Origin of the sequence: Rhodococcus sp. NPDC006774 (assembly GCF_040636045.1) — a bacterium.
GTDB lineage: Bacteria > Actinomycetota > Actinomycetes > Mycobacteriales > Mycobacteriaceae > Rhodococcoides.
In genome coordinates, this window is the sequence record NZ_JBEYIW010000008.1 from 56,906 (window position 1) to 172,248 (window position 115,343).

Genomic DNA, 115,343 nt, shown 5'->3' on the forward strand with positions numbered 1-115,343 from the left:
ACCGACCACCAGGAGGCGGTGGGGTGTTTCCCGTGTTCGGCGGGGGAGTGTTCGGCGTTTCGGGGCGGTCGGGATCGGATCCCTCGCCGGGCCGCGGTTCGTCGGTCGAGTTGTCGCTCACGTCGTTCTCCTGGTCTGTGGTCGGGACGAGTGGGGTGCTCTGGGGCACCGAGGCCCGGGAACACCCGAACGCAGACGAGCGGGCCTCCAGGAATTTCGGAGGTCCGCTCGTGCGTAGACGGGTTGTTACGAGATGCTGATGACCTGGGTTCCGCCGGCGATCTCGTCGTGCTTGCCCTGCTTCGTCGGGCTCGAGTTGATGGTCACCGCAATGACGATGTACGCCACGATCACCAGGAAACTGCCGAGCAACGGCACGATGTTCAGCAGCATGAATGCGTTGCGCTTGGCTGCCTCGGCCTGCGTGGGCAGTCCACCCGTTGCACCGAGGGTGCGCAATCCGAGGGCCTGTTTGCCCAGGGTCTGGCCGCGGGAGGACTCGAGCAGTGTGAAGTACGCGAAGCCGAGAAGCGCCGCCGCGAGGCCGAACAAGAATGATCCGAAGAACCCGCTCGGGAGAATCACGTACAGGATGATCTGCACGACAGCGAGAATCAGCCCATCCACGAAGCGGGCCGCGAACCGTGATCCGAGGCTGCCTGGCTGCGCGCCGCCGGGCAACTGCGAGCCCATTCCGAATGCCGCGTTGCCACCCACGGGCGGCGGTGGGTAGTTGCCGGGCGGTGGGTAGTTGCCGGGTGGTGGGTAGTTGCCGGGTGGTGGGTAGTTGCCGGGTGGCGGGTAACCGGACGCCGGATTCGTGGGGTACTGGGGTTGGTTCGGATCCGAGCCGTACTGCGGTCCGTTGGGTGGATTGTCGCTCACGAATTTCCCTTTGGTTGCAAAGTGTGGCGTGCGTCGAACGAATACTCGATTCTCGCTGAGCGAACCGCACCACGAAGAGGGTGTCAAGCAGTACACACCCGCCCTGTCAGTACATTTCGGACACGATTTCTCGCCGAGCGCACCGGGCCCGGTCCTACTAGGGTTGGGTGTTCTACCCATACCGGGACTATCACGAGGGGCTCGCCGTGGGCATCAAGGTTGCACTCGAACACCGCACCAGCTACAAATTCGACCGCACCGTCAAGATCTTTCCGCACGAAATTCGGCTGCGACCGGCACCGCATTCGCGTACACCGATCGAGGCGTACTCGCTGAAGATCGAACCGGCGGAGCATTTCGTCAACTGGCAGCAGGACGTGTTCGGAAACTTCCTCGCTCGGGTGGTTTTCCCCGAGCGAACCGACCATCTGTCGATCACCGTCGGACTCGTCGCGGACATGGCGTCGATCAATCCCCTCGACTTCTTCGTCGAGGAATGGGCCGAGCACTTCGGGTTCGCGTACGAAGAGCACGACCTTCCCGACCTCGAGCCGTACCTGCGCCCGGTGGACGAGGGCAAGGCCGGATCCGGACCCGGCCCGGTGGTCTCGGCCTGGGTGGAGAAGCTGCAGGCGGCCGTCGTCGAGCGCGGAGAATCGTTGCGCACCATCGATTTTCTCGTGATGGCAAACCAGGCCGTCATGGGGGACGTCGGGTACTCCGTGCGCATGGAACCCGGAGTGCAGACCCCTGATCTGACCCTGACGTCCGCCGTCGGGTCGTGCCGCGACTCGGCATGGTTGCTGGTGTCGGTACTGCGTCAGATGGGTCTGGCGGCGCGCTTCGTTTCGGGTTACCTGGTGCAGTTGTCCTCCGACGTCAAGTCGTTGGACGGCCCGTCCGGGCCGGTGGAGGACTTCACCGATCTCCACGCCTGGACCGAGGTCTATCTCCCCGGTGCGGGCTGGGTCGGGATGGATCCGACGTCGGGCCTGTTCGCCGGCGAAGGCCACATCCCTCTGTCGGCGACGCCGCACCCGTCGACTGCCGCCGCCATCTCCGGTGCGACGAGCAAGTGCAAGGCCGAACTCGACTTCTCGAACACCGTCGTGCGCGTCCACGAGGATCCGCGAACGACCTTGCCCTACACCGCCGAGCAGTGGGAGTCGATCAAGGCGACAGCCGAGAAGATCGACAAGCGGATGCTCGATCAGGACATTCGTTTGACCGTCGGCGGCGAGCCCACGTTCGTGGCGATCGAGAATCAGGAAGCGCCCGAGTGGAACACCACGGCCGATGGCCCACACAAGCGCAAGCTGGCCAGTGTGCTCGCCGAACGGCTTCGCACCATCTACGCACCGGACGGTCTGGTGCAGCGCAGTCAGGGCAAGTGGTACCCAGGTGAACCGCTGCCGCGGTGGCAGGTGGGACTGTTCTGGCGCACCGACGGTCAAGCCCTGTGGCACGACTCCGACCTGATCGCCGATCCCTGGTTGGCGGAAGATCTGCGCCCGGAGCCGGTGGACAACTCGGCGTCGCAGGAACTGATCGACGAGTTGGTCAAGGCGCTCGGACTGCCTGCCTCACAAGCGCGTCCCGCCTACGAGGACCCGTTGGTGAAACTGTTGGATCTTGTTCGCCAGCCCTACGGTGACCCGCCCGCCGACGACGAGGATCTCGAACCGGGAGCCGATTCCGCGGACGCCAGAAAACGACTGCTCGAACGGCTCGATGCCAGCACCGACGAGCCTGCGGCCTTCGTGCTGCCCATCTCCCGTACCGATGACGGGTCCGGCTGGGAGAGCTCGGACTGGAAGTTGCGCCGTGGCCGAATAGTGTTGTTGGAAGGCGATTCTCCCGCGGGTCTGCGGCTGCCACTACGAGCGATCTCCTGGGACGGCGGACCCGTCGAGAACCCGGCGGACCCCACCGCTCCCAAGGCGGATCTGCCCACACCGCAGCTGACCCAGCAACCGCCGCGTGCGGTGAATCCGGCCGAGTCGCGGTACGCGCAGTTGGTGAACGAGACGTCCGGGGTGGGCGGCACCGCCGTCACCGCGCTGGTCGCCGAGGTCCGTGACGGCGTCCTGCACGTGTTCATGCCGCCGATGGATCGGTTGGACGACTTCGTCGACCTCGTTTCACGCGTCGAGCAGGCGGCGTCGACCATCAGCACGCCCGTCGTGATCGAGGGCTACGGTCCGCCGTCCGATCCGCGCATCCAAACCCTGACCGTCACACCGGATCCCGGTGTGATCGAGGTCAACGTGCAACCCACCTCCTCGTGGGCCGAACAGAACGAGCTGATGGAGCGTCTCTACCTCGAGGCGCGTCAGTCCCGTTTGAGCACAGAGGGATTCGACAACGACGGCACCACTCGTGGAACGGGCGGTGGAAACCACATCACCCTCGGCGGCGTGACGCCGGTGGATTCACCCGTTCTGCGTCGACCGGACCTGCTGGTCTCGCTGCTGACTCACTGGCAGCGGCACCCGTCGCTGTCGTACCTGTTCTCGGGCCGCTTCATCGGCACCACGTCGCAGGCTCCTCGCGCCGACGAGGGCCGCGAGGAATCGCTCTACGAGCTCGAGGTCGCGTTCAGCGAGATCGAGCGACTGACCGGGGCCGACCGATCGGCGTCGCCCTGGGTCGTCGACCGAGCGCTGCGGCACCTGCTCACCGACATCACCGGCAACACCCACCGCGCCGAGTTCTGCATCGACAAGCTCTACAGTCCCGACTCCACTCGCGGACGATTGGGACTGCTCGAACTGCGCGGGTTCGAGATGCCGCCGCACCATCAGATGGCGATGGTGCAGTCACTGCTCGTGCGATCGATGGTCTCGCGGTTCTGGGACACCCCGCTGAAAGCACCTCTCATCCGGCACGGTGCCAACCTGCACGGTCGGTACATGTTGCCGCACTTCGTCATCAACGATATCGGTCGTGTCGTAGAGGACCTCCGTGAGCACGGCATCGATTTCGACACCAGTTGGCTCGATCCGTTCACCGAATTCCGTTTCCCCCGAATCGGTACCACCGTGGTCGGGGACGCCGAGATCGAATTGCGTGGCGCGATCGAGCCATGGAACACCCTCGGCGAGGAGTCGACGTCCTCGGGCACCGCGCGGTACGTGGACTCTTCGGTGGAACGAATCCAGGTTCAGGTCGCCGGAGCCGACGCGGGCCGATACATGGTGACGTGCAACGGGGTGCCGGTGCCGATGTTGCGCACCGAGCGTCAGGACGTGCAGGTCGCCGGCGTGCGTTACCGCGCTTGGCAGCCGCCGAGTGCACTGCACCCGACGATCGAGGTGCAGAGTCCACTGCGTTTCGATCTGGTGGAAATGCAGACCGGACGCGCGGTCGGTGGGTGCTCGTACCACGTCGTGCACCCGGGCGGTCGCTCGTACGAGGGGCCTCCCGTCAACTCGGTGGAAGCCGAAGCACGCCGCAACGGCCGCTTCGAGGAGGGCGGGTTCACCTCGGGCAAGGTGGACGTAGCAAGATTGTTCGAGATGCACGCTCGCCAAGCGATCGATGTGTCCGCGCCCGGCATGCTCGACCTGCGCCGGACCGGAGTCATCACGTCCTGACGCGCGACTGCACAGGAGAACGAGTCGACCGGTAGCGATCGCGGTCCGACGCGTATCGGGTGGTTCCGCAGGCAGCGGAGTCGCCCGGCGGCGGAGTGTGATCGACCGACGGAAGGAACAACGGCTCGATGGTGCCCGTGGATACCACCCTGAGTGGAGCCGGCAGGAACGATGATGTTTCGAGTGGAGCCGGCAGGAACGACGATGTTTCGAGTGGAGCCGGCAGGAACGAAGAAGTGTCGACCGGAGCCGGGTTGCCGTGGCTCGCGTATCGCGGTCGGCGCGAGGCCGTGAGCGGTCGCGTCGATCGGTTCGACGAGATGCTCGACGCCGACGACGCCGTGCGTCCGCATTGGGCGGAGTTGGTCGACGGGATGCGTGAGGCCGGCCCGGGTGCCATGCAGACGTTGCAGTCGCGGGTGAGCCGTCTGGTCGACGACCACGGCATCACGTACAACCCGATTCCGTCGGGTGGCAGCGAGGCGGTGCCCAGTGCTGTTCGGTGGGGGTTGGACAGTGTTCCGTTGGTTGTCGCGGCCGACGAGTGGGATCGTCTGGAAGCAGGTTTGGTTCAGCGGTCGATGCTGCTCGACGCGGTGCTCACCGACATCTACGGTGCCCAGGAAACCGTTCGTCGGGGGTTGATTCCGCCGGAGTTGGTCTTCGGCAACCCGGGCTATCTGCGGACGGCGCACGCGATCACCATTCCGGGGCCGCATCAGCTGTTCATGCACGCCGCCGATGTCGCCCGAGGTTCCGACGGCGAATTCCGAGTCATCGCCGACCGCACGCAGGCACCGTCGGGAGTGGGCTACGCGCTCGCCGATCGGCGAGTGATGTCGCGCGCGATGCCCGAGTTGTTCCAGGCCAGCAATCCCAGGCCGCTCTCGACGTTCGCTCGCGCAGTGCGATTGGCGCTTCGCGACGCGGCTCCCGCATCGGCCGAGAACCCGGTCGTGGTGGTGCTCAGTCCCGGTTCGCATTCCGAGACGGCATTCGATCAGGCTTATCTGGCAACGGTTCTCGGCTTTCCTCTCGTGGAGAATGCCGATCTCGTCGTCCGCGACGGTTGTCTGTGGATGCGGTCGCTGGGCAAGTTGCGTCGGGTGGATGTGGTGCTGCGCCGAGTCGACGCCGAGTTCGCCGACCCACTCGATCTACGCCCGGATTCGCACCTGGGTGTCGTCGGTCTGGTCGAGGTGCTGCGGCGCGGCGCCGTGAGCGTGGTGAACACCCTCGGTAGCGGTGTGCTCGAGAACCCGGCTCTGCTTCCGTTGCTTCCGGCGTTGAGCCGTGCCCTGTTGGACGAGGATCTGATTCTCGGTTCGGTGCAGACGTACTGGGGCGGTGATCCGAACCAGCTCTCGCACATCGGAAATCGGCTGCGTTCGCTGGTGCTGCGGTCGACCACCTCGCGTCGCACGGTGGTGGGGCACGATCTCACCGATGTCGCAGCCAGGGAGCTGTGGAATCGAATCGTCGCCGAGCCGTGGAAGTGGACCGGGCAGGAAGTCCCCGAGTTCTCGTTGGCTCCGGTCGGTTCGTCGATCGACGGCGGATCGGGTTCCCAGTTGTCGGTGGCCCCAGCGCAAGTGGGGATGCGGCTGTTCACGGTTGCGCAGCGCGGCGGGTACACACCGATGCGCGGCGGTCTGGGGCAGGTGGTGCTCACCGCACCGGTCACCGATCCGCTCATCACGGTGGCGTCGAAGGACGTGTGGGTCAAGTCGGTGGAACGGGTCACCCCGGCCGACTCGGCACCGCACACTCCGCCCGCCACGGTGGAGGAGTTGCCGCAGTACGCCGCGTCCAACGTCGATGTCGTCAGCTCTCCACGTGTACTCGGCGACCTGTTCTGGTTCGGCCGCTACAGCGAGCGTGCCGAGGACATGACTCGATTGCTCATCGCTGCGCGCGAACGCAATCAGGACTACCGCTCGATGCCGTGGCTCGAAGGCAGCGAAAGTCTGCCGATTCTGCTCGAAGCGGTCACGAAGGTCTCGCGCACCTGGCCGGGATTCCTCGACGAGAAGAACCGCGGCGACGCGATCGTGGAGATGCGCTCGCTGATGCTCTCGACGGGACGTATGGGTTCGCTGGCGCAATCGGTGGATCGGATGCAGCAGGCGGCGCGCGCGGTCCGCGACCAGCTCTCGAACGACACCTGGGCGGTTCTGAACCGCATCGACACCGCGCTCGAGGAGCTGGCCGAGTCGCCGGTTCACAACGGCGCACAACTGGCGTCGTCGCAGTCGAGTGTGCTGCGTGGTCTGCTCGCGCTGGCCGGCTTGGCGTCGGAATCGATGGTGCGAGACGCGGGCTGGTATCTGATGGACGCCGGCAAACGGATCGAGCGTGGTCTTCAGTTGACTGCGCTGCTTTCGGCCACGCTCAGCCACGCTCTCACGCCGTCCACCGAACAGGCGGTCATCGACTCGGTGCTGTCCGCGGCGGAGTCCTCGGTGATCTACCGCAGACGTAACAGTGGGCGCGCGCGTCCGGCAGCCGTCGCGCAGTTGCTGTTGTTCGACGAGGGCAACCCGCGGGCCTTGGTCTACCAGCTCGATCGGCTTCGAGACGACCTGGGTTCGTTGCCCGACGCCTCGGGTACGTCGCGGCCCGAGCAGCTCGTCGAGCAGATGCGGGTGCGATTGCGGCGGGTCGACCCGGGTGATCTGGAATCGGTCGACGCGAACGGCCGACGGGTGGAGTTGATCGAGCTGGTGGACGGCATCCACGACTCACTCGAGGAATTGTCTCGCGTCGTCCTCGCCACGCACATGTCGTTGCCCGGTGGCACCCAGCCGCTGTGGGGTAGCTCGAACATCCGAACTGCGAACGGGGTGCGGTGATGAGTCGTCGGTACCGAATCAAGCACATCACCACCTACACGTATTCCGACCGCGTGACCTCGTCCTACGGGCGGGGATTCCTCGCGCCGCGGGACATGGACGGGCAGCACTGCGTGGAGAAGTCGGTCACGGTGGAGCCGGCCCCCACGGACCAGTCCTTCGGAGTGGATGTCTACGGCAACGAAGACGTGTACTTCCATGTGACGAACGATCACGAGAAGTTGGTCGTCACGGCAGATTCGCTCGTCGAGGTGTATCCGCGCCCGGTGGACGAGACCACGTCGTGGCCGGCGACGGCATCCTGGGAGTCCGCTCGGATGGCGCTGTTCGGTGCGAACGTGCCTGCGGATGCGGCCCGTGCATCGGCTGTGGAGTTCGCTCTGGATCTGCCGACCCCGGAGATCACCGACGAGGTACGCGCCTACGCTGCACCCAGCTTCTGGCCCGGTCGACCGCTGGCGGACGTCATCGTCGATCTGACACATCGGATCTTCACCGATTTTCGCTATCTTTCCGGTTCGACGACGGTCTCGACCACCGTTGTCGATGTCCTCGCCGCGCGATCAGGGGTGTGTCAGGACTTCGCTCGCCTTGCCATCGCGTGCTTGCGGTCCCAGGGTCTGGCGGCCCGGTACGTGTCGGGATACCTCGCCACCGAACCTCCGCCCGGCAAGGAGCGGATGATCGGTGTCGACGCGACCCACGCGTGGGCAGCGGTGTGGATGCCGAACGATCGCTGGCTCGCCTTCGATCCCACCAACGATCAGCTGGTCGACGAGCGGTACGCGACCGTGGCGTGGGGACGCGACTACGCCGACGTACCTCCATTGCGAGGGGTGATCTACACCGAGGCGGAGGAGAGCACCATCGCCGTATCGGTGGACGTTGCACCGCAGTAGCGAACCCTGCATAATTCGGTGGCCCGGGGGTAACCGACCATCTGGTCGAATCTGCGAATGCAACGTGCGAAAAGCCGCAAAACGGACAATCGTTTCTCATTCGTAGCCACCGAGACGGCACAGCAGAACACACCGAACGGGTAGCTTGGACATCGATGACCGCAACACTGGCAGACCCTGTATCAGAGGTAGTAGCAGCAGCCCAGCGACTCCTCACCAAACGCACCGGAGCTCCGGTGACGTTGATCGACCCGGTGAATCTGGGGGGTAGCGGCCAAGCGATCGTGTTGCGAGTCCGAGTCTCCGAGAACCCGTTTCAGCTGCCCCGCACCCTGGTGATCAAGCAGGTTCGCGACCTGCCCGACGAATCGGAACTGCACGCCGAGCTCGCCGACATCTCCGGTTCCAGTGCCTTCCTTCGCGAGGCGGCGTCGTACCAGTTCGCCAACGCTCTGGCCACGGACAGCAGGCCGGGACCCGAGCTGCACGCCTACGATCTCGATGCGCGGCTGCTGGTTCTCAGCGATCTCGGCGACGCCAGTCCCATCACCACTCTGCTGCGCAACTCGGACGAAGCCGCGGTGACCAACTCGTTGATGGCCATGGCTCAGGCGCTCGGCCGCATGCACGCCGCCACCGTCGGCCGCGAGGACGACTTCGCGGCTCTCCTGCGCCGGGTGGGGCAACCCGACTCGACCGACGGGATCTCCGCCCAGATACCCGATGCGCTCGCCGAGGTTCCCGGCCTGCTGACCGATCTCCTCGGCGTCGGAACGACTCCGGATGCGATTCTCGATCGCGTCTCTCGCAGCGGGCGGTTGTTCGCGCACGGAGCCTTCCGTGCCTTCAGCCCGTCCGACCTGTGCCCCGACAACATCATCGTCAACGACGAAGGTGTGCGGTTCCTCGACTACGAGTGGGGCGGATTCCGTGACGCCACCCTCGACATCACCTATGCGCTGGCGTCGTTCCCCGGTTGCCTGTGCAGCTTCGAGCTCTCGCACGATCGCGAGCAGGCCATGATCGACGCGTGGCGCTCGGAAGTGGTGGGAATCTGGCCCGCGTTGGCCGACGACACGACGCTGGCGAGCAAGATCCTCGACGCGCGTCTGATCTGGGTATGGCTCAGCACCTACTGGTTCCTGCCCGACGATCACACCCGCATCGCAGCGGCGCGTGCTCACCATCTGTCGGTTCCGCGGTCGCAGGCGCTGATGTCGCGGTGGGCGGTCCTGGCAGACAGTGCTGCGCGCGTCGGCGAGACCGGTATCGCCGAGTACGCGACGTCGGTCGAAACCGCGCTGCGCACGAAGTGGGAGCGCTGAGGAAGACGTCGTTCGCGTATCCGGCGGTCGGATCGGTAGCGTTCGACCGGTGAGCGGCGGTTTCGGAAGTGACATCTCGGGCGGGGACATCTCGGGAAGCGACGAGTTCGGCGACGACGGACTCTTCGACACGCCTGCGGCACCGGAGGCCACGGTCGCCGAGTCCCGTCCGACGTCCACCTACATCAGGCCCGACGCCCCGCTGGCGGTGCGCATGCGTCCGACGAGCCTCGACGAGGTGGTGGGGCAGTCTCATCTGTTGGCTCCCGGGGCACCGCTGCGCCGGCTCGTCGAGGGCTCCGGCGCATCCTCGGTGATGCTCTACGGTCCACCGGGAACCGGCAAGACGACGCTGGCGTCGTTGATCTCGGGCGCGACCGGACGCAAGTTCGAGGCGCTGTCGGCCCTGTCGGCCGGAGTCAAGGAAGTACGCAACGTCATCGAACTGGCGCGACGCCGACTGCTCTCGGGGGAGCAGACGGTGCTGTTCATCGACGAGGTGCACCGCTTCTCCAAGACGCAGCAGGATGCATTGCTGGCAGCCGTCGAGAATCGCATCGTGTTGTTGGTCGCTGCGACCACCGAGAACCCGTCGTTCTCGGTGGTCTCTCCGCTGCTGTCCCGATCGTTGGTTCTGCAGTTGCAGCCGCTGGGATCCGAGGACATCGAGTTGTTGCTCACTCGCGCCGCGAACGATCCGCGCGGACTCGACGGTGCGGTGACCATCGCCGAGGACGCGATGGATCATCTGGTGCGTCTCGCGGCCGGTGACGCCCGACGAGCGTTGACGGCCCTCGAGGCGGCGGCAGGTGCCGCGACCGACGGAACGCTCGACCTCGCGACGGTCGAGGCCAGTGTCGACAAGGCTGCCGTGCGCTACGACCGCGACGGCGATCAGCACTACGACGTCATCAGTGCATTCATCAAATCCATCAGAGGGTCCGACGTCGACGCCGCCCTGCACTATCTGGCGCGGATGATCACGGCAGGCGAGGATGCGCGGTTCATCGCGCGACGCCTCGTGGTCCACGCCAGCGAGGACATCGGGATGGCCGACCCCACGGCTTTGCAGACGGCGACGGCCGCTGCCAACGCCGTGCAGATGATCGGGATGCCCGAGGCGCGGTTGGCGCTGGCGCAGGCGACGATCCACCTGGCGACTGCGCCCAAGTCCGGTGCCGTGATCGGCGCACTCGGTGCGGCCATGGCCGACGTCGCGGCAGGCAAGTCCGGATCGGTGCCGCCGCATCTGCGCGACGGCCACTACAAGGGAGCGCAAGGGCTGGGAAGCGCCGTCGGGTATCGGTACCCGCACAGCAGTCCTGGCGGCGTACTGGGGCAGCAGTATCCGCCGGACGAACTGGTGGGCGTGAACTATTACGAGCCCACCGAACACGGTGCCGAGCGCGAAATCGCGACCAGGGTGGGGAAACTGCGGCGCATCATCCGAGGCCGATAGGCCCTCGAGTCGGCACAGGGTCTCGGACGCTAACCTGTATCAGTGCAGACCCATGAGATCCGCAGGCGTTTCCTCGACCATTTCGTGAAGGCGGGGCACACCGAAGTACCCAGTGCGTCGTTGATCCTCGACGACCCGAACCTGCTGTTCGTCAACGCGGGCATGGTTCCCTTCGTGCCGTTCTTCCTCGGTCAGCAGACGCCGCCGTACAAGACGGCGACGAGTGTCCAGAAGTGCGTGCGCACCCTCGACATCGAGAACGTCGGTATCACCACCCGCCACAACACGTTCTTCCAGATGGCCGGCAACTTCTCGTTCGGTGACTACTTCAAGCGCGACGCGATTCGGCACGCCTGGTCACTGCTGACCGACAGCGTGGAGGACGGTGGGTACGGGTTCGACCCCGAGCGCATCTGGGCCACTGCATATCTCGACGACGACGAGGCGATCGAACTCTGGAAGGAGATCGCAGGCCTGCCCGACGAGCGGATTCAGCGTCGAGGAATGGCCGACAACTACTGGTCCATGGGCATTCCCGGCCCCTGCGGCCCGTGCTCGGAGATCTACTACGACCGTGGACCCGAGTTCGGTGCCGAGGGTGGTCCCGAGGCCGACGAGGATCGGTACATCGAGATCTGGAACCTGGTGTTCATGCAGAACGAACGCGGCAAGGGAATCAGCAAGGACGACTTCGAGATCCTCGGTCCGCTGCCGAAGCAGAACATCGACACCGGTATGGGCGTCGAGCGCGTCGCCTTCCTGCTGCAGGGCGTGGACAACGTCTACGAGACCGATCTCGTCCGGCCGGTGATCGCCAAGGCCGAGGAGCTCTCGGGACGCGCCTACGGTGCCAACCACGACGACGACGTGCGCTTCCGCGTCATCGCCGATCACGCCCGCACCGCCGCGCTGCTGATCTCCGACGGCGTCAACCCCGGTAACGACGGGCGAGGCTACGTACTGCGCCGACTGCTGCGCCGCATCGTGCGATCGGCACGCCTGCTCGGTGCCCCGGACGAGACGATGGCGCAGTTCGTCACCGTCGTGCGCGACACGATGGCCGAGTCCTACCCGAACCTCGTCACCGACTTCGATCGCATCCTCACCGTCGCAGTGGGGGAGGAGACGGCGTTTCTCAAGACCCTCACCTCGGGTTCGCGGCTGTTCGAGGGTGCCGCCGAGGCGGTCAAGGCGTCGGGCGCGAAGAAGATCGGCGGCGCAGAAGCATTCGCGCTGCACGACACCTACGGGTTCCCGATCGATCTGACACTCGAGATGGCCGCCGAGGCAGGCCTGTCTGTCGACGAGGACGGATTCCGGTCGCTGATGGCCGAGCAGCGCACCCGGGCCAAGGACGACGCCCGCGCCCGCAAGCACGCACACGCAGACCTGACGGTCTACAAGGATTTCGTCGACGGTTCGCCGACCGAGTTCACCGGATTCGACGAACTCGGCTCCGAGGCAACGGTATTGGCCTTGATCAAGAACGGTGTTCGCGTTCCGACCGCGGTTGCGGGCGAGAGCATCGAGATCATCCTCGACCGCAGCCCGCTCTACGCCGAGTCAGGTGGTCAGATCGCCGACATCGGCACCATCACCGCACCGGGCCTCGGCGTCAAGGTCAACGATGTGCAGAAGATCGCCAAGAAGGTCTGGACGCACAAGTCCGTGGTCGAGTCGGGTCAGATCACCGAAGGCGACACCGTGCACGTCGACGTCGACCACGCGTGGCGCAAGGGTGCCACTCAGGGCCACTCGGGTACCCACATGGTGCACGCGGCGCTGCGACAGGTCCTCGGGCCCAACGCGACCCAGGCCGGATCGCTCAACAAGCCCGGCTACCTGCGCTTCGATTTCTCGTGGCAGGGCGCGCTCTCGGAGGCGCAGCGCGACGACATCGAGAATGTCGCCAACGATGCGGTCGGTTCGGACTTCGCGGTCAACACCATGGTCACCGACCTCGACAGTGCCAAGAAGATGGGCGCGATGGCCCTGTTCGGCGAGAACTACGGCGACGAAGTGCGCGTCGTCGAGATCGGCGGACCGTTCTCGATGGAACTGTGCGGTGGTACGCACGTGCAGCACTCGTCGCAGATCGGCCCGGTCACCATTCTCGGTGAATCATCGGTCGGCTCGGGAGTGCGCCGAGTCGAAGCATTCGTCGGCCTCGATTCCTACCGCTATCTCGCCAAGGAACGCGCGCTGCTGGCCGGCATCGCGTCCTCGCTGAAGGTGCCGTCCGAGGAGGTCCCGGCTCGCATCGAGACCCTCGTCGAGCGTCTGCGTGTCGCGGAGAAGGAACTCGACGCGGTCAAGGCCGCTGCCGTGCTGGCCTCGGCGGGCGAGTTCGTCGGAAAGGCCGAGCGGTTCGGCGACCTGCGGGCGGTGATCGCGCAGGCACCCGACGGTGTCGGCGGCAACGACCTGCGCACCCTGGTGACCGATATCCGAGGCCGGCTGGGCGCGGATCCGGCCGTGGTGGTGCTGTTCGGCACCGTGAACGGCAAGGTCCCGTTCGTGGTCTCGACCAACAAGGCAGCTCAGGATGCGGGCATCGCGGCAGGCGATCTCGTGGCGGCCTTCGGTCCGAGCATCGGTGGCCGAGGCGGCGGCAAGCCCGAGCTGGCACAGGGGTCGGGATCGGACGTCGCCGGAATCGCAGCCGGTATCGACGCCGCCCGGGCTCGACTGACCGAACTCACGCACTGACGATCGTGGTAGCTCAGGGGCGCGGCCCCGATCGGCCGGGCGTCGACGATCCCGGTCGCGGCCGTCGTATCGGCATCGACGTCGGTAGTGTCCGCATCGGCATCGCCTCGAGCGATCCCGACGGCGTGCTCGCCACGCCGGTCGAAACCGTGCCGCGATCGAAGATCAAGGGTCCCGACGCGCCGGACGTGGTGCGTGTGGCGGAGATCGTCGCCGAATACGAAGCCGTCGAGATCGTGATCGGGCTGCCTCGGACGCTGCGCGGAGAGCGCGGCAGTGCGGTCGACGCAGCCGAGAGATTCGGCCGTTCCCTGCACCGGCGGTTGGGTGATGTGCCGATTCGGATGGCCGACGAGCGACTGACTACCGTGAGTGCTTCGCGCGCGCTACGGGACAGTGGAGTGCGAGCCAAGAACCAACGATCGGTGATCGATCAGGCTGCGGCGGTGGCGATACTGCAGGGCTGGCTCGACGAGCGCCGTGCCGTATCGGAACGTGCAGCGAACAATTCAGGATCGACGGAGGTCGACGAGTGAACTACGAAGGGTCCGATCGGGACCGGCGAGATGCGCGCTCGGACGAGGCGCACACCGACCCGATCGGCTATCGCGTGGACGAGGGCAGTGAGTTCCACCGCAGCATGCAGGGCCATCCGCAGCGTCAGGAGCCGCACCCTCGGGCCTCTCGCAACGCAGACCGGGAGCCCGGTCACGAGGCCGAGCGCGCAGCGGTGCCACAGGAGGTCGGTCGCAGCCGCGCCGCGACCCGCAAGGACCGAGCTGCGTCCAGCCGTAAGCGTCGCGGCCGGCTGGTGGCTCTGGTGCTCGGGCTCGTTCTGATCGTGGCAGTGGCGGGCGGAGGGTATTTCGCGGTGAACAAATTCGGCAATCGCACGACACCGAACGCCGATTTCACCGCAGGTTCGCCGGGTGACGGTGTGGTGATTCAGGTTCATCCCAACGACACCGCGCAACAGATCGGTACCCAGGCAGCGGACAAGGGTGTGGTGGCCAGCTCGGGGGCGTTCCTCGAAGCAGCGCTTCTGAACAACGCCATCACCTCGGTTCAACCCGGCTTCTATCTGCTCACCAGCAACGTGCCTGCCTCGCAGGCCGTGGGTCAACTCGTCGACCCCGCATCCCGAGTGGGCAACATGGTGATCTCGGAGGGCCGCCAGCTGCACGACGCGCGCGACGTGAACACCGGTGCCGTGAAGAAGGGCATCTACACCCTGATCTCCGAGGCCAGCTGCGTGGACCGAACCGGTAGTGGAACCCCCACGTGCGTGAGCTACGACGACCTCAACGTGGCAGGCGCTGTGGACGACCCGGCTGCCCTGGGCGTTCCCGACTGGGCCACCGATCGCGTCGAGGGAGTCCCGGACCGCGATCGGCAGCTCGAAGGCCTGATCGCCGCGGGAACCTGGGACTTCGACCCCAGCGCGACTCCGACCGACATTCTGAAGCAGTTGGTGTCCGAGAGTGCGACCCGCTACGAGGACACCGGAATCCTCACCGCGGGCACCAACTCCGGGCTGACTCCGTACGACACCCTCGTCGCCGCGTCGCTCGTCGAGCGTGAGTCGCTGCCGCAGGACTTCAGCAAGGTGGCCCGGGTGATCCTCAATCGCCTCGCCGTGCCGCAGAAGCTCGAGTTCGATTCGACGGTCAACTACTCGCTCGATACGACCGAGGTGGCCACCACCGACGCCGACCGCGCCCGCGTCACCCCGTGGAACACCTATGCCAGCGAGGGGCTGCCGGCAACCCCGATCTCCTCGCCGAGTATCGGGGCGGTGCAGGCGGTCGAGATGCCTGCCGACGGTGACTGGCTGTACTTCGTGACCATCAACCAGGCGGGCGAAACCCTGTTCACCCGCAGCTACGAGGAACACCTGGCGAACATCACCAAGGTCGAGGGCGGCTTCCTCGACAGCGGCCGCTGACGTGCGCGCCGCCGTTCTGGGTAGCCCTGTCGAACACTCGAAGTCGCCGGTGCTGCACTGTGCTGCGTACCGCGCGCTCGGCCTCGCCGACTGGACCTACGAGCGCATCGACTGCACCGGCGAGCAGTTGCCCGGCCTGCTCGACGGTTTCGGTCCGGAATGGGTCGGCGTGTCGGTCACCATGCCGGGCAAGGTTGCGGCTCTGGCGTACGCGACCGAGCGGACCGCCCGGGCAGTGCTGGCCGGCTCGGCGAACACCCTGGTGCGCACTGCGTCGGGTTGGCGCGCCGACTGCACGGACGTCGACGGAATCGTGGGTGCTCTGCGTGACGCCGGAGTCGAGGACCTGTCCGGTCGCACCGTGACGGTGGTCGGCGCAGGAGGAACGTCGAGGCCGGCGATCGTCGCGCTGGCCGGACTCGGCGCGACTGCGGTCACCGTCGTCGCGCGGTCGGCCGATCGCGCCCGGGACACACTGGACTGCGCCGTCGCCGCGGGGATGCGCGCAGAGTTCGCAGAGATGACCGACCCACGTCTTGCCACCGTCGCAGCGGAGTCCGCTGTGCTGGTCAGCACCGTCCCCGCGGCCGGAGCGGCGGATATCGCGTCGGATCTCGCCCATGCGCCCCTGGTCCTCGACGCCATCTACGATCCGTGGCCGACGCCCCTGGCAACTGCCGTGGACGCTGCCGGTGGAACCGTCATCAGCGGATTGTCGATGCTGCTCAATCAGGCGTACGGGCAGGTGGAACAGTTCACCGGCAGGCCGGCGCCGCGAGCGATCATGCGGGACGCGCTGTTCACCGTGTTGTGAGTTCGAGCCGGCGGTAGTCCACAGGCACCGAGTTGTGCACAGGGCAATGTCCCACCTGGGCTTTCGCCGCAACCGGTCGCCGCCTCGGTGCAACCCTTCGATCGTGACGATTGTGTGTGGTGCGGTCGTGGTCGGTGCCGTTGCCGGGCTGACGATGCGCCGGTGCCTGATCCGATGGAATCCTCGGCTCCTGCCGCTGCTGTCTGCGATCGGCACCGGATGGGTCTGGTGGCGGTTCGGCGGTACCGAGTACGCGGTTCCGTTGTGCGCGACGACCTGGTGGTTCGCCGCACTCAGCGCGGTCGACCTGCAGCGACGCCGGTTGCCGAACGCCCTGACCGTCCCCGGGGCGATTCTCGTGACGGTCGCGCTCGTGCTCACCGGTTCCGCGAAGGCGCTGCTGGGCGGCGCTCTGCTGTTCGCGATCTACCTGGTCGTTCACCTTCTCGCGCCCGCGGCGTTCGGCGCGGGCGACGTCAAACTCGCCTGGTCGGTCGGATCGATCGCGTGCGTCGGCGGCGGGGGAGGATGGGCGATCGCCGCGCTGTCGGCACCGGTGGCAACTGCCGTGGTGGGGACGATCGCCGCGGCGTTCGGGCACGGGCGAGCCCGCATCCCGCACGGCCCGTCCATGTGCGCGGCCACCCTGCTGGCATCCGCGGCGTCCCTGGCGTGAAAAGATGTTCGAGTGCTGCGCTGGATAACTGCCGGAGAATCCCACGGACCCGCTCTCGTCGCCATTCTCGAAGGAATGGTCGCGGGAGTAGAGGTGACCTCGGACGACATTGCCTCTCAACTCGCTCGTCGTCGCCTCGGCTACGGCCGTGGTGCCCGCATGAAGTTCGAGGCCGACAAAGTGACCCTCACCGGCGGTGTCCGCCACGGGCGCACCATGGGTGGTCCGGTCGCGATCGAGGTCGGCAACACCGAGTGGCCCAAGTGGGAGCAGGTGATGTCGGCCGACCCCGTCGACGACGCCGTGCTCGCGGATCTCGCCCGCAACTCCCCGTTGACGCGGCCCCGGCCCGGCCACGCCGACTTCTCCGGAATGCTCAAGTACGGCTTCGACGACGCTCGTCCGGTACTCGAACGTGCCAGCGCACGTGAAACCGCGGCTCGGGTCGCCATCGGCACCGTCGCCCGTCTGTTCCTGAAGCAGGCATTCGGAGTCGAGGTCGTGTCCCATGTGATCACGATCGGGGCATCCGACCCGTACGTCGGACCGCCGCCCGCAGGTGCCGACCTCGATGCGATCGACGCCTCCCCGGTGCGTGCCTTCGACAAGGCCGCCGAAGAATCGATGATCGCCGAGATCGAAGCAGCGAAGAAGGACGGCGACACCCTCGGCGGCGTCGTCGAGGTCGTCGTGCACGGCCTCCCCGTCGGCCTCGGATCGTTCGTCTCCGGAGAACGCAAGCTCGATGCCAGGCTGGCAGCAGCCCTGATGGGTATCCAGGCCATCAAGGGGGTCGAGATCGGGGACGGCTTCGAGACCGCGCGTCGACGCGGAAGCGTCGCCCACGACGAGATCAAGCCCGGCCCGGACGGTGTGTTGCGCTCGACCAACCGGGCAGGCGGCATCGAGGGCGGTATGACCAACGGTGAGGCACTGCGAGTGCGGGCGGCGATGAAGCCCATCTCCACGGTCCCGCGCGCGTTGGCAACGGTCGACATGACGACCGGAGACGAGGCAGTGGCCATTCATCAGCGCTCGGACGTCTGCGCTGTCCCGGCCGCCGGTGTCGTGGCCGAGACGATGGTCGCCCTCGTGGTCGCGCAGGCAGCGTTGGAGAAGTTCGGTGGGGACTCGCTGGCGGAGACGACGAGCAACGTCGACCACTACGTGAAGGGCACCGCCGCCCGACCTCCACGATGACCCCGTACGCGGTCCTCGTCGGACCGCCGGGAGCAGGGAAGTCGACGATCGGTCGACGGCTCGCACAGGCTCTCGACTTGGACCTGTTCGACACCGATGTGGCCATCGAGCGAGACACCGGTCGTACGATCGCCGATATCTTCTCGCACGACGGCGAACTGGCCTTTCGGCAGATCGAGGAGCGGATAGTCGCCGGTGCTTTGGCCTCGCACGACGGGATCGTCTCCCTCGGTGGTGGTGCTGTGCTGTCGCCCGCGACCCGCGCCCTGCTGTCCGGGCACACCGTGGTGTACCTGGAGATCAGCGTGGCCGAAGGGCTTCGGCGTACCGGTGCGAACACGGTTCGGCCGTTGCTCGCCGGTCCTGATCCGCGTGCGAAGTACCAGGAACTGATGCGGCATCGCCGACCTCTCTATCGATCGGTGGCCACGGTGCGAGTGCGCACCGACAGTCGCAGTCCCGCTCGGGTCGTGGGCCAGTTGGTGGCGAAGCTGACGGCCATCGCCCCTGTTCCCGGGCGCAATGCGAACGAGAGAAACCCCCAGTAGATGAAGGTGATTCGATGACAGAGCCAGTACGCGTCCAGGTCGAGACTGCCAACCCGTACCCGGTGATCATCGGCCGAGGTCTGTTGACGGACCTCGTCGACGAGCTCGCCGGAACGGCCGCCGTGGCGATCTTCCACCAACCTCCGCTGGCGGAGACCGCGGAGGCGGTACGAGCTGCGTTGGCGGACAAGGGAATCGACGCTCACCGCATCGAAATCCCGGATGCCGAGGACGGTAAGGATCTGGCAGTGGCCGGGTTCTGCTGGGAAGTTCTCGGCCGAATCGGTCTCACCCGCAGTGACGCCATCGTCAGTCTGGGCGGCGGAGCGGCAACGGACCTGGCCGGATTCGTGGCAGCGACCTGGATGCGCGGAGTTCGTATCGTCCACGTCCCGACGACGCTGCTGGCCATGGTCGACGCGGCCGTGGGCGGCAAGACCGGCATCAACACCGATGCGGGCAAGAACCTCGTCGGTTCCTTCCACGAACCCGCCGCCGTGTTGATCGATCTGGCCACGCTCGAGACCGTCCCGAAGAACGAGATCGTCTCGGGCCTGGCCGAGGTGATCAAGACCGGGTTCATCGCCGATCCGAAGATTCTGGACATCATCGAGGCCGATCCTGCCGCGGCGCTCGATCCGACCGGTGACGTTCTGCCGGAGTTGATCCGGCGCTCGGTCGAGGTCAAGGCGAAGGTCGTTGCGGCCGATCTGCGTGAGTCGAACCTGCGCGAGATCCTGAACTACGGACACACGCTCGCGCACGCCATCGAGCGGCGGGAGCAGTACCGCTGGCGTCACGGCGCCGCGGTGTCGGTCGGTCTGGTGTTCGCGGCCGAGCTCGGACGCCTGGCCGGTCGCCTGGACGACGCCACTGCCGACCGCCACCGTTCGATTCTCGAATCGGTCGGCTTGCCGGTCACCTACGACGAGCATGCGTTCTCGGATCTGCTCAAGGGCATGCAGACGGACAAGAAGAACCGGGCCGGGCTGCTGCGATTCGTCGTTCTGGACGGTCTGGCCAAGCCCGGACGGCTCGAGGGTCCGGATCCGGCACTGCTCGTCGCAGCATTCTCCGCGGTCGGTCGCGAGGCCCCGGCCACAGGTGGGTCGGCCATTCTGTTGTGACGCCGTCGGCCCCACTCGGGGCCCGATGACAACGGGCGGTGATCGACGCATACAGCGTCGATCACCGCCCGTAGGTCGATGTGGGGGAGTTCAGGAACCGTCGGCGCTGCCGTGCCTGCCGCGCTTGTCCAGCCGCGGCTTGCCGTCCGCGTCCACCGCCGAGAACACCTCGGTGTCGGCTTCGCCGTGCTCGGGAGCCCACTGAGGTTCCGAACGCGTGGGCTCGGCCTGCGTCGCCTGTGCCCGACCCGACCCATTCTCCTGGCCGGCATTGACCAGTTGGCGGTCGTGCGCGCGTTCGGCGTCCGATGTGGCCAACTTCTTCTTGGCCTCGCGGTTCACGATCTGTCGTCCCACGAACACCGCGACGCTGGCGGCGATGAAGATGGTGAGAATCGTGAACGCGGCTCCGGAGGTGAGCTCGAAGACCAATCCGTTCTGGCCCAGGCTGAAGTCGACGAAGAAGTCGACGATCCAGCTCAGGAGACCGCCGAGCAGTCCACCGACCACAGCGGCTTTGAGCCAGACCATGGTCAGGTCCTCGCCGTCTTCGGGGTCGGGGTGCTTACGTCGGTCGCGGATTCCGTCGATGCCGGCCCACACGATGATGATGAGCAGCACGAGGGCGTATGCCACCCAGCGCAGTGCCGATCCGCTCAGCGGCCACATCGACACAGCTGCCCCCAGCAGCAGTCGAACCACGACGTTGACCAATCCCATACTTATGCCACGCACTGCCCACCCAGTCATGCGGCACAGCATATCCGCACGTCGAAGTTCATGTGTCGCGGCCCACACGTTCGATGACCCGGTCGACTGAAATGGGGCCTGTGAAACGAACGGTAATGTCGACGGCATGCCTGCCGATTTCGGTGCCCGTCGTGGTGCCCTACGAGAACTGTTGGCCGCCGACGGACTCGATTCGATGTTGATCACCGATCTTCTCAACGTCCGATACCTGACGGGCTTCACCGGCTCGAACGCGGCATTGCTGGTCTCGGTGGCCGACTCGCCCGGTGACGAGGATCGGACGGTCATCTGCACCGACGGCCGGTACGTCACTCAGGTGGCCGAGCAGGTTCCGGATCTGCGGGCCGAGATCGACCGGGCGTCCGCGGTGCATCTGCTTCGTTCGGGTTCGTCCGGCCGCGGCGGTCGAGTGGGTTTCGAGAGCCATGTGGTGACCGTCGACGCTCATCGCGCGTGGTCCGAGCTCGACGGCGCTGCGGAGTTGGTACGTGCACCGGGTGTCGTGGAGTCGTTGCGCATGGTCAAGGACGAGTTCGAGGTGGGGTTGCTCCGAGACGCCTGCCGCGCCGCCGATGACGCTCTGGCTCGATTGATCGGTGGAGGCGGTATCCGTGCCGGCCGGACCGAGCGGGAGGTCGCCCGCGAGCTGGAGTCGTCGATGCTCGACCACGGTGCCGATGCGATCTCGTTCGAGACCATCGTCGCAGCCGGAGCCAACTCGGCGGTCCCGCATCACCGGCCCACCGATGCGGTGCTTGCCGACGGCGACTTCGTCAAGCTCGACTTCGGTGCACTCGTCGGCGGTTACCACTCGGACATGACACGGACCTTCGTCATCGGGACGCCCGCGCAGTGGCAGCGCGACCTGTACGAGTTGGTTCAGCGGTCCCAGACGGCCGGGCGAGAGGCGCTGGCACCAGGGGTGAATACCGCTTCGGTCGACGCGGCGTCGCGCTCGGTGATCGAGGACGCAGGGTACGGGGAGTACTTCCTGCACGGGCTCGGCCATGGCGTCGGCCTGGAAATCCACGAAGCGCCGGGAATCGCGAAGACGAGCACCGGTACACTGCTGAGCGGTGCAGCGGTCACCGTCGAGCCGGGTGTCTACTTCTCCGGTCGCGGCGGCGTTCGGATCGAGGACACACTCGTCGTTCGCGACGGGGGTTCGGAACTGCTCACCCTGACAAGCAAGGAACTCACGTCCGTCTAGCGCGGGCGGGAGCGAATCCCGCACGTGACCGACGGCGCGTCACGCGCACAAACGATTGAGGAGACGCGAAGCAAGTGGCTTCCACCAGCGATTTCAAGAACGGACTGGTTCTCAACCTGGAGAACCAGCTGTGGTCGATCATCGAATTCCAGCACGTCAAGCCCGGCAAGGGGCCCGCATTCGTGCGGACCAAGCTCAAGAACGTGCTCTCGGGCAAGGTCGTCGACAAGACGTTCAACGCCGGTGTGAAGGTCGAGACCGCAACGGTCGACCGCCGCGACATGACGTACCTCTACCACGACGGTAGCGACTACGTGTTCATGGACGCCGACACCTACGACCAGCTCTCGATCGGTGAGGCCACCGTCGGTGACGGCGCGCGCTTCCTGCTCGAGAACCTGCGCGTTCAGGTCGCCATGCACGAGGGTGTTCCGCTGTACGTCGAGCTTCCCGTCACCGTCGAGCTCGAGGTCAAGCACACCGATCCCGGCCTGCAAGGCGATCGCTCCACCGGCGGCACCAAGCCTGCGACCCTCGAGACCGGAGCCGAGATCTCGGTGCCGCTGTTCATCAACACCGGCGACAAGCTCAAGGTCGATTCGCGTGACGGAAACTACCTCGGGCGTGTGAACTCCTAACGTGTCATCGAAGAAGTCGACATCCTCCGCCTCGCAGAACGGTGCTCCCGGTGCGAAGAAGCTCGGTGCGCGCCACAAGGCCCGCAAGCGTGCGGTGGACTTTCTGTTCGAGGCGGAGGCGCGCAACGTCGACCCGGTCGACCTGACCACCGAGCGCATCGAACTCGCACGCGGCGACGACACGATCGCTCCCGTCAGTGATTACACCTCGACCTTGGTCGAGGGCGTCGCCGAGAATCTCGATCGACTCGACGGCGTGATCGCCGATCACCTCAAGGACTGGACGCTCACCCGTCTGCCTGCAGTCGACCGGGCCATCCTCCGCGTTGCGGTGTGGGAGTTGTTCCACGCCACCGACGTGCCACCGGTCGTCGCTGTCGACGAGGCCGTCGAGCTGGCCAAACAGCTGTCCACCGACGACTCGCCAGGCTTCGTCAACGGCGTGCTGGGTCAGATCGTCCTGGTCGCGCCGCAGGTACGCGCCGCGGCCGCGGCGGTCTCCAGCCGTACGCAGTCCGACGCGTCCGGTGCAGCGTCGGTCGACGCCGAGCAGTGATCGGACGTTCGACGCCCGTGTGACCGAACGCTCTGCGAGCCTGCTGGTCATGGTTCGCAGAGCGTTGCTAGGCTCTACGCAGTTCTTGTCAGACATCCTTTAACGATCCGTCCAGAGAGGCGGAGAAGGAGGTCGTAGTTTGCCTGCGCCCGAAAGCTCGCCCGCGAACCCCGCCGTTCGCGAATTGCTGTCCTCGGCCGATGTGGGACGCACCATCTCCCGCATGGCCCATCAGATCATCGAGAAGACGGCCCTCGATGCCGCGGACTCGCCGCGCGTGGTGCTACTCGGCATTCCCACTCGCGGAACCACGTTGGCGGAGCGACTCGTCGAACGTATCGAGGCATTCTCCGGTGTGCGTCCTCCGCTCGGGTCCCTCGACATCACCCTCTACCGCGACGATCTGCGGAACAAGCCGCACCGTCCGCTCGAACGCACGTCGGTGCCCGCAGGCGGTGTCGACGACGCACTCGTCGTACTGGTCGACGACGTGCTGTTCTCCGGACGAACCGTCCGATCCGCGCTCGACGCTCTTCGTGACCTCGGCCGCCCTCGCGCCGTGCAGCTCGCAGTCCTGATCGACCGCGGCCACCGCGAGCTCCCGCTTCGTGCGGACTACGTCGGCAAGAACGTACCCACAGCCCGCACCGAGGACGTCTCGGTGCTGCTCTCCGAACACGACGGCCGCGACGGGGTCAGCCTGTCCGAGGGAGGATCCGCTCGATGAAGCATTTGCTCTCGGTCGCCGACCTGACGGCCGAATCGGCCACGGAGCTTCTCGACGAAGCCGAACGATTCGAGCAGGCGCTTCTCGGCCGCGAAGTCAAGAAACTCCCGACACTGCGCGGACGCACCATCATGACGGTGTTCTTCGAGAACTCGACGCGTACCCGCGTCTCTTTCGAGGTGGCAGGCAAGTGGATGAGCGCCGACGTCATCAACGTCAGCGCCAGCAGCTCGTCGGTGTCGAAGGGTGAGTCCCTGCGCGACACCGCGATGACGCTGCGCGCCGCCGGTGCGGATGCGCTCATCGTCAGGCACCCGGCATCGGGTGCCGCTCACCAGATCGCCCAGTGGACCGCCGATCAAGGAGCCGGTCTCGACGGTCGTTCCGCAGGCTCCACTCCTGGCCTCGACGGTCGTTCCACAGGCTCCACTCCTGGTGGCGGCCCCGCGGTGATCAATGCCGGTGACGGTACCCACGAACATCCCACCCAGGCCCTGCTCGACGCCCTGACGGTTCGCCAACGACTCGGAGACATCGCCGGCCGACGAGTCGCGATCGTCGGCGACATTCTGCACAGCCGGGTGGCGCGCTCGAACGCAATCCTGCTGGCCAAGCTCGGTGCCGAGGTGGTGCTGATCGCACCACCGACCCTGCTTCCCGTCGGAGTGACCGGCTGGCCGGTGCGGGTCTCGCACGACATCGACGCCGAACTGCCCGGTCTGGACGCGGTGTTGATGCTCAGAGTGCAGGCCGAGCGAATGAACGGCGGGTTCTTCCCCTCCGCTCGTGAGTACTCGATCACGTACGGGCTCTCGCAGCGCCGGCTCGACCTGCTGCCCGAGCATGCCGTCGTACTGCACCCGGGTCCGATGCTTCGCGGTATGGAGATCGCGTCCTCGGTGGCCGATTCTCCGAAAACTGCAGTTCTGCAACAGGTTACGAATGGAGTTCACGTGCGGATGGCGGTGCTGTTCCGATTGCTGGTCGGTTCGGACGGGGGTGCATCGTGAACGCGCCTGCGACCTCCGTTCTGCTCCGCGGCGTGCTGCTGTACGGCGAGGGACTCGAAACCGACGTGCTGATCACCGGCGAAGAAATCGTCGGAATCGGTTCGGACCTCGACGCCGACGGTGCCGAGGTGATCGAAGCCCGCGGCCAGATTCTGCTGCCCGGATTCGTCGACATGCACACGCACCTGCGCGAGCCCGGACGCGAGGACACCGAAACGATCGAATCCGGTTCGGCAGCAGCGGCTCTGGGCGGCTACACCGCCGTGTTCGCGATGGCGAACACCGATCCGGTTGCCGACTCGGTGGTGGTCACCGATCACGTCTGGCGTCGGGGACAGGAAGTCGGCCTCGTCGATGTCCACCCGGTGGGTGCGATCACCGTCGGTTTGAAGGGCAAGCAGCTCGCCGAGATGGCCACGATGGCAGCGGGAATCGGCCGGGTGAAGATGTTCTCGGACGACGGTCACTGCGTCGACGATCCACTGATCATGCGTCGAGCGCTGGAGTACTCGAGTTCACTCGGTGTGCTCATCGCTCAGCACGCCGAGGAGCCCAGGCTCACCGTCGGTGCCGTCGCACACGAGGGGCCCACTGCGGCGCGGCTCGGACTGGCCGGTTGGCCGCGCGCGGCAGAGGAATCGATCGTCGCACGGGACGCGCTGCTGGCCCGGGACGCCGGTGCGCGAGTGCACATCTGCCATGCGTCCACCGCGGGAACCGTCGAGTTGATGAAGTGGGCACGCGGACAGGGCATTTCGATCACCGCCGAGGTCACTCCGCACCACCTGCTGCTGGACGATTCGCGGCTCGAGACGTACGACGCGATCAACAAGGTGAACCCGCCGCTGCGTGAGAAGTCCGATGTCGAGGCCCTGCGCAAGGGCTTGGCCGACGGTGTGATCGATTGTGTGGCAACCGATCACGCTCCGCATGCCGAACAGGACAAGTGCTGTGAGTTCTCGATCGCCCGTCCAGGGATGCTCGGGCTCGAAACCGCACTGTCCATCGTCGTCGACACGATGGTGACCCCGGGACTGCTCGATTGGCGCGGCGTGGCGCGGGTGATGAGCGAGCGTCCCGCTCGGATCGTCGGATTGGCCGATCAGGGGCGGCCCATCGAAGTCGGCGAGATCGCCAATCTCACGCTGGTGGACCCGAATGCGAGCTGGACCGTCTCGGGCAAGAAGCTGGCCAGCGTCGCGCACAACACGCCGTTCGAGGACATGACCTTCTCCTCGAAGGTGACCACGACCTTGTTGCGCGGACGAATCACCGTTCGCGGCGGAGTCGTGGCGAACAGGGCAGGGGAGTAGAGCCGTGGACAGAGTTCTCATCGTCATCGGATTCATCCTGTTCTGGGCGCTGATGATCGCGCTGATCTTCTGGGGTTGGCGCGGACGCCAGAAGCGGCAGGAAGAGCGAATCGGCGACTTCCCGGCCGTGCCCCAGGATCTCGGTGCCACCCACATCGAGCCCAGCACAGGCCTGTACGTCGGCAGCACTATCGCGCCGAGCTGGCAGGACCGCATCGCCGTCGGCGACATCGGCCACCGCGCCACCGGTGAGCTGTCGCGACACGAGAAGGGCATTCTGCTCGACCGAGACGGCGAATCTCCCATCTGGATTCCGGCCGAATCGATTCGCGCGATCCGCACCGAACGCGGGTTGGCAGGCAAGGTCATGACCAAGGACGGGCTCCTGGTCATTCGCTGGGAGTTGCCGACGGGGACCGAGATAGACACCGGCTTCAGGGCCGACGACAAGCAGATCTACCCGGTGTGGACAGCGAGTTCCACCGGAGAAACCAAGGAGGAAACCGCGTGAGCAGCGCAGTTCTTGTTCTGGAGGACGGCCGGACATTCCGCGGCACCACATTCGGCGCACAGGGGCGCACCCTCGGCGAGGCCGTGTTCTGCACCGGAATGACCGGGTACCAGGAGACACTCACCGACCCGAGCTACCACCGACAGATCGTCGTCGCGACCGCGCCGCAGATCGGCAACACCGGCTGGAACCAAGAGGACGGTGAAGCCGCGAGCGCCCAGGATCCCAACAAGATATGGGTGGCCGGATACGTCGTCCGCGATCCGGCTCGCCGCACCTCGAGCTGGCGCTCGACCGGAACACTGCAGGATCAGCTCGAGGCCCAGAACGTCGTGGGCATCGCCGGAATCGACACACGCGCCCTGGTACGGCACCTGCGCACCCGCGGCTCCATGCGTGCGGGAGTGTTCTCGGGTGACGCGCTCGGCACCTCGGACGAGATGCTCGAGCAGGTGGTCGGCCAGCCGTCGATGCTCGGTGCCGACCTCGCCGGTGAAGTGACCACCGGAGCGGGCTACACCATCGAGCCGTCCGGTGACGCTCGATTCACCGTCGTCGCAGTCGATCTCGGTATCAAGACCAACACTCCGCGGATGTTCGCCGAGCGCGGTATCCGCGTGCACGTGGTGCCGTCGAACACCACCATCGAGCAGGTTCTGGAACTGAACCCCGACGGCGTCTTCCTGTCCAACGGACCGGGCGACCCGGCCACGGCCGACACCAGTGTCGCGTTGACCAGGCAGGTACTCGAACGTGAGCTGCCGCTGTTCGGTATCTGCTTCGGCAACCAGATCTTCGGGCGGGCACTGGGCCGTGGCACCTACAAGATGAAGTTCGGCCACCGCGGCATGAACATCCCGGTCATCGAGCACACCACCGGTCGCATCGCGATCACCGCGCAGAACCACGGATTCGCACTCGAAGGCGAAGCGGGCGAGGAGTTCGACACCGACTTCGGCCGCGCCCGGATCAGCCACACCTGCGCCAACGACGGCACCGTCGAGGGCGTCGAACTGATCGGCGGCAGCGCCTTCTCGGTGCAGTACCACCCCGAGGCCGCGGCGGGTCCGCACGACGCCGCCTACCTCTTCGACCGTTTCACCAGCGTCCTTCAGGAGAAGAAGTAATGCCACGCCGCACAGACCTGAACCACGTCCTGGTCATCGGATCGGGCCCGATCGTCATCGGCCAGGCCTGCGAGTTCGACTACTCCGGCACCCAGGCCTGCCGAGTGCTGCGCGAGGAAGGACTCCGCGTCAGCCTCGTCAACTCCAACCCCGCGACGATCATGACCGACCCCGAGTTCGCCGACGCCACCTACGTCGAGCCGATCACCGCGGAGTTCATCGAGAAGATCTTCGCCCGCGAGGCCGAGCAGGGTCACCCCATCCAAGCTGTGCTCGCCACCCTGGGTGGACAGACTGCGCTCAATGCCGCTGTCGCACTGCATGATCAGGGCATTCTCACCAAGCACGGCGTCGAGCTGATCGGTGCCGACTTCGACGCCATCCAGCGCGGCGAGGATCGACAGAAGTTCAAGGACATCGTCGCCAAGGTCGGTGGTGAATCCGCCAAGTCGGCCGTCTGCTACACGATGGACGAAGTGCGCGAGACCGTCGCCGAGCTCGGCTTCCCGGTCGTCGTACGTCCGTCCTTCACCATGGGAGGTCTCGGATCGGGACTGGCCTACAACGACGAGGACCTGACCCGCATCGCCGGCGGCGGGCTCGCGGCCTCGCCCACGGCGAACGTCCTCATCGAGGAGTCCATCCTCGGCTGGAAGGAATACGAGCTCGAGCTGATGCGCGACGGCCGCGACAACGTGGTCATCGTGTGTTCCATCGAGAACGTGGATCCCGTCGGCGTGCACACCGGCGACTCGGTGACCGTCGCGCCTGCGATGACGCTGACCGACCGCGAGTACCAGAAGATGCGCGATCTCTCCATCGACATCCTGCGTGAGGTGGGCGTCGACACCGGCGGCTGCAACATCCAGTTCGCGATGGATCCGGCGGACGGGCGCCTCGTCGTCATCGAGATGAACCCCCGCGTGTCGCGCTCGTCGGCGCTGGCGTCGAAGGCCACCGGTTACCCGATCGCGAAGATGGCCGCCAAGCTGGCCATCGGCTACACCCTCGACGAGATCGTCAACGACATCACCCGCGAGACCCCGGCGTGCTTCGAGCCGACCTTGGACTACGTGGTCGTCAAGGCACCCAGATTCGCGTTCGAGAAGTTCCCCGGTGCCGACGGCACGCTGACCACGACGATGAAGTCCGTCGGTGAGGCGATGTCGATCGGCCGCAACTTCACCGAGGCATTCGGCAAGGTGATGCGCTCGCTCGAAACCAAGCGCGCGGGGTACTGGACCGGCCCCGAGGTCGAGGCGGAGAGCCTCGACGCTCTGCTGGCGGACCTGTCCGTTCCTCAGGACGGCCGGATGTACGGAATCGAGAAGGCGTTCGCGATGGGCGCCACCCTCGAGCAGCTCTTCGAGGCGACCAAGATCGACCCGTGGTTCCTCGACCAGTTCCAGCAGATCCACGAACTCGGCGTCCAGGTTCGCGAGGCGGCCGAATTCGACGAGGCGCTGCTGCGGCAGGCGAAGTACCACGGGCTGTCCGACCGCCAGATCGCCGCTCTGCGCCCCGAACTCGACGGCGAGGACGGAGTGCGTGCGCTGCGCGACGAGCTCGGCGTGCACCCGGTCTACAAGACGGTCGACACCTGCGCCGCCGAGTTCGAGGCCAAGACGCCGTACCACTACGGCACCTACGAGCTCGACCCCGACGCCGAGACCGAGGTTGCCCCGCAGCCGGACCGGCCCAAGGTGCTCATCCTGGGCTCGGGGCCCAACCGCATCGGTCAGGGCATCGAATTCGACTACAGCTGTGTGCACGCAGCGTTGACGCTGTCCGAGGCCGGCTACGAGACGGTCATGGTCAACTGCAACCCCGAGACCGTCTCCACCGACTACGACACCGCCGACCGCCTGTACTTCGAGCCGCTGACCTTCGAGGACGTTCTCGAGGTGTACCGGGCCGAGGCCGCCTCGGGCACGGTGCGCGGAGTTATCGTCCAGCTGGGCGGCCAGACTCCGCTCGGCCTGGCGAAGCGGCTGAAGGCCGCGGGCGTCCCTATCGTGGGAACATCGCCCGAGGCCATCGATCTCGCCGAGGACCGGGGCGAGTTCGGCAAGGTCCTCGACGCGGCAGGGCTGCCCGCTGCCAAGTACGGCACGGCGACCACGTTCGACGGGGCCCGTGAGATCGCGTCGGGCATCGGCTACCCGGTACTGGTCCGCCCGTCCTACGTTCTCGGCGGCCGCGGCATGGAGATCGTGTACGACGAGGCATCGCTCGCCACGTACATCTCCAACGCGACGGAGATCTCGGACGACCGTCCGGTTCTGGTCGACCGGTTCCTCGAAGATGCAGTCGAAATCGACGTCGACGCACTGTGCGACGGCACCGAGGTCTACATCGGCGGCATCATGGAACACATCGAGGAGGCCGGTATCCACTCCGGCGACTCGGCGTGCGCGTTGCCTCCGATCACCCTCGGCAAGACCGACATCGAGAACGTCCGACGGTCCACCGAGGCTCTGGCGAAGGGCATCGGCGTGCGCGGCCTGCTCAACGTTCAGTACGCACTCAAGGACGACATCCTGTACGTCCTCGAGGCCAACCCGCGTGCGAGCCGCACCGTTCCGTTCGTCTCCAAGGCGACTGCCGTGCAGCTGGCGAAGGCATGCGCCCGAGTGATGCTCGGGGAGACCATCGCCGAGCTGCGGACCGCAGGCATCCTGCCCGAGACCGGGGACGGTGGCACCGTCCCGGCCGGTGCCCCGATCGCAGTCAAGGAAGCGGTGTTGCCGTTCAACCGGTTCCGTCGTGCGGACGGAACCGGAGTGGACACCCTGCTCAGCCCCGAGATGAAGTCCACCGGCGAGGTGATGGGAATCGACTTCGATTTCGGTACCGCATTCGCCAAGAGCCAGACCGCCGCGTACGGCTCGTTGCCCGCGGGCGGCGCGGTGTTCGTATCGGTGGCCAACAAGGACAAGCGATCACTGATCTTCCCGGTGAAGCGGCTTGCAGATCTGGGCTTCACGATCCTGGCAACCGAAGGTACCGCAGATGTGTTGCGGCGCAACGGAATCAAATGTGAGCAGGTCTACAAGCAGTCCGGTGAGGATGTGCCGGAGGGGGAGCGGACCATCGTCGACCGGATACTCGCCGGGGACATCGCCATGGTGATCAACACCCCGTACGGCAACTCCGGCCCCCGCGTCGACGGGTACGAGATCCGGAGCGCCGCAGTGGCGCAGAACATTCCGTGCATCACCACGGTGCAGGGCGCGTCCGCGGCGGTGCAGGGCATCGAAGCCGGAACCGCCGGCGGAATCGGCGTCCGCTCGTTGCAGGATCTGCATGCGGGATTGAAGCAGGGGCTGGGAGTGGAGCCTGCGGAACGACCCGGGAATGGGGGAGTGGAGTGAGTCATCATCGCAGTTGGTCGGATCGGTTGCGCGCCGCGGTTGCGGCGCGCGGTCGACTGTGTGTCGGAATCGATCCGCATCCGGCGCTGCTCGAGGCGTGGGAGTTGCCACGCTCGGCGGACGGTCTCGAGGTGTTCGCCGAGCTCTGCGTCGAGGCATTCGTCGGTGAGGTGGCGATCGTCAAGCCTCAGGTGGCGTTCTTCGAGGCGTACGGATCTGCCGGGTACGCGGTGCTCGAACGCACCGTCAGTGTGTTGCGCGACGCGGGCACCCTGGTGATCGCAGATGCCAAGCGCGGCGATATCGGCACGACGATGGATGCGTACGCACAGGCCTGGCTCGAGCCCGACTCTCCGTTGTCCTCGGATGCTGTCACGGTGTCGCCGTACCTGGGTGTGGATTCACTGGGGGAGACGGTCGATCGTGCAGTGCGACACCAGCGAGGTCTGTTCGTGCTGGCTCGAACCTCCAATGCGGAAGGCGCTGCTCTGCAGCAGGCGGCGACGTCGAACGGCGGGTCGGTGGCTCAGTCGATCGTCGACGCGGCGGCGACGCGTAATCGCATCGATGCCGACACGCTGGGCCTGGTCGTGGGTGCCACTCGTGATCATGGTCTCGACCTGTCGAACTACACCGGACCCATACTCGCGCCGGGTCTGGGAGCGCAGGGAGCGACGGTGGCCGATCTCGCGGAGATCTTCCGTGATTCGCGTGAGCTGTTGCTGCCCAACTCCTCTCGGGGTGTCCTGGCCGCAGGACCGTCGGTGACGGCATTGCGCGACGCGGCGATGCGGTTACGCGACGAGATCGAAGCCGGTCTCGCATAGTCGACGCTGCTGCGCTCCGGCACGCGGGGGTGAGTTAGCGGTGGACGCGAGTCGTCGGTACGGTCGCTAGCGCTGCCGACGAACAGTGCGGATCTCCGGTGCGGAGCGCCGACGACCGCGGTCCGTGGCAGTGGAACACCGATGGTCGACGTGCCGACAACGATCGTGTGCGTCGTACCGCCCAGAACGAGAAGACGGAGGAACCGACAGTGGCCCTTCCCCAGTTGACCCCCGAGCAGCGTGCCGCTGCCCTCGAGAAGGCAGCGATCGCACGGAAAGCGCGCGCCGAGCTCAAGGAGCGCCTCAAGCGCGGCGGCACCGATCTCAAGCAGGTGCTCAAAGATGCCGAGACGGACGAGATTCTCGGAAAGATGAAGGTCTCCGCGTTGCTCGAGGCCCTGCCGAAGGTGGGCAAGGTCAAGGCCGCGGAGTTGATGACGGAATTGGAGATCGCGCCCACCCGTCGACTGCGCGGTCTCGGCGATCGGCAGCGCAAGGCGCTGTTGACGAAGTTCGATTTCGAGGCCTGACGGCGGTGAGTGACGCTGCGGCGACCTCGGTCCCGGAGACGAAGCGCGGCCGGTTGGTGGTGCTGTCCGGACCCTCCGGCGTCGGCAAGTCCAGTGTCGTTCGGCTCGTGCGCGCGGCGCTGCCCGAGCTGGTCTTCAGCGTGTCGGTCACGACGCGATCGCCGCGGCCGGGCGAGGTGGACGGTCAGGATTACCACTTCGTGTCGGCCGGCGAGTTCGATCGGATGATCGCCGACGACGAGCTGCTCGAGTGGGCGAGCATTCACGGTGGCCTGCAGCGGTCGGGGACTCCGGCTGCACCCGTGGAGGCTGCGCTCGAGGCGGGCAGCCCGGTGTTGCTCGAGCTCGATCTTGCCGGTGCCCGTGCCGTGCGGGTGTCCAAGCCCGAGGCTCTGCTGGTGTTCATGGCACCGCCGACGTGGGACGATCTGGTCTCTCGCTTGGTCGGACGCGCGACCGAGGAGAGCGCGGCCACCGAGCGGAGGCTCGAGACCGCACGGGTGGAATTGGCCGCACAGAACGAGTTCGACACGGTGGTTGTCAATACCGATGTCGACCATTCGTGCGAACAGTTGGTATCCTTGTTGGTCGGTAGGTCGTCGGTCGGCAACAGCTGACCAGTTTCACGGCGCACGAGGCCCCGACCAGCTAGTTCGTAGCACCAACGATGCAATTTCAGGAGATCATCAGTGAGCAGCATTTCAGCGGCCGTTTCCGACTTCGACGGACGCAGCGCTCTGCCGGCCTACGACACGCCGCTCGGCATCACCAATCCGCCCATCGACGAGCTGCTCGCCCGCACCTCGTCCAAGTACGCCCTCGTGATCTACGCAGCCAAGCGTGCGCGTCAGATCAACGACTACTACAACCAGCTCGGTGACGGCATCCTCGAGTACGTGGGACCGCTGGTCGAGCCGGGTCTGCAGGAGAAGCCGCTGTCGATCGCTCTGCGCGAGATCCACGCAGACCTCCTCGAGCACACCGAAGGCGAATAAGAACCTCACAGAGGACATCTGACTTGCACGTTGTCGTCGGAGTCGGCGGAGGTATCGCCGCCTACAAGAGTTGTTCGCTCATCCGCAGTTTCACCGAGAGCGGGCATCAGGTACGGGTGATTCCGACCGCGTCCGCTCTGGAGTTCGTCGGGCGCGCGACGTTCGAGGCGCTGTCCGGGCAACCGGTGCAGACCGGGGTCTTCGCGGACGTGCCGGAAGTCCCGCACGTGCGCCTGGGTCAGGAGGCGGACCTCGTCGTCGTCGCCCCCGCCACTGCGGACCTCATGGCCCGCATCGCCGGGGGACGTGCCGATGACCTTCTGACGGCCACCCTGCTCACCGCGCGGTGTCCGGTGGTGCTGGCTCCCGCGATGCACACGGAGATGTGGGAGCACCCCGCCACGGTCGCGAACGTCGCGACCCTTCGCTCGCGCGGTACGCACGTGATCGAACCTGCATCGGGTCGTCTGACCGGGCGAGACACCGGGTCGGGTCGGCTGCCGGAGCCGGACGAGATTTTCGCGCTCTCGATGCTGGTGACCGAGCGAGCGGATGCTCTTCCCCGGGACCTCGAAGGACGCCATGTTCTGGTGTCTGCCGGCGGCACTCGCGAGCCTCTCGACCCGGTCCGCTTTCTGGGCAATCGAAGCTCCGGAAAGCAGGGATACGCCCTGGCGCGAGTGGCCGCGCAACGCGGAGCCCAGGTGACGCTGGTCGCCGGGTACACCAGCGACCTCGACGCGCCGGCCGCGGTGGACGTGGTGCACGTCAAGACGGCGTCGGACATGCAGGACGCCGTTCGCAAACTTGCCGTCGGTGTCGACGCAGTGGTGATGGCGGCCGCGGTCGCCGACTTCCGCCCGGAGTCCATCGCAGGAAGCAAGATCAAGAAGGGTTCCAACGAGCCGTCGTCGATCCCGCTGGTTCGCAACGACGACATACTCGCCGGCCTCGTTTCCGCTCGCCGCGACGGAGAACTCGAATCGTCGACGGTCATCGTCGGATTCGCCGCCGAGACCGGAGACGCGGACGGAGACGTGCTGACCTATGCGCGGGCCAAGCTCGAACGCAAGGGCTGTGACCTGCTCGTGGTCAACGCGGTCGGTGACGGCAAGGCATTCGAGGTGGACCACAACGACGGCTGGTTGCTCGGGTCCGACGGTTCCGAGGCTGCACTCGGCGAGGGCTCCAAAGCCTTGCTCGCGAGCCGCGTACTGGATTCGGTAGCGCAGATGCTCGGCGCGCGGAGTCCTCGACCGAGTTCGAATCCGTGATGATGCCGAGGGTGCACGAGCGATGTCGCACCGGCTACCGTGCTGAGCACCACGTGTAGTGCCGTAGAGGTTTGCCTGGCTCCGGCAGGGGCGATAACACCGAGGGAACGTCAAATTTTCGTGGAGTGCCCGACCGGCGCGAGGCGTCGGGTCGGGCAGGAACATGCGTCGAGAGGAAGTCCGTGAGCAAGTCCGGTAGTCGGCTTTTCACCAGCGAGTCCGTCACAGAGGGTCATCCCGACAAGATCTGTGACGCCATCAGCGATTCGATTCTCGATGCACTGTTGACGGAGGATCCGCGTGCCCGGGTGGCCGTGGAGACTCTGGTCACCACCGGTCAGGTGCATGTCGCGGGTGAGGTCAACACCACCGCGTATGCCGACATCCCCAAGATCGTGCGCGAGAAGGTCCTCGAGATCGGGTACGACTCGTCGGCCAAGGGGTTCGACGGAAATTCCTGCGGTGTCAACGTTGCGATCGGCGCGCAGTCTCCCGAGATCGCTCAGGGCGTCGATCATTCGCACGAGGCCCGAGTCGAAGGACTGTCCGACGACGAGATCGACCGTCAGGGCGCGGGGGATCAGGGACTGATGTTCGGCTACGCCAACACCGACACTCCCGAGCTGATGCCGTTGCCGATCGCGTTGGCGCACCGGCTTTCTCGGCGGCTGACCGAGGTCCGCAAGAGTGGGGTGCTGCCGTACCTGCGTCCTGACGGCAAGACGCAGGTGACGATCGAATACGACGGCGACAACGCCGTTCGCCTCGACACCGTGGTGATCTCGACTCAGCACGCGGCCGACATCGATCTCGACAACCTGCTCACTCCCGATATTCGGGAGAAGGTGCTCGGGTCGGTGCTCGCCGAGTTGGACGTGCCGACGCTGGATACGTCCGATGTGCGTCTGTTGGTCAATCCCACCGGAAAGTTCGTGCTCGGTGGGCCGATGGGTGACGCCGGGCTGACCGGTCGCAAGATCATCGTCGACACCTACGGCGGCATGGCACGGCACGGCGGTGGCGCGTTCTCCGGCAAGGACCCGTCCAAGGTCGACCGCAGTGCTGCCTACGCGATGCGCTGGGTTGCGAAGAACGCTGTTGCCGCCGGGCTGGCGGATCGCATCGAGGTCCAGGTGGCGTACGCCATCGGCAAGGCTGCACCGGTCGGGTTGTTCGTCGAGACGTTCGGCACCGAGAAGACCGATCCCGCGCGTATCCAGGCGGCGATCAGCGAGGTGTTCGATCTACGTCCCGGTGCCATCATTCGTGATCTTGATCTGCTCCGACCGATCTACGCGCCCACTGCGGCGTACGGTCACTTCGGCCGCACCGACATCGATCTGCCGTGGGAGTCCACCGATCGCGCCGGCAAGCTTCGCGAGGCCGCCGGACTCTGAGTTCGGCTTCGACCGTTCTGCACGTACCCTGCTCGCACCGGCTCGGTGCTCCGACATCGAGTGTGGGGTGAGAATCGAGGAGGAGGTGCGGTGGCAGGCGTAGCGCGGGTGGCGGCGTCGGATCTTCCGATCGCGCGCATTCTCCCGATGTTGCCGCTGCCGCATCTCGACCGCGAGTTCGACTACCTCGTTCCCGAGGAGGTGAGCAGTGATGCTCAGCCCGGTGTCCGAGTTCGGGTGCGGTTCGCAGGACGATTGGTCGACGGTTTCGTGCTGGCGAGACTGGCAGAGACCGAACACCCCGGCAAGCTCGGCTGGCTCGATCGGGTGGTGTCGGCGGAGCGAGTTCTGACCCCGGAGATCGCGGAACTGGCCGAGGCGGTGGCCGATCGGTATGCCGGGACCAGAGCGGATGTGCTGCGTCTGGCGATCCCGGCTCGCCATGCCCGAGTCGAGGCGGAACAGACACCTGTCGTCGAGCCGCCCGCCGAGCCCGACATCGACCGAGCAGCCTGGTCGGCCTACACCCACGGCTCGAACTTCCTCGATGCGTTGGCATCGGGACGCGTACCGCGAGCGGTATGGCAGGCGTTGCCCGGTGAGCGGTGGCCGGTGCGGTTGGCGGAGGCCGCCGCCGTGACCGTGGCAGGCGGTCGTTCCGCGGTGGTGGTGGTACCCGATCAGCGAGACCTCGATCGACTGGAGACGGCCTGTGTGGCCCTGCTCGGTGCCGACCGGGTGGTGGCGCTGTCCGCCGGACTGGGCCCGGCGAAGCGGTATCGGCAATGGTTGCGTGGTCTGCGATCGGGCCCGGTCGTCGTGGTGGGGACACGCAGCGCCGTGTTCGCTCCGGTGTCCACTCTCGGCATGATTGCCATCTGGGACGACGGTGACGACAGTTTCGCCGAGCCCAGATCGCCGTATCCGCACGCCAGAGAAGTGGCGTTGCTTCGGGCGCACGTGTCAGGGGCAGCAGTGGTGATCGGAGGACATTCACGGACGGCGGAGGCGGAAGCTCTCGTGGATTCCGGTTGGGCACACGACCTGGTGGCCTCCCGCGAGCTGGTCCGTGAGCGTCAACCCCATGTGGTGGCCTTGGCGGACTCGGACCATGCGCTCGCGCGCGATCCGGCAGCCCGTGTCGCCCGGTTGCCCGCGATCGCGTTCGAGGCGGCGCGAGCCGCACTGAAGGCCGATTCGCCTGTGCTGGTTCAAGTTCCGCGCGGCGGATACGTACCGTCACTGGCGTGTGCAAAATGTCGGCACCCGGCTCGGTGTCGCCGGTGCAACGGGCCGCTGGCCCTGCCCTCCGCCCCGGGCAGCGACGGAGCGGGCAGTCCGACGTGCTCGTGGTGTGGAATCGCCGACACCGCGCATCGGTGCACGGTATGCGGATCACGCAACCTGCGTGCGGTCGTGATCGGAGCGGGCCGCACCGCCGAGGAACTCGGACGGGCATTTCCCGGCGTACCGATACACAACTCGGGAGGTGCCGCCGTGCTCGACGCCGTCCAGCCGGGTGCCGGTCTCGTCGTGTCCACCGTCGGTGCCGAACCGACGGTCGACGGTGGGTACGGCGCTGCCCTCTTGCTGGACGGTTGGGCGCTGCTCGGCCGGGCAGACCTGCGCGCGGCAGAAGAGACACTGCGTCGGTGGATGACGGCCGCCGCCTTGGTTCGGCCGGGTGCGGCAGGTGGCCGCGTGGTCGTCGTCGCCGAATCCGAGATACCCACGGTGCAGGCGCTGGTTCGCTGGGATCCGCTGTGGCACGCCAGAAGTCAGTTGGACGAGCGAGTCGAGGTACGGTTCCCACCCGCCGTGCACGTCGCCGCGATCGACGGAACCACCGATGCGATCACTGCGTTGGTGGAGAGCGCAGATCTGCCCGAGGCAGTGGAAATACTCGGACCCGTCGATCTGCCGGACGGCCAACGGGCACCTGCGGGCAGCGGTGAGGACGTACTTCCCGGTGATGTGCAGCGGCTGTTGATACGCGTGCCGCGGAGCACAGGGGCGGCGTTGGCGCGAGCGCTGGCCACCGCGCAGGCGTCTCGTAGCGCCAAGAAACTCGGTGCGGGAGTGCGGGTTCAGATAGACCCGATTCGAATCGGTTGACACTGCCGTCGGGGCTCGCCGTGGCCTAGGGTTGCCTCGGGGCGGTGCACGGGGCGCCGACGAGAGATGGGTCGGGGGACATGAAGAGAAGACAGCTTTTTCGCCGTGTGACAACAGGTTTGGCAGTGGTGATCGGGGCCCGTCTGGTGTCGCCCACCACCGCCGACGCCCTGCCCGGTACCGGCTCGGCGCAGCCAGCGATACCGGCCGTTCCGTTGGACCGACTGCTACGGATCGTGTCGCTCTCGCACATCAACGATCCGGCTCTCACCCCGATCTTTCCCGGCGATCCCGAATTCTCGCTCGAGACGGCGTTCACCGTCGCGGACGACGGCTTCTACCTCCAGTACGTCAAGGAGGGCGAGCACACCGGCACGCACTGGGGAGCGCCTGCGCACTTCCAGAAAGGTGGGCTGACCGCCGACCAGCTCGATCCGGAGGATCTGTTTCTGCCTGCGGTGAAGATCGACATCCGTGATCGGGCGGCGGCCGACGCCGACTACGCCGTGACCGTGGCAGACCTGCAGAACTGGGAAGCAGTCAACGGAGCCATTCCGCCAGGTGCGGCTGTCGTTCTGTGGACCGGCTGGGAGTCACGGTGGGGGACCGATGCGTACGCCAACGCGGACGCGGACGGGGTGACGCACCAACCCGGGTTCTCCGCGGAGGCTGCGCAGTGGTTGATCGACACGGGCAGGCTCGCCGACAGAGGTGCCCTCGGCACCGACACCTTCGGGCCCGATCTGGGCAACGACGACACCTATCCGGTGTCCGTCAAGCTCTACGACCGGCGTCGGATAAGCCTGGAGAACCTGACCAATCTGGAGTCGATTCCGACCACCGGCGCCTACGTTCTTGTCGGTGGTCCGATCAACCGAGCCGGATCCGGCTCGCCTGCAACCATTTTCGGTTTGGTCCCACGAGCCGCGTGATCGGAGCCGCTCGGCACCGCGCTGAGTGTGCCCGCGGTGTCGTAGGCGTAGATTCCGGCCTTGCCCTCGCGTTTGGCCTTGTACATCGCGCGATCGGCCAGCCGCATCAACTCGTCCTCCTCGTCGACGTCGGCGGTGTCGGTGCCGGTGTCGGATCCGGCCACGGTCGTGGAGTCGTGGGGTGTACGGTCGAGTCGACCGATCTGTACCACGCCCACGCACACGCCGACCGACACCGAATGGCCGTCGATCTCGTGTGCTGTCCGCATCGCGTCGGCGATGCGGACCGCCGTCGCGCGACCGGCATCGAGGTCGGCGTACACCAGGGCGGTGAACTCGTCACCGCCGAAGCGCGCCACCACACCGTCGACCACGCATCGGTCGAGGCGGCGTGCAAGTTCGACCAGTAATCGATCACCGCCGCCGTGGCCGAATCTGTCGTTGACGCTCTTGAAGTCGTCGAGGTCGATCAGCAGTAGGACGGCGCGGCCTCGGCCCGCTCGGGCGTCGTTCACCGCCGCTCGAAGGTGTTCGTCGAACGACGACCGGTTGAGCAGTCCGGTCAGTCCGTCGTGGTGCGCGCGGTACGTCAGCTCGGCCTGTGCCCGAGTCAGGCTCCGAAGCAGATTGTCGTTCTGAACCAGGGTGATCACCTGGCGAACCAGGGAGAGCAGCACCACTGCAACCCCGAGGACGATGACGGTCGAATCCAGGTTCCCGGTCTGCACACGCAGTATCGCCAACACGATCCCTATCGCACCCATGAGCCCGTACGGCAACAGCAGCTGCGTTCTCTCACCGGTGACGGTCTCGGTACACGCCCCTGCGGTGGGCTCCGATCCGTACCGAGACGATCCGTACCGCGACGATCCGTGTGACGACGAGCCGAGCGGCGACGGGGTTTCGTCGACGGTCCGCGGGGAGGCGGCCGCGAGAGCGATGAGCGCAGTGCCGGCGATGAACCCGCCGTCGGTCAGAACCGGCATGAAGTCCGCGCCGGTGGCGACGAGGTACGCGTAGATGCTGTCGGATACCGCCATCATCAGGATGCCGGCACCGAGCAGGGTGAGCTGCGTTCGGTATCGCGCCGCGATCTTCGTGATTACGGCGAGAAGCACGATCATGGCCACGAGAACCAGGTCGGTGATGGGATACATGATCGCCACGAGGAACTCGATCGATTCGGATTTCGACGAGTGCACGACTGCACCGAGCACGGTGGCCCAGGAGAGAACGAACAGGGACCCGACGACGACGGCCCCGTCGAGCAACGACATCACCCAGACATGGCGTGCACCTGCGGCAGCCCGTCGGGGCGACAGACCGACGAAGGCGAGCAGCGCGGGCACGGCGAAGATCGGGAAGAGAAAGAACCCGACATCGGCGATCGATGCAGTCGGCAGCGGCATGTCGAGAGCGGATCGATAGAAGGCCCAGACCGCCATGCCTGCACTCCAGCACGCCATTCCTGCGGCCATCAGAACACGCCACTGTCGTTCGGAGCCCATCCTCGTGGATGCGGTCCGCCAACACACGATCGTCGCGGTGATACCACCCGCGAGCTGTGCGACGTCGTCGATCAGCACGGAGATTCGCTGGCCGAGAACGTTGGAGCCGGCGAGCAGGACGATGGCGAGGACGCAGCCGAGAACGACGGTCACGCGTCGCCTCGTCGATCCGGCCACACGGCCCCCCTCGTTCGTGAGCGGGCGCTGTCGAGCCGGCCGCTGGATTCCGGTGCGGTCCACGAGAGCTCGTACCGACCGCGCCATTCTAACGAGCGAGAGCGATCCACGACGCGTTCCTCGGATGCGGAAACTCGGAGGTTGCCTCTGGGCCTTGCCAAAGATCTATTGTCGATATATCGTCGACTCGTCAATCGATACGAAGGAGTACGACATGAACTACGCATTCGAAGGATTCGCACACGAATTCGGACGTCGCGCAGGCGCACGTCGACACATGCGAGGAGCACCGTTCGAGATGTGGGTCGCGCAGAGTGACGATCACGGTCCGTCGGACGATCACGGTCCGCGAGAGCGAGGCCGCGGAAAGAGAGGGCACAGCGAACGCAGTCGGCATGCCGGTGGCCCGTTCGGACGAGGACGAGAGGGCATGCGCCCCGGCTTCGGCCCCGGCGGTTTCGGACCCAATGCAGATTTCGGTCGAGGCCGGGGTCGGGGAGGGCGAGGGCGACGCGGGGACGTGCGTGCTGCAATCCTCCTCTTGCTCGAGGAACGTCCGATGCACGGATACGAACTGATCCAGCAGATCGCCGAGAAGAGCAACGGCACCTGGAAGCCGAGCCCGGGCTCCATCTATCCGGCCCTGTCGCAACTCGAAGACGAGGGTCTGGTCCTCATCGACAAGGTGGCCGGTCGAAAGACGGCTGCGTTGACCGACGAGGGGCGAACACACACGGAGAATCATCGAGTCGACCTGGGCAGCCCATGGGACGACGTGGCCGAGTCCGTCGGTGTCGACGCCAGGGATCTTCGGGCGCTCATCGGTCAATTGATGGGCGCCGCCGGTCAGGTAGCCGGAGTCGGCACACCGAAACAGGTGGAACAGGCAGCCGAGATTCTCACCGAGGCACGCAGGTCGCTGTATCGGATCCTCGCCGACGACGGTCCGGCCGATCGCGATCCCGACGACACGGTCGACGCCCCCGACGCGACGTGATCGACAGGTGCGGAATCGTCCGCAGCGCTCGCGACTCCCTAGGATGAACACCCGAGATCCTTTCGTCCATCCCAGGGAGTTGCTCGAGTGCGCGTCGTCTTTGCCGGTACACCGGAGCCTGCAGTCCCGTCGCTGCGGCGACTGCTGGAGTCCGAACGCCACGAGGTGATCGCGGTGGTGACCCGGCCCGACGCCGCTGCAGGCAGGGGTCGCAAGACGATGCGGTCACCGGTCGGGCAGCTGGCCGACGAGCACGGAATCCCGGTGTTCACACCCGCGAAGCCCTCGGATCCGGATTTCGTCTCACAGCTCACCCAACTCGCACCCGACGTGTGTCCGGTCGTCGCATACGGTGCACTGCTGCCGCAGCCGGTGCTCGATATCCCTCGCTTCGGCTGGATCAACCTGCACTTCTCGCTGCTGCCCGCGTGGCGAGGTGCCGCACCGGTGCAGGCGGCCATCGCCGCAGGTGACGAGATCACCGGTGCCTCCACCTTCCTGCTCGACGCGGGAATGGACACCGGGCCGGTATTGGGCGTCGTCACCGAGCGGGTACGCGCAACCGATACGACAGGGGACCTGCTCACCCGACTGGCATCGAGTGGAGCAGACCTACTCGCTGCCACCCTCGACGCAATCGAGGACGGGACGGCATCCGCGCACCCGCAGCCCGAGGACGGAATCTCCTACGCGAGCAAGGTGAGCGTCGACGCCGCCCGCATCGATTGGACTCGATCTGCAGCTTTCGTCGACCGGCACATCAGATCGGTCACCCCCGCACCGGGCGCATGGACGACGATCGGTGAACTCCGCGTCAAGATAGCCCCGACGACGCGCTCCGAGGACACGTTGGCCCCGGGCGAGATAGCGGTGCGCAAGTCCGGCGTGCACATCGGAACCGGCACGACCGCAGTCGTTCTCGGCGATGTTCAACCGCAGGGCAAGAAGCTCATGAAAGCACTCGACTGGGCGCGAGGCGCTCGGCTGGACGATACGGCGGTAGCGCGATGACAGAACCCGACAGGCCTCGAAAGCGCGAGTCGAGTCCAGCCCGAAAGACCACCAAGAAGTCGCCCGGTGCGCGCGGTCCGAAGGGAAACCGACCCCCGCAGGGTGCAGGACCCCGTGCCGTCGACGCGATCGACCCGGCCCGACGTGCCGCCCGGGACGTCCTCAAGGCCGTGCGTGAACGGGATGCGTACGCCAACCTGGTGCTCCCCGGACTGCTGCGCGAGCGCAAGTTGGATTCGCGCGACGCCGCGCTGGCCACCGAACTCGCCTACGGTGCGTCCCGAGCGCGTGGCGTGCTCGACGCGGTGATCGCCCATGCCGCCGGTCGGCCCGCCGCCGAGATCGACGGGCCGCTGCTCGACATTCTGCGGCTCGGCTCCTACCAACTGCTCCGCACCCGGGTGGCACCCCACGCGGCCGTAGCCACGTCGGTGGACCTGGCTCGGTCCGAATTCGGTACCGGCAAGGCAGGTTTCGTCAACGCGGTGCTGCGGCGCGTGTCCGAGCGTACGGCCGAGCAGTGGGTGGACGAGCTCGCACCCGAGGCGGCGGTCGATCCCGTCGGCCACCTCGCGTTCGAGTACGCCCACCCCAAGTGGATCGCACAGGCCTTCGCCGACGCACTCGGGGCGGACGCCGGTGAACTCGCCGCCGTCCTCGAGGCCGACGACGCGCGTCCCTCGGTACACCTGGTGGCCCGGCCCGGCGAGATCTCCGCGGAAGAGCTGGCGCTGATCACCGGGGGAGAAGAAGGTCCCTATTCGCCGTACGCCGTGCACCTCGACGGCGGAGATCCCGGCAAGATCGACGCCGTCCGTGACGGCCTGGCCGGAGTGCAGGACGAGGGCAGTCAACTCGTCGGCCGGGCGCTCACCCTCGCGCCGCTGATGGGCGAGGACGGGGGCCGGTGGCTGGACCTGTGCGCCGGACCGGGCGGTAAAGCTGCCCTGCTCGGGGCCATCGCCGAAATCGACGGAGCCACGGTCGACGCCGTCGAACCGACACCGCACCGAGCCGATCTGGTGTCCAAGACGACCAAGGACCTTCCGGTGACGGTGCACACCGTCGACGGTCGAACGTCCGGACTCGACCGCGGCTACGACCGAGTGCTCGTCGATGCGCCGTGCACCGGGCTCGGTGCCCTGCGCCGCAGGCCCGAGGCCCGGTGGCGTCGTCGACCCTCCGATGTGGCGGCATTGGTGACACTGCAGAAAGAACTGCTGGCAGCGGCGATCGACCTGGTACGCCCGGGCGGAGTGGTGCTGTATTCGACGTGTTCTCCGCACCTGTCCGAAACCACCGCCGTCGTCGCCGACGCGGTCCGCCGCTACGGCGTCGAACAGCTCGACACCCGTGAGCTCGTGCCAGGAGTGCCGCAACTCGGCGACGGTACGTCCGTGCAACTGTGGCCGCACCGGCACGGTACGGACGCGATGTTCATGGCGGCGCTACGCAAACCGATGTGACTTCGAAGGCGGCAGAATCAGCTGCCCGCCAGGAACGTCTCGGCGACGTTCTTCGGGGCGTGGACGAGCCACCCGTCGATCAGCAGTTCCCGTAGTTCGTCGTCGTCGGTGTTGTCGAGATCCACCAGAACGGCTGCGAACCCGTCGAAATGCGAGATTGTGAAGCACGCCCGCGGGTGTGCGGCCAGGATGGCTTCCTTCTCGTGGAGGTCGGCGGTGCGGACGGCGAGGATCGGCCCGCTGGGCGGAATCTCGCTGCCGAACCGCTTCAGATCGGCTTTGCTGAACGGGCGGACCCACGCGAACACGTTCTTGCCCACCGACCACGCCGGGTGGCCGTACCGGACACTCTCGGTGACCTCGGGAAGCTCGGCGATCACCGCCGTCACGGAATCCATGGTGGTCATGGGCGAACGATACCGGCTCGGCTAGGCTCGTCAATCGTGGTTTCCCCGATGATTGCCCCCTCGATCCTGTCCGCAGACTTCGCGCGTCTGGCTGCCGAAGCCGATGCCGTGTCCGGAGCCGACTGGCTGCACGTCGACGTCATGGACGCGCACTTCGTACCCAACCTCACGCTGGGGCTTCCGGTCGTGGAGAGTCTGCTGAAGGCGACCAACATCCCCCTCGACTGCCACCTGATGATCGAGGACCCGGCCCGCTGGGCCCCGCCGTACGCCGAGGCAGGCGCGTACAACGTCACCTTCCACGCCGAGGCGACCGACGACCCGTCCGCGGTCGCACGCGACATCCGGGCAGCGGGAGCCAAAGCAGGCCTATCCGTCAAACCGGGAACACCGATCGAGCCGTACCTCGAGATCCTGCGCGACTTCGACACGTTACTGGTGATGAGCGTCGAACCGGGCTTCGGCGGACAGTCGTTCATGCCCGAGGTGCTGTCCAAGGCGAAAGCCGTTCGGGCACTCGTCGATTCCGGTGACCTCAGACTTGTGGTGGAGATCGACGGCGGCATCAACTCCGACACGATCGAGCAGGCCGCAGAGGCCGGAATCGACTGTTTCGTGGCCGGATCGGCCGTCTACAACACCGCCGACCCCGCAGCCGCCGTGCGCGACCTGCGCGACCGAGCTGCCCGCGCTTCACACCACCTGTCGTAATGAACGGCCAGGGCGCAGCAATGTCCATCGCGGACGCCATGGCCCTCGCCGTCGAGGCATCCGAGTCCGCCCGGGGGATCAGCAGTCCCAACCCTGCCGTCGGCGCGGTGATTCTCGACGCCGGTGGCGTCGTCGTCGGCATCGGCTCGACACGTCCGCCCGGCGGTCCGCACGCCGAGATCGTCGCGCTGGCCGAGGCCGGTGACCGAGCTCGCGGCGGCACCGCGGTGGTGACTCTCGAACCCTGCAATCACACGGGCCGCACCGGTCCGTGCTCACAGGCCCTGATCGACGCGGGCATCGTCGCGGTGGTGCATGCCGTCGCCGATCCGAATCCGCTCGCGTCGGGCGGCGGAACGGCCCTACGTGCGGCCGGCGTTCGCGTCGAACAGGGGATGGGCGAGACCGAGGTGCGGCAGGGGCCACTGCGAGCCTGGTTGCACAAGCAACGCACCGGGCGACCGCACGTGACCTGGAAGTACGCTGCCACCCTCGACGGACGTAGCGCCGCCGCGGACGGCACGAGCCAGTGGATCACCGGACCCCAGGCCCGGGCGCACGTCCACAACGAGCGCGCCAAGCTCGACGCCATCGTCGTCGGAACCGGCACCGTACTGGCCGACGACCCACGACTGACCGCGCGACGTCCCGACGGGACCCTTGCGCCCCATCAACCCGTGCGCGTCGTCGTCGGATCGAGGCCGATACCGTCGACCGCGGCAATCCGTGGTTCCGACGCACCCACGGTGTTCCTCGACACACACGACCCAGCGGCCGTGATCGACGCCCTGAACGAGCACACCGACATCCAGATCGAAGGCGGTCCGACGCTGGCCGGAGCATTCCTCGCCGCGGGCCTGGTGGACCGCGTCGTGGCGTACGTCGCACCGGCGGTGTTGGGCAGCGGACCCGCAGCGGTGGAGAATGCGGGCATCGGAACAATTGCCGACGCAATTCGGTTCCGCACGGAGACAGTCACCATGATCGGCAACGACATTCTGATCGGCGTCGTGCCCGAAGGAGCGAAGTAGATGTTCACCGGAATTGTCGAAGAGCTCGGCGAGATCGTCGCCAAGGACGAACTGCCCGACGCCGCGCGGTTCACCGTTCGGGGCCCGGTGGTGACCTCGGATGCAGGCCACGGCGACTCCATCGCGGTGAACGGGGTCTGCCTGACCGTCGTCGAGGTGCTGCCCGACGGCGGATTCACCGCCGACGTCATGCAGGAGACGCTGAACCGCTCGAGCCTCGGTGCTCTCGACGTGGGCAGCCGCGTCAACCTCGAGCGCGCAGCCGCGCTCGGCAGCCGTCTCGGCGGGCACCTCGTGCAGGGCCATGTCGACGGCACCGGGAAGATCATCGGCCGGTCCCCGTCCGAGAACTGGACCGTCGTGCGCATCGCACTGCCCACCTCGGTCGCGCGGTACGTCGTCGAGAAGGGCTCGATCACCGTCGACGGCGTCTCGCTCACCGTCTCCGGCCTCGGCGTCGACGACGGAGCGCACTGGTTCGAGATCTCCCTGATCCCCACCACCCTCGACCTGACCACTCTCGGCACGGCCGAGGTCGGATCGCCGGTCAACCTCGAAGTCGACGTCATCGCCAAGTACGTGGAGCGGCTGCAGACGATCGACGCACAGTAAGTACTGTTGACGTGCACGCAGTCGATGGTGCATCGGAGAATTTCCAGGGCGCTGAGCCAGGCCCGAGACGTATGGAGCACACCGTGGTGACCAGGTTCGACAGTATCGAGCGCGCAGTTGCGGACATCGCTGCGGGCAAAGCAGTGGTGGTCGTCGACGACGAGGACCGCGAGAACGAAGGCGACCTCATCTTCGCCGCCGAGAAGGCCACCCCGGAACTGGTCGCCTTCATGGTCCGCTACACCTCCGGCTACCTCTGCGTTCCGCTCTCCGGTGAGGACTGCGACCGCCTCGGCCTGCCGCCGATGTTCGCCACCAATCAGGACAAGCACGGCACCGCCTACACCGTCACCGTCGACGCCCGCGAGGGCATCGGCACCGGAATCTCGGCCTCCGACCGTGCGGCCACGATGCGGCTGCTCGCCGACCCCGACACCGGGGCCAACGACTTCACCCGTCCCGGCCACGTCGTACCCCTGCGCGCCAAGGACGGCGGAGTGCTGCGTCGCCCCGGCCACACCGAGGCTGCCGTCGACCTCGCGCGCATGGCGGACCTACGGCCTGCGGGCGTCATCTGCGAAATCGTCAGTCAGAAGGACGAGGGCGCGATGGCCCAGACCGACGAGCTGCGCGTCTTCGCCGACGAACACGACCTCGCCCTCATCTCCATCGCCGACCTCATCGCATGGCGCCGCAAGCACGAGAAGCATGTCGTCCGCGTCGCCGACGCCCGAATCCCCACCAGCCACGGCACTTTCCGAGCCGTCGGCTATCAGAGCATCTACGACGAGGTCGAACACGTCGCGCTCGTTCGCGGTGACATCGCAGGCCCCGACGGAGACGGCAACGACGTGCTCGTTCGAGTGCACTCCGAATGCCTCACCGGCGACGTGTTCGGATCACTGCGCTGCGACTGCGGACCACAGCTCGACGCGGCCCTGGAAATGGTCGCCGCCGAGGAGCGCGGCATCGTGCTGTACATGCGCGGACACGAGGGGCGCGGCATCGGTCTGCTGCACAAACTCCAGGCATACCAACTCCAGGACGCAGGCTCCGACACCGTCGACGCCAACCTGCAGCTCGGACTCCCCGCCGACTCCCGCGACTACGGGATCGGTGCCCAGATCCTCGTCGACCTCGGCGTGTCCTCGATGCGGCTGCTGACCAACAATCCCGCCAAGCGGGTGGGCCTCGACGGCTACGGCCTGCACGTCACCGAGCGGGTGCCGATGCCGCTGCGCGCAAACGCGGAGAACCTCACCTATCTGCGCACCAAACGCGACCGGATGGGCCACGACCTCACCGGGCTCGACGAGTACGAAACCGGTCATTCCGCAGGCTCCACTCCCGCCCACGAAAATGGGACCACCTCATGAGCGGCGAAGGCGAACCCACCCTGCAGCTGGCAGGCGCGAGTGACCTCAAGCTGGCGATCGTCGCCGGTCAGTGGCACCAGAAGATCTCCCAGGCGCTGCTCGACGGTGCACTCCGCAAAGCCGAGTCGGCGGGGATCGCAGACGTCACGGTCATCCGTGTGGCCGGAGCCATCGAACTGCCCGTCGTGGCGCAGGAACTGGCCCGCAATCACGACGCCGTCGTTGCTCTCGGTGTCGTCATTCGCGGGGGCACACCGCATTTCGAGTACGTGTGCGACGCCGTGACGGCCGGTCTGACGCGAGTCTCGCTCGACGAGGGCACTCCGGTCACCAACGGCGTGCTCACCACCAACGACGAGCAGCAGGCGCTCGATCGCGCCGGACTGCCCGGTTCGTTCGAGGACAAGGGCGCTCAGGCCACGGCGGCCGCGATCGACACAGCCCTCACCCTCAAGCACCTACGCCAGCCATGGACGAATCAGGAGTTCACGTGACCGGCAGCGCACCGTCCGCCGAGTGGGACATGGAAGTGAAGTCGCGCAAATCGGCTCGGTACGCCATCGCGACGGCGGTACTGCTCGTGGTGGCGCACTCCACCGTCGCCGTCCTGCTGCGAGTGTCGCCGACCGGTGTGTACTTCAGAACCGCCGACCAACTGGCGATGGCGGGAATCGGACTTCTTCTGGGAGGCCTGGCGCTCGTGCTGACGCGCCCGCGCATTCGCGTCGGGCCTGCGGGTGTCGCAGTACGGAACCTGTTGTCGGAGCGTCTCATCGAATGGGATCTGGTGCGTGGTCTGTCCTTCCCCGACGGCGCGATGTGGGCCAGGGTCGACATTCCCGACGACGAGTTCATCAACGTGATGGCCATCCAGTCCAACGATCGTGACCATGCGGTGTCGGCGGTACGAAAGTTCCGCACCCTCGAACGCAAATACGCGCCCGCTCAGGTCGATCAGGACTGACGTCGTTCCTCCGCACCACAGCTGAGCTGCGGATGCGGAGAACGTCGGACCCGACGGCTAACGTGGATGCCGTGTCCGACCCCGCTACCTACCGCCCGGCCACCGGAACCATCCCGGTGGAGCCGGGGGTGTACAAATTTCGAGATCCGCACGGTCGCGTCGTCTACGTGGGAAAGGCCAAAAGCCTCCGCAGTCGGCTCAATTCCTACTTCGCAGACATAGCGTCTCTGCATCCACGTACTCGTCAGATGGTCACCACCGCGGCATCGGTGGAGTGGACCGTGGTGACCACCGAAGTCGAGGCCCTGCAGCTCGAGTACAACTGGATCAAGGAATTCGATCCACGGTTCAACGTCCGCTACCGCGACGACAAGAGCTACCCGATGCTCGCGGTGACGATGAACGAGGAATACCCGCGGTTGTTCGTCTACCGCGGACCCAGACGCAAGGGCGTGCGGTATTTCGGCCCCTACGCGCACGCGTGGGCCATTCGCGAGACGCTGGATCTCCTGCTGCGAGTATTTCCCGCGCGCACGTGCTCGACCGGAGTGTTCAAGCGCCACAATCAGATCGGCAGGCCCTGCCTGTTGGGGTACATCGACAAGTGCTCGGCACCGTGCGTCGGCCGGGTCAGTGCCGACGAGCATCGCCGCACCGTCGAGGACTTCTGCGACTTCCTGGCCGGAAAGACGGACAAGCTGGTTCGTCAGCTCGAGAAGAAGATGCAGGCTGCATCCGAGGACCTGGATTTCGAGACCGCCGCGCGTCTTCGAGACGACGTCGGTGCGCTGCGTCGAGCATTGGAGAAGCAGGCGGTGGTGCTCGGCGACGGCACCGACGCCGATCTCGTCGCCTTCGCCACCGATGCCCTGGAAGCTGCCGTTCAGGTCTTCCATGTCCGAGGCGGCCGTGTACGAGGGCAACGCGGCTGGGTGGTGGAGAAGGCAGGCGAGGTGATCGAACGCCAGGACGAGGCCGATCTCCCCGCTCTGGTCGAACAGTTTCTGACGCAGTTCTACGGCGAGCAGGCTGCCCTGTCCGCACAGGCACCGGGCGGCGACGACGGTGGTTCCAATGCAGTCCCGAGGGAAGTGCTGGTTCCGGTCCTGCCGGACAACGCCGACGAGGTACAGGTCTGGCTCAGTGAACTCCGGGGCTCGAACGTGACCCTGCGTGTTCCCCAACGCGGCGACAAGAAGGCGTTGGCCGAGACCGTCGAACGCAACGCCAAGGAGGCCCTGCAGCAGCACAAACTCAAGCGCGCAGGCGACTTCACGTCGAGATCGGCTGCGCTGCAAGGCATCCAGGAGGCGCTCGATCTCGATTCCGCACCGCTGCGCATCGAGTGCATCGACATCTCCCACGTACAGGGAACCGACGTGGTCGCCTCGCTCGTCGTCTTCGAGGACGGATTGCCCCGCAAGAGCGACTACCGCCACTACGCGATCAAGGAAGCGGCAGGCGACGGGCACTCCGACGACGTGGCGAGTATCGCCGAGGTGACTCGTCGCCGATTCCTGCGGCACTCCGCGGACGGTTCGGCCGAGGGGACCGGGGGCGATCTGGCCCCCGAAGCGGCGCTGGATCCGCAGACCGGACGACCGCGAAAATTCGCGTATCCACCCAACCTCTTCGTCGTCGACGGTGGTGCCCCTCAGGTGGCCGCTGCCGCGGCGGTACTGGACGAGCTCGGCGTGACCGATGTTGCGGTGGTCGGCCTGGCGAAGCGGCTCGAGGAGGTATGGGTTCCGGGGGAGGAGGATCCGGTCATCCTGCCGCGCACGAGCGAGTCGCTCTACCTGCTGCAGCGGGTTCGCGACGAAGCGCACCGGTTCGCGATCACGTTCCATCGCAGCAAGCGATCACGGCGGATGACGGCGTCGGCTCTCGATTCGGTCCGCGGACTCGGCGAGTCACGTCGAACGGCGCTGGTGGCACACTTCGGTTCGGTTGCCAACCTCAAGCGTGCGACGGTCGCGGAGATCGTCGAGGTTCCCGGGATCGGAGAGACCACGGCCAAGTCGGTGCTGGCCGCGCTGGGTTCCGACACGGACGACGCCGATGTAGGCGATGATGGCAGCGCAACTGCAACGACATCGGGCGAGAACACGGCGGAACATGCGATCGCACCGCGTGTGGAATCGGCGGGACAGGCTTCGTAGTGAGCGAACACCAGACACAGAGACATCCACCGTCCGAAGAGCACCTCGAACAGTCCTCCGAGGGGGAGTCGCGGCACGACGAGATCGAGGTGGCGTTGGTCACCGGGGTGTCCGGCGCCGGATTGCGCACTGCGGCCAAAATTCTCGAGGATCTCGGCTGGTACGTCGCCGACAACCTGCCGCCGGAGCTCATCTCCAAGATGGTCGATCTCGGGCTCGAGTCCCAGCCCAGAATCGAGCGCCTGGCACTGGTGATGGACGTTCGAAGCCGCCTGTTCACCGGCGATCTGGGCTGGGTCGTGAAAGAACTCGACTCCAAGGGCGTACGCAACAGAGTGCTCTTCCTCGACGCGTCCGACGCCGTGCTGATCCGTCGATTCGAGTCCAACCGGCGCAGCCATCCTCTGCAGAACGACGGCCAGGACGGAACGTTGACCGAGGGCATCACCGCCGAACGGCTGCGACTCGCCCAGGTCAAGGCAGCTGCGGATCTGACCGTGGACACCACATCCCTGTCGGTGCACCAGTTGCGGCGCAAGATCGAGACGGTGTTCGGCGACGCCGACACCACCGGCGTCGGCGTCACCGTGCAGTCGTTCGGATTCAAGTACGGCCTGCCGATGGACGCCGACCTGGTGTGCGACGTGCGCTTTCTGCCCAATCCACACTGGGTGCCCGAGCTGCGCGAACACACCGGCCAGGACGCGGACGTCCGCGATTACGTGCTGGGGCAGGACGGGGCACGCGACTACCTGCAGACATACACGCACCTGCTGAATTTGACGATCGAGGGATACGTGCGGGAAGGCAAGAGATACATGACGGTGGCCGTTGGTTGCACCGGAGGAAAGCACCGAAGTGTCGCGATGACCGAAGCACTGGCCGCAATTCTCGCCGATCAGGGCGATGTGTCGGTGCGCGTGCTGCATCGGGATCTGGGTCGCGAATGAGCGAGTTCGACACCGAAGTACCGGTATCCGGCCCGAAGATCGTCGCGCTCGGAGGCGGCCACGGCCTGTACGCCACGCTGTCGGCGGCCCGGTTGCTCGGTCACGACGTCACCGCCGTCGTCACGGTCGCCGACGACGGGGGATCCTCGGGGCGTCTGCGCGCCGAGCTCGGCGTCATTCCGCCCGGGGACCTGCGTATGGCACTGGCCGCGCTGGCACGCTCGGACGAGAGAACGCAACTCTGGACCGATGTCCTGCAGCACCGCTTCGGTGGCACGGGCGCTCTGGCCGGACATTCTGTGGGCAACCTCATCCTGGCCGGCCTGACCGAGGTGCTGGGCGACCCGATCGCCGCACTGGACGAGATGGTGCGGATGCTCGGAATCGAAGGACGAGTGCTTCCGATGTCGCCGATCGCACTCGACATCGAGGCCGACGTCTCCGGTCTCGAGGACGACCCACGCGTGAGCCGTGTCATTCGCGGACAGGTGGCAGTGGCGACGACTCCGGGCAAGGTCCGCCGCGTCCGACTGCTTCCACCCGAACCGCCCGCCTCCGCGGATGCGCTCGCTGCGATCGAGAAGGCCGACCTCGTGGTGCTCGGACCGGGATCGTGGTTCTCCAGCGTCATCCCACACGTGCTGGTGCCGGATCAGCTCGCCGCGCTGGCTCGCACGAGCGCGCCGAAAGTACTGGTGTTGAACCTGGCACCCGAACTGGGGGAGACCACCGGATTCTCCGCCGAGCGCCATGTCCACGTACTCTCCCAACACGCACCGGATTTGGGAATCGACTACGTGTTGGTCGATTCCGCCTCGGTCCCGGAAGGCAGCAACCGCGAGCACGTGGCGCGGGCGGCAGCCCGGCTCGGTGCCGAGGTCGTCTACGTCGACGTTGCCGAAAACGGCACCCACGCACATCATTACGGCAAGCTTGCTGCGGCTCTCGGCTCCATCGTGTCGTCCACCGACGGCACCGTACCGACTGCCGCACGCAGAGAGGGGATCACTTCGTGGCCATGACAGCGGAGGTCAAGGACGAGCTGAGCAGGCTCACCGTCAGTCAGGTCAGTTGCCGCAAGGCCGAGGTGTCCGCACTGCTGCGATTCGCAGGCGGACTGCACATCGTGGCGGGCCGGGTGGTGGTCGAGGCCGAGGTGGACCTCGGGTCCATTGCGAGACGGCTGCGTCGGGAGATCTTCGAGCTGTACGGCTACTCCTCCGACGTGCACATGCTCGGAGCAGGCGGGCTCCGCAAGACCTCTCGCTACGTGGTGCGCGTCGCCAAGGACGGCGAGGCGCTGGCGCGGCAGACCGGCCTGTTGGACCTACGCGGCCGCCCGGTTCGCGGCCTGCCCGCGCAGGTCGTCGGCGGCACGATGGGGGACTCCGAGGCAGCATGGCGTGGGGCATTCCTGGCGCACGGTTCACTCACCGAACCCGGTCGATCGTCGGCCCTGGAGATCAGCTGCCCGGGCCCCGAAGCAGCGCTCGCGCTCGTCGGAGCCGCTCGACGTCTCGGCGTCGCCGCCAAGGCACGCGAGGTCCGCGGCACGGATCGAGTGGTCGTCCGCGACGGCGAGGCGATCGGGGCACTGCTCACGCGGATGGGCGCACAGGACACCCGGTTGATCTGGGAAGAACGACGCATGCGACGCGAGGTCAGGGCCACCGCGAACCGGCTCGCCAACTTCGACGACGCCAACCTGCGCCGCTCGGCCAGGGCCGCCGTGGCCGCCGCAGCGCGTGTCGAGCGGGCCCTGCACATTCTCGGCGACGACGTGCCGGATCATCTGGCCGCGGCGGGCTCGCTCCGAGTCCAGCATCGGCAGGCGTCTCTGGAGGAACTGGGCCAGTTGGCCGACCCACCGATGACCAAGGACGCTGTGGCAGGCCGAATCCGACGTCTGCTGTCCATGGCCGACCGCAAGGCGAAGGAAACCGGAATTCCGGACACCGAGTCGGCGGTCACCGCCGAACTGCTCGACGAGGCGTGATCGGCTCGATCGCGTGATGCGCGCGCTCTGCCTGCGCGCACACTAGGGTGGGAACCGCGTGTGGCACCCCGCACGCAGGAACAATCAGACATCTGTTTTCACAACTTTTAGGAGCGAACAGTGACGATCCGGGTAGGCGTCAACGGCTTCGGCCGCATCGGGCGTAACTTCTTCAGGGCTGTCGATGCGCAGAAGGCGCTCGGTACCACCGACATCGAAATCGTTGCTGTCAACGACCTGACCGACAACGCATCGCTCGCACACCTGCTCAAGTACGACTCGATCCTGGGCCGCTTGCCGCACGACGTTTCGCTCGAGGGCGAGGACACCATCGTCGTCGGTGGCCAGAAGATCAAGGCGCTGTCGCTGCGCGAGGGCCCGTCCGCACTTCCGTGGGGTGACCTGGGCGTCGACGTCGTCGTCGAGTCCACCGGCATCTTCACCGACGCTGCGAAGGCACAGGGCCACATCGACGCCGGTGCCAAGAAGGTCATCATCTCCGCGCCTGCCAAGGGCGAGGACATCACCATCGTGATGGGCGTCAACGACGACAAGTACGACGGCAGCCAGAACATCATCTCCAACGCGTCGTGCACCACCAACTGCCTCGGCCCCATCGCCAAGGTTCTCGACGACGAGTTCGGCATCGTCTCGGGTCTGATGACCACGATTCACGCGTACACGCAGGATCAGAACCTGCAGGACGGCCCGCACAGCGATCTGCGTCGCGCCCGCGCCGCAGCGCTGAACGTCGTGCCGACCGGCACCGGTGCAGCCAAGGCCATCGGCCTGGTTCTCCCGCAGCTGCTCGGCAAGCTCGACGGCTACGCGCTTCGGGTTCCGATCCCCACCGGCTCGGTCACCGACCTGACCGCACTGCTGAAGAAGTCGGCTTCCGCCGAGGACATCAACGCTGCGATGAAGGCCGCTGCCGAGGGCCCGCTGAAGGGCATCCTCAAGTACAACACCGATCCCATCGTGTCCTCGGACATCGTCACCGACCCGCACTCGTCGATCTTCGACGCGCCGCTGACGAAGGTCATCGACGACCAGGTCAAGATCGTCTCCTGGTACGACAACGAGTGGGGCTACTCCAACCGCCTCGCCGACCTCATCGGTCTCGTCGGCAAGTCCCTCTGACACCGATGGCTGTCAAGACACTGCAGGATCTGCTCGATGCCGGTGTCGAAGGCCGTGGCGTCCTCGTGCGATCGGACTTCAATGTCCCGCTCGAGGACGGCACGATCACCGATCCCGGCCGTATCCAGGCGTCGATCCCGACTCTTCGGGCACTGGTCGAGGCGGGTGCCAAGGTCATCGTCACCGCACACCTCGGTCGTCCGGACGGCAAGCCCGACGCGAAGTACAGCCTGGCTCCGGTCGCAGCGAAGCTCGGCGAGCTGCTCGGACGCCACGTTCAGCTCGCGGGCGACGTGGTGGGTCAGGATGCCGAGGCTCGCGCCGAGGGTCTGACCGACGGCGACGTGCTGCTGCTCGAGAACATTCGCTTCGATCCGCGCGAGACCAGCAAGGACGAGTCCGAGCGAGCTGCTCTGGCTCGTGAGCTCGTTGCTCTGGCCGGCGACGACGCAGCATTCGTCTCCGACGGATTCGGCGTCGTGCACCGCAAGCAGGCGTCGGTCTACGACGTGGCGCAGTTGCTGCCGCATTACGCGGGCACCCTCGTCGCGGCCGAGGTCGAGGTGCTGGCCAAGCTCACCGAGGACGCTGCACGTCCGTACGCGGTGGTGCTCGGCGGCTCCAAGGTCTCGGACAAGCTCGGCGTCATCGAGGCGTTGGCCCCCAAGGTCGACACCCTTGTCATCGGCGGCGGCATGGCCTTCACTTTCCTTGCCGCGCAGGGCTATTCGGTCGGGAACTCGCTGCTGCAGGAGGATCAGATCGGGGTCTGCAAGGACCTGCTCGAGCGTTTCGGCGATGTGATCCACCTGCCCGTCGACATCGTCGTCGGAGACAAGTTCGCGGCGGACGCCGAGGCGAAGACCGTGAAGGCGTCCGAGATTCCGGACGGCTGGATGGGTCTGGACATCGGACCCGACTCGGTCAGTCGTTTCTCCGTCGTCCTGTCGAATGCCAAGACAGTCTTCTGGAACGGACCGGCAGGAGTGTTCGAGTTCGACAAGTTCTCGGCCGGCACCAAGGGCATCGCGGAAGCGATCATCGGCGCCACCGAGAAGGGCGCGTTCAGCGTCGTCGGTGGCGGCGACTCCGCGGCTGCGGTGCGCACCCTCGGACTGCCCGACGACGGCTTCTCGCACATCTCCACCGGCGGCGGTGCATCCCTCGAGTACCTCGAAGGCAAGCAGCTCCCCGGCCTATCCGTCCTGGAGGCGTAACGCATGGCACGTAAGCCGCTCATCGCGGGCAACTGGAAGATGAACCTCAACCACCTCGAGGCGATCTCGCTGGTGCAGAAGATCGCGTTCTCGTTGCCCGAGAAGTACTTCGACAAGGTCGACGTGACGGTGATTCCGCCGTTCACCGACATCCGCAGCGTGCAGACTCTGGTCGAGGGCGACAAACTCCTGCTCACCTACGGTGCACAGGACGTCTCGTCCGAGGACAAGGGAGCCTTCACCGGCGAGATCAGCGGATCGATGCTGGCCAAGCTGGGGTGCACCTTCGTCGTCGTCGGTCACTCCGAACGACGCACGTTGCACAGCGAGGACGACGCCGTCGTGCTCGCCAAGACGAAGGCGGCCCTGAAGAACGGCCTCACCCCGATCGTGTGCATCGGAGAGGGTCTGAACATCCGCGAGGCCGGCGAGCACGTGGCCTACAACGTCACGCAGCTGCGTGGTTCGCTCAGTGGATTGTCGGCGGAGGACATCTCCAAGATCGTCATCGCCTACGAGCCGGTGTGGGCGATCGGAACGGGCCGTGTCGCGTCGGCGTCGGACGCGCAGGAAGTGTGCGGCGCCATCCGCGAGGAACTGAAGTCGCTGTCCTCGGACGAGGTCGCCGCAGGCGTCCGCGTGCTGTACGGCGGCTCGGTCAACGCGAAGAACGTCGGCGAGATCGTCGGCCAGCCCGACGTCGACGGCGCATTGGTCGGTGGCGCTTCGCTCAAGGCGGACGAGTTCGCCACACTGTCGGCTATCGCCGCAGGCGGCCCGCTGCCCTGATCGGCCATCGGCAACGCTGTATCGAACGGTTCTCGGACACCTCGCTTCGGCGGGGTGTCCGAAGCCGTTCTCGGGGCCAGGTAGGCTGCTGAAGGCATCGAATCGAGTTTGAGGTGGACATGGATCTGTTTCTGGATATTCTGCTGGTCATCACCAGCCTGGCGCTGATCTTGCTGATCCTGCTGCATCGCGGCAAGGGCGGCGGATTGTCCAGCCTGTTCGGTGGCGGTGTGCAGTCCAGCCTGTCCGGCTCCACCGTTGTCGAGAAGAACCTCGATCGCCTCACGGTCTTCACCGGCATCATCTGGCTCATCGCCATTCTCGGTATCGGTCTGGAGATCAAGTACACCTGATCGAATTCGGCTCCGAGTGCGAGTTGGTGACGGAGCGACGATACTGGGTGGATGAGCGAATCCTCCTACGAGTCAGTCGGTTCCCCAGCCTTCGTCCCACCGACAGCTCAGGGTCGGGAGTTGACAGAGCCTCTTCGTGAGGACATCCGCTATCTCGGCGGCATCCTGGGTGAGATCATTCGCGAGCACGAGGGCGACGACGTATTCGAGTTGATCGAAGCGGCGCGAGTCGAATCCTTCGCGGTACGCAGATCCGAGATCGAGCGCGACGACTCGGTCGGGCGCTACACCGATGTCGAAGTGGCACAAGCGGTTCCACTCATTCGAGCATTCAGTCACTTCTCGCTGCTGGCCAATCTTGCCGAGGACCTGCACCGCGAACGTCGTCGCGCGATTCACCTCGACCGCGAGGACCCGCCGCAGGACAGCAGCCTCGACGCCACCTGGCTCAAGATCGATGCCGCGGCCCCGTCGCGCGAGCAGGTGGCCGCGGCGCTGACGGATGCGCTGGTCGCACCGGTGATCACCGCGCACCCCACCGAGACGCGTCGACGCACCGTGTTCGATGTGCAGTCCAAGATCACCGAGCTGATGCGGCGCCGCGATGTCGCCGCCGCGGCGCGTGAGGGCAAGGCCGCCAGCGCGGCGAAGGAACTGGCCGCCATCGACGTGCAGATCCGCAGGCAAGTGCTGACCCTGTGGGAGACGGCTCTGATTCGGTTGTCGCGCTTGCGGATTCAGGACGAGATCGAGGTCGGCCTCCGGTACTTCGAGTCCTCCCTGTTCGATGTCATGCCGGCGTTGAACGCGGACGTGCGGGCAGCCCTGCGGGCACGGTGGCCCGAGGACGACCTACTGCCACGGCCCATTCTTCGCCCCGGCTCCTGGATCGGCGGCGATCGGGACGGCAACCCGAACGTGACCGCAGAGGTGGTCCACACCGCGACCCATCAGGCGGGATACGTAGCGTTCGAGCACTACCTGGACGAATTGGTCGCGCTGGAGAAGGAATTGTCGATGTCCGCGCGTCTGGTGGATGTCACCGAGGATCTGAAGGCTCTGGCCGGCGCATCGACCGAGCCGGACGACCGTCGATCGGACGAGCCGTATCGGGTCGCGGTCGTCGGTATCCGGGCCCGGCTCACCGCCACCGCCCAGACCGTGCTCGACGCGGTGCCGGTCTCCGGGATCGATCTCGGGGCGCAGAAGTACGACGGTCCGCAGGGCATCCTCGACGACCTCGACATCATCGACCGCGCGCTGCGGGCGGACGGCGATGCCCTGATCGCCGACGATCGACTGCTCCGGCTCCGACAGTCGGTCGAGACGTTCGGCTTCCATCTGCAGGCGTTGGACATGAGGCAGAACTCCGAGACTCACGAAGAGGTGGTCGCCGAGCTGCTGGCCTGGGCCGGTGTACATCCGGACTACATGTCCCTCGGGGAGGACGAACGGGTCTCGGTTCTGTCGCACGAACTTGCGACCAGGCGGCCGCTGGTCGGCCCCAACGCGCAACTCAGCGAGCTCGCCACCAAGGAACTGGGCATCGTCAGGGCCGCCAAGGAGGCCATCGACCACCTGGGCCCCGACACCATCCAGAACTACATCATCAGCATGTGTCAGTCGGTCAGTGACATGCTCGAAGCGGCGTTGCTGCTCAAGGAAGCGGGGATATTCGACCCCGGCACCGACGGTTCGGCGCCCACGTCGACGGTGGGTGTCGTGCCGCTGTTCGAGACCATCGAGGATCTCCAGCAGGGCGCAGCGACGTTGCTCGCCACGCTCGACGTTCCGATCTACCGTGCGCTGGTGGCCGGGCGCGGCATGAATCAAGAAGTCATGCTCGGGTATTCGGATTCGAACAAGGACGGTGGATACCTCGCGGCGAACTGGGCGCTGTACCGCGCGGAGCTCGATCTGCTCGAGGCCTCACGCAAGACGGGTATTCGCCTGCGGCTCTTCCACGGTCGCGGCGGCACGGTCGGCCGCGGCGGCGGTCCCAGTTACGACGCGATCCTGGCGCAGCCGCCCGGAGTGGTGCAGGGATCGCTGCGGCTCACCGAGCAAGGCGAGATCATCGCGGCCAAATACGCCGAGCCGTCCATGGCGCGTCGCAACCTCGAGTCTCTGGTTGCGGGGACCCTCGAATCGACTCTGCTGGACGTCGAAGGTCTCGGGGACGGCGCAGAAGCCGCGTACGACATCCTGGACGACCTCGCCGCGAAGGCCCGCGCGGCATACGGCCGGCTGGTGCACGAGGAGCCCGGGTTCGTCGAGTACTTCCGCACGTCGACTCCGGTTGCCGAGGTCGGTGAGCTGAACATCGGCTCCCGTCCGGCATCGAGGAAGCCGACGAACTCGGTGTACGACCTCCGAGCAATCCCATGGGTGATGTCGTGGAGCCAGTGCCGCGTCATGCTGCCCGGGTGGTACGGCACCGGTTCGGCGTTCGAGGAGTGGGTCGGCGACGACGACGCCAAGCTCGAGGTACTGACCGACCTGTATCGGAAGTGGCCGTTCTTCCAGACCGTTCTGTCCAACCTTGCGCAGGTCATGGCCAAGTCGGATCTGGGTATCGCGGCGCGGTACGCGGAGTTGGTTCCCGACGCAGACCTGCGTGCGCGGATCTTCGGCATGATCGAAGCCGAACATGCCACGACGGTGCGGATGTACCTGAAGATCACCGGCCACAGTCGCCTGCTCGAAGACAACCCGTCGCTGGAACGCTCCGTGCACAACCGGTTCCCGTACCTCGAGCCGCTCAATCAGATGCAGGTGGAGATGCTCCGGCGTTACCGCAACGGTGACGACGACGAACGGGTCAAGCGAGGAATCCTGCTGACGATGAACGGTCTCGCGACGGCACTGCGCAACAGCGGCTAGCCCCGCTTCGGGGGCGAGGAACCGGTCGGCGGCGGGTCGCGTCCAACGAGGTATGAGGCAGTGCTGCAGAACGACGGACACCTGGAGAGACGGATCCGCCTACCGCGCGAACGGTAGGCGGATCGGTCGCTCGAGGACAGGACGAGCCCGGTGCATCGGCGACTACGACTGCGAGCGGCCGGAATGTGACCCCGACGCTGCCGAACCCGACTAGTCGGGTGAGATCACACGGTGTCCAGCTTGGACGCTGCACCGGCATCGAGGAACCAGACCGTGGATTCGGTGCCCAGCGCGCCGGCCGACGGGACCTCGTCGGAATCGGCCCCGCCCACCGCGGCCGCGACGGCGTCGGCCTTGTTCGCTCCCGAGACGAGCAACCACACGTGCTGTGCGCGGCGAACAGCCGGCAGCGTCAGTGTGATGCGCACCGGCGGGGGCTTGGGGGAGTCCTCGACCGCCACGACGAAGCGGTGCTGTTCGCGCACTGCATCGGTGTGGGGGAAGAGTGAATTGATGTGGCCCTCACCGCCCATTCCGAGGAGATGGACGTCGAATTGGGGCGTCGGGCCACCCTCCGATCCGGAATGCAGGATCTGCGCATACGTTGCCGCGGCCACCTCGGGGTCGCTTCCGTGCGGTCCGTCGGATGCGGCCATCCGGAACACTCGGTCGGGATGGACATCGACGTGATCGAGCAAGGCCTCCGAGGCCTGTACCTCGTTGCGTTCCGGATCGCCCGAGGGCAGGAAGCGCTCGTCGCCGAAGTAGATGTCGACCTTGCCCCAGTCGATCGCGCCGGAGTCCGCGCGCAGCGCCTCCAGCAGCGCGATCCCGGTGCCACCACCGGTCAACACCACCGATGCGAAGCCTCGCTGGGCCTGTGCGGCCGTGACCACGTCGACGAAGCGAGATCGTGCGGCGTCGACCAGGGCCTGTGCGTCCAGGTACTGAAGTACCGTTGTCTTACTCATAGCTCACTTTCGACAGTCCGTGCAGGGCGAGTTCGTAGATCTCGTCCGTGTCGAGTCTGCGCAGTTCCTCGGCGAGGCACTCTCGCGTGTTGCGACGCGCCAGTGCGACTTCGGCGTCGGGTTGACCGGTGCGCCGAAGGGTCGCGGTCTTGCCGGTCTGCGGTCGCGTCAGCGAAATGCTGCTGTTCTCTCTGATCAGCTCCACCTTGAGCTCACCCGCACGGCGGTGGACCGGAACGTCCAGTTTGGCGGCCAACCAACCGGCCAGGATGTCGAGTGCGGGCTCCTCGGCCAGTCCCGACACCGTGGCCGAGACGACAGCCTCGAACGGAGCCTGGTCGAGTGCGGTGGCCAACAGACCGCGCCAGTAGGTGATGCGACTCCAGGAAAGATCGGTGTCGCCCTCGGTGTAGCTGCTGAGCCGACCCTTGATCGTTGCGGTGGTGTCGGGGGAGTTGGTGGCATCGGTGATCCGCCGAATTGCCAAGCGCCCCAGCGGATCCTTCGCCGGAACGGTCGGTGCCTCGTCCGGCCACCACGCCACGATCGGGGTATCGGGCAGCAGGAACGGGATGACCACACTGTGCTCGTGATCGGCGAGTTCGCCGTTCAAGCGCAGCACCACGACCTCCGACGCTCCGGCGTCGCCGCCCACCCGGATCTGTGCGTCGAGGCTCGACTCGGCGGATCGGTCTCCGTGGATGAGCACGATGACGCGGCACGGATGCTCACGGCTCGCTTCGTTGGCTGCGTCGATCGCGCGTTCGGCTTTGGCCGGATCACGGCTGGCGACGATGAGCGTCAGCACCCGACCGATGGTCACCGCACCGCCTGCTTCACGCACCTCCACCAACTTCTTGCCGACCTCGGCCGTCGTCGTGGCGGGGATGTCGACAATCACGGCCTTCTCCATTCGCGTCCGGTGCGGTGCATCATCTCGTCACCCGAGGAAGGCCCCCAGGTACCGGCTTCGTACGGTTCCGCGGTGCCGCCGGAAGCCCAGAATTCCAGAATCGGATCCAAGATCTTCCACGACAGTTCCACTTCGGCATTGACCGGGAACAGCGACGGCTCGCCGAGCAGCACATCGAGGATGAGGCGCTCGTATGCCTCGGGAGATGACTCGGTGAACGCCTGGCCGTAGCTGAAGTCCATGCTGACGTCGCGCACCTGCATGCTCGATCCCGGCACCTTGGAGCCGAAGCGCATCGTCACGCCCTCGTCGGGCTGGACTCGGATCACCAAAGCATTCTGACCGAGTTCTTCGGTCATCGTCGCGTCGAACGGCAGGTGCGGAGCGCGCTTGAACACCATCGCGATCTCGGTAACTCGACGCCCGAGTGCCTTGCCGGTGCGGAGATAGAACGGCACCCCACCCCAGCGCCGCGTATCCACCTCCAGAGTGATGGCGGCGTAGGTTTCGGTGTTCGACTCGGAGTCGAATCCCTCTTCCTCCTTGAGCCCCTTCACTTTCTGACTGCCCTGCCACCCCGCGGAGTACTGACCGCGCGCCGAGGTGCGATCGAGTGGCTCGGCAAGTTTGGTTGCCGAGAGCACCTTGATCTTCTCCGACTGCAACTCCTTGGGGTTGAAGCTGACCGGCTCCTCCATCGCAGTGATGGCGAGAAGCTGCAGAAGGTGGTTCTGGATGACGTCACGGGCGGCGCCGATTCCGTCGTAGTACCCGGCGCGACCGCCCAATCCGATGTCCTCGGCCATCGTGATCTGAACGTGGTCGACGTAGTGCGCATTCCAGATCGGATCGAACAGCTGGTTGGCGAAGCGCAGTGCCAGGATGTTCTGCACCGTCTCCTTGCCGAGGTAGTGGTCGATGCGAAACACGGTGTCCTCGGGGAACACTCGGTTCACGACAGCGTTGAGCTCTTTCGCGCTCTGCAGGTCGTGTCCGAACGGCTTCTCGATGACCACGCGTCGCCAATTGCCGTCCTTGCTCTGCGCCAGGCCCGAGCGCGACAACTGCTCGAGGACCACGGGGAACGCGCTGGGCGGGATGGACAGATAGAAGGCGTGATTACCGCCGGTGCCGCGGGTCTCGTCGAGCTCGGTCAGTGTTCGTGACAGCTCGTCGAACGCCTCGTCGTCGTCGAAGGAGCCCTGGACGAACCGGAATCCCTCGGCGAGGGTGTTCCACACCTCCTCACTGAACGGTGTTCGCGCGTGATCGCGCACGGAGTCGTGCACGATCTTGGCGAAGTCCTGGTTCTGCCATTCCCGCCGGGCAAATCCGACCAGGGCGAAACCGGGGGGTAGAAGCCCCCGGTTCGCCAGGTCGTACACCGCAGGCATGAGCTTCTTACGCGCGAGATCTCCGGTCACTCCGAAGATGACCATGCTGCACGGGCCCGCGATGCGGGGGAGCCGCTTGTCCCGCGCGTCGCGGAGAGGGTTGAGCCAGTCCGCGGAATGGAGAGGTTCGGTTTCTGCGGTGGGCACAGTCGGTCAGCTCTTCTGACCTGCTTGGCGAAGCTGCTCGCCGGTGGCCTCGAGCAACTCGTTCCAGGCGGCCTCGAACTTCTGGACGCCTTCGTTCTCCAACGTCACGAAGACATCGGTGATGTCGATACCGAGCGCCGAGATGCGGTCGAAGATCTCCTGCGATTCCGGTCCCTTGCCCGAGACGGTGTCGCCGACGATCTCGCCGTGATCGGCAACCGCGTCCATGGTCTTCTCGGGCATCGTGTTCACGGTGTTGGGCGAGACGAGCTCGGTGACGTACATGGTGTCCGGGTAGGCGTCGGACTTGACGCCGGTCGACGCCCACAGCGGCCGCTGAGCGCGCGCGCCACTGCCGACGAGCTCGCGGAACCGAGGAGCGACCTCGAAGATCTGCTGGTACGCCACGTATGCGAGCCGAGCATTGGCCAGCGCGGCCTTGCCCTTGAGCGCCTCGGCGTCGGGGGTGCCGATCGCATCGAGCCGGGAATCGATCTCGCTGTCCACGCGGGAGACGAAGAACGACGCGACCGAGTGGATCTTGTCGAGGTCGTGACCGGCCGCGCGGGCCTTCTCGAGCCCCTCGAGGTACGCGTTCATCACCAGTTCGTAGCGCTCGACGGAGAAGATCAGCGTGACGTTGACGCTGATGCCCTCACTGATCACCTTGGCGATTGCGGGAATTCCGGCCTCGGTGGCCGGAATCTTGATGAGCAGGTTCGGGCGGTCGACGATCTTCCACAGTTCGACGGCCTGCTCGTAGGTCTTGTCTGCGTCGTGGGCCATGCGGGGATCGACCTCGATCGAGACCCGTCCGTCCACGCCTGCACTGGCCTCGTACTGAGGCATCAGGATGTCGCAGGCCTCACGGACGTCGTCCGTGGTGACCGTACGGATCGTGGTCTCGACGTCGGCACCTTCACCGGCGAGCTTGGTCACCTGCTCGTCGTATGCCTCGCCCGAGCTCAGGGCTGCCTGGAAGATCGACGGGTTGGTGGTGACTCCGACGACACTCTTGGTGTCGATCAGGTCCTTCAGGTTGCCCGAGCGGATGCGGTCACGGGACAGGTCGTCCAGCCATACCGAGATTCCGGCGGCGGAGAGCTCTGCGAGATTCTTGTTCTGGGTCATGGATTATCCCTTCACATTGGTGATGGAGCGCTGTGCGGCTGCGGTGACGGCCTCGGCCGTGAAGCCGAACTCGCGGAAAAGTGTTGCAGCATCGGCAGATTCGCCATAGTGCTCGAGCGAGATGATCTCGCCGAAGCCGCCGACGATCTTCCACCACGGCATAGCGATACCGGCTTCGATCGACACCCGGGCCTTGACGGTGGGCGGGATCACCTGGTCGCGGTAGTTCTGGTCCTGGCTCTCGAACCATTCGACGCACGGCATCGAGACGACGCGGGCGGCGATGCCCTGCGCCTCGAGCTGCTTCTGCGCTTCCACGGCGTACTGCAGCTCCGAACCGGTCCCGATCAGCACGACGTCCGGGGTCGCCTTGGACGACTCGGCGAGGATGTATCCGCCCTTGGAGACGCCCTCGAAGCTGGTGCCCTCGAGAATCGGGATGCCCTGACGCGTCAGCGCGAGGCCGACGGGTCCGCTGCTGCTGGACTTGGCCAGCACTGCCTGCCATGCGAATGCGGTCTCGTTGGCGTCACCGGGGCGTACCACCGAGAGGTTGGGGATGGCCCGCAGCGCGGCGAGGTGCTCGACCGGCTGGTGCGTCGGGCCGTCCTCGCCGAGGCCGATGGAATCGTGTGTCCACACGTAGATGGGGTCGATGTCCATCAACGACGCGAGCCGAACTGCCGGCCGCATGTAGTCGCTGAACTGCATGAACGTTCCGCCGTATGCGCGGGTCGGGCCGTGCATGACGATGCCGGAGAGGATGGCACCCATCGCGTGCTCACGGATGCCGAAGTGCAGCGTGCGGCCGTACGGCTCGGCGTCCCAGTCGTCGGTGGAGATGGACGTGGGGCCGAAGGACTTCGCGCCCTTGATCGTCGTGTTGTTGCTGCCGGCCAGGTCGGCCGAGCCGCCCCACAGCTCCGGGAGGACAGGTCCGACTGCGTTGAGGACCTCGCCCGACGCCGCACGTGTCGCGACGGCCTTGCTGCCGGGCTCCCAGGTGGGCAGAACGTCGGTCCAGTTCTCGGGCAACGTGCCCTGGGTGAGGCGGTCCAGCAGCTTCTTGCGCTCGGGCTCGCGCGCGGCCCAGGCGTCGAATTCGACGGTCCAGTCGGCGTGGGCCTTGCGGCCGCGTTCCTGCAGCTTTCGGGTGTGGCCGATGACCTCGTCGGTGACCTCGAACGTCTTGGCGGGGTCGAAATCGAGTGCCTGCTTGACCTTGGCGATCTCCTCGTCGCCCAGTGCGGCACCGTGGACTGCACCGGTGTTCATCATCGTGGGGGCCGGGAAACCGATGATGGTGCGCAGCACGATGATCGACGGCTTGTCGGTGACGGCCTTGGCAGCCTCGACGGCCTCTTCGATCGCGGTGACGTTCTCGCCGCCCTCGACCACCTGGACGTGCCAGCCGTAGGCCTCGTAGCGCGCGGCCGTGTTCTCGGAGAGGGCGATGTCGGTGGAGTGCTCGATCGAGATCTTGTTGTCGTCGTAGAACAGGATCAGGTTGCCGAGCTGCTGAGTACCGGCCAGCGACGACGCCTCGGACGTGACGCCTTCTTCGATGTCTCCGTCGGAGGCGATCACGTAGATGAAGTGGTCGAACGGACTCTCACCGAGAGCGGGCTCGGGATCGAACAGGCCACGCTCGCGGCGGGCCGCCATGGCCATTCCCACCGCGGACGCGAGTCCCTGGCCGAGCGGTCCGGTGGTGATCTCGACGCCGTCGGTGTGACGGAACTCCGGGTGTCCGGGAGTCTTCGACTTGTAGGTGCGCAGTGCCTCGATGTCGGCGAGCTCGAGTCCGAAGCCGCCCAAGTAGAGCTGCAGGTAGAGGGTCAGGCTCGAGTGCCCGCACGAGAGCACGAACCGGTCGCGGCCGATCCAGTGCGTGTCGGTGGGATCGTGGCGCATGGTGCGCTGAAAGAGGGTGTAGGCGAGGGGAGCCAGGCTCATCGCGGTTCCGGGGTGGCCGTTGCCGACCTTCTGCACTGCGTCCGCTGCCAGAACACGAACGGTGTCGACCGCTCGGGTGTCCAGGTCCGTCCAGTCGCTCGGGTGGTGCGCCGTGGTGAGGACGTCAATATCGTCTGTGATCGACACGAGCAGAAATCTCCTGACATTCGTTCGAGTTGTGGCTCCGAGGAATCGTCGCTCGGCGGCCACTGCGATGCGCCTGGGTGGAGCACGCACGCAGTCGGTGCCGAAGGACGTCCTTCACCAGCCTAGTTCTGTCCGACCCTACTGTCGTGCCTTCCCCCGGGCGATTGCGCACGGGTTACTCGTAGGCGACATATTCCTCACTTTGGGTGCCCTGCGAATTGGAGGTGCAAACCCAGCCGTCTACCATCGGTCGTAGTAGGCGCACGTTCGTCGGCTTCCGCGGTGGTGGATGAGGATGACTTCGTGCGCCCAGGTGCCGAAGTGTCGCCGTGGAGAGTCAACGCGTGCCGGAGGCATGCGAGCAAGTGGCCGAGCGCCAGAGAACGACAGTCGTGCGAGGAGACGCAGTGCGAATTGGGCAGCAGCCGGGCGGACACGGTTTCGCCGGCGGCCCCGGATTCGGAGCAGACGACAAGGGTGAGCCCACGCAGGCCGAGCCGGAGACGTCCGCCCCGCGCAGAGCGCTCGCACTCCTACTTGCGTACGTCGCGCTCACGAAGCCCCGGGTCATCGAACTCCTTCTCGTCACGACCATTCCGGCGATGCTTCTGGCCGACCGAGGAAACGTCGATCCGTGGCTGATCCTCACCACGCTCTTCGGTGGAATGCTGGCCGCGGCCAGCGCCAACACGTTGAACATGGTGGTCGACGCAGACATCGACAAGGTGATGAAGCGCACCGAGAAGCGTCCGCTCGCCCGCGGTGCCATGCCCGTCTCGCACGCCCTGATCTTCGGTCTCGTCCTGGGTGTGTTCTCGTTCTTCTGGCTGTGGGCCACCACCAATCTGCTCAGCGGTGTGCTCGCCGTCGTGACGATCTGCTTCTACATCTTCGTCTACACACTCGTGCTCAAGAGGCGCACATCCCAGAACGTGGTGTGGGGTGGCGCGGCCGGATGTATGCCGGTGATGATCGGTTGGTCCGCCGTGACCGGCACGATCGGGTGGCAGGCACTGGTGATGTTCCTGGTGATCTTCCTGTGGACGCCGCCGCACACCTGGGCGCTCATGCTCCGATACAAGGAGGACTACCAGGCGGCCAACGTGCCGATGCTGCCTGCTGTCGCCTCGGAAACGAAGGTCACCAAGCACATCGTGCTCTACGCGTGGGCCACCGTTGCTGCAACGCTCGCATTGGCGCCGGGCTCGGGCATCATCTACGCAGCCGTCGCCGTGGCCTCGGGAGTGTGGTTCCTCGTCGTGGCCCACCGTCTCTACGCAGGCGTGCGAGCGGGAACACCGGTCAAGCCGCTCAAGTTGTTCATTCTTTCCAACGAATACCTGGCCCTGGTGTTCTGCGGCCTGGCGGTCGACTCCGTTGTCGGCTGGCAGACGCTCGCCCAGCTGCTCTCCTGAACGAGCGTCCACCCGACGTATCGGTCAGGGAACGAGCACGATCGACCCGGTAGTCCTGCGTGACTCCAGATCGGTATGTGCGGTGGCTGCGTCCTCGAGCGCGTATCGCGCGCCGATCTCTACCGTCAGAGCACCACTCGACATCGCATCGAACACGTCTCCGGCGCGCCATTCCAGTTCGGCGCGGTCTCGGATGTGATGGGCGAGCGTGGGTCGGGTCAGGAACAGTGATCCTGCGCCGTTCAGACGCTGCGGATCCATGGGCGGGACCGGACCGCTCGCGGCACCGAACAGAGCCAGAGTCCCTCTGATCCGAAGCGACGCGAGACTTGCCTCGAACGTGTCGGCACCGACGCCGTCGTACACCGCATGCACACCCTCGCCGTCGGTGATCTCACGCACGCGCGCGGCGATGTCTTCCTCGTATCGCAACACGTGGGCTGCACCGGCCTGCGTCGACCGCTCGGCCTTGGCATCCGTGGAGACCGTGGTGATCACGTTCACGCCCTTCGCCACCGCCATCTGCGTCAACAACAGTCCGACGCCACCAGCGCCTGCATGTACCAGCACGGTGTCGCCCCGCTGAGCGGGATAGGTGGACTCGATCAGGTAGTGCGCCGTCATACCTTGGAGCAGCGCCGATGCAGCCTGATCGGCAGGTACGCCGTCGGGAACCGCGATGGCCGAGGAGGCGTCGACCAGGACGTGTTCGGCGTAGCTACCCGGTGCTGCAGCCCAGGCGACGCGATGTCCCGGTGCAAATTCGGTGACGTCCGCTCCGACCTGTTCGATCACCCCTGATCCCTCGTCGCCCGGAACGTACGGCAGCGCGCGCGGATACAGTCCGCGCCGAAAGTACGTGTCGATGTAGTTGATGCCGATGGCGTCGATCCGGACGAGCAGTTGCCCGGGTCCTGGAGTCGGTATCGGAATGTCGACGACGTTCATGACCTCGGGTCCGCCGGTGTTGTCTATTCGAATGGCACGCATGAACACCGTTCTACACGGGTGCATCGCACCCGCGTGCTCGGATCGGGTCCGTTCTCTCACGTGGCCGAAGTTACCGATCAGTAACGACGCGACGGGTGGATGCGGGCATCGCGATCGACCTCGGTATCGTGTCGGCATGGCTACCGAAATCGACAGTGCGGGCATCGAGAAGAACGAGTCGAACGAGGTTCCGAAGGGAACGCTCGCGGCAGTGAAGAGCTTTCTCGCCGACCACGGCAACTCTGCCAATGTGGTGATTCAGCCGATCGGTCGGGCCGGGACTCGGCTCACCATGGTCGGCGCGGACGGCGTGCTGGGGGACCAGGTGGTCGCGACGACCGCCATCGCCCGCGCGATCGTCGACGGTCTGGACCAGTTGACCGAGGCCGAATGGGACCGTGAGCTGGTCAGTTCGGTCAATCCGGCACCCGGACACCACGAGAAGATGGCCGGGTGGGTGGCCAACCAGAAGAAGTTCCCGAAGGCGCGCAACCAGGCGATCGTCTGAGCGGAGAACAGTCGCAAAACTTGTTCGATTCGGCGGGAACCATCTCGGCACCCGGTGCGTCGAAGTCAGTGGAGGGGCAGTCGGCCATCTGAGGGGGAGGTCGGCTGCCCCTCCACCCTGTTCGAAGCCGGACAGGTCGTCACGAGCGAACTGCGACGTCCTCGGTGGTCTCCATCTCCTGGGTTGCGGCCGGGCCGCGGGTTCGGCAGGCCGCCCAGACAGCCGCGGTGGCGGCGGTACACGCGCCCGCACCGGCCACGTGGAAGGCGACGAGTACGGCCGGAACGCCGGTGAAGTACTGAACGAGTCCGATCAGGGACTGTGCGAGTACCAGGGCGATCAGGATGTTGAGTCGAAACGTGACCGCCTTCGGTGCACGCACCGCGTACAGGGCGAACGCCAATCCGACGAGCAGGGCCAGGTAGCCGACCAGGAACTGAGAGTGCGCGTGGACCAGCGTCACGATCTCGATACCGAGGCGCGGCACCGGTTCTTCGATGCTCTTGTCGCCTGCATGCGGGCCGGCCCCGGTCACCATGGTGCCCGCGATCAGCACGCCCGTCAGTGCGATCCCGGACAATCCCGTCAGCGCGCGCAATGCGCCGGGCACCGTGGGCGTCGACCCCGACGGCGCATCGCTCTCGCCCACCTTGGCGTACAGCAGGGTGGCCAGCCAGACCATCGCCATCGACACGACGAGGTGAACGGCGACCGTCCACCACAGCAGTCCGGTCAGCACCGTGAATCCGCCGATGACGGCCTGCACGACGGTACCGAGTGGCATCAGCCAGGCGAAGAACAGCACTTCGCGACGTCGCCGCGCCCTGGTGACGGCGATGACGACCGCGGCGGCAGCGAGGACGACCACGAACGTGAGCAGGCGATTGCCGAACTCGACAGCCTGATGCAGTATCGGTACCTCGGACACGCCGACGGGAGTGAAGCTACCGGGGAAGCATTGCGGCCACGTGGGGCAACCGAGACCCGACCCGGTGACGCGAACGACGGCGCCGGTGACCGCGATGCCACCCTGCGTCAGGATCGCGATGAATGCCAGTACCCGCTGCACTCGAAGCGAGGGCAAGGGCAGGAGGTCGACGACGCGCAAGAACGCTCTGTACAGCACCCCACGATGGTAAACGCCGATCAACTACACAGCGTCGTTGGGTAGCGAGCGTCGCTCAGGTGAACTTGAACGTGCGGACGGCGAGAGTGCTGCACACCGCTGCCCACGCCAGCAGTACGACCACGCCGAAGATGTCGAAGGACGAGGACACACCTCTGCTCAGTGCCTCGCCCAGCGCGCCGGACGGAACGATGCGTGCGACGTTCTGCAGTCCCTGGGGGATCTGGTCGTCCACGAACACCGCACTGCCGATCCCCAGCATCACAAACCAGGCGATGTTCGCCAGCGCCAGCACGATCTCGGCGCGCAGGGTGCCGCCGAGCAGCAGTCCCATCGAGGCGAAGGTGACGGTTCCCAGAGCGATGATGACGGCCCCGAGCAACAGACCCGTCGCGCTCGGGCGCCATCCGAGAGCGACACCGATCGAGCCGAGCAGCACCGACTGCAGAATCACCACGATCACCACGGCGGCGGATTTGCCGCCGATGATGCCCCACCGTGGAAGTGGTGTCGCCCCGAGCCTCTTGAGAGCGCCGTAGCGGCGATCGAAGCCGACGGCGATCGCCTGGCCGGTGAACGCCGTCGACATGATGGCCACCATCATCACGGCCGGGACCACTCGGGCAACTCGATCGGTACCGAGTTCGCCGAAGGGCAGCAGAGTCAATCCGACCAGCAATGTGATCGGGATGAACATCGTCAGCAGCAATTGTTCACCGTTGCGCAGCAACAACTTCAGTTCGAGGCGGGTCTGCGCGAGCAGCATGTGCGCAGCCGACGCGGGCTGCGGGCGAGGCGCGAACAGACCTGTCTCGAATCGGTTGTCGGCGAGCCGGGCTTCTCTGCGCACGGTCACTTCCTCAACTCTCTGCCGGTCAGCTCGAGGAACACGTCCTCGAGGCGGCGCTGGTCGACCTGCAACTCGGTGGCCAACACGTCCTGCTGTGCACACCAGGACGTGACGATCACCAGAATCTGCGGCTCGATCACGCCGGAGACCACATACGAACCGGGCGTCGGTTCCGACGGTACGTAACCCGGTGGAAGAGCCGCGTCGAGCATGGACAGTTCGAGTCCGGGGGGTGCGGTGAAGCGAAGTTGGCCCTCGGCACCCTGCTTGGTCAGTTCCGACGGTGTACCCGAGGCGACGACGCGGCCGTTGTCGATGATCGTCAGCCGGTCGGCGAGCTGCTCGGCCTCGTCCATGAGATGCGTCGTGAGCAGTACTCCGACACCGTCACGGCGCAGGGCGTCGATCAACTCCCACACCAGCAACCGGGCCTGGGCGTCGAGTCCGGCCGTCGGTTCGTCGAGGAACACCAGTTCGGGCCGTCCGACGATGGCGCAGGCCAGGGCCAGCCGCTGCTGCTGCCCACCGGAGAGCCGCCGGTACGGGGTGCGAACGGCCGAGGTCAGGCCGAGGCAGTCGAGCAGCCATGCCGGATCGAGTGGGTCGGCCGAGTACGAGGCGACGAGTTGGAGCATCTCCCCGGCTTTGGAACCGGGGTACGCGCCTCCGCCCTGGAGCATGACGCCGATGCGTGGCCGCAGCTGAGCCGATTGTGCGACGGGGTCCAAGCCGAGGACCCGGACCGAGCCGCTGTCGGGTACGACGAATCCCTCGCACATCTCGACGGTGGTGGTTTTTCCGGCACCGTTGGGGCCCAGCAGCGCGAGAACCTCGCCGGGGCCGATGTTCAGGCTCAACCCGTCGACGGCACTGACACCGTCGTACGACTTGCGTACGTCGGTCAGTTGTACGACAGGTTGCGCCGCGTCGGACGTCCCGGAGATCACGAGGACTCAGCGTATTCGTCGGTGTTGCGGTCGCGTGCCGGTGGTCCGGTGCGGGTGGGCCACGGCATCCGGTTTCGCGTGAACAGGTAGAGCAACGCGATCGTCAGGATGGTCATGACTGCGGCCTGCACGATCTGGAACGGCTGGTACTCACTGCCGTTCGGCATGAGGATCACGCTCACCAACGACGAGAAGGCAATGGCAGGCCGCCGGAACGAGGGAGTCGTGGCCCACGCGGCCAGCGGAATCACCGCCCATAGCAGGTACCAGGGTTGCACCACCGGGAACAACAGGACGACGGCACCGAGCGCGACGCCGAGTGCGCCGACCGGATGCAGGCGGCCGCGCAGAACGGCGATCAGCATGCGGACGACGATGATTCCCGCGACGACGGCAGCGATCGGGCGAGTGAGACCCAACACAGCGGTGGTGTGGTCGCCGAGACCCAGAAGCACACCGACGAATCCGGTACCGAGACCGAGGATCGTGGGAATCGACATCCAGCTGCGCACCACTCCCGCGGTCCCCAGAGTGTTGATCCAGCCGAAGCCCAGCCCGCTACCCAGGCTCACGGCGACCTGGACCACGACGGCGATCGAGCCGAGCAACAGTGCCGCGTACATCACGGATCTGAGGGTCCCGCCCCATCGCCTCGACAGCGCCATCCCCACGAAGCCGAGCGCGATGAGCGAGGGAATCTTGATCGCAGACGACAGCGCGATCAGGCCGGCACCGCCGACGAGGAATGCAATATCGGTGCTGCGCAGGGGACCCGCGCGCTCGATCGCGCGAAGGGCCAGTTCGGTACCGGCCAACATGAGCCCGATCATCAGGGCCTCGTTGTGGATACCGGCGACCAGGTGGAACAGCAGCAGCGGGTTCGCGGCACCGAGCCACAGTGCCGTGACCGACGCGACCCCACAGCGTCGGGCGAGACGTGGCAGCGACCAGACGATCAGCGCTACGCCCACCAGCGCAAGCAGGCGATGGAGGAAGATGCCGGCGACGATGTTCTCACCGGTCAAGTACGTGATTCCACGCCCCATCCACAGGAACAGCGGACCGTAGGGTGCCGGGGTCTCCCGCCAGATGTTGGGAACCGTTCGGGTCAGCACGTTGTCGGCCCCGAGTGCATCGACCGGACCGACCTCGTACGGGTCGAGTCCGCGTGCGGTGATCTCGCTCTGGGCGAGGTACGAGTAGACATCGCGCGAGAACATCGGCGGTGCCACACTCAACGGCAGGATCCACAGCAGCAGCGTGCGGTCCATCTGGGAACGAGTGAGCCGACGTGGGGTGGTTCCCGATCGCGTGCGTCCCAACGCGAATCTTCCCAACAGCAACCACGCGAGCACCACGATGACGGTTCCGGTCATCGTGACGGTCAGTGCGGTGGTTGCCATCCGTGACGGCAGGCTCAGGAGTCGGACGCCTGCGATCGGGTTCTGCAGCACCGGCTGCGCGCCTGCGCCGAGTGCTCCGATCGCCATCAGTAGTGCGCCCGCGGCACCGAAACGTCGGATGTTCCTGAGCTGGTTCGTCTCCGTGGGATTGAGACCCGGCGCCTCCTGCTCGTCTCCGTGCAGGGTGGCGACTGCTCCGCCCGGGGGCGTCGGCTCGAGGCCGATGACTCGGCGTGCGGGGGTCAGGACGAACCTGTGGACGAGCGCAGCCGAACCGGACTTCGGGGTGCCGGGCACCGGGAGAGACTCGGAACCCCTCGCGGAAGGTGAGCTCTCGGAACTGGGCTCACTGTCGGTCGATGGCACAGTGGGAGCGTAGCGGGGCACTCGCACGCGGCCTGCACCGTGCTCCACCGGACCACCTGGACATCGGCCACCGTGCTGGGTGAGCGACCTGCAAAGGGCACCCTTGCTGGACCGGGTACTGCAATTCCGTCACACTGGTGTTGTGAAAACAACCGAGAGCTCGCTCGTGCGTCCGGGAAGTGTCGAGTCGTCGGCCACCGGCGCAGGCGTTTCGTCGGTGCGACCCACGTCGGCCCCCGAGGGGCAGACGCGGAGCGCTGTGGTCACTCTGCTCCTCGAAGAGGGCCCCATCACCGCCTCCGACATCGGTACTCGACTGGGATTGAGCGCGGCAGGTGTTCGACGTCACCTCGACGCACTCATCGACGCGGGCGAGGCCCGCATCACCACTCCTGCGGGTGCCCAGCAACGGGGCCGGGGTCGACCGGCGAAGCATTTCCAGCTGACTGCAGCCGGACGCAATCGTCTCGGCCACACCTACGACGATCTCGCCGGTGCCGCCATGCGGCAGCTGCGCAAGATCGGTGGAGACGCGGCCATCGAGACGTTCGCGCGGCAACGCGTCAACACCATCGTGGCCGACGTGGAGCCGGCGACGGGATCCGATGCGCATGCCGTGGAGGACGCCGCCGACCGAATCGCCGACGCGTTCAGCGCGGCCGGTTTCTCCGCCACCACCCGTCAGGTGGGCAACGGTGTGCAGATCTGCCAGCACCACTGCCCGGTGTCGCACGTCGCCTCCGAGTTTCCGGAGCTGTGCGAGGCCGAGCAGACCGCGTTCGCCGAGATCCTCGGCACGCACGTGCAGCGTTTGGCGACCATCGCCAACGGCAATTGCGCATGCACGACGCACGTACCGCTGTCACCGACGCGGTACTCGAACACCGATAGTTCCGACAAGAAGACTCCCGACGCGCAGCCCCGCGTCGGAGAACGCCCACGCCTCCGGAAGGAGCCCGCATGACCGTCACACCAGACCAGGTGACACCCACCGCGCCGCTGACCCAGGACGAGACCATCGCCTCGCTCGGCACCTACGGATACGGCTGGGCCGACTCGGACGTAGCCGGTGAAAGTGCCAAGCGCGGTCTTTCCGAGGCCGTCGTCCGGGACATCTCGCAGAAGAAGAGCGAGCCCGAGTGGATGCTCGAGGCGCGCCTCAAGGCGCTCAAGACGTTCGAGCGCAAGCCGATGCCGAACTGGGGTTCCAACCTCGACGGCATCGACTTCGACAACATCAAGTACTTCGTGCGGTCCAGCGAGAAGCAGGCTGCCACGTGGGAAGACCTGCCGGAAGACATCAAGAACACGTACGACAAGCTCGGCATCCCCGAGGCGGAGAAGCAGCGCCTCGTCTCCGGTGTCGCTGCCCAGTACGAGTCCGAGGTGGTCTACCACTCGATCCGTGAGGACCTCGAGGCTCAGGGAGTGTTGTTCCTCGACACCGACACCGCCCTGAAGGAGCAGCCGGAGCTGTTCCGCGAGTACTTCGGCACCGTCATCCCCGCGGGCGACAACAAGTTCTCCGCACTGAACACCGCGGTGTGGTCCGGTGGATCCTTCATCTACATCCCGCCGGGCGTCCATGTGGACATCCCGCTGCAGGCCTACTTCCGGATCAACACCGAGAACATGGGCCAGTTCGAGCGCACGCTGATCATCGTCGACGAGGGTGCATACGTGCACTACGTCGAGGGTTGCACCGCGCCGATCTACAAGTCGGATTCGCTGCACTCCGCCGTGGTCGAGATCATCGTCAAGAAGGGTGGTCGTTGCCGCTACACGACCATCCAGAACTGGTCGAACAACGTCTACAACCTCGTCACCAAGCGCGCCAAGGCCGAGGCAGGCGCAACGATGGAGTGGGTCGACGGCAACATCGGCTCCAAGGTCACCATGAAGTACCCCGCTGTCTGGATGACCGGTGAGTACGCCAAGGGTGAGGTTCTGTCGGTCGCGTTCGCAGGCCCGGACCAGCACCAGGACACCGGTTCGAAGATGTTGCACCTGGCACCGCACACGTCCTCGAACATCGTCAGCAAGTCCGTCGCTCGCGGCGGTGGCCGGACGTCGTACCGCGGTCTGATCCAGATCAACAAGGGTGCGCACGGCTCGCGTTCGACGGTCAAGTGCGACGCGTTGCTCGTCGACACGATCAGTCGTTCCGACACGTACCCGTACGTCGACATCCGCGAGGACGACGTGTCGATGGGCCACGAGGCCACCGTCTCGAAGGTCAGCGACGATCAGTTGTTCTACCTGATGAGCCGTGGCATGACCGAGGACGAGGCCATGGCAATGGTCGTCCGTGGCTTCGTCGAGCCGATCGCTCGCGAACTGCCGATGGAATACGCGCTCGAGCTCAACCGGCTCATCGAGCTGCAGATGGAAGGGTCGGTCGGATAAGTGAACAACCCCCTCACCGGAGTCATGGGTGCCGTGGCATCCGAGAATCCAGAGTCGGCCAAGGAAGACAAGTCGAAGCTCGTCGAGAACAAGGGCGCTCAGTTCACGTCCTACGACGTGAATGCGTTCGAGATCCCGTCCGGCCGTGACGAGCTGTGGCGTTTCACGCCGCTGCGTCGGCTGCGCGGCCTGCACGACGGTTCCGCTGTCGCCGACGGGGCCGCTCAGGTCACCGTCGGTGCACCGGAATCGGTGGTCGTGGAGACCGTGGGCCGTGACGACGACCGACTGGGCAAGGCCGGTGTTCCTGCCGATCGTATAGCCGCTCAGGCATTCTCGGCGTTCACCGAGGCCACGATCGTCTCCGTGCCGAACGAGGTCGAGGTGGCCGATCCGATCGAGATCACCGTCGACGGTCCCGGTGTCGACCACGTCGCCTACGGCCATGTGCAGATCAGACTCGGCACGTTCGCTCGCGCCACCGTCGTGATCGATCAGCGGGGCAGCGGCACGTACGCCGAGAACGTCGAATTCGTTCTCGGTGACAGCTCGCAACTGCACGTCGTACTGATCCAGGACTGGCAGTCCGACGCCGTGCACGTCGCAGCGCACCACGCGATGCTCGGGCGCGACGCCGTGCTGCGGCACTACAACGTCAGTCTCGGCGGCGATCTGGTGCGCATCAGCCCGACCGTGCGCTACAGCGCGCCCGGCGGCGACGCGAACCTGCTCGGTGTTTACTTCGCCGACGCCGGCCAGCACCTAGAGCAGCGACTGCTCGTGGACCACTCGGCACCGCACTGCAAGTCCAATGTGATGTACAAGGGCGCGCTGCAGGGCGAAACCGGACCCGGAACCGTCGACGCGCACACCGTGTGGATCGGAGATGTTCTGATCCGAGCCGAGGCCGAGGGAACCGAGACCTACGAGCTCAACCGCAACCTGGTGCTCACCGATGGTGCGCGGGCCGATTCGGTACCGAACCTCGAGATCGAGACGGGCGAGATCGTCGGAGCAGGCCACGCCAGCGCCACCGGCCGCTTCGACGACGAGCAGCTGTTCTACCTGCGCGCTCGTGGCATCTCGGAGGAGGTTGCTCGTCGACTCGTCGTCCGAGGGTTCTTCCACGAGATCATCGACAAGATTCCGGTCCCCGCCGTACGCGAGCGTCTCGACGCCGCCATCGAGACCGAACTCGCCGTCGCCGGCGCGTAGGTCCACCCGAACCTTTCTCGACTGCACAAAGGAACTGTGATGTCCACACTCGAAATCCGCGATCTGCACGTCAGCGTCGCCAACACCGATTCGTCCGCCGAGCCGATCAACATCCTCAAGGGTGTCGATCTGACCGTGAAGTCCGGCGAGACGCACGCGATCATGGGGCCCAACGGTTCCGGCAAGTCCACCTTGTCGTACGCCATTGCAGGCCATCCGAAGTACACCGTCACCTCCGGCACCATCACCCTCGACGGTGAAGACGTGCTCGAGATGAGCGTCGACGAGCGCGCCCGCGCCGGCCTCTTCCTGGCGATGCAGTACCCAGTGGAGGTGCCCGGCGTCTCGATGTCGAACTTCCTGCGCACCGCCGCCACCGCTGTGCGCGGTGAGGCTCCCAAGCTGCGGCACTGGGTCAAGGAAGCCAAGACCGCCATGAGCGAACTCGAGATCGAGGCCAACTTCCTCGAGCGCAACGTCAACGAAGGCTTCTCCGGCGGCGAGAAGAAGCGTCACGAGATTCTTCAGCTCGGATTGCTCAAGCCCAAGATCGCCATCCTCGACGAGACCGACTCCGGGCTCGACGTCGACGCTCTGCGAGTGGTGTCCGAGGGTGTCAACAAGTACAAGGAGCGCGAAAACGGTGGAGTGCTGCTGATCACGCACTACACCCGCATCCTGCGCTACATCAAGCCCGACTTCGTCCACGTCTTCGTCAACGGCGAAATCGTGAAGTCCGGCGGTGCAGAGCTGGCCGACGAGCTCGAGGCCAACGGATACGCCGGCTACACGCAGGCCGCGACCACCGGAGCATGAGTATGGCTGCACCCGCAGCTGCGGCGGTGGCGGCATCGTTCGATGTCGCCACGGTTCGCCGCGATTTCCCCATCCTCTCGCGCACCGTGCGAGACGGTAAGCCGTTGGTGTACCTGGACTCCGGTGCCACCTCGCAGCGGCCCGTGCAGGTACTCGACGCCGAGCGTGAGTTTCTGACCACGTGCAACGCGGCCGTCCACCGCGGGGCGCATCAGTTGGCCGAAGAGGCCACCGATGCCTACGAGGGTGCTCGCGCCGCCATCGCGTCGTTCGTCGGGGCGGACGTCGACGAGATCGTGTTCACCAAGAACGCGACCGAGTCGCTCAACCTCGTGACGTACGTGCTTGCCGATCAGCGATTCGATCGCCATCTCGGTCCCGGCGACGAGATCGTCGTCACCGAACTCGAGCATCACGCCAATCTCGTTCCGTGGCAGGAGCTTGCCGCTCGAACCGGTGCCACCCTGCGCTGGTACGGCGTGACCGACGACGGACGCATCGATCTCGATTCACTCGAATTGTCTTCTGCCGTCAAGGTTCTCGCGTTCACGCATCAGTCCAACGTGACCGGTGCTGTGGCTCCGGTCGAGGAATTGGTGCGTCGGGCCAGGGCGGTCGGTGCGCTCGTCGTCCTCGACGCATGCCAGTCGGTGCCGCACATGAAGGTCGATTTCCACGCGCTCGATGTCGACTACGCCGCGTTCTCCGGTCACAAGATGCTCGGTCCCTCGGGAGTGGGCGTGCTGTACGGCAAGGCCGCACTCCTCGCGGCGATGCCTCCGTTCATCACCGGCGGTTCGATGATCGAGACCGTCACCATGGAGAAGACGACGTTCGCCGCGCCTCCGCAGCGATTCGAGGCCGGGGTTCCGATGACCTCGCAGGTCGTCGGACTCGGTGCCGCTGTGCGGTACCTGGAGAACATCGGCATCGATGTCATCGCCGCGCACGAAAAGGCCTTGGTCGCAGCAACTCTCGCCGAGTTCGCGAAGATCGACGGTGTTCGCGTTATCGGCCCGACGGAGAACGTCGACCGCGGTTCGGCAGTGTCGTTCGTGGTCGACGGCATTCATGCCCACGACCTCGGACAGATCCTGGACGACGAGGGCGTCGCCATTCGCGTCGGGCATCACTGCGCGTGGCCGCTGCATCGACGCTTCGGTGTGGCTGCGACAGCGCGCGCCTCGTTCGCGTTGTACAACACGGTCGAGGAAGTACAGGTTCTCGCACAGGCCATTCGCCGCGCGCAATCGTTCTTCGGAACCACCGACCACGGCGGGGGAGGGCAGCTGTAGATGCGGATGGAACAGATGTACCAGGAAGTGATCCTCGATCACTACAAGCACCCGCACGGCCGCGGACTGCGCGAGCCCTTCGGCGCGGAGGTGCACCACGTCAACCCCACCTGCGGCGACGAGGTCACCCTGCGCGTGCAGATCGAGGACGGTGCCGTCGCAGACGTGTCGTACGACGGCCAGGGCTGCTCGATCAGTCAGGCAGCGACGTCCGTACTCACCGATCAGGTCGTCGGCCTGAGCGTGGCCGACGCGCTGAAGACGGTCGACGCGTTCAGCGACATGGTCGGCAGCAGAGGTACCGTCGAGGGTGACGAGGACGTCATCGGCGACGGCATTGCGTTCGCCGGTGTGGCCAAGTATCCGGCTCGCGTGAAGTGCGCATTGCTGGGTTGGATGGCTTTCAAGGACGCGGTTGTTCAAGTAGTGGACGCAGATTCGACAGCTACGACGGGCGGGACCGCCCAGTCGGCACTTTCCGGAGGACAGCAATCATGACCGAAGCAACAGAGACGACTCCAGCCGTGACCACTCCGGTGGAACTGACCGCCGACGAGATCAAGGTGCTCGAGGACCTCGAAGAAGCGATGCGCGACGTCGTCGACCCCGAGCTCGGAATCAATGTCGTCGACCTCGGGCTGGTGTACGACATCAAGATCGACGCCGACGACGTCGTCACGGTCGACATGACGCTCACCTCGGCGGCATGCCCGTTGACCGACGTCATCGAGGATCAGGCCCGCGGTGCGCTCGTACGCAGCGGATTGGCCGCCGACCTGAAGATCAACTGGGTGTGGATGCCGCCGTGGGGCCCGGACAAGATCACCGACGACGGTCGCGAGCAGCTCAGGGCCCTCGGCTTCACCGTCTGACCCACTGACGAGTCGGCCCCCTCACGCACCCTTCGCTTCGTCGGCTTTGGAGTCGGTGGTCTTGGCGGGGGTCGACTTCTTCGCAGCAGCCTTCTTGGCCGGGGCTTTCTTCGCAGCAGCTTTCTTGGCGGGAGCCTTCTTCGCCGGAGCAGACGAGGCGGACCCGGACTTCGCGTTCTTGCCTGCCGCCTCCACGCTCCGCTGCAACGCCGCCACGAGATCGACCACCTCGGCGTCCTCGCCGTCGTCGTCTTTCTCCGTCTCGGTGTGGATGACCTTCTCACCGCCGTTGGCGAGCGTCTCGTCGATCAGCTTGCGCAGTTCGATCTGATAATCGTCCGTGTACTCGGTCGGATCGAATTCCGAGGACATGCTTTCCACGAGGGACGTCGCCATCTTCACTTCCTGTGGACGCGCGGACGGCGCGTCCACGAGCGAAGGAAATTCCGCGGCCCTGACTTCGTCCGGCCACAGCAACGTCTGGATCACCAGCACGTCGTCGCGCACGCGGAGGGCGGCCAGACGGGTCTTCTGACGCAGAGTGAAATGCACCAGCGCGGTGCGCTCGGTTTCTTCGAGAGTCTCGCGCAGCAGGACATACGCCTTCGGTGACGCGGAGTCCGGTTCGAGGAAGTAGCTCTTGTCGTAGAGGATCGGATCGATCTGCTCGGTGGGTACGAATTCGAGAACCGGAATTTCGTGTTTCTCCGCCGCAGGCAGCTTGTCGAAGTCGTCGTCGGTGAGGATGACGCGTTCGCCGTCGGGGGAGTCGTACGCCTTGTCGATGTCGGCGAACTGCACCGACTTACCGCATTCCTGGCAGATGCGGTCGTACTTGATGCGACCACCATCTTTCGCGTGCACCTGATGGAACCGAATGTCGTGCTGCTCGGTGGCCGAGTAGACCTTCACCGGAACATTGACCAGTCCGAAGGCGATCGAGCCCTTCCAAATGCTGCGCATCTGTACATGATCGCCGACCGGGCGCCCGCGTGTCGACCGTTGGCGAGAAACTCAGCCGCGGCCCGGAGTACGCACTATCGTGCGCGCGATCGCGAGCCTGGCCGACGCCGGGAGCGTCGGAAACATCTTCAGCATCGCGGTCATCGTCCCCACGGCGTCGTCGTGGCCGGACAGGTACGAGCGCTGCAGTTCGACCGGGAGCGAGAAGAAGCTGGAGAAGAACTGGGGGACCATCTCGGGTTCGAGTGCCAGTGCCGTGCGCAGGCCGAGGTTGCGAAGCTTCTGGACCGTCCACACGTGCACCGGGCGGACCGGGCGCGATCGACCGCCGCCTCGGAACCGCTCGACAAGGTGATCCGCCGATGCCAGCGAGGCCGCGACGCTGTACCCGGTGGCGGGATGCATCAGATTCGAGCGAGAGCCGAACAACACCGGACCGTCTCGGCCGGTGTGCAGTCGCGACCGAGGCGGTGGTTCGACCGAGAAGCGGACACGCTCGACATCCTCGTGGCCGGTCGGTTCCAGGTTGCGGTGGGTGAGGCGGTGGTGCAACCGTGTTCGAAGCACCGAGAGCTCGAGTGCCGGTCGGCCCACCAGACAGGTCTCCTCGAGCAGGATTCGATCGTCGTCGAGCGCCACGGCGTACAGAAAACTCGGCACCTCACCGGGCCGGGCACCGTTGTCGGTGCGCCAATCCATGAACCAGGCGTCGGATCCTTCGAGGATCGGTTCGGCGCGCTCCCGTTCGACGACGATGCCGTATGCGGTCTGCTGTGCCAGGTCGTGTGAATCGAGCGTTCCGCGAGCATCGACGACGTGCCGAGCGTCGACGATGGTGCCGTCGGACGTCGTCACGCGAGAACCGGTGACATCGACGGCCGTTCCGGCGAGCACTCGCACGCGGTCGAGAGACAAGGTCGCTTGCAGTGCAGGTGTGTCCAGCACGCAGTACGTTCGGTCGATGATCCGATGGTGATCGGTCCATACCGCCGGCTTCTGCGCAGTCGAGGCGACGGCGGTCTCGGGCAACCACGGTGGCAACTCGTCGGCCCAGGCAGAATACGTCGGTGTCCAGGTACGCGACGGATGCGGATCGACGACGAGCACGTCGAGTCCTGCCTCGGCGCATCGGTGGGCCACCGACCGTCCCGCCGGGCCGAGTCCGACCACCGCGACGTCGGCCGAGAAATCTTTCACATTCCGCCGGTGGCGAGCAAACCACCGTCCACGCGCACGGTCTCGCCGGTGATCCAGGAAGAGGCGTCCGACACCAGGAAGGCCACCAGGGCCGCGACGTCCTCCGGGTTTCCGAGACGCTTCATCGGATAGCCGGCCGCTGCCGCGTCTTCTCCGTTGGCGACGAGCGCCTCGGCGAATTTGGTCTTCACCACCCCCGGTGCCACGGCATTGACGCGAATCCTCGGACCGAGCTGCCAGGCGAGCTCTTCGGTGAGGCGGATCAGGGCGGCCTTGGATGCGCCGTACGCGGCGATCACGCCGGTCGAGCGGATGCCGGCCACGCTCGCGATGTTGACGACCGCGCCGCCGTGCTCGCCCATCCAGGCATGGAACGCCTGCTGGACGAAGCCGAGGGTACCCACCACGTTCGTGTCGAAGATCTTGCTCACGCCCGCCAGGTCCGCATCCATCAGCGAGCCGTAGACGGGATTGATGCCGGTGTTGTTGACCAGGATGTCCAGCGAACCGAAGGTCTCCACCGTGCTCGCCACCGCGTTGCGCCGGTGCTCCGGATCGCCCGCGTTACCGTCGATCGCGAGCACGGAATCGCCGAGCTCTGCGGCCGCGGCAACGAGAGGTTCGCGCTTGCGGGCGGTGATGGCGACATTCGCGCCGCGAGCGAGCAGTTCGGCGGCGATGGCCTTGCCGATGCCTCGGCTACCGCCGGTGACGAGAGCGGTGCGCCCGGTGAGGTCGGGTATCGGCGCGCTGGAGGGGCTGACGGTTTCGGGGGCGTCGGTCATCGATCAGACGTTACCGGTGTCACCGTCGTTCCTGGGTGAGGGCACGTGAATGCTGAGCTAAAATGGGGGTTTGCTGTGCCGCTCGACGGCATGGTTCGCCCGTCGGTCGACGGGCAACGATCTTGTTCGGCAATCGCTAGGAGTTCACGCGTGATCACCGCCACCGACTTGGAAGTTCGTGCCGGTGTGCGGACCCTTCTGTCCACCGAGGGGCCCGCGCTCCGCGTGCAGGCAGGCGACCGCATCGGGCTGGTGGGTCGAAACGGTGCAGGCAAGACCACCACTCTGCGCATCCTGGCAGGCGAGGGAGAGCCGTACGCGGGCGAGGTCGTGCGTACCGGAGAACTCGGCTACCTACCGCAGGATCCCAAAGAAGGCGACCTCGACGTGCTGGCCAAGGACCGAGTGCTCTCGGCTCGGGGCCTGGACACGCTCCTGCACAGCATGGAGAAGCAGCAGGCATTGATGGCCGAGGTGGCCGACGAGGCGCTGCTCGACAAGGCCGTCCGCAAATACGGTGAACTCGAAGAGCGTTTCGCGTCCCTCGGCGGCTACGAAGCCGAGAGCGAAGCGGCTCGCATCTGCAACAGCCTCGGCTTGGCCGACCGCATCCTCGGCCAACCGCTGCGCACCCTGTCCGGTGGTCAGCGCCGACGCGTCGAACTGGCTCGCATTCTGTTCGCCGCGTCCGACGGCAGTGGCGGCCGCTCGAACACCACATTGCTGCTCGACGAGCCCACCAACCACCTCGACGCCGATTCCATCACCTGGTTGCGCGGATTCCTGCAGAGCCACGAGGGCGGACTCATCGTGATCAGTCACGATGTCGAACTGCTCGGAGACGTGGTGAACAGGGTGTGGTTCCTCGACGCAGTGCGCGGCGAAGCCGACATCTACAACATGAACTGGAAGAAGTACCTCGACGCCCGCGCCACCGACGAGCAGCGTCGCCGCCGTGAGCGCGCCAACGCGGAGAAGAAGGCCGGGGCACTGCGGGTGCAGGCCGCCAAGATGGGGGCCAAGGCAACGAAAGCCGTTGCGGCACAGAACATGGCGAAGCGCGCGGACAAGCTGCTCGCCAACCTCGACGCCGAACGTGTGTCGGACAAGGTGGCGCACATCCGATTCCCCGAGCCTGCACCGTGCGGCAAGACGCCGCTGATGGCGAAGAACCTGACCAAGATGTACGGATCGCTGGAAATCTTCGCAGGCGTCGACCTCGCCATCGACCGGGGCAGCCGTGTCGTGGTGCTCGGGCTCAACGGTGCGGGCAAGACGACGCTGCTGCGGATTCTCGCCGGAACCGAGAAGGCAGACACCGGCGAGATCGAACCCGGCCACGGCATGCGCGTCGGATACTTCGCACAGGAACACGACACTCTCGACGATCACGCGTCGGTCTGGGAGAACATCCGGCACGCGGCACCCGATACCGGCGAGCAGGAACTGCGGTCTCTGCTCGGAGCCTTCATGTTCACCGGCCCCCAGCTCGACCAGCCTGCAGGGACATTGTCCGGCGGTGAGAAGACCCGTCTGGCACTCGCCGGGTTGGTGTCCTCCGCGGCGAACGTGCTGCTGCTCGACGAACCGACCAACAACCTCGACCCGATCTCCCGTGAACAGGTCCTCGACGCGCTCCGCAGCTACAAGGGTGCCGTCGTTCTGGTAACCCACGATCCCGGTGCCGCCGAAGCGCTCTCACCCGAACGAGTGATTCTGCTCCCCGACGGTACCGAGGACCACTGGTCCCAGGAATACCTGGAACTGATCCAGCTGGCCTGACCCGCAGGCCGGCTCGTCCGGGACGTCCCGCTCAGTCCTGCCTGCGGACCGATTCCTCGACCAGATCCAGGATCGCCGCGAGGTTGGATCTCCCGTGGCCCGACGCGATGCGCGCCACCAGGCCGTCCAACACAAGATCCAGGTAGTCGGCGAGGACGTCGTTGGGGACGTCGTCGCGCAATCTTCCTGCGGTCTTCTGGCGCTCGAGTCGCCCGAGTGTCGCGTCGGTCAGCTCTGCAGACCGTTCGGCCCAGCTGGACCGGAAGTCCGCGTCCGTGCGCAATCGTCGGGTGATCTCGAGCCGCGTTCCGAGCCACTCGAACTGTTCGGGTTGCGCCAGCATGTCTCGCATCACCTGCACCAGACCCTGGGTGGCCGCGACCTCGGCCATGCGTCGAGCATCCTCCTGCGCCAGAGCGAGGAAGAGACCGTCCTTGTCCTTGAAGTGGTGGAATATGGCTCCGCGCGACAGGCCGGTGGCCTCTTCGAGACGCCGCACCGTCGCGCCCTCGTAGCCGAACTCGCCGAAGCACTTACGCGCGCCGTCGAGAATTTCGCTTCGACGGGCGGCCAGGTGGTCTTCGCTGACCTTGGGCACGTGTGGGTTTCCTACTTTCGATGAGGGCCTCGACCGATACGGCGATGGGCCCGGAAACACGTTGTCGGTTCCGGGCCCATCGCCGTTCGAGGCATACGTCAGACGACGCGCACTCAGCCTCTGATCATGTTGCGCAGCACGTACTGCAGGATGCCGCCGTTGCGGTAGTAGTCCGCTTCACCCGGGGTGTCGATGCGAACCACGGCCTCGAATTCGACCTTGGTGCCGTCTTCCTTGGTGGCGATGACGGTCATCGTCTTCGGGGTGGTGCCCTCGTTCAGCTTCGCGACGCCGACGATGTCGAAGGTCTCGGTGCCGTCGAGCTTGAGCGACGATGCGCTCTCACCGGCCGGGAACTGCAGGGGAACGACACCCATGCCGATGAGGTTGGAGCGGTGGATGCGCTCGAACGACTCGGTGATGACGGCCTTGACGCCCAGGAGCGAGGTGCCCTTGGCCGCCCAGTCGCGCGAGGAGCCACTGCCGTACTCCTTGCCACCCAGCACGACCAGCGGGATGCCGGCCTTCTGGTAGTTCTGCGACGCGTCGTAGATGAAGGACTGCGGTCCGCCGTCCTGCGTGAAGTCACGGGTGTAGCCGCCCGAGACATCGTCGAGGAGCTGGTTCTTGAGGCGAATGTTCGCGAACGTTCCGCGAATCATGACCTCGTGGTTTCCTCGACGCGAACCGAGCGAGTTGTAGTCCTTGCGCTCGACACCGTGCGAGTCCAGGTACTGCGCAGCAGGCGTACCTGCCTTGATGGGTCCTGCCGGGCTGATGTGGTCGGTGGTGACCGAGTCGCCGAGCAGAGCCAACACGCGTGCACCGGTGATGTCCTCGACGGGAGCCGGGTCCATCGTCATTCCGTCGAAGTACGGAGGCTTGCGCACGTAGGTGGACTTGGGATCCCACTCGAACGTGTCGCCCTCGGGGGTCGACAGGTTCTGCCAGCGGCTGTCGCCTGCGAAGATGGTCTCGTAGGACTTGCTGAACATGTCCCGGCTGATCGACGACTTGATGGTGTCTTCGATCTCCTGCGAGGACGGCCAGATGTCCTTGAGGAACACGGGGTTGCCCTCGTGGTCCTCGCCGAGGGGGTCGGTCTCGAAGTCGAAGTCCATCGTGCCCGCGAGGCCGTAGGCGATGACCAGCGGCGGTGAGGCCAGGTAGTTCATCTTGACGTCGGGGGAGATGCGACCCTCGAAGTTGCGGTTGCCCGACAGCACTGCGGTGACCGAGAGGTCGTTGTCGTTGATCGCCTTCGAGATCGGCTCGAGCAACGGGCCGGTGTTACCGATGCACGTGGTGCAGCCGTAACCACCGAGGTAGTAGCCGAGCTTCTCGAGGTACGGCCACAGGCCCGCCTTCTCGTAGTAGTCGGTGACGACCTGCGAGCCGGGTGCCATGTTGGTCTTGACCCAGGGCTTGGTGGACAGGCCCTTCTCCACGGCGTTGCGGGCGAGCAGTGCTGCGCCGAGCATGACCGACGGGTTCGAGGTGTTGGTGCAGGAGGTGATGCCCGCAACCACGACGGCACCGTGATCGAGGACGAACTCGCCTGCCTCGTCGGTGGTGACCCGGACCGGCTTGCTCGGACGACCCTCGGAACCGTATGCGGCAGAACGAACGTCGACGGAATCCTCTTCGGCGAAGCTCAGCGAAGCGGAGTCGCTTGCCGGGAACGATTCGTCGAGTGCCTCGTCGAGCTTGCTGTCACCCTCGTGCTTCGGGTGATTCTCCTCGACGTAGTTGTGGATGTCCTTGCGGAACGCAACCTTGGACTCGGACAACAGGATTCGGTCCTGCGGACGCTTCGGTCCGGCAATGGACGGAACGACCGTGTTGAGATCGAGCTCGATGTACTCGGAGTACACGGCCTCGTTCTTCGGGTCGTGCCACATGCCCTGTTCCTTGGCGTACGCCTCGACGAGCGCGAGCTGCTCGTCGCTGCGGCCGGTGAGGCGCAGGTAGTTGATGGTTTCCTCGTCGATCGGGAAGATCGCTGCGGTGGAACCGAACTCGGGGCTCATGTTGCCCAGGGTGGCGCGGTTCGCGAGCGGAACCTCGGCCACACCCTCGCCGTAGAACTCGACGAACTTGCCGACGACGCCGTGCTTGCGCAGCATCTCGGTTGCGGTCAGCACCACGTCGGTCGCGGTGACGCCGGGCTGGATCTCACCGGAGAGCTTGAAGCCGACGACGCGGGGGATGAGCATCGAGACGGGCTGGCCGAGCATGGCCGCCTCGGCCTCGATGCCGCCGACGCCCCAGCCGAGCACGCCCAGGCCGTTGACCATCGTGGTGTGCGAGTCGGTGCCGACGCAGGTGTCGGGGTAGGCCTGTCCCTTGCGGGTCATGATCGTCGGTGCCAGGTATTCGATGTTGACCTGGTGCACGATGCCCATGCCCGGGGGGACGACCTTGAAGTCGTCGAATGCGCCCTGTCCCCAACGCAGGAACTGGTAGCGCTCACCGTTGCGCTCGTACTCGAGGTCGACGTTGCGCTCGAGAGCGTCGGCGCGGCCGAAGACGTCGAGGATGACCGAGTGGTCGATGACCATGTCGGCGGGGGAGAGGGGGTTGACCTTGTTGGGGTCGCCGCCCAGGGTGGTGACGGCTTCACGCATCGTGGCGAGGTCGACGATGCACGGAACGCCGGTGAAGTCCTGCATGATGACGCGCGCAGGCGTGAACTGGATTTCGAAGCTCGGCTCCGCGGACGGATCCCACGAGGCAATCGAACGAATGTGGTCGGCGGTGATGTTGGCACCGTCCTCGGTGCGAAGGAGGTTCTCCGCGAGGACCTTCAGTGCATAAGGCAATTTCTCGGCACCGGGCAAAGCCGACAGTCGGAAGATCTCGTACGAGTTCTCGCCGACTTCGAGGGTGCCCTTTGCACCGAATGAATCATTACTTGCGGTCACTTCAGCTCCACTCGTCTATGAGGCACACCGCCGACGGGGCTGTGTCGACGGTTGAAGCGAGGCGCTGGCCGTGGGCCTCGGCCTCGAATCTCGGGGCTGAGAGTTCGAGGCGGACGCTCGGTCAGTGTCTCGATGAAAGTCTAACAGTACGCTTGTCCTGTGAAAACCTGCGGTCGGGTTCTCGGTGGGTGTCGAGAGACCTATCCACACGACGATCCTCACGTAGTGCTCCCGGCTGCGCAATGAAGGGCGACCTCAGTAGTTGCGCCGGACCTGCGGGCCTACCAGATGTGGGTACGTCGGTGACGTAGGGTTCGACCCGACTGGTTCCTACCGACTGGACGAGAGATGCCTGAGCCGATTCACGCCGTTTCCCCGCTTGCCACCGACATACCGGCAGGTCTGGATGTCGACAGCATCGTCGCCACGGTCCGCGAGTCCGGCGTCAGCGCACCCGCCGACGAGGAAGCCGGGCTGTCCTCGGCCGTCGCGCGCGCCGAGGACCACGGCATCGATCTGAGCATCGTGATCGTCCCGAACGAACCTCGCCACGACTCGCAACTGAGGGATCTCGCCACCGCTGTCGGAGCACGCGAGGGTGGCACGGTTCTCGTGCTCAGCCCCGGCCAGGTCGGCTCGTTCAGCGACTCGATCAGTCGGGTGACCCTCGAGGCAGGCCAGGACCGTACCTACACCGGCAACCACGTCGTCGCCGCAGACAATTTCGTCGACACCCTGGTCGAGGATCAGACACCGTGGGGTCTGCTCACGGGCGGCCTGGTGATCGTGGTCGCCGCGGTTGCGACCCTGACTGCTGCCGTCAAGGTCCGCAGATATCGCTCTCGTTCGGAGACGAACGATCATGCGCGCAGCGAGTCCGTCGCCGACTGACCACGCTCGGCCCGAGTGTCGTTCGAGTGACCGACGCTCACACCGTTCGACCCGGTCGCGATCGTGACCGTGAGGTCGTCCGAAAAAGTCGGAAAAATTGTTTCCGGTAAACACCGAGTTCACGGCGTTGTGCCTGGTGGAATTACCAATGTGTCATTTGTGACTGGAGTTTCTTTAGGGTGCGAAGTGTCGTACGGTGCCATTGGCACTGCTGGGGAAGGAGTGTCGCAGAAGGCGGTTGTCATCCGTGGGGAACTCGGGAGGCCACTGCTTCGGGTGTGACTGACGTGGTTCGCACCTGTCGTATCGCTGCGTGTTTCTTTCCCGCCCGGCGAGAACGCTCACCGTCACCTGCGATCGGGGTGGAGGACGGAGGGCACCTCGACGGCACGACGGTTCTGTGCGAACCCGAGTGAATGCCGGACCCGAGGGAGACATTTGTGAGCCGACGTCAAGTCCGCGGAACTCACCGCCGTGCACTCGTCCGTACCCGATTCGTGCTGGTTGGCGCAGGACTCGTTCTCGCGTTGACGGCGACCCTTCCCGGGGTTGCCGCCGCGGTACCACCGCCACCGCCCAACCCGTCGGACACCGATCTCGCCGCTGCGGGTAGCGCCGTCGATTCGAGTCTGGGCCAGGTCGGCCTGCTGATCGACGCGATCGCGTCGGCCAACCAGCAGCTCGCCCAACTCGACGACGAGGTCGCATCGAAGCGAGAAGGCGTCAACAAGGCCTTGGTCGATCTGCAGAATGCACGTGACGCGGCCGATGTCGCCGCCGCCGTCGTCGGTGCTGCGCAGCAGGCACTTGCCGATGCAGGCACCCAGATCCAGGCAGCCCAGGCCAAGTTCGACGCGTTCGCCAAATCCAGCTACACCCAGGGCTCCGGCGTCGCCTCCATGGCATCGTTCCTCGGATCCAGCGGACCGGACGACGTCCTGGACCGCGCCCAGGTCCTCAAGGTGCTCTCCAACAGCCAGAACGCGGTGCTCGACGGCTTGCAGCGGGCCCGAACCGAGCAGGCGAACCGCGATTCGGCAGCGCGAGAATCCAAGCAGCAGGCCGACGCGGCCGCCTCGGAAGCCGAGGCCAAGAAGGCAGAGGCCGAGCAGGCCATCGCGGAGGCGCAGGCAGCGCTGCAGGCCGAGGCCGACCGGAAGGCCACGATCGAAGCACAGCGTGACTCGGCGCAGACCGAACTCGACGCCGCCCGCAGCAATGTCGCCGGTCTGCAGGACCAGCGCGCGGCGTACGGCAGCTGGGAGGCGCAGAAGGCGGCCGAGGACGCGGCCATCGCCGCCGCCACGGCCGCGGCGAAGGAAGCTGCTGTACAGGCAGCTGCGCGAGTATCGGCGAACCTGGCGGCGCAGCAACGCGCGGCGGCCATTGCCGAAGGCCAGCGTTCACACGTGGACGTCGACGAGGATGCCAGCGCGTCGACCGATACCGACAGCTCCACCGCGACCACTCCCACCAAACCGAAGACGCCGACCAAACCGAAGACGTCCACGACCCCGTCGGTCACCGGAAGCGCAGCCGTCGAGTTGGCGATCGACCGTGGAATGAGCCAGCTCGGCGTGCCGTACTCGTGGGGTGGCGGCGACGAGAACGGGCCGACCAAGGGCATCAGGGACGGCGGAGTCGCGGACAGCTACGGCGACTACAACAAGGTCGGCTTCGACTGCTCGGGCTTGATGATCTATGCCTTCGCCGGCCTGGGAATCTCGTTGCCGCACTACACCGGCTACCAGTACACAGCGGGCAAGCAGGTGCCGTCCTCGGACATGAAGCGTGGCGACATGATCTTCTACGGACCCAACGCCAGCCAACACGTCGCGCTCTACCTCGGCGACGGCAAGATGCTCGAAGCTCCCCAGTCCGGTTCGGTGGTCAAGGTGTCCGACGTGCGATACAGCGGAATGACGCCGTACGCCGTGCGCATGGTGTCCTGAGTGCGATCGGGCGCCTCTCCGGACTCCAGAGTCGTTCCCGCAGGCTCCACTCCGGCCCGTGGGTCGGGGGCGCCTTTCGGCGCGCATACCGATCACCTGGAATAGTTGGTTGCGGCGGTACGAAACGAGCCCGACGACGATCGACTGAAAGCGGTGAATTCTTGGTGACATCACGTGACGGCCGGATTTCGAACGACGAGGGGTCGACGCGAGTCGAGTCTCCGACTCCGAATCCACCGGGTGTGGAGCCGACGCGAGTGGACAGTCCGTCCCTGGCCGAGGACGTCCAGCTTCTCGAAAAGGCCGTGTACGAGGTCAAGCGTGTGATCGTCGGTCAGGATCGCCTCGTCGAGCGCATTCTGGTGGGGTTGCTCGCCCGCGGACACGTGTTGCTCGAGGGCGTACCCGGCGTCGCCAAGACCCTTGCCGTCGAGACCTTCGCACGTGTGGTGGGCGGCTCGTTCTCGCGAGTTCAGTTCACCCCCGACCTGGTTCCCACCGACCTCGTTGGCACCCGCATCTACCGTCAGGGCCGTGAGGAGTTCGACACCGAACTCGGACCCGTGGTGGCGAACTTCGTGTTGGCCGACGAGATCAACCGAGCGCCGGCCAAGGTGCAGTCCGCACTGCTGGAGGTCATGGCGGAACGACACGTGACCATCGGTGGCAAGACGTTTCCGATGCCCGATCCGTTCCTGGTGATGGCAACGCAGAACCCCATCGAGAACGAGGGCGTGTACCCCCTTCCCGAAGCTCAGCGAGACAGATTTCTGTTCAAGATCGTCGTCGACTACCCGACGGTCGAGGAAGAACGCGAGATCGTCTACCGCATGGGCATCAAAGCTCCCGAGCCCAAGCAGATCCTGGACCCGGTCGAGTTGGTTCGCCTGCAGAATCTGGCCAGCTCGGTGTTCGTGCACCACGCGCTCGTCGACTACGTGGTGCGGGTCATCGCGGCTACCCGAACTCCCGAGCAGTTCGGTATGGACGATGTGGGCAGCTGGATCGCCTACGGTGCATCGCCGCGTGCGACGCTTGGCATCATCGCGGCCTCGCGCGCACTGGCTCTGCTCCGCGGTCGCGACTACGTCGTTCCCCAGGACGTACTCGAGGTCATTCCCGACGTGCTCCGGCACCGTCTCGTGCTGTCCTACGACGCTCTGGCCGACGAGGTGACCCCCGAGACGGTCATCTCTCGGGTACTGCAGACCGTCGGGTTGCCGCAGGTGTCGCCGCAGGCGGTACCGGTTCCGCAGAGCAACGGAGCCGGTCCGGACGGCCCGCACTTCGACGGACGTCAGCCGCAGGGTCCCTACCCGGCGCAGGGGCAGTTCCCGGCCCCCGGCCAGTTCCCCGCTCCGGGCCAGTTCCCCGGACAGGGACAGCCGCCGCAGTCGCAGCAGCCAGGATCTCAGCAGCCTCCGCAGGGCGGTCAGTACGGCCAGCAGGCGCCGTCGTTGCAGAAGCCGTCGGGTGACGGATCGTCGATCGGTACGCCGGGGCAGTGAGCGGATCCGACACCGCGCCCGCGACCGCAGGCAGAGCCGTCGTAGCCCGGCCACCGTCGTTCCGCTCGGGTGAGCTGCGCGATCCGAAGTTGGCCGCAGCGCTGCGGACTCTGGAGCTGACGGTGCGTCGACGGCTCGACGGGGTTCTGCACGGCGACCATCTCGGGTTGATTCCCGGACCGGGATCCGAGCCGGGTGACGCCAGGGAGTACCAGCCGGGCGACGATGTCCGTCAGATGGATTGGTCGGTCACTGCGCGTACGACGCATCCGCACGTGCGGCAATCCGTGGCCGACCGCGAGCTGGAGACCTGGCTCGTGGTCGACTTGTCGGCCAGCCTCGACTTCGGCACCACCGGGTGCGAGAAGCGGGATCTTGCGGTCGCGGCCTCGGCTGCCATCACTCATCTGTCCGGCGGTGGCGGCAATCGAATCGGCGCGGTGGTTGCCACCGGTGCCGACACCAACCGCATTCCGGCACGGGGCGGCCGCGTGCACACTCAATCGATGCTCCGGGCGATAGCCACGACGCCGTCCGCGGCCGACGGTGTGCGCGGTGACCTGCGTGCTGCCATCGAAGCGCTACGACGGCCCGAACGCCGCCGCGGGATGGCCGTGGTGATCAGCGACTTTCTCGGGCCGATCGATTGGGAGCGCTCCCTTCGTGCCATCTCCGCTCGGCACGACGTGCTGGCCGTCGAGGTACTCGACCCACGTGATCTGGAACTGCCCGACGTCGGTGACGTCGTTCTCCACGACCCGGAATCCGGCCGCACTCGAGAATTCAGTACGACGCCGCGGTTGCGTGCAGATTTCGCGCGCGCAGCAGCTGCGCACCGCGACGATGTGGAGAAGGCGCTGCGGCGGTGCGGTGCACCTCGATTGACGCTCCGCACCGACGGTGACTGGATCGCCGACGTCGTACGGTTCGTGACCGCACGCAGGCACACCATCGGGTCAGGCTTCACCAACACCGCTCGGGCGGGTTCGCGATGAGCCTGACCGATTTCGCGTCGCCGTGGTGGCTCGGATTCCTCGTCGTCGTCATCGCGCTGACGGTCGGCTACGTCTGGATTCAGCGGCGCAAGCAGAAGCACGTACTGCGGTTCTCCAACATGGAACTGCTCGAGTCCGTCGCGCCGGATCGGCCGAACCGGTTACGTCATCTGCCCACCGCACTGGTGCTGGTCGGTTTGCTGTTCCTCACAGTCGCACTGGCAGGCCCGACGGCGGACGAGCGCGTGCCGCGGAACCGGGCGACCGTCATGCTCGTGATCGACGTGTCGCTGTCCATGGAGGCCACCGACGTCGAGCCGACTCGGTTGGCGGCCGCGCAGGAAGCAGCAAAATCCTTCGCAGACGGTCTGACGCCCGGTATCAATCTCGGATTGGTCGCGTTCGCCGGTACGGCGTCGGTTCTGGTCTCGCCCACGGCCAACCGCGAAGCCACCAAGTCCGCCATCGACAAGCTGCAGCTCAGCGAGCGAACGGCCACCGGCGAGGCGATCTTCACCTCGCTCCAGTCGATCGACACTCTCGGAGCGATACTCGGCGGCGGCGACGCGGCTCCTCCGGCGCGCATCGTGCTGCTCTCGGACGGTAAGCAGACCGTTCCGCAGAACCTCGACGACCCACGCGGCGGGTACACCGCAGCGCGGGCAGCCAAGGACAAAGGCGTGCCGATCTCCACGATCTCGTTCGGTACCAGCTACGGCTCGGTCGAAATCGAGGACGAGGCCGGGGTCGAACGGGTGCCGGTACCCGTCGACGATCCGTCCCTGCGTGAGATCGCGGCTCTTTCCGGTGGCAGCTTCTTCACCGCGTCGTCGCTCGAGGATCTCCGCGACGTGTACGACACCCTGGAGGAGCAGATCGGTTTCGAGATCACTCGCGGAGACGCGTCGCGTCCCTGGTTGATTCTCGGGGTCCTGTTCATCTCGTCGGGGTTGGGTTCGGCATTGGTGATGCGGCAACGATTGCCGTGATCGCTGTTATTACTCACCAGTAAGTTTCGCTTTGTCATTCCAGGACGAACAGATAGGTTGCTAGGCATGTCCACACCTGACTTCATCGCGCGATCGGCACTCGTCACCGGAGGTAACCGGGGAATCGGTCTTGCCATTGCCCAGCGGCTCCACGCCGACGGACACAAGGTGGCCGTCACCCACCGCGGATCGGGAGCGCCCGACGGTCTGTTCGGAGTCGTCTGCGACGTCACCGACTCCGCCTCGGTCGACGCGGCCTTCAAGGAGGTCGAGGAGAAGCAGGGACCGGTCGAGGTGCTCGTGGCCAACGCCGGTATCACCGACGACACGCTTCTGATGCGCATGACCGAGGACCAGTTCCAGCGTGTCATCGACGCGAACCTCACCGGAGCCTTCCGCGTCGCCAAGCGCGCCAACCGCGCCATGCTGCGCGCGCGCTGGGGCCGGATGATCTTCCTGAGTTCGGTCGTGGCCATGGCCGGCGGACCGGGGCAGATCAACTACGCGGCGTCCAAGGCGGGCGTCATCGGCATGGCTCGGTCGATCACGAGGGAACTGGGTTCGCGGTCCATCACGGCGAACGTCGTGTCTCCGGGGTTCATCGAAACCGACATGACCGCAGAACTCTCGGACGACTTGCGCAGCAAGGCCAAGGAATTCATTCCGCTTCAGCGTCTGGGTCAGCCCGAGGACGTCGCGGCAGTGGTGAGCTTCCTGGCGGGCCCCGACTCCTCCTACGTGTCCGGTGCCGTGATCCCCGTCGACGGCGGCATGGGCATGGGCCACTGAGAGTCGCTCTCGCACAATACTTTTCAAGTTGGATGTCATCGATTTCATCTCCGAAAGCAAGGAATACAGCACTATGGGCGGATTGCTCGAAGGCAAGACCATTCTCATCACCGGCATCATCACCGACGCCTCGATCGCGTTCCACGCCGCAGCGATGGCGCAGGAGCAGGGCGCCAAGGTGATCATCACCGGCTTCGATCGGCTCCGGCTCATCGACCGCATCGCGCAGCGTCTGCCCAAGGAGGTGCCCCCGGCGATCGAGCTCGACGCCACCAACGAGGAGCACCTTGCCGCCCTGGCGGACCGAGTGCGCGAAGTGGCCCCCGAGGGCATCGACGGAGTTCTCCACTCCATCGCGTTCGCACCCCGCACCCTGATGGGACCGGACGCCAAGCCGTTCCTCGACGGCCCCGGCCCCGATGCCGCGAGAGCATTCGAGATCTCCGCGTGGAGCTACGCATCGCTCGCGCGCGCCGTGCTCCCGGTCATGAACGAGGGCGGCTCCATCGTCGGAATGGACTTCGACCCCCGCACCTCGATGCCGTACTACAACTGGATGGGTGTGGCCAAGGCTGCACTCGAATCGGTCAACCGCTACGTCGCCAGGGAAGTGGGCGCCGCCAAGCGCATCCGATCCAATCTTGTTGCAGCAGGGCCGATCAGAACTCTTGCCGCCAAGGCGATTGCGGGTACCGCGACCGGTGATGCCGCCAAGATGGACCAGCTGAACGTGTACTGGGACGGTGCCGCTCCCATCGGTTGGGACGTCAACGACCCGACCGTCGTCGCGAAGTCCATCGTCGCGTTGCTCTCGGATTGGCTGCCCGGCACCACCGGATCCATCGTGTACGTCGACGGCGGAGCCAGCCACAACACGTACCTGCCCGAGAACATGTGATGCCGCGGTGGGCGGAACCGCACGTGGTTTCGCTCACCGAGAGGTTTCGTTCGCCGATCGGACCCCCGCCGGGGCCGGTCTGCGACGGGGGCACAATGGAAACATGACCACCCCTGGAGACTTCGACGCATTGTTGGTGCTCTCGTTCGGCGGGCCGGAACAGCCCGCCGACGTACGCCCGTTCCTGGAGAACGTCACTCGCGGACGCGGGGTGCCTCCCGAGCGGCTCGATGCCGTCGTCGAGCACTACATGCATTTCGGGGGAGTCTCTCCCATCAACCGGCTCAACCGAGACATCATCGACGCACTCCGCGGCGAATTCGATTCCGCCGGAGTGGATCTGCCGATCTATTTCGGAAACCGCAACTGGCACCCGATGATCGAGGACACCGTCGCGACCATGAAGTCCGACGGAATTACGAACGCCCTCGTGTTTCCCACCTCCGCGTGGGGCGGATACTCCGGCTGCAGGCAGTACCACGAGGACATCGCTCGGGCCCGCGCCGCCGTCGGCGACGATGCGCCCCATCTGCTCAAGATTCGGCAGTACTACGACCACCCGCTGATGGTCGACGCGTTCAGCGACGCCGTGGCAACGGCGCGAGCCTCGCTACCCGAGCAGCACCGCGCCGGTGCGCGTCTGGTGTTCACTGCACACTCCATTCCCTCGGCCGCCGACGCCAACGCCGGCCCGCCCGAGGACGGCGGTCATCTCTACAGCCGTCAGGTGGCCGAGGCCTCGAGGCTCGTCGCGGCCGCGTCGGGCGTCGACGACTACGACCTGGTGTGGCAGTCCCGCTCCGGACCCCCGCAGGTGCCGTGGCTCGACCCCGACATCTGCGATCACCTCGAAGCGCTGTCGGAGAAGTCCGTCGACGCCGTGATCGTGTGTCCGATCGGATTCGTGTCCGACCACCTCGAGGTCGTGTGGGATCTCGACACCGAGGCGGAGGAGAAGGCCGGCGAACTCGGTATGGCCTTCGCTCGCGCGGGCACTCCCGGATCCGACGCGCGTTTCCCGCGGATGATTCGCGAGCTCGTGGACGAATACCGAGTCGGTGGTCGATGCCGCGGCCTCGGCAGTGTGCCCGGCTACGGTTCGACGCTGGACGGCAGTCGCTGCGCCGTCGGGTGCTGTGAGCAGCCCACCCGGCCGTCCAGGCCCGCCGCTGCCACGTCGTGAACGTATCCGCCTGACACCCCGCTGCCGAGGGGGTGTCAGGCGGAATGCATCGCCGCTTCGATGCTCGTCGCGACCGCGATGGTGCGCGCGGTACGCACCGCAGCCCACAGCGGTCGAACGAGCTCTTCCCGTGCTGCGGCTGCCGACGCGGTCGGTGCCTCCGACGGAGCCGATCCCGCTGCGACCGTCAGGATGGCGGCGACTCGATCCGCCGATTCGAGGACGCGGAACGCTCTGTCGGACATGTCGGCCGGGTAGCGATGCCGTGCCGCGTCGGCGATCAGTGCGGCGATACGGGTGCGCGGATCGGTGTCGAGGGTTCGGGTGGGTAGCGACTGCATCTGCGCGAGCGCCTCCGCCGCGCCGCGCACGGCCTCACGCATCTCGTACTCGGCCTCACCCAGGCCCTGATCCCGACGACCGTGCTCGGGGACGACGATCGAATACACGGTCCAGCGCAACACATCCGGTCCCTCCACGACGGGCACCACACCGATGCCGGCGTTACCCGAGGTCCCGATCACCACCGCCTGACCGGTGCCGAGAGCAGCTCGTGAGAAGTCCGTGTTCGCAGGGAGGCCGCTCACCGCGCCGGGAGCGGGCAGAACGAGCTTGACCCGATCGTCCCCGGCCGCGGGCGTCGACGCAGTGGCAGCCGCTCGGATCGCGTGCAGCAAGCCTGCGATCCCATCGGCGTAGCCGGGGTACTGCAGCCCGAAATCGGTGGCCGCGTCCGCATCGCCCGCACCCACGAGATGCATCGGTGCCCACTCGGACATGGCGTCGATGACATCGTCGGGCGAGCTGGCACCGGCCAGCCAGGAACCGGCCCACAGGGCGAGACTCGTACTGGAGGAACACACGACTCACGAGCATAGGTCGGCGTGGCGAACCGTGCTCGGGACGCCGGTGTCGCTAGCGTTGGTCGCCGTGAACGACATGTACGGCGGAGACATTCTCAAAGGGCACAGTCGCATGCGGAAGGTTCCGGCACCGGAGGTGTCGGCCGAGCGGGGACTGGTGGTCGAAGACGCCGGTACCGGGTATTGCGGTGCGGTGGTCGGCTTCGAGCGCACCTACGACGGAGATTTCGTCCGGCTCGAGGACGGTGCCCGCACGACGCGGCTGTTCGCCCTGCGCGAGGCAGCGTTCTTGATCGACGGACGTCGGGTCACCCTGGTTCGACCCAAGCCTGCGGCGGCAGCGGCGGCACCGACGCGTTCCGCGTCCGGCTCGACCAAAGTCGAGGGACTGCGCGCCCGCACCGCCCGTGCCAGCCGCATCTGGGTCGAGGGCGTGCACGACGCGGCCCTGGTGGAAAGTGTGTGGGGACACGATCTTCGGGTGGAGGGCGTGGTCGTCGAGCATCTCGAGGGTCTGGACAATCTGGGGGAGCGGTTGGCGGACTTCGGTCCTGGCCCCGGCCGTCGCGTCGGAGTGCTGGTGGACCATTTGGTGACCGGGTCCAAGGAGTCGAAGTTGACGAGGTCGCTGGGCGAGCACGTTCTGGTCACCGGTCATCCGTTCATCGACGTCTGGGAGGCGGTCAAGCCGGCTGCTGTCGGCATCGATGCCTGGCCGAAGATTCCGCGGGGCGAGGATTGGAAGACCGGGATCTGCCGAGAGCTGGGGTGGGGGAGTCCGCGAGAGGGATGGCGTCGGGTGTATTCGTCGGTGTCGAGCTTTCGGGATCTCGAGGCACCGTTGATCGGCGCTGTCGAACAATTGGTCGACTTCGTGACCGAGCAGCCATCCTGAGCAGCTGATCCACCGCCGGATGTCCGATTCGTGATTGGATGGAGGCTGTGGCAGCGATCATTTGGCTCATAGCGGCAGTGGTTCTCGCCGGTGCCGAGGCACTGACGGGCGACTTCTTTCTTCTGATGATCGCCGGCGGCGCGCTCGGCACTGCTGGGGTCTCTGCTCTGACAGATTTTCCGGTGTGGGCCGATGCGATCGTCTTCGGTGTTCTGTCGTTGGCACTGGTTCTCGGTTTGCGCCCGATTCTGTTGCGACGCTTCGCGACTCCGCCCGATACTCCGATGGGTATGGCCGCACTCACCGGCAAGAGTGCGGTCGTTCTCGAACAGGTCACTGCCCACGAAGGCCAGATCAAGCTCGGTGGTGAGGTGTGGACCGCTCGTCCACTCGACGAGACCGAGGTCTATGCCCCTGGCACCACCGTGACCGTGATGGAAATAGACGGCGCAACCGCCGTCGTATGGAAGGGACCGTAGCCAGTGGAAGCACTCATCGCACTGGCTGTCATCGTCGCGTTCGTCGCGGTGTTGATGGCCAAGTCCATCTCGATCGTCCCGCAAGCCGAGGCCGCCGTGATCGAACGGCTGGGCCGTTACACCCGTACCGTGTCCGGGCAGCTCACGTTTCTCGTTCCGTTCGTCGATCGCATCCGTGCGAAGGTCGACCTGCGTGAGCGGGTCGTGTCGTTCCCCCCTCAGCCGGTGATCACCAAGGACAACCTGACCGTGTCGATCGACACCGTCGTGTACTTCCAGGTGACGAACCCGCAGTCGGCCGTGTACGAGATCAACAACTACATCGTCGGCGTCGAGCAGTTGACCACCACCACGCTGCGTAACGTCGTCGGCGGAATGACGCTGGAAGAGACTCTGACGTCGCGTGATTCGATCAACGGTCAACTTCGCGTCGTGCTGGACGAGGCAACCGGCCGTTGGGGCCTGCGAGTGGCCCGAGTGGAGCTCAAGAGCATCGATCCGCCGCCCTCGATCCAGGAATCGATGGAGAAGCAGATGAAGGCCGATCGCGAGAAGCGAGCGACCATCCTCACCGCCGAAGGTCATCGTGAATCGGCGATCAAGACGGCCGAGGGCGACAAGCAGAGTCGAATTCTTGCAGCCGAGGGTGGCAAGCAGGCATCCATTCTCACCGCCGAGGGTGAGCGGCAGTCGCGCATCCTGCGGGCACAGGGTGATCGAGCTGCGAAGTATCTCGAAGCTCAGGGCCAGGCCAAAGCCATCGAGAAGGTGTTCGGTGCCATCAAGGCCGGCAAGCCGACGCCCGAGTTGCTGGCGTACCAGTACATGCAGACGCTGCCGCAGATGGCGCAGGGCGATGCGAACAAGGTGTGGATGATTCCTAGCGATTTCGGCGATGCGCTCAAGGGCTTCGCCAAGACGCTCGGTGCGCCCGGCGAGGACGGTGTGTTCCGCTACGAGCCCAACGAGTCGGCCGGCAACGAGCCCAAGCCCGAGGACGACTCGGACGAGGTGGCCGAATGGTTCGAGACCAAGACCGATCCGGCGGTCGCCGAGGCGGTCAAGGCTGCAGAAGCAGTGGCACGCAAGCCGGTAGACACCTCGTTGGCTGCGTCGCCCGAACTGTCGAAGGGTTTCGACGTCGGCGCCTTGGCGGCGTCGCCGGAGGCGGAGCCGGAACAGCGCTGAGGTCTGCCTCGGTCAGCTGATCAAGGCGGTTCCGACGCCGGCAGCGGCGAGGGCCCACAGCACGCTGGCGAAGGTGCCGATGATGAACTGTTCGGAGGCATGGGATTCGCGCAGTTCGGGATAGCGCGCGAGTCCCTTGACTGCCAGCACGATGGCGATCCCTTCCGGCCAGCCGGCGAGGATCGACACGGCGACGGCCACGCGTTCGAGGATGCCGATGGTCAGTCCACCACGAAGCGGCTCGACCGGATTTTCTCCGGTCGAGTCGTTCTGTCGTCGTGCGACACGAAACACAGTGGGTACCACTGCTGTTCCACCGAGGGCGGCAGCGGCGACGCTCAGGACGACTCCGATGGCATGGCCGAGACCGTAGGCCGGTCCGGCCACCGTGGCCAGGACTGCCGCTGCTGCGAGCAGACTCGACGCGGCCACGGTCGGCAACCATCGGCGAATTCCGGTCCCGGCGGGGACGGTGGCGGCAACTGCGGCCAGTGCGAGTAGCACCAGGGTTGCGACGATCATGGCCGATGGGTTTTCGTCGTGTTCGCGGCGTCGAGCAATCGAGTCGCCAGGGTGCGGCCCGCGTTCTCGACGTGCCAGCCGGCTACCGAGAGTCGTTGCGACATGGCTTGTTTGCTGATCTTCAATCGTTCGGCCGCGTCGGTCTGCGACAACCCTCGTGCCATGAGTTCGACCGCTTCTCGGCCCTGGTCCGAGCGTCTGATGACGAGCAGCGCAACCAACGTCGATGCGGTTTCCGCATCCTCGGCGGCAGCGGCGTCGGGTCCGCTGACGGCGAGTGCGGCCGGGGCGTTCTTGGCTCTGGTCACGGCGTCTCGGGCTGCCTCGAACGCCGGTCCGCGGCCGGCGCGCGTCGTCTCGGGTAGCGGGAGTTCGACGGAACCGACGCCGACGCCGACGCTCCAGTGCGGGGTCGAGACCAGTTCGAGGGCGATCGAGACGACAGTGGCGGCGTCCTCGCACACTGCTTGCACTTCGTCCCCTGCGGTGCGCTCGAAGGGCCGGATCAGTTCGTGGTCGCGATAGTGATCGAGCAGTTCGGGCACGCGATCGATGTCGCGTCTACTGCGTCGCTGGTCCACGGTCAGTACGAACATCTGGACAAGGCTAGATCGTTGATGTAATCAAGTCAAGCTTCAAGGCTTGATTCGTCGGAATCAAGGTTCCCGACCTGTCGACCGCCGACGGGTGCAGGCACGGACCGCGAACCGCGCGAGAGACGCCAATCCACGACCAGCCCACTCAGACCGATCGCGATACAGACCGCAGACAACACCAGCAGCGCCGGATGCGTCTCGCCTCCGATCGCTCCGCCGATCACGACGATTCCGAGAGTGCCCGGCAGCATCCCGACGGCCGTCGCCAGCGCGAACGGGACGGGCCGGACCGCCGACACACCACACGCGTAGTTCACCACCGAGAACGGCACCGGCGCAATCAGGCGCAGAGAGCCGACGGCCAGCCAGCCTCGTCGCCGCAAACTCTCGTCCACCGAATCCAGGACCGAATGGGACATCCGCGCTGCCACGGCGTCGCGGCCGATCGCGCGGACCAACAGCAACGCCAGAATCGCGCTGACCGTCGACGCGCCGATGGTGACCGCCAGACCGGTCAGGGGCCCGAACAGAACTCCTGCACTGAGCGTGAACAGGGTTCTCGGGACGGGCGCGACGGTCACGATCGCGTGCACGGCGAAGAACACGAGCGGGAACGCCGGGCCGACGGAGACGCCCCAATCACGAATCTGTTCGACACTCGGATGGGGCGCGAACACCGCCACGAGAGCGAAGACGGCAACAACCGCCAGCAGCGCGATCAGTCGAACGTCACGCAGGTGCCGGGTCACGAGAGACCAGCGTACCGGCGCGAGACGACACCTCGGGGTTTCGGCGAGTTCGAGAGGGGAGCGTCACGACCGAACGTGAGGTGATCCTCACGATAACCTGCAATGCGGTGGGGTTAGCATCACTTCAAGTCGGGCTCAGTACTACCCGCCGAACCGAGGGAGCAGCACACGTGTCCATCGCGTCGCACGAAGATGCCGCACGCAGCGCTCATGCGGCCTGGCAGAAGGCAGTGGCCGGTGTTCTGGCCAAATCTCGTCGGGTCGAGGTGGCCGATCTGCCCGCCGACGCCGAACGTCTACTCGATTCCACGACGTACGACGGGATCACCGTGTCCCCGCTCTACACCGCATTCGACGAGCGCCCGGAAGGTCCGCTACCCGGCCGATTCCCCTACCTGCGGGGACGTGACCCGCACCGCGACGTCAACGCGGGCTGGAAGGTGTGCACCCGCCACGGTTCGGTCCGCGGTGACGGTGCCGACGACGCCTCCACACTCAATACGCAGATACTCGATTCGCTCTCCAACGGCACCAGTGCCCTGTGGTTGACGGTCGGTGCCGGTGGTGTCGATCCGACTGCTCTGCCCGAGGTTCTGAGTGGTGTGTTTCTCGAGCTCGCCCCGCTGACGCTCGATGCGCGCGGGGATGTTCGCGCAGCGGCAGCCGCGGTGTTCGGGGTGCTCGATTCGGCCGAGGTCGACGAGCGCGCCGCAGTGGACATCCGGCTCGGCGTGTCCACTCTCACAGCCGGATTGGGCGGAACCGAGTCGATAGAGATGGCCGAGGCACTCGAGTTGGCTCGCGAGTCGATCGGTCGTGCCGAGACGGTTCGTACGATCACGGTCGACGGCACCGTGTTCCACAACCTCGGTGGCGGCGATGCACAGGAGCTCGGTGCGGCGATCGCCGCAGGTCTCGAGTACGTGCGGTCCATGACCGATGCCGGTATCGGCATCTCGGATGCTCTGCGCCAGATCGAGTTTCGATTGGCCGCCACCGACGATCAGTTCCAGACCATCGCCAAGTTCCGGGCCGCTCGCACGCTGTGGGCGCGCATCGCGCAGGTGTGCGGAGCGCCGGACGCCGGCGACGCTCCTCAGCATGCGGTGACCTCGGAAGCGATGATGTCGCAGCGGGATCCGTGGGTGAACATGCTGCGGACCACGCTCGCCTCGTTCGGAGCGGGAGTCGGCGGTGCCGATTCGGTGACCGTGCTCCCGTTCGATGCGGCACTCGACGGTGGCGCAGCCGGGGTGTCGAAGACGTTCGCGGCCCGCATCGCCCGAAACACCCAGCTGCTCCTGCTCGAAGAAGCGCATCTCGGCCGCGTTCTGGATCCGGGTGCCGGGTCCTGGTACATCGAAGAACTGACGGCAGCGGTCGCAGCGAAGGCCTGGGAGTTCTTCCAGACCGTCGAAGCGTCGGGTGGATTCCGAGCCGCCGTCGACGACGGTTCGCTCGTGGCTGCGATCGAGAAGACTCGCGCCGAACGAGATTCCGACATCGCCCATCGAGTGACTCCACTGACCGGTGTCAACGAATTTCCCAATCTGGCCGAGGCACCACTGACTCCCCAGCAGACCGAACAGCAGGGCTCGGCCACCGTGTATCGCTACGGCCGGGCGTTCGAGTCCCTCCGTGACCGTTCCGATGTTTTTCTGGCCGAGCACGATGCGCGCCCCACCGTCCTCCTGGTACCGCTGGGCAGCGTCGCCGAACACAACGTCCGAACGACGTTCGCGTCGAATCTCTTGGCGTCGGGCGGAATCGAGGCCGTCAATCCCGGCCCCCTGACCGTCGACGGAATCGCCGGATCGGTCGAGACGTCCGGAGCTCACACAGCGGTGGTGTGCGGAACCGACAAGAGATACGCCGACGAGGCAGCCACTGCCGTGGATGCACTGCGGGCCGCAGGCGTCACGCAGGTGCTGCTCGCCGGCCCCGAGAAGATCTTCGCCGGCATCGAGGGCACCACGCGTCCCGATGGATTCCTGACCGCGAAGGTCGACGCCGTCGCAGTGCTGACCGAACTTCTCGACACCCTGGGAGCCTGAGATGAGCGAGCCTGACATGAACAACGACGAGCGCCGAATCTCGCACACCATCGGAAGTTTCGCCGAGGTGCCACTGGTCGATCCCGACGAGCCGACTCCGCCGCCGCCGTCGACCGAGGACGTCACCGCCCATGTGCAGCAGGGCGCGAAGGCCAACTTCTACACACCCGAGCAGGTGGTGTGGTCCACCCCCGAGGGCATCGACGTCAAGCCGGTGTTCACCGAGGCCGACCGCGCAGCCGCCGAGGCCGAGGGCTACCCACTGCACAGCTACCCGGGTGCCCCGCCGTTTCTCCGCGGGCCGTACCCCACGATGTACGTCAACCAGCCGTGGACGATCCGCCAGTACGCCGGCTTCTCCACCGCGGCCGAGTCCAACGCGTTCTATCGCCGTAACCTGGCGGCCGGCCAGAAGGGTCTGTCGGTCGCGTTCGACCTGGCCACCCACCGCGGCTACGACTCCGATCACCCGCGGGTGCAGGGCGACGTCGGAATGGCCGGAGTCGCCATCGATTCCATCTACGACATGCGGCAACTGTTCGACGGCATCGACCTCGGTAGCGTCTCGGTCTCGATGACCATGAACGGTGCGGTGCTGCCGATCCTGGCGCTGTACGTCGCGGCCGCCGAGGAGCAGGGCGTCGGGCCGGAGAAGCTCGCCGGCACCATTCAGAACGACATTCTCAAAGAGTTCATGGTGCGCAACACCTACATCTATCCGCCGAAGCCGTCGATGCGCATCATCTCGGACATCTTCGCGTACACCAGCGAGAAGATGCCCAAGTACAACTCGATCTCCATCTCCGGCTACCACATCCAAGAGGCCGGTGCCACAGCCGATCTCGAACTGGCCTACACCCTCGCGGACGGTGTCGAGTACATCCGGGCCGGTCTGGATGCTGGCATGGACATCGATACGTTCGCGCCGCGACTGTCGTTCTTCTGGGCCATCGGAATGAACTTCTTCATGGAGGTCGCCAAGCTGCGGGCCGGGCGTCTGCTGTGGGCCGAGCTCGTCCAGCAGTTCGAGCCCAAGAGCGCCAAATCCCGTTCGCTGCGCACTCATTCGCAGACGTCGGGTTGGTCGCTGACGGCACAGGACGTGTTCAACAACGTCGCCCGCACCTGTGTGGAGGCGATGGCGGCAACCCAGGGTCACACCCAGTCGCTGCACACCAACGCCCTCGACGAGGCACTCGCCCTGCCGACGGACTTCTCGGCGCGGATCGCCCGCAACACCCAGCTGCTCATCGCTCAGGAGTCCAACACCGTTCGCCCGATCGATCCGTGGGGCGGCTCGCACTACGTCGAGTGGCTCACCCATCAGCTCGCGAATCGGGCCCGGGCACACATCGCCGAGGTCGAGGAAGCGGGCGGAATGGCTCAGGCCATCGGCGAGGGCATCCCCAAGCTGCGCATCGAGGAGGCGGCGGCCCGCACCCAGGCGCGCATCGACTCCGGCCGTCAGCCCCTGGTGGGCGTCAACAAGTACGTGCCCGACGAGCCCGACACCATCGAGGTCCTCAAGGTCGAGAACTCCAAGGTTCGGCGTGAGCAGATCGAGAAGCTCGAGCGGCTGCGGGCCGAGCGGGACACCGCAGAGGTCGAGGCCGCCCTGGCGAATCTGACCAGAGCTGCGGCGTCGGATCAGCCGGGGATGGAGAACAATCTGCTCGCCCTCGCCATCGACGCGGCACGCAAGATGGCCACCGTCGGCGAGATCTCCGACGCGCTCGAGAAGGTCTACGGGCGCCATCAGGCCGAAATCCGGACAATCAGTGGTGTGTACCGCGACGAGGCAGGCAAATCCGAGAACATCACCCGCGCCACCGCGCTGGTCGAGCAGTTCGCCGAGGACGAGGGCCGTCGGCCTCGCGTCCTGGTGTGCAAGATGGGTCAGGACGGGCACGACCGTGGTCAGAAGGTCATCGCCACGGCGTTCGCGGACATCGGCTTCGACGTGGACGTCGGCCCGCTGTTCCAGACCCCCGAGGAGGTGGCCCGCCAGGCCGCCGACAACGACGTTCACGTCGTGGGTGTGTCGTCGCTGGCAGCAGGTCATCTGACGCTGGTGCCCGCCCTGCGACGGGCCTTGGCCGACGTCGGCCGCGAGGACATCATGATCGTCGTCGGTGGCGTCATTCCGCCCGGCGATTTCGACGAGCTCTACGCGGCGGGTGCCGCGGCGATCTTCCCTCCGGGCACCGTCATCGCCGACGCAGCGATCGGCCTGGTGGAGAAGCTGTCCGTTGCGCTCGGGCACGCACCACGCGAGGCCAACGCCTGAGTATGGGTTCTCCGAACGACAACACGAGTTCCCCGACCGGAGCAGCGGCGCCGAGAGGCCGAACCATCGACATCGATGCGGTGGCCGACGCGGTCCGAGCGAACGAGAGATCCGGGCTGGCGCGTGCCATCACCCTGGTCGAGTCCACCCGATCGGATCATCGAGACCTGGCTCAGCAGTTGCTACTTCGGGTTCTTCCCGATGCGGGTGGTTCCCATCGCGTGGGAATCACCGGCGTGCCGGGGGTCGGCAAATCGACCTTCATCGACGCGCTCGGAATGCGGTTGATCGAGAAGGGGCACCGGGTCGCCGTGCTGGCCGTCGATCCGTCGTCGACGCGGACCGGTGGTTCCATCCTGGGTGACAAGACCCGGATGTCGCGTCTCGCGGTGCAGGAGAACGCATACATTCGGCCGTCTCCGACGTCGGGAACCCTGGGCGGGGTCGCACGTGCGACGAGGGAGACGATCGTGCTCCTCGAAGCGGCAGGCTTCGACGTCATTCTGGTGGAGACGGTGGGCGTCGGGCAGTCCGAGGTGACGGTCGCGAACATGGTCGACTGCTTCACGTTCCTGACGCTCGCGCGCACCGGAGATCAGTTGCAGGGCATCAAGAAGGGCGTTCTCGAACTCGCCGATCTGGTGGCCGTCAACAAGGCCGACGGCAAGCATGCGACCGACGCGAAGAACGCGGCGCGGGAATTGGCGGGCGCGCTGCGGCTGATCTATCCGCACGACGCGATCTGGAAGCCCCCGGTGTTGACGATGAGTGCCATCGAGGGCACCGGACTCGACGAGTACTGGGACACAGTGCTGCGCCATCAGCAAGTGCTGGATGACGCAGGCGAATTCGCAGAGAAGCGTCGCAAGCAGCAGGTCGATTGGACGTGGACGATGGTCAACGATCAACTGTTGCGAAGGCTGGCGCAGAATCCCTCCGTCAAGGCCATCCGCGGCGACGTCGAAGCCCGGGTACGCGACGGTTCTCTGACTGCCGCGCTGGCCGCCCAGGAGCTACTCGACGCCTTCGATTCCTGAATCTGCCTCGGCGACCGGGACCGCGGGATAGAGCCGGGCGGCGAGCGCTCCGACCCGTTCGATCAGTCGGTCGAAGAATGCCTCGGGATCGGTGTGCACGGCGATCGCCGCATTGGGGGCCTTGCCCCACATGCCGCGCCAGTCCGCGACGGTCGTTCCCCGCGTGAGGGTTCCGACGAGTTCGACGTCGACGGTCGCACGTCGATACTCGGCGATGTCCGGTTGCAGTGCCACCGCCGCCGCGAAGGGATCGTGCATGTGCGCCAGGAAACCCTGATCGTGATCGCGATGGAACTCCATGTAGAACCGCACCGCGTCGGAGAAGTGCCGCACGATGGGGTTCGACGCGATCGATCGAACACCCGGTGCGTCGTCGGTGGAGATCGACTCCACCGGAAGGCTTTCCACTCGCGCGGCCAGTCGACCGACGTGTTCGGGGGTCATTTCGATGGTCTCGGTGATGTCGAGCGCGCAGACGATGGGATGGCGTTCCGGCGGTAGTCCGGAGAAGGCCGCGAACACTTCTGCGGCGGCCTCGGGGTCGACGGCAATGTTCCATTCGCTGGTCGGTGTCGTGTTGCCCTGGTGCTGAAATGCGCCGCCCATCAACACCAGTCGCTTCAGCAGTCGAGGTAGCTCGGGATCCCGACGGATCGCGAGAGCGAGATTGGTCAGCGGACCGGTGACCAGCCCGGTGATCTCGCCCGGTCGCGAACGAACCAGCTCCACCCACATCGTGGTGGCGTCCCGGTCGGACAGCGGCCGCGTCGACACCGGAAGCTCCGCGTACCCGATACCTTGCGGGCCGTGGGTGTCCTCGGTTGTCATCAGCGGTGCGACGAGGGGTACCTGTGCGCCGAGCGAGACCTCGACATCGCCCGCGCGGCACAGGTCGAGCCAGGCGAGATTGTTCGCGGCAACCTGGTTCACCGGCACATTGCCCGCAGTGGATGCGATGCCGAGGATCTCGGCATCCTCGCTGGCCAGCAGGTACAGCAAGGCGAGAGAATCGTCGATTCCGGTGTCCACGTCGACTATCAAGGGGACGGTCACGACGCCACCTCCGTCGTCGGGGTGTGCCGCACCGGGAAGTTGACCGATCGCGCGATGAAGCACTTCGACGACGCGGACGCGTGCAGTTTCTCGGCGCGCGGCACCATCGACGGGTCCACGACGGTCACGACCGGAGCCAGGGTGACCTCGACGAACTGACCCGAACCGTCGGATTGCTCGGTCATCACTCCGGTGGGGGAGTCGGTGTAGTCGGTGACGACCACTCCCGATGCAGCGGCGAGCCCGAGGTACCACAGCATGTGGCAACTGGACAGCGAGGCGACGAGCATCTCCTCGGGATTCCAGCGTTCGGGATTGCCGCGAAAGCTCGGATCGGAGCTCGCGTGGAGGTCGGGTTTCCCTGGTGCCGAGACGATGTGATCGCGGTCGTAGGCTGCGGCACCGGTGGTACCGGCGCCGCGGTTGCCCGTCCAGTTCAGCGTGAGTCCGTAGTTGTGGTTCGGCACGGGTCCATCGTGCCAGTACCCGCCCGTCCGGTGACAATCCGCCGCGGAGGCAGCTGTCCGCATTGACCGTAATGCCTCGATTGCCAAGGTGCTGTGGCACATTCGCCGTTGCACCCGTTCACCTGGGCATTCGTCGAGGTGTGTGCATCGATCTGCACCGCGGTCGTTTGAAAACGAATCGTTTGTCTGGCTAACGTTGAACGAATGACATCAGCGCCCAGTCTCGAACCCAGCCGAGAACAGGCCACGTGGGGACGCCGCCACGTCCAGCATCTTCGCCGCGACGCGTTCTCGAAACGGATGCGCACCAAGCCTGCGCTCTCGGAGGAGAGCATCACTGTCGTCGATCAGCCGATGCTCAAGCGCGCCGTCTCGGCAGCTGCTCTCGGCAACACGATGGAGTGGTTCGACTTCGGCGTGTACGGCTACCTGGCCGCGACGTTGGGCAAGGTGTTCTACCCCGACGCGACACCGGCGGTGCAGCTCATCTCGACGTTCGCCACGTTCGCGGCAGCGTTCGTCGTTCGTCCGCTCGGAGGTCTGTTCTTCGGACCGCTCGGGGACCGAATCGGGCGGCAGAAGGTGTTGGCCGCCACCATGATCATGATGGCGATCGGCACGCTTGCCGTCGGCCTCATCCCCAGTTACGCGACCATCGGTATCTGGGCACCGATTCTTCTTCTCGTCGCACGTTTGGTCCAAGGATTCTCGACCGGCGGCGAGTACGGCGGTGCCACCACGTTCATCGCCGAATACTCACCGGACAAGCGGCGCGGCTTCCTCGGTAGCTGGCTCGATTTCGGCACCTTCGTCGGTTACGCCATGGGCTCGGGCCTGGTGACGATCCTCAACGCGGTGTTGGGCGACGCCACGATGGTCGAATGGGGTTGGCGCATACCGTTCTTCGTCGCAGGCCCGATGGGTCTGATCGGGCTGTACCTGCGACTCAAGCTGGAAGACACGCCCGCGTTCCGCAAACAACTCGACGAACACGACAACAAGGTCAAGGCGCAGGAGAGCGGTCGGAGGTCGATCGGAAAGATCTTCACCGATCATTGGCGGGCGCTGTTGATCTGCATGGGAATCGTGTTGCTGTACAACGTGACCAATTACATGGTGACGTCGTACCTACCCACGTACTTCACCGAGGTCGTCGGCCGCAGTCAACTCAGTGCGGACTTGCTCGTCCTGTCGGCGATGGTCGTCGTGGTGAGCGTCATCGTGGGTGTCGGCAGGCTCACCGACCGAATCGGACGCAAACCGGTGTTCGTCTTCGGTGCCGTCGGGCAGATCGTTCTCGCCGTACCCTGCTTCTTGTTGCTGCGTAGCAGCGGGTGGCTGGGGCCGTTGATCGCATGCTTGCTGCTCGGCCTCGTTCTGGCCTGTTTCGCGGCGCCGAGCGCATCGACGCTACCGGCCCTGTTTCCGACCCGGATTCGCTACGCGGCGCTGTCGATCGGCTTCAACCTGTCGGTGTCGATCTTCGGAGGTACGACGCCACTGGTCACCTCCGCGTTGGTCAGCGCAACGGGTAGCCCGATGATCCCTGCGTACTACCTCGTCGTGAGCGGTCTCGTCGGCCTCGTCGCCGTCGGATTTCTGCGTGAGTCTGCCACCCAGCCTCTGGACGGCTCACCGCCACAGGTCGACTCGACCGAGGAAGCCAAGGAGCTCTACTCCGAGGTCTCCTCGGCCTCCGCGCGGTCGTAGCGGCCGTCGATCAGTTCCGCTTGGCCCAGATCTCCATTCCGGCCGCATTGAGACGGTCCACGAGGACGTCGCCGATCGCAGTGGCGGGAGTGAGCACTCCGCTGGCCTTCGGCAGGGCGTCGCCGCCGTATACGAGTGCGAGTGCCGACTCGGCCAGCATGATCGCGGTGGCCTTGTAGCCGGGGTCTCCCGACGCCTTGACCCGGGCCCGGTAGCGAGCCCCCGACATGGTGAGGGTGTACAGGTCGACCGTGAAATGTCCCTTCTCGCGGGCTTTTTCACTGGGGCCGGTGCCCGGCTTGGGCAGAATGCGATCGAGCACCTTGGCCGGAAGCACAGTCATGGCGGACACGCCGACGAAGAGCCCCGCGGACAGCGCACCGGCGAGGACGGGGCTGGCGAACGACGAGCCGACACTCATCACCTCGCTGTAGCGGAACTGCTTTCCGTAGGCCCAGTCGCGAAGTGCGTTGGTCCGCCGGACGACTCGCGTGTTGTACGAGGCCATCACGAAGGGGGCTTTCCAGCCACGCAGGCTCGGGTCGATCTTCTTGCCGTCGATCAGCACGGTGTCGAGTTGGCGACCGAGTTGCGGCTCGAGGCCGCGATCGGGACTGAGCGAGTACGGCCGCGCGGCGATGCGTCGGGCCCGCTTGTCCTTCTTCATCGCCTCGATCTGCCCACGCAGCGAGTCGATGGTGCCGCCGCTGACCCCACCGGACATCGACGTGACCACCAGGGTCGTGTCGGTCAGCTCACCGGCGTTGTCCGCGGTCACGGCCTCGTACAGGGCGTGTACGCCGATGTCGGACGGGATGGAATCGAAGCCGCACGAGTGGACGATGCGGGCCCCGGTGCGCTGAGCGATCTCGTGGTTGGTATCGATGCTCTCGCGGGCGAACAGGACCTCGCCCGTGAGGTCGACGTAGTCCGTCCCGGCCTCTGCGCATGCCGTTGCCAGTTCCAAGCCGTACTTGGCGTACGGACCGACCGTGGTGATGACGACTCGGGTCGATCGGGCCATGGCCTCGAGCGATGCGACGTCGGTGGCGTCGGCCTCGAGAACAGACCACTGCTGAGCCCTGGAGCCCAGTTCCTTCCTGGCGGCCTCCACCCGCGCCGTCGAGCGCCCGGCAAGGGCGATCCGGGTGTCTGCCGGCGCGTGCTCGGCGAGGTATTTCGCCGTCAATTTCCCGACGAAGCCGGTGACGCCGTAGACGACGATGTCGTGAGTGCGATCGGGGGAGTCGGATGCAGGCGAGTTCATACCAGCGACACTAACGCGGGTCACCCCGGCGAGTCGACGCGCCGTCAGTTCGTCCAGGTGTGCACGGGTTCTCCGGCATTCATGAGGGTGACGTAATCACCGAGCATTCCCGCAAGCGCTCTATCGCGCTTCTCACCGGCGCGTTCGCGGGCGACGACGGCGTTGCGCTGCCACACCGAGCCGGACTGCTTGGCCAGGCACCGCGCTTCGATCACCCCGAGATAGCGGTCGCGGACCGTCGCGTCCACGCCGTAGGCGGCGAGCCCGGCGTCGGCCAGTGGCAGCAGCCGACGCAACACCAGTTCCTGCGGACTCACCCAGCCCACCTCGGGCCAGTAGAGCATCGAATCGAACCCGCCGCGGGCCGCAGAGTGCACGTTCTCCTCGGCGGCGTCGAACGACATCTGGGACCACAGCGGGCGGTCTGCATCGGCCAGTGCGCGGACGGTTCCGTAGTAGAACGCCGCGTCGGCGAGAGTGTCCACCACCGACGGTCCGGCCGGGAGTACACGATTTTCGAGCCTGATGTGGTGGCCGTCGCCGGACCGGTCGTAGATCGGCCGGTTCCACCGGTAGACGGTTCCGTTGTGCATGCGCAGTTCGGACAGCGACGGTGTCTTGCCCTCGGCCAGCGCAGCCTTGGGGTCCTCCTCGCTGCAGACGGGAAGCAACGCAGGGAAGTAGCGCGAATTCTCCTCGAACAGATCGAAGATCGAGGTGATCCACCGTTCGCCGAACCACACCCGTGGTCGGACTCCCTGATTCTTGAGCTCCTGCGGCCTG

Annotated in this window: 101 protein-coding genes (2 of these 101 running past the window's edge); 73 read left to right on the top strand and 28 right to left on the bottom strand. The window is 66.0% G+C overall.

Annotation, left to right across the window (positions count from 1 at the left end):
• Together ABZ677_RS14375 and ABZ677_RS14380 are read right to left on the bottom strand one after the other, a co-directional pair.
• On the bottom strand, positions 1-121 hold the 5' portion of the coding sequence (locus tag ABZ677_RS14375) for a hypothetical protein (RefSeq protein WP_358370378.1). 980 nt of this gene lie to the left of the window's left edge; only the first 121 of its 1,101 coding nucleotides appear in the window; the start codon lies at positions 119-121; its stop codon lies beyond the left edge, outside the window.
• Between the two features lie 125 nt (positions 122-246).
• Positions 247-885: an RDD family protein gene (locus tag ABZ677_RS14380; RefSeq protein ID WP_358370381.1), complete on the bottom strand. Its 639-nt coding sequence runs from the start codon at positions 883-885 to the stop codon at positions 247-249.
• A 206-nt stretch (positions 886-1,091) separates the two neighbouring features.
• Between ABZ677_RS14380 and ABZ677_RS14385 the strand changes: the two genes are divergently transcribed.
• The 13 genes from ABZ677_RS14385 (at position 1,092) to aroB (ending at position 20,035) form a co-directional block, all read left to right on the top strand.
• Complete coding sequence (locus ABZ677_RS14385) at positions 1,092-4,481, top strand: transglutaminase family protein (RefSeq protein WP_358370617.1); 3,390 nt, start codon at positions 1,092-1,094, stop codon at positions 4,479-4,481.
• A gap of 236 nt (positions 4,482-4,717) precedes the next feature.
• Positions 4,718-7,333 carry a circularly permuted type 2 ATP-grasp protein gene (locus tag ABZ677_RS14390; protein WP_252342147.1) on the top strand — a complete coding sequence of 872 codons (2,616 nt, stop codon included), beginning with the start codon at positions 4,718-4,720 and terminating at the stop codon, positions 7,331-7,333.
• Positions 7,333-8,232, top strand: coding sequence for a transglutaminase family protein (locus tag ABZ677_RS14395; RefSeq protein ID WP_358370384.1), 900 nt, complete (start codon positions 7,333-7,335; stop codon positions 8,230-8,232). The genes ABZ677_RS14390 and ABZ677_RS14395 overlap by 1 nt, the downstream gene beginning before the upstream one ends.
• Positions 8,233-8,387: 155 nt before the next feature.
• Complete coding sequence (locus ABZ677_RS14400) at positions 8,388-9,557, top strand: kinase (protein WP_358370387.1); 1,170 nt, start codon at positions 8,388-8,390, stop codon at positions 9,555-9,557.
• 49 nt (positions 9,558-9,606) lie between these two features.
• Positions 9,607-11,016 (top strand): replication-associated recombination protein A, encoded by a 1,410-nt coding sequence (locus ABZ677_RS14405; protein ID WP_358370389.1) that lies wholly within the window; start codon positions 9,607-9,609, stop codon positions 11,014-11,016.
• 42 nt (positions 11,017-11,058) lie between these two features.
• Entirely contained in the window at positions 11,059-13,725 is a 2,667-nt protein-coding gene (gene alaS / locus ABZ677_RS14410) for an alanine--tRNA ligase (RefSeq protein ID WP_094634348.1), read from the top strand.
• A gap of 5 nt (positions 13,726-13,730) precedes the next feature.
• Positions 13,731-14,261, top strand: a complete 531-nt coding sequence (ruvX, locus tag ABZ677_RS14415; protein WP_358370392.1) for a Holliday junction resolvase RuvX — start codon at positions 13,731-13,733, stop codon at positions 14,259-14,261.
• Positions 14,258-15,670: an endolytic transglycosylase MltG gene (locus ABZ677_RS14420; RefSeq protein WP_037189408.1), complete on the top strand. Its 1,413-nt coding sequence runs from the start codon at positions 14,258-14,260 to the stop codon at positions 15,668-15,670. The genes ruvX and ABZ677_RS14420 overlap by 4 nt, the downstream gene beginning before the upstream one ends.
• A gap of 1 nt (position 15,671) precedes the next feature.
• Positions 15,672-16,484: a shikimate dehydrogenase gene (locus ABZ677_RS14425; RefSeq protein ID WP_037189406.1), complete on the top strand. Its 813-nt coding sequence runs from the start codon at positions 15,672-15,674 to the stop codon at positions 16,482-16,484.
• Between the two features lie 103 nt (positions 16,485-16,587).
• Positions 16,588-17,160, top strand: coding sequence for an A24 family peptidase (locus ABZ677_RS14430; RefSeq protein ID WP_358370396.1), 573 nt, complete (start codon positions 16,588-16,590; stop codon positions 17,158-17,160).
• A gap of 12 nt (positions 17,161-17,172) precedes the next feature.
• Positions 17,173-18,360 carry a chorismate synthase gene (aroC, locus tag ABZ677_RS14435; RefSeq protein WP_358370398.1) on the top strand — a complete coding sequence of 396 codons (1,188 nt, stop codon included), beginning with the start codon at positions 17,173-17,175 and terminating at the stop codon, positions 18,358-18,360.
• Entirely contained in the window at positions 18,357-18,908 is a 552-nt protein-coding gene (locus ABZ677_RS14440; RefSeq protein ID WP_358370401.1) for a shikimate kinase, read from the top strand. The genes aroC and ABZ677_RS14440 overlap by 4 nt, the downstream gene beginning before the upstream one ends.
• Before the next feature lie 14 nt (positions 18,909-18,922).
• On the top strand, positions 18,923-20,035 hold the full coding sequence (gene aroB / locus ABZ677_RS14445; protein ID WP_358370404.1) for a 3-dehydroquinate synthase: 1,113 nt from the start codon (positions 18,923-18,925) through the stop codon (positions 20,033-20,035).
• A 90-nt stretch (positions 20,036-20,125) separates the two neighbouring features.
• Here aroB and ABZ677_RS14450 read toward each other — a convergent pair whose 3' ends face one another.
• Entirely contained in the window at positions 20,126-20,785 is a 660-nt protein-coding gene (locus ABZ677_RS14450) for a B-4DMT family transporter (protein ID WP_037189402.1), read from the bottom strand.
• Between the two features lie 106 nt (positions 20,786-20,891).
• Between ABZ677_RS14450 and ABZ677_RS14455 the strand changes: the two genes are divergently transcribed.
• The 17 genes from ABZ677_RS14455 to ABZ677_RS14535 all read left to right on the top strand — a co-directional run bounded on the left by ABZ677_RS14455 (position 20,892) and on the right by ABZ677_RS14535 (position 39,321).
• The gene (locus ABZ677_RS14455; protein ID WP_094634356.1) at positions 20,892-21,995 is read left to right on the top strand and encodes a Xaa-Pro peptidase family protein; all 1,104 of its coding nucleotides are present in this window, start codon (positions 20,892-20,894) and stop codon (positions 21,993-21,995) included.
• 74 nt (positions 21,996-22,069) lie between these two features.
• Positions 22,070-22,633 carry an elongation factor P gene (gene efp, locus ABZ677_RS14460; RefSeq protein WP_027496978.1) on the top strand — a complete coding sequence of 188 codons (564 nt, stop codon included), beginning with the start codon at positions 22,070-22,072 and terminating at the stop codon, positions 22,631-22,633.
• Between the two features lies 1 nt (position 22,634).
• Entirely contained in the window at positions 22,635-23,189 is a 555-nt protein-coding gene (gene nusB / locus ABZ677_RS14465) for a transcription antitermination factor NusB (protein ID WP_037189400.1), read from the top strand.
• Between the two features lie 139 nt (positions 23,190-23,328).
• On the top strand, positions 23,329-23,916 hold the full coding sequence (gene pyrR, locus ABZ677_RS14470) for a bifunctional pyr operon transcriptional regulator/uracil phosphoribosyltransferase PyrR (RefSeq protein WP_037189399.1): 588 nt from the start codon (positions 23,329-23,331) through the stop codon (positions 23,914-23,916).
• Positions 23,913-24,926, top strand: a complete 1,014-nt coding sequence (locus ABZ677_RS14475; RefSeq protein ID WP_358370410.1) for an aspartate carbamoyltransferase catalytic subunit — start codon at positions 23,913-23,915, stop codon at positions 24,924-24,926. Before pyrR ends, ABZ677_RS14475 begins: the two co-directional genes overlap by 4 nt.
• Positions 24,923-26,239, top strand: a complete 1,317-nt coding sequence (locus ABZ677_RS14480) for a dihydroorotase (protein WP_358370413.1) — start codon at positions 24,923-24,925, stop codon at positions 26,237-26,239. The genes ABZ677_RS14475 and ABZ677_RS14480 overlap by 4 nt, the downstream gene beginning before the upstream one ends.
• A gap of 4 nt (positions 26,240-26,243) precedes the next feature.
• The gene (locus ABZ677_RS14485; RefSeq protein ID WP_094634359.1) at positions 26,244-26,750 is read left to right on the top strand and encodes a transporter; all 507 of its coding nucleotides are present in this window, start codon (positions 26,244-26,246) and stop codon (positions 26,748-26,750) included.
• Complete coding sequence (carA, locus tag ABZ677_RS14490) at positions 26,747-27,877, top strand: glutamine-hydrolyzing carbamoyl-phosphate synthase small subunit (RefSeq protein ID WP_037189395.1); 1,131 nt, start codon at positions 26,747-26,749, stop codon at positions 27,875-27,877. Before ABZ677_RS14485 ends, carA begins: the two co-directional genes overlap by 4 nt.
• Complete coding sequence (carB, locus tag ABZ677_RS14495) at positions 27,877-31,251, top strand: carbamoyl-phosphate synthase large subunit (protein WP_358370416.1); 3,375 nt, start codon at positions 27,877-27,879, stop codon at positions 31,249-31,251. The genes carA and carB overlap by 1 nt, the downstream gene beginning before the upstream one ends.
• A complete protein-coding gene (pyrF, locus tag ABZ677_RS14500) occupies positions 31,248-32,078 on the top strand; it encodes an orotidine-5'-phosphate decarboxylase (RefSeq protein WP_037189393.1) in 831 nt (276 codons plus the stop codon). Before carB ends, pyrF begins: the two co-directional genes overlap by 4 nt.
• Positions 32,079-32,287: 209 nt before the next feature.
• Positions 32,288-32,608, top strand: a complete 321-nt coding sequence (gene mihF, locus ABZ677_RS14505; RefSeq protein ID WP_027496987.1) for an integration host factor, actinobacterial type — start codon at positions 32,288-32,290, stop codon at positions 32,606-32,608.
• Positions 32,609-32,613: 5 nt separating this feature from the next.
• Positions 32,614-33,225, top strand: coding sequence for a guanylate kinase (gene gmk / locus ABZ677_RS14510; RefSeq protein WP_037189392.1), 612 nt, complete (start codon positions 32,614-32,616; stop codon positions 33,223-33,225).
• Between the two features lie 72 nt (positions 33,226-33,297).
• The gene (gene rpoZ / locus ABZ677_RS14515; protein ID WP_032377808.1) at positions 33,298-33,603 is read left to right on the top strand and encodes a DNA-directed RNA polymerase subunit omega; all 306 of its coding nucleotides are present in this window, start codon (positions 33,298-33,300) and stop codon (positions 33,601-33,603) included.
• 23 nt (positions 33,604-33,626) lie between these two features.
• The gene (gene coaBC, locus ABZ677_RS14520; protein WP_037189391.1) at positions 33,627-34,877 is read left to right on the top strand and encodes a bifunctional phosphopantothenoylcysteine decarboxylase/phosphopantothenate--cysteine ligase CoaBC; all 1,251 of its coding nucleotides are present in this window, start codon (positions 33,627-33,629) and stop codon (positions 34,875-34,877) included.
• Between the two features lie 182 nt (positions 34,878-35,059).
• Positions 35,060-36,274 carry a methionine adenosyltransferase gene (gene metK, locus ABZ677_RS14525; protein ID WP_032397994.1) on the top strand — a complete coding sequence of 405 codons (1,215 nt, stop codon included), beginning with the start codon at positions 35,060-35,062 and terminating at the stop codon, positions 36,272-36,274.
• 147 nt (positions 36,275-36,421) lie between these two features.
• A complete protein-coding gene (locus tag ABZ677_RS14530) occupies positions 36,422-38,389 on the top strand; it encodes a primosomal protein N' (protein ID WP_358370620.1) in 1,968 nt (655 codons plus the stop codon).
• Between the two features lie 80 nt (positions 38,390-38,469).
• Positions 38,470-39,321, top strand: coding sequence for a cyclase family protein (locus ABZ677_RS14535; protein ID WP_358370421.1), 852 nt, complete (start codon positions 38,470-38,472; stop codon positions 39,319-39,321).
• Here ABZ677_RS14535 and ABZ677_RS14540 read toward each other — a convergent pair.
• The gene (locus ABZ677_RS14540; protein ID WP_358370424.1) at positions 39,237-40,982 is read right to left on the bottom strand and encodes a diguanylate cyclase; all 1,746 of its coding nucleotides are present in this window, start codon (positions 40,980-40,982) and stop codon (positions 39,237-39,239) included. The two genes, ABZ677_RS14535 and ABZ677_RS14540, sit on opposite strands and share 85 nt — an antisense overlap.
• A 301-nt stretch (positions 40,983-41,283) precedes the next feature.
• Between ABZ677_RS14540 and ABZ677_RS14545 the strand changes: the two genes are divergently transcribed.
• From ABZ677_RS14545 to ABZ677_RS14555, 3 genes are all read left to right on the top strand, one after another.
• Complete coding sequence (locus ABZ677_RS14545) at positions 41,284-42,003, top strand: PadR family transcriptional regulator (RefSeq protein ID WP_358370623.1); 720 nt, start codon at positions 41,284-41,286, stop codon at positions 42,001-42,003.
• An 87-nt stretch (positions 42,004-42,090) separates the two neighbouring features.
• A complete protein-coding gene (fmt, locus tag ABZ677_RS14550; RefSeq protein WP_358370427.1) occupies positions 42,091-43,014 on the top strand; it encodes a methionyl-tRNA formyltransferase in 924 nt (307 codons plus the stop codon).
• Positions 43,011-44,480 carry a transcription antitermination factor NusB gene (locus ABZ677_RS14555; RefSeq protein ID WP_358370430.1) on the top strand — a complete coding sequence of 490 codons (1,470 nt, stop codon included), beginning with the start codon at positions 43,011-43,013 and terminating at the stop codon, positions 44,478-44,480. Before fmt ends, ABZ677_RS14555 begins: the two co-directional genes overlap by 4 nt.
• A gap of 17 nt (positions 44,481-44,497) precedes the next feature.
• Here ABZ677_RS14555 and ABZ677_RS14560 read toward each other — a convergent pair whose 3' ends face one another.
• Entirely contained in the window at positions 44,498-44,887 is a 390-nt protein-coding gene (locus tag ABZ677_RS14560) for an MmcQ/YjbR family DNA-binding protein (RefSeq protein ID WP_358370433.1), read from the bottom strand.
• A 36-nt stretch (positions 44,888-44,923) separates the two neighbouring features.
• On the opposite strand from ABZ677_RS14560, the gene rpe reads away from it, so the two are divergent.
• The 15 genes from rpe to ppc all read left to right on the top strand — a co-directional run bounded on the left by rpe (position 44,924) and on the right by ppc (position 61,071).
• Positions 44,924-45,598, top strand: a complete 675-nt coding sequence (gene rpe / locus ABZ677_RS14565) for a ribulose-phosphate 3-epimerase (protein ID WP_094634368.1) — start codon at positions 44,924-44,926, stop codon at positions 45,596-45,598.
• 20 nt (positions 45,599-45,618) lie between these two features.
• Positions 45,619-46,629, top strand: a complete 1,011-nt coding sequence (gene ribD / locus ABZ677_RS14570) for a bifunctional diaminohydroxyphosphoribosylaminopyrimidine deaminase/5-amino-6-(5-phosphoribosylamino)uracil reductase RibD (RefSeq protein ID WP_094649917.1) — start codon at positions 45,619-45,621, stop codon at positions 46,627-46,629.
• Entirely contained in the window at positions 46,630-47,241 is a 612-nt protein-coding gene (locus ABZ677_RS14575; protein ID WP_037189383.1) for a riboflavin synthase, read from the top strand. It abuts the gene before it with no gap.
• An 86-nt stretch (positions 47,242-47,327) separates the two neighbouring features.
• Positions 47,328-48,617: a bifunctional 3,4-dihydroxy-2-butanone-4-phosphate synthase/GTP cyclohydrolase II gene (locus tag ABZ677_RS14580; protein WP_358370437.1), complete on the top strand. Its 1,290-nt coding sequence runs from the start codon at positions 47,328-47,330 to the stop codon at positions 48,615-48,617.
• On the top strand, positions 48,614-49,111 hold the full coding sequence (gene ribH / locus ABZ677_RS14585) for a 6,7-dimethyl-8-ribityllumazine synthase (protein ID WP_037189382.1): 498 nt from the start codon (positions 48,614-48,616) through the stop codon (positions 49,109-49,111). The genes ABZ677_RS14580 and ribH overlap by 4 nt, the downstream gene beginning before the upstream one ends.
• 29 nt (positions 49,112-49,140) lie before the next feature.
• Positions 49,141-49,581, top strand: coding sequence for a PH domain-containing protein (locus tag ABZ677_RS14590; protein ID WP_037190047.1), 441 nt, complete (start codon positions 49,141-49,143; stop codon positions 49,579-49,581).
• 71 nt (positions 49,582-49,652) lie between these two features.
• A complete protein-coding gene (gene uvrC, locus ABZ677_RS14595) occupies positions 49,653-51,743 on the top strand; it encodes an excinuclease ABC subunit UvrC (protein ID WP_037190046.1) in 2,091 nt (696 codons plus the stop codon).
• Between the two features lie 83 nt (positions 51,744-51,826).
• A complete protein-coding gene (gene rapZ, locus ABZ677_RS14600; protein WP_037190045.1) occupies positions 51,827-52,693 on the top strand; it encodes an RNase adapter RapZ in 867 nt (288 codons plus the stop codon).
• Positions 52,690-53,715: a uridine diphosphate-N-acetylglucosamine-binding protein YvcK gene (yvcK, locus tag ABZ677_RS14605; RefSeq protein WP_094741969.1), complete on the top strand. Its 1,026-nt coding sequence runs from the start codon at positions 52,690-52,692 to the stop codon at positions 53,713-53,715. Before rapZ ends, yvcK begins: the two co-directional genes overlap by 4 nt.
• Complete coding sequence (gene whiA, locus ABZ677_RS14610; RefSeq protein ID WP_358370442.1) at positions 53,706-54,689, top strand: DNA-binding protein WhiA; 984 nt, start codon at positions 53,706-53,708, stop codon at positions 54,687-54,689. Before yvcK ends, whiA begins: the two co-directional genes overlap by 10 nt.
• A gap of 120 nt (positions 54,690-54,809) precedes the next feature.
• Positions 54,810-55,829: a type I glyceraldehyde-3-phosphate dehydrogenase gene (gap, locus tag ABZ677_RS14615; RefSeq protein ID WP_037189380.1), complete on the top strand. Its 1,020-nt coding sequence runs from the start codon at positions 54,810-54,812 to the stop codon at positions 55,827-55,829.
• Positions 55,830-55,834: 5 nt separating this feature from the next.
• A complete protein-coding gene (locus ABZ677_RS14620) occupies positions 55,835-57,046 on the top strand; it encodes a phosphoglycerate kinase (RefSeq protein ID WP_037189379.1) in 1,212 nt (403 codons plus the stop codon).
• 3 nt (positions 57,047-57,049) lie between these two features.
• On the top strand, positions 57,050-57,835 hold the full coding sequence (tpiA, locus tag ABZ677_RS14625; protein ID WP_094634370.1) for a triose-phosphate isomerase: 786 nt from the start codon (positions 57,050-57,052) through the stop codon (positions 57,833-57,835).
• Between the two features lie 119 nt (positions 57,836-57,954).
• Entirely contained in the window at positions 57,955-58,188 is a 234-nt protein-coding gene (gene secG, locus ABZ677_RS14630; RefSeq protein WP_032398009.1) for a preprotein translocase subunit SecG, read from the top strand.
• A 51-nt stretch (positions 58,189-58,239) separates the two neighbouring features.
• The gene (gene ppc, locus ABZ677_RS14635; RefSeq protein ID WP_358370448.1) at positions 58,240-61,071 is read left to right on the top strand and encodes a phosphoenolpyruvate carboxylase; all 2,832 of its coding nucleotides are present in this window, start codon (positions 58,240-58,242) and stop codon (positions 61,069-61,071) included.
• Positions 61,072-61,295: 224 nt separating this feature from the next.
• Here ppc and pgl read toward each other — a convergent pair whose 3' ends face one another.
• From pgl to tkt, 5 genes are read right to left on the bottom strand one after another with little or no spacing between them, the layout of a single operon-like run.
• Positions 61,296-62,042 (bottom strand): 6-phosphogluconolactonase, encoded by a 747-nt coding sequence (gene pgl / locus ABZ677_RS14640; RefSeq protein WP_037189376.1) that lies wholly within the window; start codon positions 62,040-62,042, stop codon positions 61,296-61,298.
• Entirely contained in the window at positions 62,035-62,943 is a 909-nt protein-coding gene (opcA, locus tag ABZ677_RS14645) for a glucose-6-phosphate dehydrogenase assembly protein OpcA (protein ID WP_170946023.1), read from the bottom strand. Before opcA ends, pgl begins: the two co-directional genes overlap by 8 nt.
• Positions 62,940-64,496, bottom strand: coding sequence for a glucose-6-phosphate dehydrogenase (zwf, locus tag ABZ677_RS14650; RefSeq protein WP_037189374.1), 1,557 nt, complete (start codon positions 64,494-64,496; stop codon positions 62,940-62,942). The genes opcA and zwf overlap by 4 nt, the downstream gene beginning before the upstream one ends.
• 6 nt (positions 64,497-64,502) lie before the next feature.
• Positions 64,503-65,627, bottom strand: coding sequence for a transaldolase (gene tal / locus ABZ677_RS14655; protein WP_358370452.1), 1,125 nt, complete (start codon positions 65,625-65,627; stop codon positions 64,503-64,505).
• A gap of 3 nt (positions 65,628-65,630) precedes the next feature.
• Positions 65,631-67,730 carry a transketolase gene (gene tkt, locus ABZ677_RS14660; RefSeq protein WP_358370455.1) on the bottom strand — a complete coding sequence of 700 codons (2,100 nt, stop codon included), beginning with the start codon at positions 67,728-67,730 and terminating at the stop codon, positions 65,631-65,633.
• Positions 67,731-68,137: 407 nt separating this feature from the next.
• On the opposite strand from tkt, the gene ABZ677_RS14665 reads away from it, so the two are divergent.
• A complete protein-coding gene (locus ABZ677_RS14665; protein ID WP_037189372.1) occupies positions 68,138-69,145 on the top strand; it encodes a heme o synthase in 1,008 nt (335 codons plus the stop codon).
• A 24-nt stretch (positions 69,146-69,169) separates the two neighbouring features.
• On the opposite strand, the gene ABZ677_RS14670 is transcribed toward ABZ677_RS14665, so the two are convergent.
• Positions 69,170-70,135: a quinone oxidoreductase gene (locus ABZ677_RS14670; protein ID WP_358370458.1), complete on the bottom strand. Its 966-nt coding sequence runs from the start codon at positions 70,133-70,135 to the stop codon at positions 69,170-69,172.
• A gap of 136 nt (positions 70,136-70,271) precedes the next feature.
• On the opposite strand from ABZ677_RS14670, the gene ABZ677_RS14675 reads away from it, so the two are divergent.
• Positions 70,272-70,643 (top strand): hypothetical protein, encoded by a 372-nt coding sequence (locus ABZ677_RS14675; protein WP_037189371.1) that lies wholly within the window; start codon positions 70,272-70,274, stop codon positions 70,641-70,643.
• Positions 70,644-70,782: 139 nt separating this feature from the next.
• Here the strand turns inward: ABZ677_RS14675 and ABZ677_RS14680 are convergent, their stop codons facing one another.
• The 4 genes from ABZ677_RS14680 to mptB are packed head-to-tail and all read right to left on the bottom strand — an operon-like array spanning position 70,783 to position 75,215.
• Positions 70,783-71,769: a heme A synthase gene (locus ABZ677_RS14680; protein WP_358370461.1), complete on the bottom strand. Its 987-nt coding sequence runs from the start codon at positions 71,767-71,769 to the stop codon at positions 70,783-70,785.
• Positions 71,770-71,824: 55 nt separating this feature from the next.
• On the bottom strand, positions 71,825-72,625 hold the full coding sequence (locus tag ABZ677_RS14685; protein WP_358370464.1) for an ABC transporter permease: 801 nt from the start codon (positions 72,623-72,625) through the stop codon (positions 71,825-71,827).
• Positions 72,622-73,566 carry an ABC transporter ATP-binding protein gene (locus ABZ677_RS14690; protein WP_032398020.1) on the bottom strand — a complete coding sequence of 315 codons (945 nt, stop codon included), beginning with the start codon at positions 73,564-73,566 and terminating at the stop codon, positions 72,622-72,624. The genes ABZ677_RS14685 and ABZ677_RS14690 overlap by 4 nt, the downstream gene beginning before the upstream one ends.
• Entirely contained in the window at positions 73,563-75,215 is a 1,653-nt protein-coding gene (mptB, locus tag ABZ677_RS14695) for a polyprenol phosphomannose-dependent alpha 1,6 mannosyltransferase MptB (protein ID WP_094634589.1), read from the bottom strand. Before mptB ends, ABZ677_RS14690 begins: the two co-directional genes overlap by 4 nt.
• A 226-nt stretch (positions 75,216-75,441) precedes the next feature.
• Between mptB and ABZ677_RS14700 the strand changes: the two genes are divergently transcribed.
• Genes ABZ677_RS14700 through ABZ677_RS14730 form a run of 7 tightly spaced genes read left to right on the top strand, consistent with a single transcriptional unit; the run spans position 75,442 to position 81,939 of the window.
• On the top strand, positions 75,442-76,299 hold the full coding sequence (locus tag ABZ677_RS14700) for a metalloregulator ArsR/SmtB family transcription factor (protein WP_358370627.1): 858 nt from the start codon (positions 75,442-75,444) through the stop codon (positions 76,297-76,299).
• Positions 76,296-77,741 (top strand): Fe-S cluster assembly protein SufB, encoded by a 1,446-nt coding sequence (sufB, locus tag ABZ677_RS14705; RefSeq protein WP_032377835.1) that lies wholly within the window; start codon positions 76,296-76,298, stop codon positions 77,739-77,741. Before ABZ677_RS14700 ends, sufB begins: the two co-directional genes overlap by 4 nt.
• 24 nt (positions 77,742-77,765) lie before the next feature.
• A complete protein-coding gene (sufD, locus tag ABZ677_RS14710) occupies positions 77,766-78,956 on the top strand; it encodes a Fe-S cluster assembly protein SufD (RefSeq protein WP_358370630.1) in 1,191 nt (396 codons plus the stop codon).
• A gap of 39 nt (positions 78,957-78,995) precedes the next feature.
• Positions 78,996-79,772 (top strand): Fe-S cluster assembly ATPase SufC, encoded by a 777-nt coding sequence (sufC, locus tag ABZ677_RS14715; RefSeq protein WP_358370467.1) that lies wholly within the window; start codon positions 78,996-78,998, stop codon positions 79,770-79,772.
• 2 nt (positions 79,773-79,774) lie between these two features.
• Entirely contained in the window at positions 79,775-81,067 is a 1,293-nt protein-coding gene (locus ABZ677_RS14720; RefSeq protein ID WP_358370470.1) for a cysteine desulfurase, read from the top strand.
• On the top strand, positions 81,068-81,565 hold the full coding sequence (gene sufU / locus ABZ677_RS14725; protein WP_037189362.1) for a Fe-S cluster assembly sulfur transfer protein SufU: 498 nt from the start codon (positions 81,068-81,070) through the stop codon (positions 81,563-81,565). It abuts the gene before it with no gap.
• Positions 81,562-81,939: a metal-sulfur cluster assembly factor gene (locus ABZ677_RS14730; RefSeq protein WP_358370473.1), complete on the top strand. Its 378-nt coding sequence runs from the start codon at positions 81,562-81,564 to the stop codon at positions 81,937-81,939. Before sufU ends, ABZ677_RS14730 begins: the two co-directional genes overlap by 4 nt.
• 21 nt (positions 81,940-81,960) lie before the next feature.
• Here ABZ677_RS14730 and ABZ677_RS14735 read toward each other — a convergent pair whose 3' ends face one another.
• From ABZ677_RS14735 to ABZ677_RS14745, 3 genes are read right to left on the bottom strand one after another with little or no spacing between them, the layout of a single operon-like run.
• Entirely contained in the window at positions 81,961-82,902 is a 942-nt protein-coding gene (locus ABZ677_RS14735; RefSeq protein ID WP_358370476.1) for a Ku protein, read from the bottom strand.
• A gap of 51 nt (positions 82,903-82,953) precedes the next feature.
• Positions 82,954-84,099: a lycopene cyclase family protein gene (locus ABZ677_RS14740; protein ID WP_358370479.1), complete on the bottom strand. Its 1,146-nt coding sequence runs from the start codon at positions 84,097-84,099 to the stop codon at positions 82,954-82,956.
• Entirely contained in the window at positions 84,096-84,884 is a 789-nt protein-coding gene (locus ABZ677_RS14745; protein WP_037189357.1) for an SDR family oxidoreductase, read from the bottom strand. Before ABZ677_RS14745 ends, ABZ677_RS14740 begins: the two co-directional genes overlap by 4 nt.
• Positions 84,885-85,034: 150 nt before the next feature.
• Between ABZ677_RS14745 and ABZ677_RS14750 the strand changes: the two genes are divergently transcribed.
• Positions 85,035-86,666 carry an ABC-F family ATP-binding cassette domain-containing protein gene (locus tag ABZ677_RS14750; RefSeq protein WP_068050503.1) on the top strand — a complete coding sequence of 544 codons (1,632 nt, stop codon included), beginning with the start codon at positions 85,035-85,037 and terminating at the stop codon, positions 86,664-86,666.
• A 31-nt stretch (positions 86,667-86,697) separates the two neighbouring features.
• Here the strand turns inward: ABZ677_RS14750 and ABZ677_RS14755 are convergent, their stop codons facing one another.
• Both ABZ677_RS14755 and ABZ677_RS14760 read right to left on the bottom strand, forming a co-directional pair.
• On the bottom strand, positions 86,698-87,264 hold the full coding sequence (locus ABZ677_RS14755) for a TetR/AcrR family transcriptional regulator (protein ID WP_037189354.1): 567 nt from the start codon (positions 87,262-87,264) through the stop codon (positions 86,698-86,700).
• Positions 87,265-87,377: 113 nt separating this feature from the next.
• Entirely contained in the window at positions 87,378-90,188 is a 2,811-nt protein-coding gene (locus ABZ677_RS14760) for an aconitate hydratase (RefSeq protein WP_037189352.1), read from the bottom strand.
• Positions 90,189-90,536: 348 nt separating this feature from the next.
• On the opposite strand from ABZ677_RS14760, the gene ABZ677_RS14765 reads away from it, so the two are divergent.
• The 8 genes from ABZ677_RS14765 to ABZ677_RS14800 all read left to right on the top strand — a co-directional run bounded on the left by ABZ677_RS14765 (position 90,537) and on the right by ABZ677_RS14800 (position 99,393).
• On the top strand, positions 90,537-91,079 hold the full coding sequence (locus tag ABZ677_RS14765) for a DUF6676 family protein (protein WP_358370484.1): 543 nt from the start codon (positions 90,537-90,539) through the stop codon (positions 91,077-91,079).
• A gap of 440 nt (positions 91,080-91,519) precedes the next feature.
• Positions 91,520-93,031, top strand: coding sequence for an NlpC/P60 family protein (locus tag ABZ677_RS14770; protein WP_358370487.1), 1,512 nt, complete (start codon positions 91,520-91,522; stop codon positions 93,029-93,031).
• Between the two features lie 257 nt (positions 93,032-93,288).
• Entirely contained in the window at positions 93,289-94,539 is a 1,251-nt protein-coding gene (locus tag ABZ677_RS14775) for an AAA family ATPase (protein ID WP_082323608.1), read from the top strand.
• Entirely contained in the window at positions 94,536-95,534 is a 999-nt protein-coding gene (locus tag ABZ677_RS14780) for a DUF58 domain-containing protein (protein ID WP_037189349.1), read from the top strand. Before ABZ677_RS14775 ends, ABZ677_RS14780 begins: the two co-directional genes overlap by 4 nt.
• Positions 95,531-96,523 (top strand): VWA domain-containing protein, encoded by a 993-nt coding sequence (locus tag ABZ677_RS14785; protein WP_037189348.1) that lies wholly within the window; start codon positions 95,531-95,533, stop codon positions 96,521-96,523. The genes ABZ677_RS14780 and ABZ677_RS14785 overlap by 4 nt, the downstream gene beginning before the upstream one ends.
• Positions 96,524-96,589: 66 nt before the next feature.
• Positions 96,590-97,312 carry a 3-oxoacyl-ACP reductase FabG1 gene (fabG1, locus tag ABZ677_RS14790; RefSeq protein ID WP_358370491.1) on the top strand — a complete coding sequence of 241 codons (723 nt, stop codon included), beginning with the start codon at positions 96,590-96,592 and terminating at the stop codon, positions 97,310-97,312.
• Between the two features lie 73 nt (positions 97,313-97,385).
• Entirely contained in the window at positions 97,386-98,210 is an 825-nt protein-coding gene (inhA, locus tag ABZ677_RS14795; RefSeq protein WP_032377850.1) for an NADH-dependent enoyl-ACP reductase InhA, read from the top strand.
• Between the two features lie 103 nt (positions 98,211-98,313).
• Entirely contained in the window at positions 98,314-99,393 is a 1,080-nt protein-coding gene (locus ABZ677_RS14800) for a ferrochelatase (protein WP_358370493.1), read from the top strand.
• A gap of 35 nt (positions 99,394-99,428) precedes the next feature.
• On the opposite strand, the gene ABZ677_RS14805 is transcribed toward ABZ677_RS14800, so the two are convergent.
• Positions 99,429-100,256 carry a hypothetical protein gene (locus ABZ677_RS14805; protein ID WP_358370496.1) on the bottom strand — a complete coding sequence of 276 codons (828 nt, stop codon included), beginning with the start codon at positions 100,254-100,256 and terminating at the stop codon, positions 99,429-99,431.
• Between the two features lie 76 nt (positions 100,257-100,332).
• On the opposite strand from ABZ677_RS14805, the gene ABZ677_RS14810 reads away from it, so the two are divergent.
• The 3 genes from ABZ677_RS14810 to ABZ677_RS14820 are packed head-to-tail and all read left to right on the top strand — an operon-like array spanning position 100,333 to position 102,818.
• Positions 100,333-101,151 carry a DUF3097 domain-containing protein gene (locus tag ABZ677_RS14810; RefSeq protein WP_037190036.1) on the top strand — a complete coding sequence of 273 codons (819 nt, stop codon included), beginning with the start codon at positions 100,333-100,335 and terminating at the stop codon, positions 101,149-101,151.
• A gap of 47 nt (positions 101,152-101,198) precedes the next feature.
• Entirely contained in the window at positions 101,199-101,630 is a 432-nt protein-coding gene (locus ABZ677_RS14815; protein WP_037190035.1) for an NfeD family protein, read from the top strand.
• A gap of 3 nt (positions 101,631-101,633) precedes the next feature.
• The gene (locus ABZ677_RS14820; protein ID WP_094634383.1) at positions 101,634-102,818 is read left to right on the top strand and encodes an SPFH domain-containing protein; all 1,185 of its coding nucleotides are present in this window, start codon (positions 101,634-101,636) and stop codon (positions 102,816-102,818) included.
• A 12-nt stretch (positions 102,819-102,830) separates the two neighbouring features.
• Here the strand turns inward: ABZ677_RS14820 and ABZ677_RS14825 are convergent, their stop codons facing one another.
• The 3 genes from ABZ677_RS14825 to ABZ677_RS14835 are packed head-to-tail and all read right to left on the bottom strand — an operon-like array spanning position 102,831 to position 104,685.
• The gene (locus tag ABZ677_RS14825) at positions 102,831-103,340 is read right to left on the bottom strand and encodes a hypothetical protein (protein WP_094634384.1); all 510 of its coding nucleotides are present in this window, start codon (positions 103,338-103,340) and stop codon (positions 102,831-102,833) included.
• Positions 103,337-103,936, bottom strand: a complete 600-nt coding sequence (locus ABZ677_RS14830; protein ID WP_358370500.1) for a hypothetical protein — start codon at positions 103,934-103,936, stop codon at positions 103,337-103,339. The genes ABZ677_RS14825 and ABZ677_RS14830 overlap by 4 nt, the downstream gene beginning before the upstream one ends.
• Before the next feature lie 32 nt (positions 103,937-103,968).
• Positions 103,969-104,685 (bottom strand): TVP38/TMEM64 family protein, encoded by a 717-nt coding sequence (locus tag ABZ677_RS14835; RefSeq protein WP_094634386.1) that lies wholly within the window; start codon positions 104,683-104,685, stop codon positions 103,969-103,971.
• A gap of 170 nt (positions 104,686-104,855) precedes the next feature.
• Between ABZ677_RS14835 and mutA the strand changes: the two genes are divergently transcribed.
• Genes mutA through meaB form a run of 3 tightly spaced genes read left to right on the top strand, consistent with a single transcriptional unit; the run spans position 104,856 to position 110,063 of the window.
• Positions 104,856-106,739 carry a methylmalonyl-CoA mutase small subunit gene (gene mutA / locus ABZ677_RS14840; protein ID WP_358370502.1) on the top strand — a complete coding sequence of 628 codons (1,884 nt, stop codon included), beginning with the start codon at positions 104,856-104,858 and terminating at the stop codon, positions 106,737-106,739.
• Between the two features lie 16 nt (positions 106,740-106,755).
• A complete protein-coding gene (scpA, locus tag ABZ677_RS14845) occupies positions 106,756-109,026 on the top strand; it encodes a methylmalonyl-CoA mutase (protein ID WP_358370633.1) in 2,271 nt (756 codons plus the stop codon).
• A gap of 2 nt (positions 109,027-109,028) precedes the next feature.
• Entirely contained in the window at positions 109,029-110,063 is a 1,035-nt protein-coding gene (gene meaB, locus ABZ677_RS14850; RefSeq protein WP_358370505.1) for a methylmalonyl Co-A mutase-associated GTPase MeaB, read from the top strand.
• Here the strand turns inward: meaB and ABZ677_RS14855 are convergent.
• Together ABZ677_RS14855 and ABZ677_RS14860 are read right to left on the bottom strand one after the other, a co-directional pair.
• Positions 110,040-111,116, bottom strand: a complete 1,077-nt coding sequence (locus ABZ677_RS14855; protein ID WP_358370508.1) for a nucleoside hydrolase — start codon at positions 111,114-111,116, stop codon at positions 110,040-110,042. The two genes, meaB and ABZ677_RS14855, sit on opposite strands and share 24 nt — an antisense overlap.
• Positions 111,113-111,583: an OsmC family protein gene (locus ABZ677_RS14860; RefSeq protein ID WP_037189339.1), complete on the bottom strand. Its 471-nt coding sequence runs from the start codon at positions 111,581-111,583 to the stop codon at positions 111,113-111,115. The genes ABZ677_RS14855 and ABZ677_RS14860 overlap by 4 nt, the downstream gene beginning before the upstream one ends.
• A 204-nt stretch (positions 111,584-111,787) precedes the next feature.
• Here ABZ677_RS14860 and proP point away from each other — a divergent pair, with 204 nt between their 5' ends.
• Positions 111,788-113,293: a glycine betaine/L-proline transporter ProP gene (proP, locus tag ABZ677_RS14865; protein ID WP_052047490.1), complete on the top strand. Its 1,506-nt coding sequence runs from the start codon at positions 111,788-111,790 to the stop codon at positions 113,291-113,293.
• A 10-nt stretch (positions 113,294-113,303) separates the two neighbouring features.
• Here proP and ABZ677_RS14870 read toward each other — a convergent pair whose 3' ends face one another.
• Both ABZ677_RS14870 and ABZ677_RS14875 read right to left on the bottom strand, forming a co-directional pair.
• Positions 113,304-114,560 (bottom strand): saccharopine dehydrogenase NADP-binding domain-containing protein, encoded by a 1,257-nt coding sequence (locus ABZ677_RS14870; RefSeq protein WP_358370512.1) that lies wholly within the window; start codon positions 114,558-114,560, stop codon positions 113,304-113,306.
• Between the two features lie 44 nt (positions 114,561-114,604).
• Positions 114,605-115,343: the end of a glutamate-cysteine ligase family protein gene (locus ABZ677_RS14875; protein ID WP_037189336.1), read on the bottom strand. 758 nt of this gene lie beyond the right edge of the window; 739 of the gene's 1,497 nt are visible here — the last part of the coding sequence; its start codon lies off the right edge, out of view; the stop codon is at positions 114,605-114,607.

What these genes read in the sequence shown, in the direction of transcription:
- ABZ677_RS14395 (WP_358370384.1), top strand. Translation starts at nt 7,333, where the DNA reads ATGAGTCGTCGGTACCGAATCAAGCACATCACCACCTACACGTATTCC.
- ABZ677_RS14400 (WP_358370387.1), top strand. Translation starts at nt 8,388, where the DNA reads ATGACCGCAACACTGGCAGACCCTGTATCAGAGGTAGTAGCAGCAGCC.
- ABZ677_RS14440 (WP_358370401.1), top strand. Translation starts at nt 18,357, where the DNA reads ATGACCCCGTACGCGGTCCTCGTCGGACCGCCGGGAGCAGGGAAGTCG.
- aroB (WP_358370404.1), top strand. Translation starts at nt 18,923, where the DNA reads ATGACAGAGCCAGTACGCGTCCAGGTCGAGACTGCCAACCCGTACCCG.
- ABZ677_RS14450 (WP_037189402.1), bottom strand. Translation starts at nt 20,785, where the DNA reads ATGACTGGGTGGGCAGTGCGTGGCATAAGTATGGGATTGGTCAACGTC.
- ABZ677_RS14455 (WP_094634356.1), top strand. Translation starts at nt 20,892, where the DNA reads ATGCCTGCCGATTTCGGTGCCCGTCGTGGTGCCCTACGAGAACTGTTG.
- ABZ677_RS14475 (WP_358370410.1), top strand. Translation starts at nt 23,913, where the DNA reads ATGAAGCATTTGCTCTCGGTCGCCGACCTGACGGCCGAATCGGCCACG.
- carB (WP_358370416.1), top strand. Translation starts at nt 27,877, where the DNA reads ATGCCACGCCGCACAGACCTGAACCACGTCCTGGTCATCGGATCGGGC.
- ABZ677_RS14530 (WP_358370620.1), top strand. Translation starts at nt 36,422, where the DNA reads ATGTTGCCGCTGCCGCATCTCGACCGCGAGTTCGACTACCTCGTTCCC.
- ABZ677_RS14535 (WP_358370421.1), top strand. Translation starts at nt 38,470, where the DNA reads ATGAAGAGAAGACAGCTTTTTCGCCGTGTGACAACAGGTTTGGCAGTG.
- ABZ677_RS14545 (WP_358370623.1), top strand. Translation starts at nt 41,284, where the DNA reads ATGCGAGGAGCACCGTTCGAGATGTGGGTCGCGCAGAGTGACGATCAC.
- ABZ677_RS14555 (WP_358370430.1), top strand. Translation starts at nt 43,011, where the DNA reads ATGACAGAACCCGACAGGCCTCGAAAGCGCGAGTCGAGTCCAGCCCGA.
- ABZ677_RS14560 (WP_358370433.1), bottom strand. Translation starts at nt 44,887, where the DNA reads ATGACCACCATGGATTCCGTGACGGCGGTGATCGCCGAGCTTCCCGAG.
- ribD (WP_094649917.1), top strand. Translation starts at nt 45,619, where the DNA reads ATGTCCATCGCGGACGCCATGGCCCTCGCCGTCGAGGCATCCGAGTCC.
- ABZ677_RS14575 (WP_037189383.1), top strand. Translation starts at nt 46,630, where the DNA reads ATGTTCACCGGAATTGTCGAAGAGCTCGGCGAGATCGTCGCCAAGGAC.
- ribH (WP_037189382.1), top strand. Translation starts at nt 48,614, where the DNA reads ATGAGCGGCGAAGGCGAACCCACCCTGCAGCTGGCAGGCGCGAGTGAC.
- ABZ677_RS14590 (WP_037190047.1), top strand. Translation starts at nt 49,141, where the DNA reads ATGGAAGTGAAGTCGCGCAAATCGGCTCGGTACGCCATCGCGACGGCG.
- yvcK (WP_094741969.1), top strand. Translation starts at nt 52,690, where the DNA reads ATGAGCGAGTTCGACACCGAAGTACCGGTATCCGGCCCGAAGATCGTC.
- ABZ677_RS14620 (WP_037189379.1), top strand. Translation starts at nt 55,835, where the DNA reads ATGGCTGTCAAGACACTGCAGGATCTGCTCGATGCCGGTGTCGAAGGC.
- tpiA (WP_094634370.1), top strand. Translation starts at nt 57,050, where the DNA reads ATGGCACGTAAGCCGCTCATCGCGGGCAACTGGAAGATGAACCTCAAC.
- secG (WP_032398009.1), top strand. Translation starts at nt 57,955, where the DNA reads ATGGATCTGTTTCTGGATATTCTGCTGGTCATCACCAGCCTGGCGCTG.
- ppc (WP_358370448.1), top strand. Translation starts at nt 58,240, where the DNA reads ATGAGCGAATCCTCCTACGAGTCAGTCGGTTCCCCAGCCTTCGTCCCA.
- pgl (WP_037189376.1), bottom strand. Translation starts at nt 62,042, where the DNA reads ATGAGTAAGACAACGGTACTTCAGTACCTGGACGCACAGGCCCTGGTC.
- tal (WP_358370452.1), bottom strand. Translation starts at nt 65,627, where the DNA reads ATGACCCAGAACAAGAATCTCGCAGAGCTCTCCGCCGCCGGAATCTCG.
- ABZ677_RS14670 (WP_358370458.1), bottom strand. Translation starts at nt 70,135, where the DNA reads ATGCGTGCCATTCGAATAGACAACACCGGCGGACCCGAGGTCATGAAC.
- ABZ677_RS14675 (WP_037189371.1), top strand. Translation starts at nt 70,272, where the DNA reads ATGGCTACCGAAATCGACAGTGCGGGCATCGAGAAGAACGAGTCGAAC.
- sufB (WP_032377835.1), top strand. Translation starts at nt 76,296, where the DNA reads ATGACCGTCACACCAGACCAGGTGACACCCACCGCGCCGCTGACCCAG.
- sufD (WP_358370630.1), top strand. Translation starts at nt 77,766, where the DNA reads ATGGGTGCCGTGGCATCCGAGAATCCAGAGTCGGCCAAGGAAGACAAG.
- sufC (WP_358370467.1), top strand. Translation starts at nt 78,996, where the DNA reads ATGTCCACACTCGAAATCCGCGATCTGCACGTCAGCGTCGCCAACACC.
- ABZ677_RS14720 (WP_358370470.1), top strand. Translation starts at nt 79,775, where the DNA reads ATGGCTGCACCCGCAGCTGCGGCGGTGGCGGCATCGTTCGATGTCGCC.
- sufU (WP_037189362.1), top strand. Translation starts at nt 81,068, where the DNA reads ATGCGGATGGAACAGATGTACCAGGAAGTGATCCTCGATCACTACAAG.
- ABZ677_RS14730 (WP_358370473.1), top strand. Translation starts at nt 81,562, where the DNA reads ATGACCGAAGCAACAGAGACGACTCCAGCCGTGACCACTCCGGTGGAA.
- ABZ677_RS14735 (WP_358370476.1), bottom strand. Translation starts at nt 82,902, where the DNA reads ATGCGCAGCATTTGGAAGGGCTCGATCGCCTTCGGACTGGTCAATGTT.
- ABZ677_RS14745 (WP_037189357.1), bottom strand. Translation starts at nt 84,884, where the DNA reads ATGACCGACGCCCCCGAAACCGTCAGCCCCTCCAGCGCGCCGATACCC.
- ABZ677_RS14765 (WP_358370484.1), top strand. Translation starts at nt 90,537, where the DNA reads ATGCCTGAGCCGATTCACGCCGTTTCCCCGCTTGCCACCGACATACCG.
- ABZ677_RS14785 (WP_037189348.1), top strand. Translation starts at nt 95,531, where the DNA reads ATGAGCCTGACCGATTTCGCGTCGCCGTGGTGGCTCGGATTCCTCGTC.
- fabG1 (WP_358370491.1), top strand. Translation starts at nt 96,590, where the DNA reads ATGTCCACACCTGACTTCATCGCGCGATCGGCACTCGTCACCGGAGGT.
- inhA (WP_032377850.1), top strand. Translation starts at nt 97,386, where the DNA reads ATGGGCGGATTGCTCGAAGGCAAGACCATTCTCATCACCGGCATCATC.
- ABZ677_RS14800 (WP_358370493.1), top strand. Translation starts at nt 98,314, where the DNA reads ATGACCACCCCTGGAGACTTCGACGCATTGTTGGTGCTCTCGTTCGGC.
- ABZ677_RS14810 (WP_037190036.1), top strand. Translation starts at nt 100,333, where the DNA reads ATGTACGGCGGAGACATTCTCAAAGGGCACAGTCGCATGCGGAAGGTT.
- ABZ677_RS14825 (WP_094634384.1), bottom strand. Translation starts at nt 103,340, where the DNA reads ATGATCGTCGCAACCCTGGTGCTACTCGCACTGGCCGCAGTTGCCGCC.
- ABZ677_RS14830 (WP_358370500.1), bottom strand. Translation starts at nt 103,936, where the DNA reads ATGTTCGTACTGACCGTGGACCAGCGACGCAGTAGACGCGACATCGAT.
- scpA (WP_358370633.1), top strand. Translation starts at nt 106,756, where the DNA reads ATGAACAACGACGAGCGCCGAATCTCGCACACCATCGGAAGTTTCGCC.
- meaB (WP_358370505.1), top strand. Translation starts at nt 109,029, where the DNA reads ATGGGTTCTCCGAACGACAACACGAGTTCCCCGACCGGAGCAGCGGCG.
- proP (WP_052047490.1), top strand. Translation starts at nt 111,788, where the DNA reads ATGACATCAGCGCCCAGTCTCGAACCCAGCCGAGAACAGGCCACGTGG.
- ABZ677_RS14870 (WP_358370512.1), bottom strand. Translation starts at nt 114,560, where the DNA reads ATGAACTCGCCTGCATCCGACTCCCCCGATCGCACTCACGACATCGTC.